Raw genomic sequence first — 115,343 nt, 5'->3', positions numbered from 1 at the left:
AGCTGATTTGGTTAATGGATTTAAATGGCTCCAAAATGACCGCTTAAATTTAGCTTTATCTTTTCAAGCTATGATTGGAAACTTTGGAGCAAGTGCGGTTTTAAGTGTGTTCATGTATTATTTACTATTCACATTGCAACTTACGCCGGAACAAAGTGGCTTTAATTATTCACTAATTGGAATAGGAGGGCTTTTAGGAAGCTTGATTGCAGTTCCTTTAGAAAAAAGATTGCAGCGCGGACTTCTAATTCCTTTACTCCTATTCGCTGGAGCAATTGGCTTAACTTTCGCGCTTTGGAGTACATATTGGCTTGCTCCCGGTATTGCTTTCGGTATTGCAATGACTTGCAATATTGCATGGAATACAATTGTAGCCACAATTCGCCAGGAAACCGTTCCATCACATATGCAAGGAAGAGTTTTAGGATTTTCGCGAGTACTTACACGATTAGCTATGCCACTCGGGGCATTAGTAGGAGGTATTATTTCAGCCTATAATCCAGTACTTGTATTTGCTTTAGCTGCTTTCACGAAGCTACTTGAAGTTGTTATTGCGTTTTATAGTCCGATAAGAAAACTATGATGAAAGGAAGTTATATGAATGTATGATTAGTTAATTGAAATCGAAGAACAAAAATATCCATTACCTCCTATAAATGAAGATTTTTATATAGAAAAGGCACCTCTTGTATCTTCAAATACTTCTCTCAGTCCAATTTGCCAACTTTTCAGTGGCATGGATGTCATACTTGAAGAGGACGTTTATACGTCCTTTCCCATTCCAAATGACGTTACTTTAAATATAGTTAAAAATGAATTACATGAAATTTTCATGATAGGTTTAAAGGAAGAATCAAAACAAACTTTAAAAGAACTTCTAACAAACGGTATATATCCTGTAGTACCTGATTTATACCGAAGCCATTCTTTTAATAGAATTGTCGGTAGAAGAACATTAAAATATTATTCTGTAGCATTTGATTGCATTGATCCGATGTTCTTAATAGAAACGCAAGAAATAGCATATTTCCTCAAACATTCATTCTTTGAAAAAGAGGATTGTATTTCTTTAGTACCAACAGGTTGGTTTTTAGAAGATTCATTAAAGGAATCCATTACACTCCGCTCATTTTGTACATTTGCAAATGAAATTGTGCTAGTAGTTGACGAATCGAATCAAGAAATAATTTCTCTTGATATTTACGGATAAGTTGATAAATGGATAGCGTCAGGAAAATGCGGATTTACAAAGATAAGGAAATTCTAGATTAAAAAGCCCAACTTCTCTACAAATCAAAATAGAGAAATTGAGCTTTTCAGTTACTTTATTTATTTATTTATTTATTGAATTCATTAACTGGAAGAAGTATTCAGGTTTATGAGTCTTATTTAGGTTATACCATGAATGTAATGTATCTGGTGTAAATACATCTATTTTTTTCAGTACCTCCATTGCAAATTCCAGAGGAGCTATTCCTGATGCAGTAACTAAATTCGCATCAGATACCGCAGATCCCAACTCATAGAACTTTTCTCCTTTATAGTTAGGACATACCATTTTAGTATATTCTAAGTTATTACTTGTATGCTTTCTAGTATCTAAGTATCCCATATTCGCGAGGCCCTCAGTTGCACCACAAATTGCAGCAACAATAGTACCAAGCTTTAAAGCTTGGCCAATTCTTTCCAAGATAGGTTGATGAATTTCTTCACTCCAAGTAGTCCCTCCTGGTAAAATTAAAAGATCTTTACTCTCAAGAGTACATTCATCAAGGGAAATATCTGGTTTTATGCTCAGTCCTCCCATAGTAGTAATCATTTCTTTATTGGCTCCTACTGTAATTACTTTTAAAGGTGCTAAACCTTTTTTGAAATATCTTCCTGAGTTTAATTCAGCAATTAAATATCCATATTCCCAGTCCGACATTGTATTAAATACATATAGAAATGCTTTTTTTGTTTGCATCCAATAACACTCCAATCACAATTTATATAGCTATTATAATATAACTTCCCTGACAGTTAACGTCAGGTAAGTTATATTACTTGATGAAATTTTATTAATTCCGAAAGAACTTCAATAAGCCTTTTCTTAAGACTTATTGGCTCAATAACTTTAATAGATTTATTGTACGGTAAAAGTAAATAAGGTACATATGTATGTAATATATCTTTTTCAAGAAGAAAAACTGCTTGATTTGAAGTCCGTTCTTGTAAATAATGTCCTAAAAACCAATGTTGGCAAATATCAGCCAATACACTTTTATCCCCATTAATAACCAAATAAATAGTCCCTTCCTTATCTTCTATAGTTGGAAGAAGACCATTTATAAAAAAGTCACGTGCTGAAAAATTTTCTGGTCGGTTAAACTTATTTTCTGTAAGCATTAGATTTTCAATTCGATCTACTCTAAAACTACGAATATCATTCCTAAGATGACAAAATCCAATCACATACCATTTATTATTCCAATAGATAATTTTGTACGGATCGACCATTCTATCATTTAATTGCTTTTCGCCACTTTTATGGTAAAGAATTTTTACTGAGTAGCCGTCAGCTACGGCCTGCTCCAACGCCTTCAAAAAAGGTTCCATAGAGAGTGAACTTAATCCACTTATTACTTCAAGACTAGCTAAATGTTGGTTTATCTTTGTTTCCTGCTCTTGATTTGAGTATTTACTTAGTTTTGAAATGGCCCTATTTAGTGCTTCACCTCCATAATATCCGGCTTCTTCTGCAAAAACAGCAGCGTGAAATAGTGCAGTTTGCTCCTCAAAATCAAAAAAAAGAGGAGCCTCAATAAAATTGTTCAATAAAGTGTATCCACCGTTATGTCCTGGTTCTGAAACGATAGGTACGCCACTTGTTGAAATTGTATCAATATAACGATAGACAGTCCTTATATTCATCTCTAACTTTTCTGAAATTTGTTTTGCAGTAATTTTTTCACCTGAACGAAGCATCCATAGAATTGCTAACATATTGTCAATTTTAGGCATATAATTCCACCTCTATATGAAATTTATTTTCTATTATATATTCCCTATTTTTAGTATAACTCATCAACTGTTCCTTTCCGATAGCTTTCTATATAATGAGACCCTAGACACATTTGTAATTTCACAAATTTGATTTACAGTCATATCTCCCTCTTTATAAAGCTTTACTGCATAATTTTTATGGTACCTTCTTTCTTAGCCAATTCAATTCCTTCACGCTGTCGCATATAGATAAGATCACGTTCTAATTGGTTTACACCCGCCATAACCGTTATATTGCACCATATTTCACCTTTAGGCTGGGAATATTAATTTGCTAGGAGAATAACATTTTAATTCGGAGAAAGTGATCTCATTAGATTCTATAAGACCACTGAAACTTTCTTAACATTGTTAAAAACGAGAGTAACGTCATGACAATAGGCTTAGCGTTGTAAACCCGCTTTTCCCTGACGGTACCCCACAAAGAAAAAAAGGCATATAATTAATGCCTTTTTTCTTTGTCATCATTTAACTGGATAACAAACTTCTGTAACCCACTTATTAGGATCCGATTCCATCGCTGGGCTCACATGATAAATATTAAACATCGGGCCTGCTAATTCGTAACCTTCTGTCTCAATCCATTTTGCTGCAGCCTCATTTACAGCTGTCATCTGTTCATAACTTCCATTAACCGTTATGGAAGCTACATTAGTGGATTCAATTTTTTTAAATGTAACGTCTTTTGTATTTTCATGCTTACCTAAAATACTTAGCTGTATTTCTACATCTACATCAATTTCTTTGTATTCATGATCATGGAAAACCGCAATACTATAACTCGGATGGGCAATACTAATATTTTTCATTTGAATTTCTTGCATTAATATACCCCATAAATCCCCTTCACAATTATATGATGGAATAATCTTTCTAACACTAGCTATATTTCTATCTGGAATCTCTTTTATTGAAACATGATAGTTCATCTCAACAACATCCTCTCTCATCATTTTCATTGAGGCTTCGAGAAGACGTAATTGTTTTTGGAGGGTATCCATATCATCCTTTATTTGAGCACTACGATTTTCAAATTGTGATTTTATTACTTCCATATTATCGCTCGCTACTATTTCTTTAATAGTAGCAATATTAAACCCCATATCTTTTAATGTTTGAATTTGATTTACTTTCTTTAATTGGGCTGCTGAATAATATCGATATCCACTTTGTTCATCAACTTTTACTGGCTGTAACAATCCCACTTTATCGTAGTGTCTCAACATACGAATACTAATGGAAGATAGTTTTGAAAAATCACCTATTTTAAACATATTTTCCTCCCATAAATTACATCTACTTCCAAGCTCAACTTTATCTTAAACAATGACATCGTGTGAGAGTCAACTGTTTATAACACTTAAATTATATATCTTTAATTATTTCCCCTTATACTCTCTTCCGTCTTAAGGCTATAAAGATTAATATTAATCCGTTCACAGCTAATAAAATTACTATAATACTAGTAAGTAAAGCTATATCTGCCGCAAATATTTTAATCGTATGCCATGGTGAGCTTGTACTATAAGTAAGAAGCGGGATGAAAATAATAGATAATAGTAGGAATAGATTCCCTATAAATAACCAAGTTAGACTTTTAACAGTTTTCTTATGTTTATATTTTTTAATTAACATAATTGATATAATGAAAAGCGCGAATATAACTATAGACATAACAATTTGTATAAATGGTATGTTTTTAGAGATATCAACCGGTTCTTCCCCATTCAAAATACTAGTAATCCCATTTTTCAATACCGATAGTGCTGGTTCTTCTAAAACATGATTTTTATTTGTTAAAATCACACCACCCCAGCCACTTTTATTTAAAATAAATATTTCTGCACGAGCATCGGGCGTTGATCCTGAATGCCAAATCATCGTTTCGCTTTCATTTATATTTGTTGTTCTTAATCCAAAACCATAACTTTTTTCTGAATTTATTTTATAAAGTGGGGAGAGATAAAGATCCATGTTTTCTTGCTTTAAAAATTGAACATCCTCTGGCCGATTCAAAAACATAATATATTGAATCATATCTTCTAAATTTGCAGTAATATAGCCATACGGTGCCCCTGCATTATCATAGGACACTACACTTTTTCTTGGTATGCCAAACCACGACTGATAACCTGTTAAATAACCTTTTTCATATGCAGTTTCTTTACTTGCTGCCGCACCATTCATATTTAACGGCTGAAAAAGATGCTTTTCCATATATGATGAATACGTTTCATTTGTGACCTCTTCAATAAGTGCACCTAAAACAATATAATTCGCATTACTATATTGATATTTTTCTCCTGGTAGGGCATTTAATTTTACATTTAAAAGTTTCTTTACATTTTCTTTTATAGCTGAAGAACTTTTGGATTGTATATCTGATAATGCCAAACCTTCGTATGTGTTTATTCCGCTTGTATGAGTTAGTAGGTGTCGGATTGTTATAGTGGAGGTTAATTGATTGTCTTTTAGTTTAAACCAAGGAAGGTGTTGTTGAACTGAATCCTCTAATTTTATTTTTTCATCTTCAATTAATTTCAATATAGCTAAAGCTGTTAAAGATTTACTTATTGAGCCGATTGCGAATGGTGTTTTATTAGTTACCCTTTTTTCAGATTCTCCAGTAATCCCCATCGTTTTTGTGAAGAATACATCTTTATTATGTACAATTGCAACAGAAGCTCCTGGAATGTTATGCTCCTTTATAAATTTTTCAATATACTTATCTAATGCAATTTTAATATTTTGCTGAGCATAAACTTTCGAATCCGTAATACATAATATTAATACATTACAAAGAATATAAAATAGAGACACTTTATAGATCGTATTCTTCATTATGCTTTAGACAGCTTTCGTTTTTTATAACTTACTAAACTAATAAATACTACTACAGAGAGCGTAAAACTAATCATTATTAATAATGAATTCCACCATTGATTTTCTGAAATACGATATAAAAGATTATACTGAAATGTATTTTTACTATTAGTTGGATTAAATGATCTAGTTAAAAATATTGTGAATGTAGTTTGCGAGATGAGGTAAGTAATAATTGCGATGAATATGCCACGTAAGATAGATGTGTTTAATTTCCCCTTTTCATTTTTAAGTTGTTTCATTTTAACTTGTAAATCAATCTCATTTATTTCTAAATAATCTTGAACAAATAATTGAGGTGTACCTAAATCATCTATACTATCTTCACCATGTTCACGACATTCTTGAATATGTTCTAATATTTGTCGCTTAATATTTTTCCTTTCTTCTAAACTAATATCGTATTGCTTTAATTCCTTAAGTACGTCTGTTAAAAATTGCTTTTCTTTACCTATCAATCTATTCCTCATTTCAGAAAGTCTCCTTTCAAACCGCTTTTTAATAATGTTTGAATATCTGATTGCAATTCTAACCACTCATTAATTTTATTCTCAAGACGTATTTTTCCATTTTCATTAATTTCATAATAAATCCTAACTTTACCACTGTCTGTTACTACTTGATAAGTATTAACCCACTCTTGATTTTTCAACTTAGTTAATATGGGGTAAATACTTCCTACTCCTTTCAATTTTAAATTGTTTACTTCAAGTTCTTTCATAATCTCATAACCATAACTTTTCTTTTTCGACAAAATAGATAATACACACATTTCTAAATGACCTTTAATTAAACTTGTTCTGTCCATAGGATAAATTTAACAGAAATATATACTTCATTCAAGTATATATTTCTGTTAAACCCAAAAAATCAGACAACAGAACGAAGATATTATAAGCAAAAGATATTACTTGCGAACTGTTTTTACCCCTAACAATCACTTTTATAATATAATAATTACATAATATATCAACTGTTTGTCCCTTTTATTTTTCTATCTCTCCTCCATCTCCATATCTTAGTTGGAAATGTAGTATACGGGACATAAAAATACTAAAAAATCCAATTCCTTAATTTTCACATTAAGAAATTGGATCTTCTTTCATTACTTTCTGCGTTATTATGAACATTATAAAGAATATACGTTTTATATTAGTTATGCTAATAACACATAAATTAATAAAACTTTACTGATTACTCTCAAGACATTCATAAACTGCCATCATATCTCGTTTATCCAATTCACGAATGCGATTAAAAATTGGTATTTGCGAAACAGCTTCTGTTAATAAACTTTCATCCACAATATCATTAACTTGTCCAGTTAACCATGTTTGTACATCCACACCCTCAACAACTTCTTTTAGTCCTTCGTCATTAATACCAGTTGCAGTACAAGTTACACATGGAATTGTTAGTTTAAACACACCATCATGAAGATTATCTTCCGTTATAACTTTCTTTCCTTTACAGAATGGACATGGGTTAGCTTTTTTTATTTTATTAATTTGGGTAACTAACTTTTTGTATCCAAACGCTTCGTATACATACGTAAGTTTTTTATATTTACCATTTGTGAAATACTTATCTATAATGTTTTCTCTCGTTTCATATACATTAGGGAAATCACAAACAGTTACTTGATTATGAACACTAATGGATTCAATATTTCCTTTTATTTCATCCCAGAATGGTAAGACATTTTGTAACACCATTTCATAGTTTGAAAAGCTTGCCTGTTCTAATTCAAATATTTTCAGTGCAACCTGTGTTTTTCTTGGCAATGACGAAACATCTTCTGTCAATTTCATATCGCCACCAACAATAGATTTCAATTTATGAAGTGCAGGTAAATCACCGACTATTTCCAACACTTCATCAACTGGTTGATTGATAATTTCACGAATATCGAAGTTAGCAAATTTAAGCGGTTTTTGATGATTTAATACCGTTCCCTCACAAATTGGACATGTCATCATTTCTTTAGAAGTCTTAATTTCCTCTTTAATAGCTGCTTTTGAAATAACAATATATCCACCAATAATTGTATTAAACCCTACCCATGTTCTGCGTGTCTTTCCTTTTTTATCATAAAATGATTTTTCAAAATATCCGTACCAAAAAGTATGCTTTTCTTCTTCTGACATATCATTATAGCTCTTTGATAAATCGTGACCAAGCTCATTTTTAATTTCTTCAAATAAAAATTCTATTTTTTCATATTGATAAAATTTTAATACTTTCATGATTTCTGGATCAAATAAACCGTCCCAAAATGGAACGTTTTTATCTTGAATTGTAATCTCTTTATCGAAAACTTCAATTTGAAGACGTCCAGAACAAGATGGACAGTGATTGTCCTGTGAATAGAAATCAAAACTTCTCGTATCTTTATTAGTTGGATGAGCAGCTACCATATGATTAATAAGTCCACCAATCTCATATAAGAAACTATATTGACTATATAAATGTCTTTCAAGATCAATAGCAACAACAGGTGCAATTGTATCCGATTCATATTCACCATAAATTAATCGCGCCATTGATGATAAACTTTTTAAAATACCACCCTTATAAATGTTTTCGGCATTTTTAAAATAGTTAATATGATTTCCTTCTAAATAGTGAACGCCTTCTTTATGCTTAAGTGCTGAAGAAATATGTATTTGCTCAGCATTATTCACACTACTTTTTTGACGATAATAATCTTCATGACTTACTACATCAAGATGATTTATAGCTTCAATCTGTCTTTTCTCGAAATCTACAATATAATCAGAGCTTTCTAACATGTAACTATTATGTTCAATCATAATGATAGAGACTGATTCATCTTGCAATATCCCTCTAACACTATCTATAAATTGATTTAAAATATTTTGTGATAAACCTTTTGAAGGCTCATCAAAAATAAATAATGTATGTGGATTTCTAGTGTTTGCAAATAACTCCGAAACTAAATGAACACATTGAAACTCACCTGTTGATAATGTTTGTGTTTTTCGTTCTAACGTTAAATAACCAAGTCCTAATTTAATTAGTAGACTCAAGCGTTTATACGCAATATCTTCATTTGGGAGTTCATCTATAATATCCTCAATCGAACGCTCAAAAATATCATCAATTTCTTCACTATACTTTGTTAGTTTCTTTTTAATATCTAGGAAAGTGGCTACAGTTGATCGACTTGTAATGGATTGATTTCGATCTTGTCCTACCATAACTAATTTATCTTTTGGATATCGTTTCATGAAATCTGCAGCTAAACATTCATTGACAAGTGTAGATTTCCCGCATCCAGATTCTCCTGTAACCGTTACAAGCCTATTTTTAGGAATTTGAAACTCCGCCATTTGGATATTACGGCAATATAACTCTTGGAATGAATAATATTCTGTTGGTATTTCTTTATTTAGATCCGACAGTATTGGTTTTGGTCTTGGTGATTCGTTCACAATTTGTCCACCATATTTTCCGCTACCAGGTCCAAAGAATAATTGCTCATCTGTTGTATTCAGTACTGTATCTGAATGATCGATGAGCCAAATTTGATTTTTACACCCTAACTGCTTAATCTCTTCTAATATTTGTAATAATGTTTCATGATCAAGCCCAACTGAAATCTCATCAATAATAATTACAGCATTTTCACTTACTGCCATGAATTCAGCCAAATAAAGTCGTGTTAACTCTCCACCTGACAACGTACCCATAATTCGATTTAATGTTAAATAACCAATGTTCATATTAATTATATTTTGCAGTATATGTTGCTTTGGTTCACTAATATTTAACTCTTCCGCTAACGAAAGAATAGACTCAACACTTAAATCATTAATATTTGAAATTGTATGTGGTTTAGCAAATAAATCTATAGTATGTTGTTCGATTTCTTCACTATAACGTTTGCCCTTACATTTTTTACACTCAACATTTTTAGTAGTACCACGGCCTTTACAACCAGTACACCAGCCTAACTGATTATTAAATGAAAAGACCTCAGGGGAAAGATGAAATACCTCGGCAAGTTTTTCGCGAACTTCAGTAAATACACCAGTATGCGTACCTATCGTTGAACGTGGGTTGGAAGAAATTGATGATTTTCCTAGAAAAAGTACTAAAGGCATATCCTCCATCTTAATAGCACTAAAATTCGTTTCCATGATATTAGGAAATAAATATTGATATTCAGCCTTTGGCAATAAAGAAACTAATCGTTTTTTTGATTCTTCGCCAATTGTTTGACAAAAAGTTGTTTTACCCGATCCTGATAAACCAGCTATTCCAAACGACTTATTAAATGGAATCACTGTATCTAATTTATTTATGTTATTAGCAATTAATTGATTTACTTTCATATTAACCTCTATTCTTATTTTTCATTAAATTCATTTTTACGGTGTAATAATTACATAATGAATATAACCTTTTATACAATTATCCTCTCACTTCAAGGATCTTAATCTTATCCTTATATGTTTCAAACCATTGTTGCCATTCACCTTTAGAAAATTCTTTTTCTTCTCCTTCTAGAACGGAAGAAAAAAGGTCTAAACAAATATGCCAACCAGCTATATCTTTCGGTGTATGATCCGTTAATTCATGAATGTACTCTTTAAGAAGGAAAAGAGCACCATTTTTTTCTTTATGTATTTCAAATCGGACACGATCTTTATCCCAGGTAAATTCAAGTACTGAGTTTACTTGGCACTCTAAAATATCAATATTTATAAATGAACCGTCCATCATGTCAAACTTGATTATTCCACCTGTTTTAAGGCTTTCAATCTGTAAATTAGACATCCATTTTTTAAGCTTACTGTTTTCCGTTAAAACAGACCATACTTCCTCTATTGTATATGGAAATTGGCGTTCAAATTTTACAATATATCCATCGGTTACTTTTTGAATTTCAGCTATCATATTGATTACCCCCTATATAGAATGTATGTTCTCACTTTATTTTACACGAATATAAATATAAAATAAATATTTATGTCACCGAAGTATTAATTTAAAATTAATGGCGCTGAAAAACTTAAATATTTTCTAAATCAAGTTATATTTTGTTAGGAATTAAATATCATGTATGTCCATTTCCTTATTAAATATAAACTTACGTACAAAAAAAGCCGCATTTGCGACTTTTGAAATGATAGAATTTACTCTTGTTTTTGTTGAATGATTTAGCGCTTAATCGCATCGACAATTAGCGATGGAAAACCAAGTTTATCGCCTTTATTTCTAGAATCATACCTTTTAGAACGGAAAATAACACCGTCGTTTGCATCCCATTTGTTGTAATAAAACTGACCATTTTCATCACAATATTCAAGTAAAACCACCTCAAATCCAGCAGTTTCAAACATTTGCGTTAATGTTTTATAATTATGAACGATTTTATGACTTGCTGCTGGATGATCTTTCGGACCTGGTCCGCCTATTTGAACTATATTTTGGTACGCTTCATCTTGGAAAAACGCATCAGGAACACCGCACCGAATGTGCCCTGCTGGCTTTAAAAATTCATAACAAATTTCTGCTGCTCTTACACCTTCTTCAAACGTAAGGTGTTCCCATACATGCTCAGCTAAAATAGCTGAAATAGAATTGTATTCAAATCTTTCTTCCCACGTAGCTTTATCTAGTAAATTAAGTTCATCTTCTTGCGTTTGAATCCAACCTGGATTATTATTAAACACTCCAGCTCCGACTACTACTTTAATGTCTTCTTGTATCATTGCCATAACTTTCACCTCGTAAACATTTTAATTATTAATATATTCTATGTTTACTATTATTCCACCTTCTACAATAAGTTAAGAATAAATAGTGATTGTTTTAACAAAAAATGAGTTCTGGACAATATCAAACTCAATCCCTAAAAATCCCCTAATGCAATAATCTAACTAACTTAATGGAATCAGTTCATGATACACAACTATTTTTGTACTCTATTCTTCAAACGAATAATCCGTATTATTTATTATTTTTGTATCTTTCTAAATTTGCGAACCAATGCGAGTACTGTACCTGCAATAACCATCCATATGCCCATTGCTGTACTGTTAGTTGTACTGGCACCTGTGTTTGGAAGTTCTTTATATGTAGATACTTTTTTATCGGAATTACTGTTGTTCGGGATATTACCGTTATTACTGTTATTAGTAAGAGCTTTAGCTTTGCTAGTGTCTTTATCCTTCACTAATACTTTTTGTACTGTATGTACCTCATTACCTACAGAATCTGTGACACTATATATTATTTCAAAAGTACCAGCTTTAGTGGTATCTCCAATACCTTCATATGTTACTTTAGAAGTAAGATTACCGTCTTCTTTATCAGTAGCTGATACTTTTGCCATTGGATTAAATTGATCTCCTTTAGTAATTGTAGTTGTAGCAGGTACTTTTAGTATTGGTAATTCATTTTTAACTTCTTCTCTAACTTTGACCGTTACAGTTTGTTCCGCAGTTACTTCATGACCTTTAGAATCTGTCACTGTGTACGTTACTACGTAAGTACCAGATTTAGAGGTATTTACTTCACTATTAACTTTTACTTTAGAAGTAAGATCGCCGTCTTCTTTATCCATAGCTACTACTTTTGCCATTGGATCGAATGAATCTCCTACATGAATTGTCGCTGCAGTAGGCACTGTTAATGTAGGGTTTAAATCTAATATTTCTCCATTTCCCTCTACAATTACCTTCTGTGTAGCCGTTGCATTCCCTCCTTGAGAATCAACGACCGAGTAGTCCACTATGTATGTACCTGGTTTAGAAGTATCTACATCGCCCTTATGTTTTACTTTATTTGTTAAATCACCATCTTCTTTATCAACAGCTTTTACATTACTCATCGGGTCAAACATATCACCAACACGCAGTGTAATTGTAAGCGGTACATTTAATTCAGGGACTTGGTTTTCTGCAGCTTTTTCGTTTTCTTTTTTCACTGTTCCTTTAATTTTTGCTGCATCAAAAGCTTTTTGGACCGCTTCAACCTCATTTGAGTTCGCTCCATATTTGTTTGTCGCAACTTTAAGACACGCTATTCTTAATTCAGAGAAATTAGAAGTCATGTTCAATTCATCTATATTTGCATAATAGAAAATATCAAACATTTTATCTTCACCAATACCATTTACAGTTACACCGTTATGTGTGCCACCTTTTGCAATTAAATACGCGACTTTATTAATAATACTTGAGTTGAAATGAACGCCCTCATTATCTTCTCCGTTTAAATCACTGTATTTGCTATAATCATCTGGATACGGTACTCCATCAAAAAATTTGATTGAAGATGGATTTTCCATATTACGGAGAACTGATCCACTTTGTTCTCCTATTGTCCAATTAAATGCCCCATTATTTATATATTTCTCAATAGCCGTTCCCATAATATCAGATAACGCCTCGTTAATTGCGCCAGATTCTCCAAAAAATTCAAGATTAGATTCACTAGATGTAACCGCATGTGTAAATTCATGACCTGCTATGTCAAACGCTCTAACCATTGGATCACCATATATAAGCATACTAACATTGTTAATATTAGCACTAAATGCATTTCCCCAATTATTAGGATCATCTGTTTCTCTAGAATCCCATGCATGTACAACTGAAACTACTTTTTTCCCCTTATTATCAAAACTATTACGCTTATATTTTTCTTTATAAAAATCATATACGTTTGTTGCTAAGAAATGAGCACTTACCGCTTTTGGATCATTAAATGTTGTTGATGTGCTAGTTGCTAATATACCAGGATAATTTTTTTCTTCAGAAATAATATCTCTATAATTTACATCGTAAGTCTCAATTCCTTGCCCCCTTGTGTAATCAGCAAGCGCATATTTCCCATTACTTTGTTCGGAAATACCGAATGTACGAGTTATACCTAAATCATCTTTTCCAGTTCCAGTTAATGATTTAAAATTGCTTTTTTTACTCTCCTGAATAGCTTCAACATGCTCTTCACTTACTTTTAAATCTGACTCTTGCACCATATTTTTCAACATATCACCATTATGAGCATTTACTAAATATGTCCCAGATACATAGTTTGGTGTTGCAGCAGCAAATGTAACTTGATATGCATTGCTAGCCTGCCCATTCTTTTCATTAACAAAAATAACTTCTTTAACTTCTGGTTCAGAAATAAATTTAATATCGTTTCCGTACTTCGTATAAATATATTGCTTCGCTTCTTCTTTTGATAAATTTTTTACATTCTTTAAACTTTCTTGAGTTAAATTTTGTGCACTTTCTCCTGAAACACTTTTAATAATACCCTTTTTATCTACATGAGCAGTCAATTGGTGTCCATATACTTCTTTTCCTTCATATATTTGTTGCATACGAACAAGTGTAGTCCCATCATAAGCCTCACGTTTTTGAAGAACCTTGTAATCTACCCCTTCGTCTCCACTAACTTGTTTTGGAGACAAAGCATGCTCCGTCTTTTCCTTAAGTGCATCTTTTACTACATTCTCAGGTGTTTTTTGTGATGGTTGTGTAAGTTCACCTGCACGGAACGAATCCTCTTGAATTTTAACTTGCATTTGACCCTTTTCCTCTGCATAACTTACTCCATACGGTATTACAGTTGTTAAGACTAATCCTGTTGTTAATACAACTATAGCTATTTCTTTTTTATTTTTCATGTTATTTTCCTCGTATAATTTCCTAAAATATGAAACTGCTTAAATGTATTCCTATTAAAAATAGAAAAATAAAAATTACAACACATTACACAAAACCATATTATAAAAAAATGACTTCTGTAGCAAACAAAAGTCATCCCTTCAATATGTAATATCCCTAATATATTTTTAATGCATAATTTTTATTTAAAAAGAAAAAAGCCATTCATTAACGAGCATTTTCCATTACTTTTATTAGGTCATTTATATTTTCAACTTTCTGCTGAAACTGATCAAATCTGCTATGTAGCAATGACGGATTTTTATTTTCAGTTGAAATAACTTTTTTTAATTCCTCTTCTACTTTATCATATGTATCAAAGAAATTATCAAATTCTACACTTACAAGTTCTTCATTTTCACGATAAAACCTTTTTGATTCTATATAAGTCATATATGATTTATTTAAAAATCCTAATGAAATTAAATATTTTGAAGTGTTTTCTTGATAAATAGCAATATCACATGCTGTTTTAATATCAGAATAAGTTTTTTGAACGAAACAATGTAATTCAAAAATCTTAAACTTTAATTCATTATTCATTTCATCCCCTCCCATCCTATCTATTTTACATAAAAATAGAATATTATACAAAGTAAAATATCAATATAGTACAAAAATAAAAAGCGTAAGAATAATTCCTTCCGCTTTTTATATCAAAACATACATTTCATATTGTGCTAAAGAATTCTTTTCAAATCCAGTTTTCTTTAAAAATCCTTCTAGTAAATTGTTGTTTGGAAACCCAATTGATAAACTTGTTACATTCAACTCATCTGTTGCTACTTGTAATAATTTTGATCCAATATTACGATTTCTATAGTCTTTGTCTATGAAAAGAAAACTGATTTTACCTTGTTCATTCATACATATTGAACCTTTTAAATCATTATCAACATATGCGCCGTAAAATGTATTATTTGTTTTTTCGATATACTCCATATCATTTTGCCAATTTATATGGAAGTGTAACCATTTCTGAATTTCAAGTTTAAAAGATGGAAAATCTAATTGTTTTACTTCAATTCCCTTACACTCTTTATTTATTATTTTAGTCATATCTTTTAAATTATAATAAGATAGGTCATACACTTTTTCATAGCCTAATTTCGTATAAAAATGAATCGCTCGGTCATTGCCCACAATGACTTCAAGAAAAAGTTGCTTACACTCATTTTGAAGCGCCTCTTCTTTATGCAGTTCAAATAACTTTTGACTCACACCAATACCGCGGTAATTAGGATGAACCGCTAATGTTCCACAGCGCATTGTTTTTATGTTTTCGTAATCCTTTATCCCGCCAAGTATTACACCAACAGATTTGTTACCGTCTACAGCAAGAAAGGAATGTTTTAGTGAATTCCCTTCAGCTCCAAAAAATCTTTTTATAAAATCTTCTTTTGAAACTTCCATTTTAATAATATAATCTGAAAAGCCATCTTTAAATGCTTCATATACTAAATCTATACTTACTTCACTGCCTCTTTTATATTGAATCATATAAAATTATCCCCCACTTACTCGCGTTAATCTTAACATTCGAATAAATAAAATGTACTAGTTCTAATCTACAAATTATTCTTTTAATTTTACCAATTAATTTGATATAAACGGGCACTTCCCTACATATCTCTCACTATTAATTTGTTTTATAACAAACGGTGCAATATCACTATTTTGAATTTTGATTCCTGGCATATCTACTAAACTCTCCTTTATATTTCCAATGCCCTTCCCTTCCATAACAAATGGTAATCTAACAATTGTCCAATCTACATCACTATCTTGAATAGTTTGCAATTCTTTATATTTATCTTGCATCATCTTTGATAAAAATACTTTAAACAAGGTGGCTCCTATTTTATTTACAATTCCCTTTTGATCTCCTGTAACATCTAAAGAACCTCCAGAAATTAGTATATATCTTTTTATTTCAAATTCTTTCATTGCTTCTAAAATATGCTTTGTTACTGTGCTAAAAATATAAGATTCATTTTTTGGTTGACCTACCGCATTAATTACAGCTCGACAACCTTTAAGTAATTCCCGTATTGAAGAAAAATCACGTGCATCTCCATTAATAATCTCTAAATTTTCATTTGTTATTTTGATATTATTAGAAGTTCTTGTTAATATTTTTACTTGATATCCCTTTTCTAACGCTTTGTTTACAAGGAATTTCCCGGCTTTTCCGTTTGCACCCAGAATAGCTATTTTATTTGTACTTTCCAATATTAACCCCTCTTACTATCTATTATTTACTACATTAATCTCATGTACACGTAAAAATGTAATTAAATGCTCGCACGCTCGTTCACACGCTAACATTTTAAAGATTTTTTGTTCCTCTTTCGTTTTATCATTCGCTTGATCTGATGCAGCTTTTAAACTGAGAAAAGGTTTGTTATTGATTTGACACACATAAGCAAAAGCTGCCACTTCTTGATCAACCGCTAATGCTCCATATACAGTATGGAGTAAATATCTCATTTCTGAACTACGGATACGTTGATCTCCAGATAAAAATGTACCATAATGAATCGGATCATAAGATCGGATCTTTTTTATTCTTCTTACAAGTGACTTTGTCGTTTCAATAGGTGCTGTCCTACCATTATATAAATTAAAAACATCTTCCCCCGAACCAGCAGCAGTAACGTCGTGTTGTATTGCATTAAGGGCTACTACAATATGTCCATTTTTCACCTTATTTGATAGACTTCCACATATTCCTGTCATAAACAACTCATCTGGCTGAAACTCACTAATTAATAATTGCACACAACTAGCACAGCTTACTTTGCCAACTCCAGTTATTACGGAGATAATCTCCAGATTATTAATATAATGAAAATGAAATTCCCAAGCTGCTCGTTTTTCAATACGTTCACTTGGATAACATTGATGCAAATACGTAAGTTCTGGTTCCCATGCGGCTACGATTGCAATACGTTTCATTACATGCTTCACTTCCCCTATTGTTATCATGTAAATAATTTATCTATACTTTCTCGTTCATAATCTGGAATCCACTCTTTATATTTCTCATATAAATTTCGTATTGTTTCTTTATTCTTCGCAATTACTTCACATCCTCTATCATCGTAAATAAACATGATAATATCTTTTGTTGCATTAATAAGAAATACATCTGGGTCAACTACCCCCACTGAAATGAATCGTTTCAGTGGGGGCTTGAGTTCGAACGCTAGGTCTTTTCGCCTATCGCTAGACAGTTTGACGCTCTAGCATTCATGCCACCTTACGGTAACACCCCAAGTATGTTTTTGGTTGGTACTGGCAACGAAAGATTGTTTTCCCACTTGCACCACCCTTTCGAAAAAGAGCAGTTCTTCCTTATGAAAGAAGCCACCACTCAGATGACTCCGGCGTGCACTACAAGCCCCGACAAGTCGAGTACACATGGATGGTTGACGCACCCACTAAGCTATGCGTGAAGCAACAGCCTTACGTTTTTGCACTTCTAATAGAATCGGCGTTTTCACTTTCAGACTTTCCTCCAATTCTACAACTTTTGATTTTTTCAAGGTATTCAGCGCACCATTAATATCAGCATGGATACATGTTCCTGCTTTACTTTGGTACAGACCACGAGTCATTCGTTTGCCACTAAAGCGATAATACGTCTTATCATCCTTCGTCCAAACTGGAACCAAATCTTTATCAAGAAAACTAGCTTTAGAGGTATAGCTTTCTTCTTGTTTCAAAAATCGGATGCCTTCTTTTTTGCATTTATTCTCAATTGCTGCAATCAGTTTATGAAATGGGATTTGAACAAATGTTTGATTATTCTTTTTTCCCATATCAGATTTTTGTTTCCAACCAGCGTTATATCCTACTACAACCGTATCTATGCCAAATGCTTTCACTTTTTTGAACACCAGACCTACCGTTTGTGAAATGTAACCATTTATTTGTCGTTCTCGGTTATGCCAAAGTGCAGCCATTCTATTCGTTACAACTCGTTTTGAAATTCCGTTTTCAATATTTTTCTGCTGGAGATTACGTATCATTTTGTTGAAGTACTGGTTAATAGATTTTAGTTTTTTTCCATCAATTAAGAAAGTATCACCTGTATTCGTTACACAACTTACTAATCTATCTACACCTAAATCGCAACTCAAAGCGTTACTCGTAGTCGTGGGTGATTTCTTCATTTGAGAAACGTGCATCTCATATGTGTAATGCACCTCAAAGAACCGACCTTTTTGCTTCGGTACAATCTCAATGTAGGAGATTTTTTTATGTCGTAAGTTTTTCGGCATACGTATTTTAATGGAACCGAATTTTTGCCTGAATGCAACACTCATCGGAATCATCCAAAATCCGTTCTCATCCACTTTTGGAACTTGATAGATTTCAATGATTCGTTTGTCAGTGGAACGAGAATAATTCGGAAACTTAGGGCGACCTGTAAACTTCTCAGGATGTTTCTTCCACTGTTCCAAGGCTTTAAAAAAGCTCTTTACTTCTGCATACAAGGCTCTACGAATGGCTTGAACAGAGTTTGATTGCATGCCCCAGTAGTTCATATCAGCTTGCATGGCAGTGTCCACTTCTTTTATAGTAGCCATCCTGTTATTATTCAGGTAACTTTGTTTCATCGTATACAATCCAACATTTCGCAACGCTTTTGAACTATGTGACATGCGCTGAAGTAAACGAAATTCTTTTGCGGTAAGACAAGCTCGTCCGATATTTTGTTTCTGCGTGAATCGTTGCATGTTTTCTCTTTTCTTTTGTTTCCGCAATACTTTCACTGCTTTCTTTTTAACCATTGTTTTCACCACCTTTCTCAGAGAGTTTATTAAAATTATTTCTTTCCTAAGATAATATTTGAAGCGAAACGGAACAAAATGTGAATATAGTCTTCATCGTAATTTCTTTTGGCTCAAGTAACCGAATGATTATGATTATCATTATTCAATTTCGTTTTCTTACGATCTATTCCCTCCTTATTTAAGGGTAGATTGTATCGTAAGACAAAAAGAAACAAAAAAGTTCAGCCTTATTAACTGACGGCAATTCATCTCCACCTGAATTGTTGGGTTTCACCCGTAACACAAATCAGATGGAGTCTTCTTGCCGAAAAGGATAAAAAATTTCTTTTATTCCGTCCAAAACGAGGATAAATGCCCGGAAAATCTTCATGATTTGCAGCTTGAATAAACTGTTTATACTTTATATCGCTAGCAAAACATTTTAACGAAAATTGATATGTACAATATAAATCAGCTTCTTCGTCTTCAAATAAAAAAGGTAATGTTTCTTGTCTTAACTTGAAATTTAAATCCCTCTTTTTAATAAAACTATTGTATACATTTATTTTCTGCGGATTTTTCACATTTTCCTTTTTAAATCGATAAACATTTGTTACTAAAAACACTCCATCTTCTTTTGAAAATATATCTTCAAATAAGTATTTATTATATGTATAAAGTTGAGTGAAGTATTCCATATTTACATCATCGGTTCTTTCGACAAATGGGTCTTTCCCTTTCCCAAAATGAAAATGCAAACGATTTTCCCACTGAAAGTATATATGTGGTACTAATGTAACCCCAGGAAATGTTTGATTCATATATTCTTTTAATTGCATTCTTATACCCTTTCTACTCTACAATTTCTTTTAACTGCCAATATGATTCTTCTAACCAAGGATGTAAAACTTTCAACTTATCTTTTCTCTCCCACAAATATGAAATATATGCAAAAGCAGCATGTTCTAAAGATTTTTCTAACCCTTTTTTTACTTCTGCTAAATGTGGTGGTGCTCCATTTTGATCCCATTCTATTTTATCAGCAACAAATAACACTAAATCCATTTTCGTTGCATGTTTACGTAGTGTAGTATGACAACAAATTGCATTTAATATTTCTTCATCGTCCACTTTAAGTATCTCTTTTGCAATTACTTTCGATAACTTTTGATGAATAATCATTGGAAATGCTCGTTCTTCTTGTAATATTTCTATTCCAAATTGCTCAGCAACTATAATCCGATCTTCATTGGGAAAGATTGCACTAATATCATGTAAATATCCTGAAATTGCTGCCTTTTCTTCATTAATATGATACATAACCGTAATTTTACGAGACTCATTTGCCACTCGAATTGAATGTTTATATGTAACTTATTTATTGTATTTTAATAGAAAAGCTTTTATATCAGTTTCAATTTTTCCAGTTGGAGTAAATGAATATATATCCTTATATAACATCGTATGTCCCCTTCTTCCTAACTTTCAATATAACGTTGTATTTAAATATCCTTTTTATTTGTATTCGTTATGAATGTTTTAATCCCTTTTTTATACGTTACATGAAATTTTATGTGGAATCATTGCTACAAAATACATAAATGTTTGATATTATAGTAATGTTAATGATTTGTAAGGAAAGGAACTACATAATGAATAAAAACATATTAATTATTGATGATGATAAAGAAATTGTTGAGTTACTTGCTGTTTATTTGCGAAATGAGGGTTATAACATTTATAAAGCATACGATGGCGATGAGGCATTACAAATGATTTCTATATATGAAGTTGACCTTATGATTTTGGATATTATGATGCCAAAACGAAATGGATTAGAAGTTTGCCAGGAAGTTCGTGAGAATAATACTGTACCTATTCTAATGCTGAGTGCAAAAGCAGAAGATATGGATAAAATATTAGGCCTTATGACAGGTGCCGATGATTATATGATTAAACCATTCAATCCATTAGAATTAGTAGCTAGAGTGAAAGCTTTGCTAAGAAGATCATCTTTCCAAAATGCTACATCTCAAAAGAATGAAGATGGTATTATACATATTCGTTCCGCTGAAATACACAAACATAACCATACAGTTAAAGTAAATGGAGAATACATTAAACTTACATCTATTGAATTTGATATTTTGTATTTACTTGCTAGTAATACTGGGAGAGTATTTAGTTCCGAAGAAATTTTTGAACGCGTTTGGAATGAAGATGGTTATGGTTCAAATAAAACTGTAATGGTCCACATTAGTAATTTACGAGATAAACTTGAAACAGGAATGAATGGAGAGAAGTTTATTCATACTGTTTGGGGAGTAGGCTATAAAATTGAGAAATGAAGCATTTGATATATTAAAAGATATCCCAAAATGGAAGTTGATTTTTTGGTTCATGTTAGCCATCACCCTTACCCCTATTACTGAATTAATTATATATCGTCTTGTTACAAGTGTAATTGAAAGTTCACTTACATTAAGTGAACTCGGCAAAGAATTCATTAGAATTTTTGGTTATGAAAAATATAAAGGAATAAAAGAATCTCTATGGATGATGATTGTATCTTATTTGTTTTTATTTACTATTTTCTCATCCTACCTATACATTTTTTATCGTCATGAAAGAAAGCTTTACTATGAAACTTGTATAAAAAAAATGATAGAAGAGATTCGTTATATTGCAAATGGTAACTTCAATCATAAAGTTTCTATCGTACATCATAATTACCTGGAAGAGTTAGCAACCGGGGTTAATCAAATCGTTGAACAATTGAAAGTCTCAATTGATGAAGAAAGACAGGCTGAACAAGCAAAAAGCGAACTTATTACAAATGTATCACATGATTTACGAACTCCTCTTACCTCTATAGTTGGATACGTGAATTTAATCCACCATGATAATTATAGAGATGAAGTGGAATTACGTTATTATATACAAGTCATTTACGATAAAGTAACCCGTCTTAATACATTAATGAATGATTTGTTTGAATATACACGTGTTCAAAATAAAGAGTTAAGTTTATATTCTGCTCCTATTGATATTGTAGAGCTACTTGGACAATTAACTGTTCAATTCCGCATACAGGTTCAAGAAGCTAATATAGAATGTCGCCCTTCTTTCCCATCTCAAAAACTAATGGTATTAGCTGATGGTGACAAATTAGTTCGCGTATTTGAAAATCTAATTATTAATGCTATCGCTTACGGTAACGATGGTGAATATATTGATATTACTGCTTATGAAAGTAATAATATGATTGCAATTGATATAACAAATTACGGCCAGCCTATTCCAAGTACCGATTTACCTCATATTTTTGAACGTTTTTATCGTGTTGAGAAATCGCGCTCTACAAACACTGGTGGCTCTGGACTCGGATTGGCAATTGCAAAAAGTATTGTCGAATTGCATAAAGGAACAATTGAAGTTTATAGTGATGACAAAAAAACAACTTTCACTGTAAAACTACTCCCGTATAAATGTTAATACTATCATTTTTTAGGTTCAATTTCTTACCATATAAGAAATTGAACCTTTTATTTTCCATCAATATCCAATATTAAATAATCCTTTATAATTCTTTAGAAATTCTTTACCTTTTCTTTCTTCCTAATTAAACATTCCTTTTTACAATACTATTATTGATGTCATAATAGGAGGATCGCTTATGCAATTCTTGAAAAAGTTCACAATTTTATTATTATCTTTTGTTATTACAGCACTTATCGTTTTATATTTTTATCTTTATGTAAATGGTCCAATTATTCAAGCTAAATCAGCTATTTTAATAGATGCTAATTCAGGTGAAGTTATTTATAAGAAAAATGAAGAAATCCCTATACAATCAGCTACTTTACCTAAATTAATGACAGAGTATATCGTACTAGAACAACTGAATGAAGGAAAAATACAGTTAGATGAATTAGTAAAAATAAGTAACGAAGTTTTCCGAACAGAAACGAGTCGTATACAAGTAACTTCGAAAGATAAAACGACGGTTCGTGATTTACTTCATGCATTGTTTTTGACAGGGAATAATCGTTCCGCACTTGCCCTTGCAGAACACATTGCTGGAAACGAAGATAACTTTACATCGTTAATGAATGAAAAAGCAAAACAACTAAAGTTATCACACCCTTCCCCTTTTCTAAATGCTACTGGAATGAATAACGATACGGATACACAGTCAACTACGACAGCGATAGACGTAGCAAAACTAGCGTCACAATTAGTAAAAGACTTTCCAGATGTATTGAATGTTACGAAACTAACCTCTTACCAATTTACCTTCAAAGATTTAAAAGTTTTCAACACAAATAAAATGATATATTCCCTTAATAAAAACATTAAACTCCAAGGTGTTGACGGCTTACAAACTAGTTTTTCACCTAATAGTAATTATAGTTTTATTAGTACAGCAAAACGAGATGATACTAGACTTATTTCAGTAATTTTAGATGCTGCTGATGAAAACAGTACTTTTATTGAAACAAAAAAATTACTACAGTACGGTTTTGATCCACCTTCTTACTCTGCACTCCAAGCTTTTAAAGATGCTGTTACATCTTGGACAGTTTTGCTTCAGTTTAAAAATTTAATCATACAAACATTATTGATTTTCTTCATTATTACAATTTTAATGTTTTTACATATACGTCAAAAAAAATCAGAGGATTTCAATTAAGAAATCTTCTGATTTATATAATGACTTGAATTTACAGTGCAAGCCATTTTTAAAATCTATAGTCCTCTTCCAATTAAATTCGCTGAAACAGGCTGAAGATTTAGCTCTCTCACCCATATAGATAGCTGACCAATATGGTAAATTTCATGCACAATTACATGCCTTAATACTTCACCATATGTATATGTTTTATCTGTCCACGAAGCTTTTAATATCTTACATTCTAGTCTAGTTGACCACAACTGCAAAAAATCATCTAATTCTCGTTTATATAAATCAGATAACGCTTTTACTTTTTGTATTGATTGATAATCTTTAAACTATGGTTCATTATCTTCTTTTCCTTGAAGTGCGCTAATCCAGCTGTATTGAACATCGTCAATATGGAATAATGTTTCTAAAATGCTTCCTGCACCACCTACACGCTTGCGGAGCAATTCTTCCTCTTAAAGTTGTTCACACCACTTAAACCAATCATCTCTTACTTGCCAATTATATTGAAATAAAGTGTACACATTTATCTCTCCACTACCCAATAATCCACTTAACCGCATCTATCACATAATATGGCTCATCTTTTTGAATATAGTGACCACTGTGTTCTGCAATTACAAATTTATTATTGCTTGATAATCGTAATAATTCTTCTTGCAATTGCAACCATTTCATTTGTGTATCTGGCGAATAAAAAGCTTTTTTACCCGCAGCTAACACGACAAGTGGAATATCATTCATTGATTTACAATGTTTATCTACTTCACTTAAACTAAATGTAAATTCTTCATAAGAACTTTCATATACAAACTGTTTATAGTAAGCTTCTTGAAATTCTGGAGACATGATTGGCAGAAAATCTTCTTTATAATTTTCCGGTGTCGAATCCACCAAAACGATTCCCAACATATCTTCGAGATAAGAAGTCGCAAATAAACGTGCATTTATACCGCCAAAAGAATGTCCTACAAAAATATAAGGTGGTTTCAATTGTAATTGCGCTAAGCAACACCTTAAATCTTTTACCATTTCAGAACTAATACGTCTCTTAGAACTCTTCCCACTTTTCCCTAAGCCCGCTCGATCATATGTAAGTACCGTCCCATATTCCGTCAACTCTTCAACAATATGATCCCATGCCTTTGAATAATCGCCATAACCTGCCTCCATTATAATAACTGGCTGCAGCTTCTTTCCTTGGAACTTTTTCGTATACATTTTAAAATCGTCAACTTGCACATATTCCTCTATACATTTAATCATTGACAATCACTTCTCTCAGGCCAAGTTCCTCTATAGCATGATTAATTATTTCACTTATAGATAAAGAGCCATCCAATACAATATCCGAATTCGGCTTAACAGTATGAATTGCCTCTATATAAGCTTTTCTCGCAAATGTCATGTAATGTTTCAAATCATTATGTATTTCATCAATTGTATCTTCTTTAAAATCTCGCAAAATTCTTCTGGCCATCGCAATATCTAAAGGTGTGTCGATAAATATTGTTACATCAATAAATTCTCGCATTTCACTATTTAAGTATGTAAAAGGATAATCTACAATAATATAATCTACATTCGCCTCTCCTATAAGATGCTGAATATCATGAATTAATGGTGTAAGCACCCATTCATCATAATTTGCTCCACCATCAATCTATTTACAAATATCACTAGGACATTTTTCAAAGTGATAGCTATCAAAATATAGTGCTTTTGAATTTGTTAGCTTTCGAGTTAATTTTTCTGTAACAGTAGTTTTACCTCCTACTGAAACAGCTGCAATTGTAATGATTTTCGTTTTATTATTCATAATTCCCCACCATACCCCATTTAATTAACATAATATAATTACAGATAACTATTATTCTTTATCGCTCCATTCATATTCTAACATACTCATTTCCCATAAATTCCAATACGTTTCTCCTACTTTTTTTGACTCTCGTAATAAACCTTCTTTTACAAATCCTATTTTTTCATAACATGCGATGGCGGACGTATTAAAATCATAAACACCAAGGGTTACTCTATGTAGTTTTAATTCTTCAAATGCAACTTGTAGTACTGCTTTCATCATATGTTTCCCTATAGAACGTCCTCTCATTTTCGTATCACCAACTAGCACTTTTCCAATCCTCGCAGAATTATTTATATTGTCAATTTGTCCAAGTGAAATATGACCAATTACTTCTTTAGTCTCTTCATCTATCACTTTGAATGCAAGTGTATTTGCACTTTCTATATATTTTTCTAATTGTTGTTCATTTAGGGGATATGCAAATGCATTTCCCGACCATTGAATTAAAAATTCTTCAGAATCAATCCAATCTATTAATTGTTTGAAATCAGACTTTTTAAAGGTTGCTAGTTTAATCAATTTTATGCTCCTTTCGTATATCATACTTTTTAACCTCAAACTTATTTCTATATAAAGAATATTTTCTCCTTTATATGGAATTAAAATAAAGCCATTCAAAAGAATGGCTTTACAAAAAGCAAAATTATTCTTTTTTACTATGTTAATAACGGTACAATCGCTTCAATTTTACAGACAGATATAATTGTAACTACTCCAGCACTATTAGTAAGCCTTACAACATCACAAGTTACTGAAGATACAGTTCCAGCATACTCATTACTTCCTGTATTAATGCGCACTGCTCTGTTTACTAACTTTTTAAGTTCATCTTTAATTCCTTGTACACAGCAACAATCGCATGCTTTATTTTGTTCTTCTTGTTCTTTTTTACATTCTTCGAAAGCATCCCAACAATCATCCTGTTTACACGTACACTTCTTTTTATAATTATTATAACGATACCCCATAATCTCACCCCCTAATCATTTCTATTAATATAGTATGTCCACTAGCTTCAATGTGTAAGAGGCAAAAACATAAAAAAGAAAAAACAAACTTTTGTACTAAATCTTTTACTTAAAAACAGATTCTTGGCCTTTTCTATCCCAAATTAAAACCCTTTAGATATATGTAATCACAATAAAGGTTTTCCTTTAATAATTATAGTCCTAGTTAAAATATTAAACTGGACTCCAATTATTAGATGCCAGTTTACACCTATAAAAATTATCATTTTAATTTTAATTTATATTTAAGTAAAATCTATCAACTTACTATTTAAATCTATTTTGCAACTCCAATATCATTAAAATAAATAGAATACTCTATCATTTTTTTTGGTTTTTCCGCATTTACCGCTTCAAAAACTGTCCCATTTACATTTACTATTATTAATAAGTAGCATAGGAGGTGTAAATAGAATGTCTTGTATTATTACTGGATTAACACAGTCACTTTGTTTAACGCTCGTTTATAATATTTCATCGGGTGTACTGATATCTTCTACTGTTGATTGCGGAGAGTGTACTTTAGAAACAGAATTCGATTATACTAGTAAAAATCTAGTTATAAGGGTGCCATTTACTGGTGAAGGTACTCTTATATTCAATGACAAATTCCAAGCAAGTTGCGTAACAACGAATTTAACACAACCTTAATCTATGTAATTTCTAAGGGGAAATAGAAGTATCACTACTATTTCCCCTCTCCCCTCCTAAATCGACAATCAAAACCTACACTGTATTTCTATTTTAAATTTACAATTCAAATCCTGTTGTACATTATTTTTTGCTTCAACACTATAATCTAATTTGTTAATCATTTCCAAAGATTGAATCCGTTACATTTCCTATGAATAGAAAGGGAGGTCAAAATACAATGCCTTGTGTATTACCAGGGTTAACTCAACCAGTCTGTTTAACCATTGTCTATAATATTATATCTGGTACACTTATATCTTCTTCAGTTAATTGCGGCGAATGCGAACAAGAAATTGGATTTGATTATGTGAGTAAAAATCTAACAATTGTAATGCCATTCACAGTTGAGGGTTCACTTACATTTAATGATAAATTTTTAGCTAGTTGCATTACAACAAACATAATGCAACCGTAATTAACGCTATAATTTTTAAGATTAACAGAGTCTAATTTCTATTTTCAAATTTAAGACATACAAAACAATTATATACTCAGAGTTTTACTTCCATATTCGATTTCGATAATTTTTTCCTTCATGTTTTCATATTCTGCAAGGTCTTTATATTACTCAATAAAAAAATGAGCTCTAATTCAATAGAGCTCATACCTACCTTTATAATTTGCTAGACTGTAATCCCTGAATAAACGGAACTACTTCAGGATTTACAAGTGATGATAAATCACCTAATTCTTTTCCTAAGTAAGCAGCTTTAATGACGCGTCGCATCACTTTAGAATTACGTGTTTTCGGTAAATCTTCTACAACGTGAATATCTTTTGGACATAATGCTTTTCCAATATGAGAGTTTACTAAACTCATTAATTCCTTCTTTAACTCTACTGTGAATGTTACATTGTCCCTTAATACTACAAAACAATGACAAACTTCACCTTTTACTTCATCAGGTACACCAATCGCGGCAGCTTCTATGACGTCAATATGCTTTACAAGAATTGATTCATATTCAGCAGGTCCAATACGTTTCCCAGCAATGTTTAACGTATCATCTGAGCGTCCTGTAATAATATACTGCTCACCATCATAAATTACCCAGTCACCATGAACCCATTTATTTTCAAAACGTGACCAATATGTGTTCACATAACGCTCATCGTCTTCCCAGAAACTTTTCGTCATACCAACCCAAGGTTTCTCTAAACATAATTCTCCAACTTCATCACGAATTGGATTACCTTGATCATCGAGCACAACCGCTGCCATTCCTGGTAAAGAAGCGTTAAAGCTTATCGGTGCAATTGGTTTAATAAGGACGTTTCCGAAAATCCCACCAGAAATTTCAGTTCCGCCTGAATAGTTACAAATCGGTACATTACTTTTTCCAACCGTTTCAAATAGCCACATCCAAGGGTCTGGATTCCAAGGTTCACCTGTTGAAGCAAATACCTCTAAACTCTTAAGCGAATGTTTATTTACATACTCATCACCTTTCGCCATTAACGCACGAATTAATGTTGGTGATATACCGAGATGTGTAATTTCATATTTATCAACTGTCTTCCATAAACGATCTGCCTCTGGGAAGTCAGGTACACCTTCGTACATAACCATCGTTGCTCCATTTATGAGAGAGCCGAATAGTAGAAATGGTCCCATCATCCATCCCATATCAGTTACCCATAATACGCGGTCACCTTGTTTTATATTCATCCCAAAACCTGCATCAAATGCAGCTTTCAAAGGGAAACCAGCATGTGTATGTACTGTTCCTTTCGGTTTCCCAGTTGTACCTGATGTATAAATGAGCATTAACGGATCATCACTATGCATTTCTTCAGCATGTACACATGGCTTTTCTTTTTCTAACGTGCTCCATGAAAAATCATAATTATGCGGTGTAAATTCGTTTCCTGCATGACGCACGATAACGACTTTTTCAACAGTTGGACAATATTCACAAGCTTTATCTACTTCATCTTTTAATGAAACAATTTTACCGCGGCGTGAAAAACCATCTGCAGTAATAATCATTTTTGACCCTGCTGCTTGCACACGTGTCATGACTGCATCAGACGCAAATCCTGAGAATATTGGTGAAATAATTGCTCCGATTTTCATTACAGCTAGCATCGCAACAACTGTTTCTGGAATCATCGGCATATAAATTGTTACACGGTCACCTTTTTCAATACCCGTATGTCTCAAACCGTTTGCAACACGACTTACCCAGCTATCAAGTTCTTCATATGTAAATGATTTTGAAGTTCCATTTTCCCCTTCATACTGAAGTGCTGGTTGTGTTCTTGTTTCATCATCTGCAAGCCAGCGTGATAAAACTGACTCTACAACGTTACATGTTCCGCCATTATACCATTGTGCAAACGGCGTACCATTTTCTAAATCTAGCACTTCTGTATAAGGTTTCATCCATTGATAGCCAACCGCTTTCTCAGCTTCTCCCCAAAACCAAGCTGTTTCTTCAATAGATTTATTATAAAACGTTTCATAATCTTCATAGCCCAATGATTTCATCCAACCATATAAACGCGTTTTTTCTTTATACTCTTCTGTTGGAAACCAAACTGCTTGTTTCAATGCTTTCCCCTCCTTGACTTTTTGAGCAAGAAAGCCCTAAATAGGGCTTTTAAACTGGATAAACAGGATGTTTACGATCCGTAAATACTTGATATTTACTCATATACATTTCGAATCGTCCTTTTAACTCTTCTCTTAAATTGTTTGGATGAACAATACCATCAATGACCATCTCTGATGCTAAATGGTAAATATCAATATCTTTCTTATACTCTTCGCGTTTTTCAGCAATGAAACTATCACGCTCTTCTTCTGGTAAAGCTGCAATCTTATTTGCATATACAGCATTGACAGCAGCTTCTGGACCCATTACCGCAATAGAAGCTGTCGGTAATGCAAGGCAGCAATCTGGTTCAAAGGCTGGGCCTGCCATTGCATATAAACCAGCACCATAAGCTTTACGAACAACGATAGAAATTTTCGGTACAGTTGCTTCACTCATTGCAGAGATCATTTTTGCACCGTGGCGAATAATACCAGCACGCTCCACTTTCGTACCAATCATAAATCCAGGTACATCTGCAAGGAATAATAATGGAATATGATATGCATCGCATAAATTAATAAACTTCGCTGCTTTATCAGCTGAATCGTGGAATAATACGCCGCCTTTCATACGCGGTTGATTTGCAATAATACCAACTGGCTTACCATCAATACGTGCTAAGCCTGTAATTAGTTCTTGAGCAAATAATTTTTTCACTTCATAGAAAGAACCTTCATCAATAATTCTATTAATGAGATCTTTCATATTGAAAGGAGCATTTTGATTTTCTGGAATGATTTGTTCTAACGTTTTTTCGAATTGTTTCGGTTCTTGAGGTGTAACCAATGGAGTCTTCTCTAAGTAGTTGTTTGGAAAATATGAAATGTATTGTCTTGCTTGTGTAATCGCATCTTCTTCTGTTTTACATAAAACATCTCCGCATCCTGATACAGAGCAATGCATACGAGCTCCGCCCATCTCTTCTAAAGTTACCTTCTCACCGATAACCATTTCAGCCATTCGAGGAGATCCTAAATACATAGATGCGTTCCCTTCTACCATCATTACAACGTCACAAAAGGCTGGAATATATGCACCACCAGCTGCAGAAGGTCCAAATAATAAGCATACTTGAGGAATTTTTCCTGATAATTTCACTTGGTTGTAGAAGATTCTTCCTGCACCGCGGCGCCCTGGGAACATTTCTACTTGATCAGTAATACGCGCTCCAGCAGAGTCAACTAAATAAAATAACGGAACACGTAATTTTTCGGCCGTTTCTTGAATACGTAAAATCTTTTCAACTGTACGTGCGCCCCATGATCCTGCTTTTACCGTTGAATCATTTGCCATCACGCATGCAGTACGCCCATGTATTTTACCCGTTGCCGTTATAACACCATCAGCAGGTAATCCTGTTTGTTCACAATTTGCAAATAATGCATCTTCTACATATTCACCATTATCAAATAAAAGAGCTAAGCGATCACGAACGAATAGTTTTCCTTTTGCTTTGTTTTGTTCATGGTATTTTGGTGCACCGCCTTGTTTAATCGTTTCAACTCGTTCTTCAAATGTATTCGATTGTTGTTTTTGGTCTAACATATTTACTCCCCCTTATACATTGGTGTGCGTTTTTCCTTGAATGCTTGTAATCCTTCTAATCTGTCTTTCGTATGGATTACACCTTCATACGCTTGTTTTTCCATTTGTAATCCGGTATGTAAATCAACTTGAATACCGTTTGAAATTGCTTCTTTTGCTAATCGAACAGCAATAGGACCATTACTAGCAATTTTCTCTGCTATTTCAATCGCTTTTTCTTCAAGTAAATGAGCTGGTACAACAAATTCTACTAGACCATATTCTTTCGCTTCTTGCGCTGAAATACGTCTGCCTGTATAAATTAATTCTTTCGCTCTACCAACACCAATTAATCTTGGCAAACGCTGCGTACCACCTGCTCCTGGAATAATTGCAAGTGTAGTTTCAGTAAGACCAAGACTTGCAGTGTCTGAAGCAATTCTAAAATCACAAGCTAAACTTAATTCCGTACCACCACCAAGTGCGATTCCATTTATAGCAGCAATTACTGGCTGCGGTAATTGTTCAACCATTTCCATAGTAGTGCGAATCATACTAACAGCATGGCGAACTTGTTCTTCATTCATGCCAGCACGTTCTTTTAAATCAGCTCCGGCACAAAATGCTTTTTCACCAGCACCCGTTAGAATAACTACACGAGTATTTGATTCTTCACTTATTTGAGTTAATATGTTTTGTAACTCTTCTAATAACGCTAAAGATAATGAGTTTGCTTGTCTTTCACGATATAATGAAATCTTTACAACGTGAGGTGTTACATAATCAACTGAAATGTTTTGTAATTGTAGCATCTTCTCACCTGCTTATCGTTTTATGTTGAAGCGCTCTATACACATGACTCGGTAATTGGATATTTAATTTACTTTGAATAAATTGACTCGCTCTCAATAACTTCTCTTCATCAATATTCGTTTGGACCCCTAACTTATGGAGCATATGAACTAAGTCATCAGTTGCAACATTACCTGATGCTCCCGGTGCATATGGACATCCACCAAGACCACCACAAGAACTATCAAATGTTGTAATACCATATTCTAATGACTTAACTACATTCGCCAGAGCCATTCCATACGTATTATGGAAGTGCATTGCAAACTGCGAAGCATCATATTTCTTTAATAAATGTTCTAAAACTTGCTCTACTTGTAACGGATTTGCTACACCAATCGTGTCACCAAGGGATACCTCATAAATGCCATATGAAAATAGTTGATTACATAATTCATCAACTGCTGCGAGACTTATATCTCCTTCATAAGGACAACCAAATACAGTAGAAACATAGCCTCTTACCTTTTTCCCTTCGAATAATGCCTGTTTTGTTATATCTTCAATGACAACTAAGGCTTCTTTAATTGATTTATTAATATTACTTTTATTATGAGATTCACTTGCTGATAAAAAAACATTCACCTCATCTACATTTTGCAAAAAAGCTCGTTCCAAACCATTTTGATTTGGAACAAGCGCTGCATAAGTAACATTTGGATCCCTTTTCAGCTCAGAAAACACATCATTTGCATCTGCTAATGCAGGAACCCATTTAGGGTGAACGAATGAGGAAACTTCAACGTACGATAATCCCGCCTCTGTAAGTAGTTGAATCCATTTTACTTTATCTTTTGTGCCAACAATCTTTTTTTCATTCTGTAAGCCATCACGTGGCCCGACTTCTTTAATGACAGCAAAATTAGGTAGTTTCAATTCGCTTCCCCCTATATCTCCCTATTCAATTTCTAGTAATACATCTCCTTCATTTACAAAATCGCCTTCTTGCACATTAATTTTCATAACTGTGCCAGCTTCTTCTGAAACGATTGGGATTTCCATTTTCATAGATTCCAAAATGACGACATCCTGCTCTTCCTCTACTGTATCTCCTACTCCTACAACAATCTTCCATACATTTCCTGCCATCGATGCATATACTTTCGTCATCATTTTTTCCCCCTTAATATTGTTAAACCTTATTTTTTAACAAGTTGTTTCGTTACAAAACCCGTTGTATAAATACCGCTTTTGAACACATCATCTTCTAAAACTTGAATTAGCATTGGCGTGTTCGTTTTAATACCTTCTACTTTTAATTCTTCTAAAGCATCATGTAATTTCGAAATTGCTTCTTCACGAGTTTCACCATGAGCAATGACTTTCGCAATCATTGGATCATAGAAAGGTGTAATTGTTACTTGATTCTCCAAAAAGTGATCAATACGTACATTTGTTGGAAGCGTTAAATCTGTAATTTTCCCAGGTGATGGGAAGAAAGTTTTCGGATCTTCTGCATAAATACGTGCCTCGATGGCATGACCACTACGTTTTACATCATCTTGTGTAAACGATAATTTCTCACCATATGCAATTAGAAGTTGTTGTTCTACAAGATCTAAACCAGTAATTTCTTCTGTAACTGGATGCTCTACTTGTAATCTCGTATTCATCTCTAAGAAATAGAAGTTTTTCTGATCATCAACTAGAAACTCAACCGTACCAGCATTTGTATACCCAAGAGCTTTTGCAGCTTGTACAGCAACTTCACCCATCGCTTTTCGTGTACCTTCATCTAAAAATGGTGAAGGTGCTTCTTCAATCACTTTCTGATTTCGGCGCTGCACTGAACATTCACGCTCCCATAAATACACTGTGTTACCATGTGTATCTGCTAAAAGTTGAATTTCAATATGATGCGCATCTGCAATATAGCGCTCTAAATACATTTCTCCGTTACCGAAGAAGTTTTGTGCTCTTGTTTTGTTACTTTCAAATGCTTTGGTGAGCGTTTGCTCAGTTTCCATCAACTGCATTCCAATGCCTCCGCCGCCTGCGGATGCCTTCAACATTAATGGATAACCAATCTGTTTAGCAATTTCAATTGCTTCTTCAGCAGTTTCAATATTTGTAGTAATACCTGGAACTACTGGAACATCTGCAGCTTGCATTGCAATACGAGATTCGATTTTACTTCCCATCTTCGTAATAATTTCTTCTGATGGACCGATAAATACAATTCCTTCTTCTCTACAGCGAACCGGAAAAGACGGATTCTCTGATAATAATCCATATCCTGGATGGATTGCTTCAGCATTTGTCTTCTTAGCTATTTCAATAATTTTTTCAAGGTTTAAATAGCTTTCTTGGACACGCGGTCCACCTACTAAGTAAGCTTCATTTGCCATTTTTACATGTAGGGCATTTTCATCAGCCTCAGAATAAATAGCAACAGTGCGAATGCCAAGCTTTTGACAAGTTTTCATAATACGAACTGCGATTTCCCCGCGATTAGCAATTAATATTTTTTGAAACATAGTGATTCCTCCCTTTTATCTACATCCTAAATGTCTAGCAATTACGAGACGTTGAATTTCAGAAGTTCCTTCACCAATTTCTAATAGTTTCGCATCACGAATATGTCGTTCCACTTCATATTCACGCATATAACCGTATCCACCGTGAATTTGTACTGCTTGATTTGCAATACGGCTTGCTGCTTCAGATGCAAATAATTTTGCCATAGCCGCTTCTTTACCGAAAGGTTTATCGTTATCTTTTAACCAAGCTGCTTTATGTACTAAATTACGCGCAAGTTCTACTTCAGTCGCCATATCAGCTAATTTAAATTGAATCGCTTGGAAATTAGAGATTGACTTTCCAAATTGTTGACGTTCTTTCGCATATTGCAGTGCACGTTCAAATGCAGATTGCGCAATACCAACAGCTAATGCTGCGATTGAAATACGTCCCCCATCAAGTGTATATAAGAATTGTTTAAATCCTTTATTTACATCACCAAGAATATTTTCTTTCGGTACACGTACACCATCAAGTACGATTTCACATGTATTAGAAGCACGAACACCCATCTTATCGTAAGGACTTGAGATTGTTAATCCTTCACTTGTAGTCGGTACGATAAATGCCGAAATGCGTTTTCTACCATTGTCTTCAACACCGTTGACAGCGGTTACAATAATTGTATTTGCATACTCCGCGTTTGTAATCCAACACTTTTCACCACTAATTACATATTCATCGCCATCTAATACAGCTTTCGTTTGTGTGCCGCCTGCATCAGATCCCGCGTTCGGCTCAGTTAATCCGAAGGCACCTAACGTTTTACCTGATGCCATTGGAACTAAATATTTCTGTTTTTGTTCTTCTGTACCGAAATAATAAATTGGAGAAGCACCTAATGAAATTGTTGCAGCGTAGCTTAATCCTGTACCACCACAAGCACGACCAATTTCTTCAACTGCTAACGCGTACGATACAGTATCGCCACCTGAACCCCCATACTCTTCAGGGAATGGGATGCCTAATAATCCTAGTTCGCCCATTTTTTGAAATGTTTCATATGGAAATTCCGCAGTTTTGTCATAATACACAGCTTTCGGTGCGATTTCCTTTTCAGCAAAGTCACGTACCATTTCTTTAATCATTTGTTTTTCGCGAGTTAGAGTAAATTCCATTCCGCTACACACCCCTTATCGAATATTGAGTTTCGACAGCGTGCGAGTTTCTACTACAAACATTACAAATTAAAAGACAAAAATATTAGTTAGATAATTGTTATAATTCTGTCATAACTTAATTTTAAAACAGATTCTGTACTAATGCACAAAAAAATTCCTACATTGTTCTACAACAACATAGGAGTTTTCTTGTCGAAATATGTATTTTATTGTTTAATAATCTCTACCTTTACCCGAATCTGAAATCTCTACTAAAGCTTCAGGGTATGGTTCGAAATATGTTTGTCGTAATAAATACTTTTCATCAAATCGAAGAGCCCATGATTTTAAAATTACAAGTATACTACTAAGCGGGCTTTTCTTTTCTTTATATTTTTGTATCAAATCTAAAAAATGATCTTTTTCTTGTTTTTTCAATTTTGTTTTAAAATATCCAAAAATATGCTCACATACATTTACATTCGATGTATAGCGGGGTGTGCGCATAAATAATTCATATAAAGTTTTCTCATAGTTTTCAAATACCACTTCAATCGTTTCATTTTTGTGATTTGCAATTATTCGTCCCAATTCCTTTTGTTTTACCTGATTATATGCCATAAATAAATATTTATTATCCGACTGAAACGATACAAGATCTTTCATATTTTTATTATGTTTGATCATTTTGTAATATGCGATTGTAAATAACCTTGTAAAGAAATGTTCTCTAATAATAAAATTCGACAATCTACCTTCTTCTTCAATTGGAAGGTGTGAAAATTTTTTTATTACTGCTCCGCCAAATAAGCCTGATCCCTTTCCTTTTGCTGGCGCTTTTTCAAAACCAGAATAAATTTTCACGTCACGAGTACCACAACTTGGCGAACGATTCTTTAAAATAAAACCATCCACATCAGGTATCGTTTGTAAAAAATCATTTGAGAATTGCTCCATTTTCCCAGTTACATCTTCCCGCGTCGACGGCTGCACAAGCTTATTCACACCATTTTCTTCTACAATTCGTATCGTTTCACGAGGAGTGCCCAATCCGATCTCGACTTCTGGACAAACAGGTATAAATGTAACAAATGGCTGCAAATTTCTTATTGTAACATCGGGAATCATCTCTCCATTATAACGACACGCATCAAATTCTAAACATTTACTTACAACAATTTTTGGTTTCGCAAATTGTCGCATTTCATTACCTCCTTTGTACTAGTCCGTACCATATAAATTGTACTAAGTTTAGTATCGTAATCAAAGTTTGTTTTATTTATATTTTAATGAACATATCCAATGACATTTTAACAGTTATTTAGCTCTACGACGTAAAGATGTTCGCTTTGTAAGTATGTTTTGATACCATCAAATGAATAATGCACAAAAGAGTTGGAGAATTTAATACTTAAGAAAGGAGGGGAAAGTTATGAAGAAAAAATTATCATCTATTTTAAGTGTTTTAGCACTATCTATTATGTTTTTAGGTACATCTGCACAAGCTGAATACGATGGAAATCATATGAATAGAGTTAATAACACTGACATTTCAACTCGAGTTAATGACAATAACTTAGACAGAGTTAATAATGATGTGAGAACTCGAAATGTAAATACGACAAATGATTTAAATGATAATCGTGATAAAAATAATAATTGGGCTTGGCTCGGTTTATTAGGACTAGCAGGATTATTAGGTCTTAGAAGAAGAGACAAAGAAACACGTTAATTTGGAACATTTTTAGTAAACAAGTACTTATTTATCAAAAATAAATAATGAATATAAATCGCCTTTTTAAAGGCGATTTATTATTTGCATAAAAGTAGTATATGTAATTCACACTTCAACATATTTTTACTTATGATTAAATTCGTGGCGTTAATCCAAACAATATAAATTGAATCGTATGTTCAATTTCCACTTCATCATCCCATTTTTCTTCAGGCAATAATAAAAATCGTGTTAAGAGTAATCCTAATACAGCTGATAAAGTAAGTCGTACCACAGAAGATGGTGGCATCTCAATAATTCCACCTTTTTCTTGAAACTTTACAATTAACTTTTTAAAATGTGAAAGTAACTCTGTTTCTACTAATTGTTGTATTTCATTTTTCAGCTCTGGCTGAAATGGCACTTCTTGAATTAATATTTTTATCATTGGAAAATGCTTTTTTGCAAATTCAAAACGATTATGAATGACAACTCTTAGAAGCCCTTCATATGATTCATACTCCGATTTAAATATTTCTTTCGCAAAGGCTTGTACGAAAAATGGTGCAGCAAACTTTGTTAATGTCGGCATGACGACTGCTAACAATAAATCTTTTTTCGTTTTATAGTAGCGGAAGATTGTTCCTTCCGCTACACCAGCCCGCTTTGCAATTTCACTTGTTGAAGTTGCAGCGTAGCCTTTTTCGCCAAACATATCAACAGCCGCTTCTAATATACGCATTTGACGTTCATTTCGTTTATCCGTATTTGTTGCAGCAATTAATTCTTCTAGCCAATCCTTCTTCATCTATAATGCCCCTTTGTATCATCATTATATTTTTCGATGTTTCTTTAATGCAAATACATTCCCTACTGCAAATAGTAGAGAAAAAAGCAGTAATACAATTAAATCTAATGCAATCTCTGTAAACCCTTGATTTCGAATCATCACTTGTCTCATTGCGTCAGCGCCATATGTGAGCGGAAATAACTTCCCTAACATTTGGAGCCACTTATTCATAGATTCAATTGGAAACAACCCAGAAAAGAAAATTTGTGGCACAATAACAAGTGGTATAAACTGGATCATTTGAAACTCATTATTTGCGTATGCCGATAAAAATGTCCCTAAAGTTAATGCAGTTAAAGAAAGCATGCATGTAATAAGTAACGTTAGCCATATGGAGCCTGCTACATATAAATCTAAAATATAAACTGAAAAACTTACGATTATAATGGATTGTATAAATGCAAAGATCCCAAAACCAATAATATACCCTACAACTATTTCCCATCTTCTTACCGGAGTCGATAATAACCTTTCTAAAGTACCACTTAAACGTTCTCTTACGAAAGACACCCCTGATAAAATGAATACAAAGAAAAAGGTAAAGAAACCGATTAATACGGGACCAAGCCCATCAAACATTGTAAAGTCTTTAGAGCCATGTAAATAATTCACTTCAGGTTTCATAATCGATACATCGTTCTTCTCTGTACTTTTTTGTAATATTTGAAGCGCAGCACGATTTTTTGACGAATCACTACCTTCTAATACAATATTCATTTTCCCATTTTCTAAACGTATTACTGCATCTACTTTTTGTTTTTCCAATTCAGACATTGCCTTTTCTTTACTATATTCATAAATTGACGCTTCCTGATTTTTCATTACTTTTACTACCTGAGCAGGCATGTCAACAACAGCAATATGTGGTACATAATCTTTTTGAGTAAACACTAGTGACAATAACCAAAGTAATAACATAGGTGCCCCAAACATCATGGCTAATGAACGCTTATCCCTGAAAAATTGGCGAATAATACGAATGATTACACCGATAACTCTCATGATAGGGCCACCTCTTCCAACAAAAAGACATCTTCAATCCTTCCTGATGATACCCGCTTTTTCAATTCTTCAGGTGTTCCAGTCGCAACTAGCTTTCCTTCTCTAATTAACCCTAGGCGTTCACAAAATTCAGCTTCGTCCATAATGTGTGTCGTTACAATTATAGTTGTGCCTTTCTTTTTCAAATCATAAAATTTTCCCCAGATTGTTTTTCTAAGAAGCGGATCTATCCCCACTGTTGGCTCATCTAAAATTAATATTTCAGGTTCATGGAGGAGTGCTATCGCTAATGATAAACGCTTCTTCATTCCACCTGAAAAATGCTGTACTTGTTTTTTCGTATGTTGTGATAATTGAACAAGGTCAAAAACCTCTTGTATTCTTTCTTTTTTATGCTTTCCCTTTAATCCATACATTGTTGCCATAAAATCTGCATTTTCATATGCTGATAGTTCTTCGTATAATGCATCAGCCTGAGCCATATAACCAATTCTTTTCATTTCATTTAAATTAGGCATGTTCGTGTTGTAAACAAACACTTCACCTTCAGTTGCCTCGTTAATACCTGCAATCATTTTGATAAGAGTCGTTTTTCCTGAACCAGAAGGCCCAACTAAACCAAATATCTCTGCTTTTTCAACTTGCAATGAAAGATTGTGTAACACTTCTTTTTTGCCAAAACTTTTTGATACAGTCCGTAAAATAATGGCAGGTTGCTGCATGTTTTCTTCCCCCTTCTTAAAAATGAGTGAGTACTCACTTTTATTTTACTCTTGCGTAATTATATGTCAAACTTCATTGATTAGTATGTATTTTCCATCAACAATATTAAACAATGAAACAGAGTCGACATTAGAATATCATTTCTTAAAGTCGACTCTGTTTCATTTAAATTATATATTTTATTTTACGTTTTTAAATTCATATATTTCCTAATTCTAGCAACATCTAAAGAATATTCGATTACTAATTGCTGTAACGGTAAAATAACTGTGTCAGGATATAAATGTGCATATTGTAATGTTTCTGCATATTTTTCTAACCTTTTTTCTAAATACTTTATAATTTGATCAGGATGACTTACTAATAAACATTTACAATAATAATGTATTTGTTCCTCAATCGCCGTATACTCTTCAATTTCATATTCTTTATGCATGTGTACACCCCTTTAAGTTTTTTTATAAATTACTTATCACAATTTTCACTCGACAAATTTTAAGTTTTTTGATTATTTACACTATAACAAACTCTTCGGGTCAAATTTTGTTACTTTATGTAACGCAGAAAATTTTTAATAAAATTGTAATGTTAACTTGTATAAAATACATGTGGCCTATTTTTTTCTGTACAAAAAAGTCGTACAGTTCAATTTAACTGTACGACTACAAGTTCTGGCCTATTTAAAATTCTTTGCTGAATGATACTATTGCCTAACCCTCTACTCACTACCATAGATGTATTTTGTTTTTCATATAATCCTGCTGTATATGTAGGTAAAATCCCTTGATTCGGAGCAACTAAACCTCCGATAAATGGCAATCTAACTTGCCCTCCATGAGCATGTCCCGATAACACTAAATCTATTTGCTCATTAGCATACTCTGTCAAAAATTCAGGCCTATGAGATAGTAATACATTGTATGTATCTGGCTTCATTTCAAATTTTGCTTTTGAAATTTCATCTTTGACAACATTTCCTTCATCACGGTTTCCAGTTACAAATTCCGGATCATCAATACCAAGCAAATTTATTTTTTGTTCCTCTTTTTGAATCGTTACATGTTCATTTCTTAAAACAGTAACATGGTGTTTCTTCAATTCCTTCTCTAAATCATTATATTTTCCTGACCATTTTTCATGGTTTCCTGTCACAAAATATATAGGATACTCCTTTACAAGTTCTCGTATTAATTCCATACTTACTTCTGCATCGTATGATTTACTGTCAATTAGATCACCTGTAAAAACAATAATATTTGGATTTTCACCTTTTACTTTTTGAATTAAAGTTTCTTGATTGTTGCCAAATTTTTTATTATGTAAATCTGAAATTTGTAGAATTTTAAAACCTTTAAAGGTAGAAGGCATTTTGCTAGATTTTATATTAACTTCAGTTATACTTATTAAATTGTTTTGTACATATAAAAAGATACTAAAGCCTACTATTATGACAATAAACAATATGATTCTATTCATATTTCTCTTCATATTCTCTCCTTTTTATTTTCATAAAACAATTATTTATGTTAACTAAACTAAATTATATTATACATTTTTGAAATTGTTTAAGTTAATAAAATGCAGTACATGAAATTTCAGATGAATTACGTAATAAAGATTTGAATTTGTTTACTTTTTTCCATTTCAAAATAAGAATACAAAAACGATTCTTTTCACACGAAAAAGAATCGTTTTCTAATTTTATTCCTTCAATAACATTATTTTTACAAATGTAAAACTCATATACTATCACCTTAAAGCATTAACTATAACTTCAGTTGCCTCTGCAATAAGTTGATTATCATAGGGAGCATCTTTCTCATCTTTACTAGATAAAATTGCGATAATAATTGGCGCTCTATCTGGTGGCCAAACGATAGCAATGTCATTTCGTGTCCCATAACTTCCAGCTCCTGATTTATCCCCCACTACCCAGTCAGTTGGTACGCCTGCACGAATAAGTTTGTCTCCTGTAGCATTCCCTTTCATCCACTCTGTAAGAATGTAACGCTTATGAACTGGAAGCGCATTTCCGACCGTAAAAGATTTAAGATTGGTAGCAATTGCTTTCGCTGTACTAGTGTCACGATTGTCTCCTGGAATAGCCTCGTTTAATTCTGTTTCAAAGCGATCAGACATAGTAACACGATCACCCATCTGTCTAAGCGCTTTTTCATATCCTTTTGGTCCGCCTATTTTGTTAAATAAAATGTTCCCTGCAGTATTATCACTGTAACGAACAGCAGCCTCAGCAATTTCTCCTAGTGTCATTCCAGTATCTACATGTTTCTCTGTAATAGGTGAATAATCTACTAAGTCTTCTTTCATAAAAGTAATAACTTCATTTAATTTCTCAGTTGAGTTTTGCTGTAGTAATACCCCTGCCGCTAACGCCTTGTAGGTCGATGCGAAGGCAAATCTTTCGTTAGGTCGATAAGAGATTGTTTCATTTGTACCAGTATCAATAGCATACACACCTAATCGAGCATCATATTTTTTCTCTAGTTGAGAGAACTCTTTGTGCGTCGCCTGATTTTTATGTTTTATTTGTCCCTTCTTTTCTTTCGCTTCAACTTGCAGTGGTCCTCCTGTAAAAGCTTCTAGGCTTGTAAGACTTAAACCTAATATACCAACACATATTCCTATTTTTAGCATCCTCTTGTTTTTCAAAATCATCATTCCTTTCAAGTTCTTATCACTTTTTTACTTACACATAATAGACAATCAGCGAAACAAGTTTGTTCCATAAACTTAAAAAACTTTATAACTAATTAACAAAATAAGAGATAGCAACAATGATCTCGGCTATCTCTTATTTCAAATCTCATTTTTACTTATAAAACTTTTATATAAACAGAATCTCTTTCCCTTAGAAAAGTGTACAAATTTTACTGATTTTGATTTGGATTATCTGTACTAGTAGCTTCACCATGTATACGCTGGTTTTTCAAATCAAAGTATACATCTAAAACTTCTTTTCCAATTATAGAATTAATTCCACTTTTATCATTATGCAGCCACGGAACTACTACTGAGAATGCTACTTCTGGATTATCATATGGAGCATATCCAACTAACGTTAAGTTGTAACATTCCATACGTTCTCCTTTCGCATTTCTACCAATCGGATCATCTCCACCATACACAGTTTGAGCTGTCCCTGTCTTCCCTGCTGGTTTATATGGAGCATTTTTGAAATACTTCACCCCAGTTCCATCACCTTCTTGGAATACCCATCTAAACCCTTCTTTTATTCGATCAATATGTTCTGTCTTCATATCAATCCGATTTAATACGACAGGCTCTATGGAACGTATAACTTTGCCAACCTCTTCTTTTATTGATTGTTCTCGTATTTCTTGTACAATTTGAGGTTGCATTCTATAACCTCCATTCGCAATCGTTGAAATATATTGCGCTAATTGCAACGGCGTATACGTATCATACTGACCGATAGAAAAATCTAGTAAAAACCCAGGTTGACTATCTACTTTTCTCGTTTGTCCAATTATTTCATTCGGTAAATCAATTCCTGTTGGCACGCCTAATCCAAATTGTTTAAAATAATAGCGCATCGTATTAAATGCTTCTTGTTTTATATCCAATGAACCATTTGGTACGTAATTAACACCCGCAATTTTTAAAGCTGTTTGAAACATGTATACATTCGAAGATACTTGTAGCGCACGTAAATCATTAATATTACCAAATCCGGATACATTCCAAGATTTCTTAGCTTGTGTACCTTTAAATTTCATCGGTGCATCATAAAATTGATCTCCTGGCTTTATTGCTCCTGTCTCGTAGCCAGTTAATAAAGTTGCACCTTTTACAGCTGACCCTAGTTCATACGAAGTTGTCATATTACCTAATGCCAAATCCTCGATTTCCATTTTTCCTTCTTTTTCTACAATTCTTTTGCCTGCCATAGATAAAATCTGTCCGTTATTCGGATTCGTCATAACAACAAAAGCTCGGTCCAGTAGTGGCTCTGAACTCTTAAATGCTCTCAAATTTTTCTCTAAACTTTCTTCCACTTTCTTTTGTAATTCCATATCGATCGTTAATGTTAAACTATTACCACTTTTTCCTTTAGAAATTATTTCTGTTTTTATAATATTTCCTGATTTATCTGTAATGTTTTTCACTTCTTCTTTTGTACCGTGTAACACATCTTCATATCGTTGTTCAATATAACTTTTCCCTACACGATCATTCCGGTTATATCCGCGTACTAAATAAGAATCTAAATTTTCTTTTGGCAGACCTTCTTCGCTACTCGTAATATTACCTAACACAGAACGAAATAAATCACCATTTACATAATTGCGCTCCCAATCAACCGTTGCATCTACCCCAGGAAACTCCGCAAGATTTTCACTGATTCGCGCATATTCTTGATCTGTTACATCTTTTTTTATAATTTGTGGTGTTAGTTGATAACCTGAACTCATTTTACTTTTAATAGCTAATACCTTTAAATCTTGTGCTGTTAATTCTGCCAATTCTACTTCTGTAACGCGACTTCGTCTTAATTCTTCTATTTTTTTATCTAACTCTTTTCCTTCTATTCCCTTTTCTTTAAACGTTTCTATATCTTTTTTCGTAATCATTGTCTCCGCACGTTTCGTATTCAACTGCATCCAAAAATCTTTTTTGTCAATATCTGTTAATTTATTTATATCTTGTTCAGGCATTTCAAGTACTTTTGCCAAGTCTTTTGCTATTTTTAAAATATCTTCACTAGTAATTCCCTTTACCCTTGTATACGTAATCGTACGAAGGGATTTATTATTAACAACTGTTTTCCCTTCTCGATCTAGTATTTGTCCACGCGGAACTGGAATACTAGTTGTTGCATTTTGACTACTTTCCACTTGATTCTTATAAGCCTCTCCCTCTACGATTTGCACTTTTCCAAGCTGAACAATAATAGCTGAGAATAGTAAAAATATGCAAAGGAACATTATATTTAATCGTATAGATATATACGTCTTGTTCTTTCCTTTTTGTTCTTTCATAAATCCTCCACTTAATTCCTTATATGTTACATACCGATGACCGGTTATAAATATCGTTGCAACTTTTTTACTAAATCCTTGTAAACATCCTATCCTTTTCGCTTCACCACGTAATTCATAACTCTCCCTTCCTGTTTTCTCTCTATTTTTTTGTCTCTCGCATTAGAAATGCTAAACTGTATAATGATTCATAATAAACTTACACATAGACTTGCTAGTAACTTTTCATACTAATTGTTCCTTTCTTCATGCTGTAATACTTAATAGACAACCTAAATAATAAAGTTGTTCCACATTTACAAAAAAAATAATTAACTATAAGATGAAATAAGCTAAAAAGGGAGGGTTTTATGTTACATATAAAAATAAAAAGATGGAGATTTATAGCGATTCTTTCTATTGTAGGTTTGATATTAATAATTTTGTTAAAAAGCCATTTCTTTTCAATTACTATCGAAACTTCTTCAGCCGAAAGAGGACAAATACTTGATCAAAATGGTGTAATACTAGCTACAAATAAGAAAGTTAAGTCTCTATATTGCACTTTTAATGATGAAAAGATATCGAAACAAGGTACAGCAAACACATTAGCTTTTTTCAATCAATTTTCAAGCGAGTTTCAACATGATATTTCCGCAAAAGACATACAATTACACTTACAACAATCTTGTAAAAAGCAAACTATGAATGATATACCGTTACACTCTGACATAAATGAGAATGAACTTACATTCGTAAATAAGAACAAACCCAATAATGTCATAATTAAAGATGAAGTGATCCGATATTATCCCAAGCATGAAGTTGGTTCACAAGTAATTGGTTATGTAGAAAATAACCTTAATTCAGAGCATATGCCTGTTGGAAAAAGCGGGATTGAGCTGCAATATGAAAATGATTTAAAAGGAAAACCGGGTAAAACTCTTATTTTTAAAATGAATAAAAAAAAGTTCTTATGGAACATTCAAAAAGTACAAAAAGGAAAAGATATCCGGCTAGCTTTAGACTCTGAGTTACAGCAAAAAACAGAGGAGGCATTAAGATCTCAAATTCAAAAAACACCCGATGCTAAAGCTGGATATGCTGTAGTGAGCGATGCAAAAACTGGCGCAATTTTAACTATGGCCAACTCGGCGGTTTTTGATCCAAATATATTAAATACACATGTATCACCTAAAATAGAAAACATAAAATCACTTTCGCAAAATAAAGCAATTCAAAAATTAAAGTATGGTGAATACTACGTAAATATGGCGTCTACTATAAAACCTCTTACTATTTTAATTGGGTTAAACGAAAAGCTTTTTCAACCTGAAGATACTTATTTAGATAAGGGTACTTTTCAGTACGATAATCAAAATAACATCACGAATGCACCTGGAACGCCAACAGGTGAAATTACACCGAGGCAGGCTATCATTAATTCATCTAACACATTTATGACAGCAAAAGTAGCTTTACCCTTATTCAACCAAAATAATGGCAATATAGAAAAAGTGGCAAATATATGGACAGATTATTTAATGCAATTCGGCCTACGTTCTAAAACTGGTATTGATTTACCCTTTGAAGAAGACGGACAATATGAATTCCATCCTTCTAATAAGTTTGAAAATGGAATCTCTGCTTTATTAAATGCCTCTTGGGGAGGAAATGAAGTGCATACTCCTCTTCAACTTGCTCAGTATGCAGCAACTTTGGCAAGTAAAGGTGATAAATATAAACCTCAAATCGTAAGTGCTATTATTAGCCAGGACGGTAAGGAAACAAAAAAGTTTAAACCAATTTTAGAAAGTTCAAATCGTTATCCGATGAACTTTTGGAATGTCGTGCAAGGTGGAATGAGTCAAAATATAGAGGAGATTAAAAAGCTGCCCTTTGACGTCGCAGGTAAAACAGGTATTACAGGTTTTCCGAATGAGCAAGAAAGAATGATCAATCATTCTCTTTTCATTGCATATGCTCCTACCAAAGATCCACAGATTGCCGTTTCTGTCGTTATTCCTGGTAGTAATTCAGAAAACAACATCGCTGCCCTTGTTACATCAGAAATTTTAGAGTACTGGAATACTCTTCAAAAAGAGTATAAAAACAAAAAGGAAGGTTCATTAAAATGAACCTTCCTTTTTTACCATATAGAATCAATATTTTTTATTTTCCATATACCTTCATTATTCTTTTCGAACATAAATGAATATTTAATATCCGTTAAAACGTACTCTTTTTGTACATATCCAGTATTACCGTTAATTGTCGATATTTTTATATATCCATCATTCTGTACTTTTTCGGGAATCCAAGCTTTTACCATTTCATTAGATACTTCATATAAAACTCGTGATTCTCGATTTGGTTCAGCTAATATTTTCGTTTTATTTCCAGTAACAGTTGCATATATAAAGTGCGCTTGCTTTGATTCGTTACTTTCTGTCAATCCACTTGGTACTTTGTATGCTTGCTTTGTATCATTTGTAAATTCTCCCCCCATTGTAAGGGCAACTTGCAACTCATGAAAAATATCTTCATCAAATTTCAATTCATCCTTCTTGTAACTCTTCCCTTTAAATAGAACTTCATCATTTAACGCTCTATACAAATCATTTTCATTTTTTGCATTTGTACTTTGATATAAATCATTCATAAATTGTTTTAATGTTGGATCTTGAGCAGACTCATCTTTTGTTTTAGGCTTAATTTGAGTGCTACTTTGTACCGGTGATTTATTATCATCTAACCAAGGTTGTTGAACGATAACAAATAACATTGTACAAACAAAAACAACTACAATAGGTAATGCTTTTTTTCGAAAAAGTCCTTTATGTTTTACAAGATCCGCTTCATTATTTTCGTATATAGACTGCTTTATTTTAAAAATAAACTCTTCTTCATCTTTACGATTCTCCATTGGGCCTTTTTTTAATTGTTTATACCAGTCAGGATTTTGTTTATTGTTCATCACTACTACCCTCCCCTATTAATTTTGAAACCTTACTTCTCGCTCGACTTAATCTAGATTTTACAGTTCCAATGGATACTCCTAGTGTTTCAGCCATTTCTTCATAAGATAATTCATATTTCGCGTCTAAAATTATTATTTCACGGTGTTTTTTAGGTAGTTTTAATACAATCTCCCACACTTCATTCATTTCCTCTTGCTTAAAAAATTCTCGTTCTGCCGATGGAGATTGTTTATCATCACTAAAAAATCCTATTAAAGATATCCTTTTAAAATAAGAGGATTTCAAATAGTTTATTGCCGTATTTCTTGTAATTTTTAATATCCACGTTTTAATAGATGACTCCTTTCGAAATGAATTCCAATTTTTAAATACCTTTATAAATACATCTTGCGTGATATCATCTGATAAGTGTGGATCTTTCGTAATAATAAATGAATAATTCCATACATCTTGCCAATAATCTTTTATAACATAGTCAAGCTCATCATGATTACATTTTTCAATAAACTTCTGCTCCATTTCCACACCTCGAACTTATTTGAATAAACATAAAACTACCCTCACTTTTAATATGGTTTCAATATATAGACATGATACAAATTTCATTTGTTCCATTGTTTATCTATTTTTGATAGAAAAATCCTCCTGAGAATGTAAAGGTGTGCAATTACTTTCATAAAATAATTACCAATACATAATCTTACATGACAGGCTCCTAAAAAGAAGTAAAGCATACAATGTTAAAAATACACTCGTAAAAATCTGATTATTATTTGTGAATTTCACACAACACTCCACTTGTATCACCTATTTTTCTTAGAGCATACTTATTTGTGTGCTCTATTTATGTTTTACTAAACAACTGTTTTTTTAGTTTAAAACTTGTCCATTTCAATTTGTTTCAATCTTTTATTTACAATCGGCAATATCACCCTTTCAAAAATGAAAATAAAGATGAGGTATCAATTTTCTCACCCACAACAAAAAAGCATTCTCGATTAAGAAGAACGCTTTTTCGAAGCTTACTTATACTTTGTTTTGTATAACTTTTAACTTTGTGCTAAGCAAACAATGAATGTAGTAAAAGATTTTACTTCATAATTAATTATCATTTTTGGAAAATATGTTTTATTTTTTCACCCGGTACATTACTCCCCCCTCTTCCTTTTACATCTTCGATCATCATAGTAACAATCATGTCTGGCTCATTTGCATCAAAAGCTGCAAACCATCCAAGCTCTTTTCCGTCTGCTTCTTTCGACTCTTTCAGTTCTGCTGTACCGGTTTTACCAGCAAGAGTTATACCATCAACCTTAGCAATTCTTCCCGCCCCATCAGGGTCATTAATGACTTTTATTAATGCACTCTTTAATATGTCTTGATTCTTTTTAGAAATCACATTTTCTTTCCAATTCCCCGTAACTTTTGCTTCTTTTAAAAGGTGGGACGACGGAATATTCCCTTCATTTATAATCGGTGCATATGTTAATGCTAAATGGAGTGGTGTCATTAATACTTGTCCTTGTCCGTATCCCGTGTCTGCTAGTTGAATATCATTTTTTATCCCATCTCTTGCAATGATTGAAATAGGAAATTGGTATTCGATTGGTAATTTTTCATGAAATCCGTATTTCTTAAATTCATTTACATACTGATCTTTCCCCATTTTCAAGGCTTGTTGAGCAAAATAAATATTATCAGAGTACTTCATTGCCTTGTCAAAATCAATTGGACTTGCATCCTTCACACGTGTTACATAATAATTTCCCCAAGAGGAATCTTTTGTCCACTTTAATCCTTGAATATTAAATTCTTCCTTAGCTTTTATTGTGTTTGTTTCCAAACCAATTGCACCTGTAATCGTTTTAAATACAGAACCTGGTACAAATGCTTTTGTGAAACGATTCATCATCGGTAGTTTCAAGTCGTTATTCCATGCTTCTCGTTGGGCCTTTGATGCTCCTCTAACTATTGTATTTGGATTATAAGCAGGGCTACTTACAAGCGCGATTGTTTCACCTGTTTTAGGATTGATCGCTGCACTAGAGCCTGCTTCATTTTTCATCTCATTATAGATTTTTTCTTGAATTGCAGCATCAATTGTTAACGTAACATTCTCCCCTGCTTTCGCTTCTTTTTTTGCTACGTTTTTAATCTCTTTCCCATTCTCATCTTCTATAAATACGCGTCCACCCTTTTCACCACGCAATGTATTCTCCAATACTTTCTCTAAACCTGTCTTACCTATTAAATCATCAGCTTGATAACCTCTTTTTTGAAGCGATTTTAACTCCTCTGCATTCACATTTCCTATATAACCAGTTAAGTGTGCCGCTGATTCTCCTAATGAATACGTACGAATATTTACTGGGCGAGATGATACTCCTTCTAATTCAATATAATCATTCTGTCTAGTTCCCTCTTTTAAAATACCAATTGGTACAAAGGAGTCCGGTTTTATCCATTTCGCTGTAAGCTTCTGATCGACTTCTTCTGTAGACATATCAAGTAATTGTGCTACTATTTCTTTTGTTTGCGCTGCCGTTTCACCTAGTTTCTCCGGAATAATTCCAACCTCAGTCGCTTTACCATTCGTTGCAAGACCTTTCCCGTTTCGATCGTATATTTCTCCTCTTTTTCCATGTTCTGTTTGCATACGTACTTTGTAATCTTTTTTCATACCTGGAAAAATGAAATCTGGTGTCCAATCTATTTTCCAAGCATCTTTATCTTTCACAAGTTTTGCTTCATGGATAAATGAAGCTATTCCTCCATCCGTATCCATCTTGACTTCAAAAAGAAAAAGTTCTTTATCTTTAGCATTCTCTCCTTTCGTTTTAACTTTTAAATTCTTAACGCCAATACCTTCATAAATTTTTTGATATTTCTCTGTGAATTCCTTTTTAGAAATCGTTTTTTGGGCATGTTCTGATAAATGATCATACATATTTGCAAATTCTCTATCATTCCATAAATTAATATATTCTTCAAATGCTTGTTTTGGCGATTCGTTTTTATTACATCCTACCAATATAACTGCAAAACAAAAGAAAAGCAGCATCCATAATTTTTTCAATTCAATCTTCTCCCTTAGTTAAAAATGTTTATTCCTTTCTTAATAAATTAAATAAAAAATGTTGTAACGCTTAATAGACAGTGTAAGTAATGAAATTGTTCCACATTTACAAAAAAATTAATTGATGATCAAGTTACATTCGAAGGAGAAGATTTTAATATTCTTACAAACAATAGAAGCGGATCTATTTAACACTATTATTTAAAATATCTTTTTGTTTAGGTTCCCTGCCCTCATCCTTTTTGTATATATTTAACACAAAAAGGACCCTTATTCTAAGGGTCCTTCAACAAAGTGTATACAATAAAAAAGAATTACTTAAAGTTTAATTTATAAACGCTGTATATCCTTCTATTTCGTATCAAAACCCCTGTGCTGTATGCACTCTAAAGCTTATTTTGAAGAGTCATGTACAGGTAAACTACTATGAATTAACTCAGCAACTTTTACATATCCTTTTGAGTTTGGATGAATTAAATCCGTAGACCAAAGTGAATTATCATTAACTAATGGATTTTTCCAAAAGTCAACATAATGAAGCTTATACTCTCTACTCAGTGAAAGTATAACTTCGTTTGCCTCTAATAATTGTTCTTTTAACATTTGTTTTTTTTCAGAAGAAAATGGAAGCCGAACTGTAAAATCTGGAAGGCTTGCTATAATAATATCAGCATCTGTTTTACTTAATGTATCTATCATAAATTCCATGTCTTTCTTATATGCTTGTTGGTTCCAACGTCCTTTTAATACATCGTTTGCACCTGCAATTATACTAACCAAATCTGGATTAAAAGTTAATGCTTTTTCCAATTGCTGCGAGCGAATTTCTTTAGTTACTAACCCACGCTTTGCAAAATTAGCATATTCTATATCATTTACACACAGTTGAACAAAATGATCTACCCAGCTTTTTAATGCTATTCCCTCAACTTCATCCCCTATGCCCTCTGTAAAACTATCACCAATCGATACAAATCGCTTCCACATATGTAGTCCCCCTTTTTGTATTCATATCTACACTATATAATAGTTTACAGCGTATATCTATTTCCATTGTGATTTAATTGAATAATGAATCTTCTTTTATCCTGTGTAACTTTATTAAACTATCCTTGCACAAGAGTGCTTTGAATCGGAAAATCAAAATAAACGCCATCCTTTTTGATTATATAGATACAAATTTATTTTAGCTTGATAGCAATACCAAAAGTTCCGACGGAAAAAATTTGAAAATTAATGCCTCTTCAATTCCAAGCTATCCACATAAAATTAGCTTTTTACTATATCAACCGCACTATCCCACATACCGCTAAAAAAAGATCCGATGTTACGAATAAAACGTGTAAACCAATTTGCTTGTTCTATATCCGATTTTGTTATAAGGTCTACTTGTAATGATTTACCTAATAAAAACCCAGGATCTGTACTATCTTTAGGCGAGATAATCATTTTACTAATTGTTACACCTTTTTTAATAGGTGCTTCTTGTTCTTCATTCAATACTTTAAATTCTTTTTTATATACGTCTTTGTTGCTCTTTGGTATTGGAAGTGAAACAGTTTGCTTCGTTTGAACAACTACATCTTTGTCTTTCGCATTTGCTACTCGCACTGTTTCATGGCCTTTTACTACTGAGTCTTTTCCATAGGCCTTCTTCATTTCGAAATTTGCAAACCCATAATCATATAATTTCTTCGTTTCATCAAAACGTGCTGCATGAGAGTTTGCTTTTATCACTACAGATATTAGACGCATACCATTTCTTTCTACTGTACCAGTAAAACAATCACCAGCTTCTGGGGTAGTTCCTGTTTTTAACCCATCTACACCTTCGTATTGCTTAATTAAACCTTTTAACATCCAGTTAAAGTTCGTCATATCAATTGGATACTTACCACCCTGTTGGAATGTTTTTTTGGGGATTTTTGCAGTATCTAATATTTTCGGAAAATCTTGAATAAGACGTTGTGCTAAAATCGCACAATCTCTTGCGGACATTTTATTTTTCTCGTCTGGAGTTGTCCCTTTTGGGTGATGTCCTTTTAAATCATAGTTTGTTAAGCCTGTAGAGTTTACAAATTTATAATTTTTCATTCCAAACTCTTTTGACTTATTGTTCATCATTTTTACGAAATTAACTTCTTTTCCAGCAATCTCTTCAGCTAAAGCAATTGTTGCACCGTTTGCAGAATAAATTACCATTGCTTCATATAGCTCTTTGACCGTATACGAGCCACCATTTTCTAACGGAACGTTTGATAATGAACGATCTTGCGAAATCTTATATGCATATTCAGAGATTTTAACTTTTTGATCCCATTTAAGTTTTCCATTCTCCACCGCTTCATGAACTAAATATTCACTCATCATTTTTGTCATACTAGCAATTGCTAATGATTCATCTGCATTTTTTTCATATAAAATTTTTCCGGAATTTACTTCTACTAAAATTGCTGATCCTGCTTCTACGTCTATAGCAGGAATTGTTTCCGCTGCTGCTCTTCCAAATGTAACGACCATGCTACAAAATAGTGTAAGCACTGTCACTATTGCAATAAATCTCTTGCAAAACATACCTTTCACTTCAGTTACCTCCAATATCTTTGTACTCAAAAAAACCGTTATTTTAACATAACCCTTCAAAAAATAGACAACGTTATCAAATTCTAGATATAAGACATTAGGACCACTTTCATATTTTTCAGGATTATACTTAATAGACAATCTAAGTAATACATTTGTTCCATATTTACAAAAAATAAAACCCGTGTGTTCTGATTAAATATCGAGGCAAACTGGCTGCTAAACATTCGTTTATTACCTATCAAGGATTTTAATTATTTAATTCAGCTATTTGCTATACTCATACCAGAGTTGAATTTCCCTTAGTCTAGACTATTAATTTTTTATAATAAAAAACTACATCCTATATAGAATGTAGTTTTGTTCACAGATTTATCTATTTTTTACTTCCTTTTTATAAAAATCATATAAGAGTTTAATAGATGAGCTAGATAATATAGGCATTGCCTTCTCAACTAATTCTCTATCCCAATCAAACCAACGCATTTCCATTAGCATATTCATTTCTGTGTCAGTGAATCGTTTCTTTATTTCCTTAGCAGGATTTCCACCAACTATTGTATACGGTAGAACATCTTTACTTACGACAGATCCTGCTGCAACGATTGCACCTTCACCGATTGTAACGCCAGGCATTATTATAGCATTCATTCCAATCCAAGCATCACTTTTAATGACTGTATCACCCTTCGGTTCATATGAATGTTCAATTTGCTCAGCGAATGGATATACTGTAATCCATTCTGAGTGATGATTATGATTACCACCCATTAAAATGACTACTCCACTGGCAATACAAACATAATTCCCAATAATGAGTTTATCAAGATGCCATCCCATCTGTTCAATTGGATTGAAAAGTGCTTGGGACTTAGCATCCCCCCACAAATACCTTACACAGCCATCTTCAAAATTTTGATGACCATAATACCCTGAATAATAGGAGTACTCTCCTACCTCAATGAGTGGATTTGTTACTATATCTTTTAAATACTTCGTTTCTGACCAATGATTATATAATGGATGCTTCATAAGTTTGTTCCTCGCTTCTAAGTTATTGTAGATCTTTGAAATTCACTTAGAAGCTTACTACGACTGCTACATTTTTTAGCTTTCTCAAACGACGAATCATTATATTCAAGCCTTTCTTTTATAATATAAAAATCATAACGTGATAAATTACATAAGTCAAATTGTAAAATTATGTACTGAAACTTAAAGTGTGAATTGAAATTTCAGCATTAAAACAATCGAGTTTTCAAATAACAAATCCCAATTACATATAATAAAGATTTCTTAGCTATACATCTAACTTCTTTCTTATATTAGCCTTAACCACCTCGATTTAGTTTTATTATTTATTAATTTGTCAGATAAATCAATAAATGTTAATATGATTATAGAAGATATTATCATCCATTAAATTTCACAGCTTATTTTTCACAAAAAAGATTTCTGAATCCTTTATTAACTAGGAGGTTTAGTAGATGAAACTTTTAAAAAAATCAACAATTATTGGTGCATTGACTGTTGGAGGAGTTTTATTATCGAATACAATTTATACAATCACACCTGTGTCTGCACAATCGCAACTTACACAAAAAGTATCACCATTTTTAGATAATTGGCAGTGGCAAAACTATTTTTTATTACATCATAATGCAGATTTTATAGAAGAGTTAGCAGTTGGTGACTTAAAACAAGGAGATACATTCGATGTTACTATATATACTGGTGGTAAAGATACTGGTATAGTAAAAATATATCAATTGAGCGGAAATGAAAATGATGAAATAAACTTGCATAGATATAAAACCATTTATGACTCAGGTTTAAAACATGATTATGGTAGATTTGTAACCCCTATTACTAAGGCTTATAATCCTGGAACATATGTAGCTGTTATGAAACTTGGAGACAATTATTATTATGGGGGCAGCTTTAAAATCTCAAAATAATAAACGTTAATTTCTAATACAACGCTATACAAAAAAGTAGCCTATAAAGTTTTATAGGCTACTTTTCATTTCATTACTATTATTTAGCTAATTCTTTCGTACCCTTCATTACATCAATGAAGAACCCCCAGTTATTCACAACAGAAGAAATACTAATATGTTCATCTGGAGTGTGAACATTGAATATATCTGGACCGAATGAAATTGCATCTAATTCAGGCATCTTTTGAACAAATGCACTACATTCAATACCTGCATGCACTGCAAAGATTTCAATCTCTTTATTGTATTTTTCTTGATGCACTTTTTCAAACAAATTACGAATTTGTGAATTCGGATTGTATGGCCATTCTGGATACTCTGACTCTATTTCAAATGTTGCACCGACTAATTCGGCAATACATTTAATTTCATCTGCAACGTGTTGTTTTAAACTGCTTACAGAACTTCTCACTTCGTTACGTAATTTAATTTCATCTTGCAACGTTTCAATAACACCTAAATTTGTTGAACTTTCTACTAGACCTTTAATATCCAAGCTCATACTTTGGATGCCGTTTGGAATTAAGAATAATGATGAAATAAGTTGCTTTTGTGTCTCTTTAGCAAATACTTTTTCTACTTTCTCATCCAATTTTGTAAGTGTAACGTGAACATCTGGATCAACAGCACGCATTTCTTCTTGTAATACTCTTGTCCAAGATACTAGTTTTTCTTCTACTTTCTCTATATCTTCTGTACGTAATACAATTGTAGCTATACTTTCACGCGGAATTGCATTTGTTTTTAACCCGCCGTGAACTTCACTTATATCAAATTGAATATTTGCTGATAAATCACGTAATACTCGTCCTAATACTTTGTTTGCATTACCACGTTGTTTATCAATTTCCATACCAGAATGTCCGCCTTTTAAACCACCAACATATAGACGGTATGCATCTGTATTCGCTGGCGCTTCATCCCAAATGACTGGGATTGTTTCAACAGCTTTCGCACCACCTGCACTACTTACAAGTAATTTATGATCTTCTTCAGAATCAATATTAATAAAAATCTTACCCTCAAAGTGATTTGCATCAACAGCGAAAGCCCCGCCCATTGTTGTTTCTTCTTCAGTAGTAATAACTACTTCAAGTGCTGGATGCGGAATGTCTTTTGAATCTAATAAAGCCATCGCATACGCCACTGCAATACCATTGTCAGCGCCTAAAGTCGTTTGATTTGCATATAACATGTCCCCAATGATGCGTAATTCAATTGGATCTTTTTCAAAATCATGTACGGTTGCTTGATTTTTTTCACATACCATATCCATATGACCTTGAATAATTATAGCTGGTACATTTTCATAACCAGTAGTTGCTTCTTTTTTAATAATGACATTTAATGCTTCATCTTGAATCACTTCTAAGTTACGCTCTTTTGCAAAGCCAACTAAATAACCACTAATTTCCTTTTCATTACCCGATCCTCTAGGAATCTTTGAAATTTCTGCAAAATGATAAAATACAGGGTGCTTTGTTAATTGTTCTAAAGTAGAATACATTTTTAAGCTCCTCTCAAAAATAAACATTAATTATTACGTTTATATTATACCATGCTCCATGGCCTATTCTTTAAAACTATAATGATAACGAAACCCCATTTACTCTATAATATTTTAATAGAATTATATCTTTAATTTCTATAACTAGTTTTTCATACAAGCATTTTACTATACTATTAATAAACTATTATTGCTACGATTATAAACTAATTATAGAAAGGAAGTTATTTATTGAGTGAACCCAATAAAGAAAATTTATCAGAAAATCACATCAACATTGAAAACGTAAAGGCTCCACCAAACAAAAAAAATTGTAAAAAAACATGTGAAAAGCAAGTCCGTGTGATAGCTTATTTTTTCCCAGGAGCTGTAAAAACTGCTGCTGACGGTTCTGATCGTTATCAATTTGATATTCAGCGTACCCAATATCTATGGGGTATCCCAGCTTTTAAATATGAGCCGATAGATCTTGATACTGATTTTGGTCTTACAAAAGATCAATTACAATGCACATTTGAACCGCCGAATAGTAATGCCGCATTTGAAGTGATGAAGTTAAGAAGAGTTCAAGACGGTATCCTCCGAAATATCCCTACAAATGTTATCACTTTATGGTATGTGCCTTTTGATATTTACCCTAATAATGATACAATTGGATGTGCATATAATGATGAAACAGTATTCATTCCTGGTCACGGCCCATCTAGTCCTATGCAACATATTATTATAACAAATGATGCTGCCTCCAGCTTAAATTTAAGCCTTGTCCCACATGAATTCGGGCATATCTTCTTCTATACCTCTCCAATTAATCCAGGTGTAGATCCTACTACAGTTCAGTTAGGTATTCAAGGAACACCACAGACTCATAGCAATGACCCCAATAATATCATGTTTCGTACACCTGACAATAATATATTATTAGAACAAGATCAGCTAGCAAAAGCCAAAACAAGTCGGATTTTATTTAAGAACGAAAAAGAAAAACCTCATAAAAAATAAAAAACAAACACCAGTTCTATTTGTATTTAAAATAATATATATGTAGGATTAATAATTAATTTGAAATATTAGTTACAATCAGAAATTTTGTTAGAAATGTAAAAATCAAACTTCATATTATTTATATAATATGAAGTTTGATTCACTAAAAATTTTGCCATTAAGATTAAAAGAAAATTAGCCCTCTTTCTTACGGCTTTCCCCTTGCATATATGGGTGTTTTTTTCTATTCATCAGTTTCTCTAAACGATTTATATTTTCCGTTAATGCACCTTTCACAAGAGAGAAATCTGTATTTGGTTCTTCTTTTTTTTCTTTAAAAAACGAAGCCTTTTGTACATTTACTTCAGCCATCTCTTCTCCCCCTTTTCAAAAAGATACAACCTTCTATTTATATTATATCGCAAATGTACGCAGCATGTACAAGTATCATTTTCTTTTTAATTCTTCTTCTAATTCTTCTACTTGCTGTAATGTATCTCCTTTTATTAACGAGAAATCTGTTGTACCTTTAACTCCTACCTGGAATTCTCTCTTTTTTATTTTTGTTAATTATCATAAAATTACCAATATTAATCTACTATTTAATAATAATATTTGATATTATAAAAAAGTAAATTTTGATTCTTTGTTATTGAATCACCAAACACCCAATGGCTATTAACTCGAAATATAATAAATAATTCCTTTGATATAACCTATTTAACCAAAAATCTTTTCGAAAATGAAATAGCAAAACTAATAAAAGATTAATCCTTTAAGACGGGAGTATATTTATATTGAATAAACAACAGCATTCTAGCAAAAAAAAGGAAGGTTTTTTCGAAAATAGGATATTACCTATTATCACTGTTCTTTCAGGTGTCATTCTACTAGTGTACAAAGGGTTAGAATTTATTTCAAAGTATGTATTAATTTTAATCTTATTCACACTAATTATTGCTTCGTTATACTTATTGTTTATGAAAGAAATAGTTGGTGCTGTTATTGGATTCCTTTTTGCGGCCCTTGGGTATTATATGTATAAAATCATTTTTAAACAAAAAAGAAATAGCAGATAAGCAAATCATAAAGAGTGTATATAAAAGAGAATGCTTTTACGCATTCTCTTTTATATACTTATATGGAATTGCCTCTACAAATTTTTCTAATCGATCTACATTTTGAGTCAATGCACCTTTCACAAGAGAGAAATCTGTATTTGGTTCTTCTTTTTTTTCTTTAAAAAATGAAGACTTTTGTACATTTACTTCAGCCATCTCTTCTCCCCCTTTTCAAAAAGATACAATCTTCTATTTATATTATATCGCAAATGTAGACAGTGTGTACACGTATCATTTTCTTTTTAATTCTTCTTCTAACTCTTCTACTTGCTGTAATGTATCTCCTTTTATTAAAGAGAAATCTGTTGTATCTTCATTATCTTCTTTAAAAAAATCATTGTCATAATCTTTTATCACTACAATCACCTCTACGTGCTAGTGTAGGAATGATTGTCCGATTTTATACAAGTTTGTCTAAATTTGCTTTCCCTTTATGTATAAGTGAAAAGGACAGAAGAAAACCCTGTCCTTATTTACTAAAATAACTATGATGTATTGTTAAATTATATACATTTTCAAAATCCCGATCTTGCAGGTTATTTTTCTTCCCATCAATAACAATGAAAACATCACTCACTATTTTTGCTGGTATAATTCCAACATTATCTACTTGCACCGCTTTCTGCTCATTCAATTGCTCAATGTGTTCAAACGGAACGATAATACTAAATTGTGAGCGGATACCGCGAAAGTTTGTATTCAATTCTTTTGCCGCTTCAAATACAACAATTTTCGCTCCAATCTTTTCCCCATATGAATCTAAAAATGCGTTTAAACTTTTTGTATAGTCTTCTTCCGTATGCCATTCCATCGTACCGAATACTGCTGGATTCACATTTTGAATAATTGTTGTGTATATTTCTCCTCTTGCTTTAGAAGCAATTAATGACCGTTTTATCGATTGAACAGTCTTGCCGATATCGCTAAATTTTGCTCCCCATATTTCTGAAATATTAGGTGTTAAAATAAATGCAATATCAACGAAAATAACCATTGCAGTGAACATTAAAAGATTTTTCCAGAGGGTTAAATCGATTCCTTTTATCATGAAATACACGGTGACTGATACTATAAACAACCCATACCAAGTCTTTCTAATTCGTTGCTTCTTCTCCTCATACAATTCTTCATTTCTCCAGTAAAAGAAAACAAGAACTAGAAAAACGATTGCTAAAATAAATAAGCCAATTCGAATGTTAGAGATCACCAATGACATCACCCTCCATTCAAAAACTACTCACGATATCATTACATGCACAAGCAGCTCTCTTTATGACAAAAGACGTGGACAAGCTTCTAAATTTAGCAATATCGCATATACATTAGAAGGTACCACGTCTTTTATCTTGAATCTACATTGTATATGTAGACAAGCATACGTTTCAAATTTTCATGTTAAAAAGAAATATGTTTCGGAATTTCCCCTTCTGGTACTTCTCCGTCCATACTTAAGTAATAATGACGAATTGGACATAAATTATCGTCTAATTCATACACGAGTGGTATACTCGTTGGAATATTTAATGAAACAACACCATCACTTGAAAGGTTATCTAAGTATTTCACTAGCGAACGTATTGTATTACCGTGCGATGAAATTATCATCTTTTCACCACTTTTTAATGACGGCGCAATTTCTGAATGCCAATATTCAAGTACTCTTTTCTCCGTATCCACTAAACATTCAGTCAATGGAAACTCACCTTTTTTAAGTGCTTTATATTTTGGTTCATTCATTTCATATCTAGGATCATCCTCAGTAAGAGCAGGTGGTCTTACATCAATACTTCTTCTCCAAATATGAACTTGCTCCTCACCATATTTTTTCGCAGTTTCATCTTTATTCAACCCTTGCAATGCACCGTAATGTCTTTCATTTAGCTTCCAACATTTATGTACTGGGACCCAAGCAAGATCCATCTCATGAAGTACAATCCATAACGTCCGTATTGCTCGTTTTAATACAGATGTATAAGCGACATCAAAAGTATATCCGTTTTTCTTTAATATTGCTCCTGCTTCTCTCGCCTCACTTAATCCATTCTCTGATAAATCTACATCTGTCCATCCTGTAAAGCGATTTTCAAGATTCCATAAACTTTGTCCGTGACGAATAAGTACAAGTTTTATCATAATAATTCCCCTCTCGGAAATGTGAATTGTATTGTTCCATTGCGTACACGTATAAAGTATCTAGTAATGTATCTTTTTATCCATTCACTCTATGACCAATCCATAGTTGCCAAATGTATGGATAAAATTTGTTCTTTTTCAAACTATAAAACAGATGTATTTCTTATCATTTTTGATCGATTATAACTTCCCGTTTCGAGATCCAAGCATCAAAACCTGATCGGCTATTTGCCATTTCATTCATAACCTGATGCCAATTTTCTTCACACGATTCACCAAATTTTGAAAAAATAGCACCCATTTGTTTTCTTTGTACATCGCTCAGTTTTTTCTCTAAATCGGCACCTTTTTCTGTTAATGATAACTGTTTCACACGACGGTCATGTGTAGCTTCATTACTCTCAATTAAATTCTTTTCCACAAGTTGTCGTAATGGTCCGTGAAGAGCCTGTTTACTAATTTCTAGCAGTGATAATAACTCATTTACGCTTATCCCTGGAAAACGTGCGATAAAAAATAAAATTCGATGATGTACTCGTTGTATGCCATACTCTTTTATAATTTCATCTGGCTTTTCAGTAAATGTTTTATATGCAAAGTAAAATAATGCTAATGCTTCGTTCATCTGTTCTTCTTTATGCTGTGTCATCTACTTTCCCCCTGTATGTAAATTATACCACAATCCAGTAATCAATATTTTAATGAACGCATTGGAACTTCTTTAGTCTATTGAAATATTCACTGCATAATTAGGAGATGATTCAATTGAAAACGCAATATACTGTAAGTACATATTTATTAGATCGATTAAGTGAATTAGGAATTGAACATATTTTTGGTGTCCCTGGTGATTATAATTTGGCTTTTTTAGATGATGTAGTCGCACATGAAAAGTTAGAGTGGATTGGCAATTGTAATGAACTAAATGCAGCATATGCTGCTGATGGATATGCTCGTATAAAAGGAATCGCCGCTCTTATTACCACTTTCGGTGTTGGAGAATTAAGCGCCATTAACGGCGTTGCTGGCTCATACGCAGAAAACGTACCTGTTATAAAAATCACGGGGACACCACCAACAACAGTAATGGAGAATGGAGCACTCGTTCATCATACGTTAGGTGATGGAAGGTTCGATCATTTTTCCAATATGTATAGAGAAATCACGGTAGCACAATCAGAATTAACACCTGAGCATGCCGCTGAAGAAATTGACCGTGTATTACGTGCATGTTGGAGTGAAAAACGCCCTGTTCATATTCAATTACCAATTGATGTGTATAATAAACCAATTAATAAACCTACGGAACCAATTTTACATAAACCAGTTGTAAGTAATAAAGATGCGCTAGATAAAATGCTTCTACATGCAACTTCAAAAATAAATAGTGCCAAAAAACCTGTTATTTTAGCCGATTTTGAAGTAGATCGATTTCATGCTAAAGAATATTTGTATCAATTCGTAGAAAAAACTGGGTTTCCTATCGCAACATTGAGTATGGGAAAAGGAATATTCCCTGAAAAACATCCTCAATTTATAGGAATTTATACTGGTGATGTTAGTCCTCCATACTTAAGAAAAAGAATTGATGAATCTGACTGTATTATTAGTATTGGCGTGAAATTAACTGATATTATTACTGGTGGCTTTACAGAAGGCTTTACGAAAGAGCAAGTAATAGAAATCCATCCCTATACTGTGAAGATTATAGATAAAAAATATGGACCTGTTGTAATGAAAGATGTTTTAGGACAATTAAGTGATTTAATCGAACATCGCAAAGAAGAAACACTTGAAATTAAGCCGTTTATTTCAGAATCACTATCTATAACAGAAGAGTTCAATCCAAAAGCACAAATGGTTACACAAAAACGGTTTTGGCAACAAATATACGATTTCTTACAAGAAAACGATGTTTTAATTGCAGAGCAAGGAACCCCTTTCTTCGGTAGTGCCACTATCCCTTTACCAAATAACACTACATATGTAACTCAACCATTATGGGGATCAATTGGTTATACATTACCTGCTCTACTCGGTACACAGCTCGCTGATTTATCGCGGCGTAACATTTTAATTATTGGTGATGGTTCTTTCCAATTAACTGTTCAAGAGTTATCGACTATACTCCGTCAAAAATTAAAACCGATTATATTTTTAATTAATAACAATGGATACACTGTTGAACGTGCAATTCACGGCCAAAACGAACCGTATAATGATATACAAATGTGGGATTACACAAAACTAGCAAGTATATTCGGATCAGAAGAAAAAAGCCTAACATTTAGAGTGGAAAATGAAACAGAGTTAGCAGAAGTCTTAACGAATATAACTTTAAATAAGAATCAACTTTTCTTTATTGAAGTTGTAATGAACCAAGGGGATCAGCCTGAATTGTTAGCTAAACTTGGGGAAAGATTTGGCAAGCAAAATTCTTAATAAGAAAAAGCGTAGCTATAAATGGGCTACGCTTTTTCTTATTAAATTTTTATTCCGCGAGCGTTAATTGCCAAGACACACCATACTTATCATTTAACCAACCAAACTTTTTGCTAAATGGATAGGAACCTAACGGCATTAGTACAGATCCATCCTGCGCTAGTTTATGAAAGACCGTTTCAATTTCTTCCTCCGTCTCACAAGTTACATAAAGAGACATAGATGGTGTAAATGTAAAAGCATGCTTTACATAACTATCAATACACATGAATTCTTGGCCATTTAACGTAAACGTTGCATGAATGACAGAACCCTCTTTACCAGGTCCATTTTCATCGTATCGAGAGATATTTACAATTTCTGATTGATCGAATAGCGACATGTAAAAATTCATCGCCTCCTCAGCATTACCTTCGAACATTAAAAACGTCGTAATTTTTTGATTTGTAGTACTCATATAGAGACAGCCCCTTGATATGTATTTATGTAAAACATACATCGGCCAACGAAACCGAACGTACATTCTTATAAGTGTATTGTCTATAAAAACGATACGTTTGTCAATTATCTACTCTCTTATTTCTTCTTAAATAATACTGTCCAAAGAAATGATTCTCCAAACATAGTATTTGGTTGGTCAATTTGCTTCATCTTTCTAATTTCGATCACTTCAAACTCGTCAAATATCGCTCTTAATTTTTCTTCTGAATATGCAAGGCCACCTTGTAGACTCCACCCTCTATATACGTCCCAATCCGTTATTTCTGATCCATTTCGCTCATCTAAATCGCCTGCTGCAAAACATGTTAAACCAAAATAACCACCCGGTTTCAATGATTTTTTAATTAAATCCACATAATGTATCCTTCTATGTGGTGGAATATGATGTAAACAGCCCGAATCGTATACAAAATCAAAATCATTTTGACACTCTAGATTAAAAATCGAATCACAAATAAAATCAATTTCTATTCCTTTTGCTAACGCTCTCACTTTCGCCCAATTAATGCCTTCTATAGATAAATCCACTGCTGTTACATCAAACCCTTCAGTCGCTAAATAAATAGCATTTCTTCCTGGACCACATCCAAGCTCCAACACTTTCCCTTTGGAGATCCATTCTTTTTGTATATAGGAAACTAGATTCTCATCTGGAACATTTTCAAAAAACGGAACATCTTTTTCTCTATTCTCATAAAATTCATTCCAAAATGGTTCTGCTGGTCTTAATAATGAATCAAGCATTTTAATAATATCTTCTTGCGTGTGCACCGTTTCATTTTTCATTTGTATCCCTCCAAGTTTTAATAGTCAGAAAATTATTATATATCTTCAAGAACTTTTAGACAAAGAAAAATACTCCTACATTTTATAGGAGTTTTCCCCTTAAAATACAAGTATAGCTAACCATTTTAACAACTTCTCTTCTCGCACTTTTAAATCATCGTTCTAAACATTGACCATACTTTCTTTAAACTCCATCCCTAACATCCCATCATCACCTTAAAGCTTTATGTTATCCTTTATTCTCCTAACCTCGCTTTCTTATAAAAGGGCATTTTGTTTGAATTCTCATAAAACACTTTTAAAATCTCTCAACATTGGAAATAGCTATATAATAAAAAAAGATTAAATATTAGGAGTGCTATAAATGTCTGAAATAATTAAACTCTGTATTGTAATAGCTGCTGCCTTATTTTTAATGTTTTCCATAATATCAGAGTTTAAAAAACTTCAAAAAGATATGTTTTGGTTCTCGATTGACGTAATGTTTCTCCTTGCAGCTTTTTTACTAATACAAGACTATATCATCAAACATATAACATCATCACCTGAATAAAACTCAATATTCCGTCAATTCTATAAATACAGTTTCTTATTCCTTTCATAAACGAGGGCTTAGCGGCTAACTATTGTTAGCTGCCTTTTATGTTTTACACGAATAAAATTCTAAATACTTTCCGATACTATAGAAGAATTTAAAAGGTAGTTTTAAATTCTTCCCACTCTTGCTCTCTTGGTCGAGAGACGAGCAGTTAGCTTTTGCTAGCTGCTCTTTTACTTTTTATCACCTATATACATGGTGATTCATACTATACATAGAAAATCAAAATCATTCTTATATTTGAGGACTATTACTTATGACTCACAGCTTGAGTATTCTACTTTTCAATTCTGTTTTAAAAAATTTTCAACATAATTCACTCCAAGAAAGAGCATTGTTCGAAGGTGCTCTTTTATTTGCGACATTTTCAAACAACATTTTATATAATTTACTCAGTCTTTTCTTATAAATTAAGCTCGTCACTCGAAGTATAAAAATGGGATTTTTGCAAATGTTTTCAGGATAGTGCATATTTTATTTCTGAAAAAGTTGCTCTGATTTATAAAAAAGTGGAATTTTTATAATCATTATTAATTAAAATTCACATATATGTTAATGAGACTGGATATTTATTAGCGAATGGAGTGGTGCCCTAATAAAGTACTCCTTTTTTCGCATGCACAAAATAGCATTTCTATTTAATCTTTCGCCATTTAAATTCATCACGAACGATGGTAAACTATTATTAATTTTTTTCGGAAGGGTGCCAAATGGAACTATATTTTTACATTATTTCAATTTTATTACCTCTACTTGCTCTAATTTATTTAGCGTTTATAGATTATCTAATATATCTTCATCTTATTATCACAATCGTTTTGGCTATAATCATTCCCAAAAACATTCGGAACTACATTTTATTTAGTATTTTTGCAATTTTAAGCAATCCTTTTGTTCTTCTAGTTATTATAGGATTCATAACAAAGCAATTAACTTGAGTACTTTAATTCAGTTATAAAAATTCGATTCTACTTTACTAATCGAGTACACTCCTTTTATGTTTAAAAATCAAATAAAAATTTTGTTTCAACAATGCACAACCTTTAAACATATACATACAATATGATGTGAACCTTTTTTACTATATAAATCTTAGTCAATGAGCGTCTATTTCCTAAGGCGCTCTTTTTATCTATTACTAAATAACTTTTATAAATTTTTTCAACTTTTAACCGGACAAGCATATATTATTGTATGGAGGAATCCACTCATAAAAATCCACCTTTCTTGTCAAAGAGCATGCTTATATGCGTGCTCTTTTTTATTATGTTTTCTTTCATTTCTAAATAACATTTTCAACTCTATTCATACTATTTTTTCAACTTTAGGTTACAAACTATTTCTGTAAGCGTAGTATTTCCTTTGTACGAGAGGCAGTTAGTTTTATCCATAACAGTACAACTCTGCACTATTCACTATAAATTTTCATATATTGTATTACGCTTGTCCAAAACGTATGGTTATTACTCACGCAATCTAAATGAAAGAAAGGAGTGAAAATATGCGTTCATCTAGTCGTAAGCTCACAAGCTTTAATTGTGGAGCACAAGCCCCTAGCACACTACCAGCTCTCGGTTTTGCTTTTAATGCTACTTCACCTCAATTCGCAACACTATTCACGCCACTACTACTACCTAGTACAGGACCAAATCCTAATATTACTGTCCCTGTAATCAATGATACAATTAGTACTGGAACTGGTATTAGAATTCAAGTAGCTGGTATTTATCAAATCAGTTATACATTAACAATCAGCCTCGATAATGTTCCATTAGCCCCAGAAGCAGCGCGCTTTTTCTTGACACTAAACTCATCAACTAACATTATTGCAGGATCTGGAACCGCAGTCCGTTCTAATATCATTGGTACTGGTGAAGTAGATGTATCCAGCGGTGTCATTCTAATAAACTTAAACCCTGGTGACTTAATTCAAATTGTACCCGTTGAAGTAATTGGTACAGTAGATATTCGTTCTGCTGCTTTAACAGTTGCACAAATTCGTTAATAAAAACAATATGCTTGGCTAATCAACATTTAATATTCCTGTTACACCCCAAAATATATGTTATAGATTTGACACACATTTATATCAAACAAGCATATTTTATTGTATGGTGACTATATAGTCATACAAATCTAAAGCGTTCATAAGAGCACACTTATATGTGTGCTTTATTTTTTTATGAAAATCAAGTTTTTAACACACACCACTCTAAAACAGCATGCATATTTCAACTTATATTTTTGGACAGAGCGCTTAAGAAAAGCGCTCTTTATATTTTAATAAAGATTTTATATAAAAAAATGCACATATACTAGAAACATACATACAATACTCATGATTATTTCAGAATTAGCCATTGAGCACCTTTTACGGTGCTCCTTATTTAGTAACAACTAAGGGTTTTGTTAAAGAACTTAATAAAATTCAATATTTTACTAATACTAATCATAATATAATCTGCTTCTAAGCCAGGTTGTATCAAATAGAGCAGTTAATGTAAATAACTGCTCTATTTTAATTTTTGTTACATAGACTTGTTATTTTCATCTATCCTATACAAAAGTCACCAAATACTTATACCGCTTAAATTCGTAAATATAATGTTCTTATAGCAGTTAGCTTTTGCTAGCTGCTCTTTTGTATTGAATTGATAATAATGTTTAGGTCTTATTTCTTTTCTACGTCATATAATTTTAACCTAAACATCCAGCTCAAAGTGTTACCTCCTATCTTAAAGAGCACTTATGCATGGTGCTCTTTTTTATTATGTTGTTTTTTATTTCTGAATAATATTTGTAACCCTGTTCATATTATTTTTGTAACTTAAAGCTACAAACTATATCTGTAGGCGCAGCGTTTCTTTTGTTTAAAATGCACATTTATTAAGAATATACATAAAATATCATGTGATATTCTTTTTCAATATTATTTTTAGTCATGGAGCGCCTTAAAAAGCGCTCTTTATATCTGTTAATAAATAACCCTTTTACTCAAACATATTCACAGTTTATATAATCTAAGCCCATATTTAACATAGACAAGACATAGCTTTTTATTATACATGCATAATTTTTGTGCATGTTTTTTCTTTAATAAAATAACTATTGTTTTAGATTTCATAAATACAAGCACTTGTCCATTTCATTTTGTTCTCCTCCCACATTTACTATTAGTAACACGAACTTTTCAGAGGTAAAAATAAAATGAATGAGTTTTTATCTTCTACTTCAATAAACTCTAATCTAGTTGGACCTACATTACCACTTATTCCACCATTCACACTGCCTACTGGACCTACTGGCGTTACCGGACCTACTGGATTACAATCTGTAGCTTACGGCACTTTTTGGCAAACGGAATTCATTACAGTCCCTTTCGGAGCTCCTTTTTCTTTTAATCAGGCTGAACCTTTGGTAGGGGGAGTTTCTCTGTTAAATCCTACCACAATTAATATCACACAACCGGGGGATTATCGTATTTCTTTTATTTCCTCAATTAATTTAACTGTCCCTCTTACATTTACATATCAAATAACATTTTTACTTATTTACAAGAGCGGATTTTATTATTATGTACAAGCACCCTTTTCTTTTTTTTATACAATATATAGATATCTCAAAGAAAGGAGAGTAACAAAAGGATGGCTGATTATTTTTATAAAGATGGTAAAAAGTATTATAAAAACCAATCGTATTTTCACCATCAAAAAGATAACTGTTTTATCAAAACTCATACAATATCTGGTTCAAATAGTGCTTTAGCTTTTAGTGTACCAGCTAACACTTCAAGAACACCTTTTGAAGATTTGACCAATAATCACAATAAAACATTACTTGATTTTCGCGTTCCTGGTGGTGTTCAACCAATTGAAGTAACCATTCGAACCAGAAGATCTGGACCAATTACCTTTACAATAACTGCAGGTGAACAAAGGATATTTCAAGTTGAAGATTTTCAAAACCTCACTCTCACAAATAATACCAATACCGGTAGCACCATTAGTATATTTATTCAAAAAACATTTTGTATCTGCTGTAATAATCAAAATGATTTTCATAAAAAGTATTATAAAGAACAATCATATTCTTATTTTCAAAAAGATAACTGTTTTATCGAAACTCATACCGTAGCTGGTTCAGATACCACTCCAACTGAAAATGTCCCTGTAACCATCATCGTACCCTCCGCCACTTCAAGAAGAGTTTTTGAAGATTTGACTAATAACCACAATAAAACATTACTTCAAATATCTGTTCCTGAAGATGTCTTCCCTATTGAAGTAACTATCCAAACAAGAAGTTCTCCCACACCAATTATCGCGACTCTTGCTACAAATGAAACAAGAGTATTTCAAGTTGAAGATTTTCAAAGTCTTACCCTCACAAATAATACCGAATTCCTTAATTTCATTGAAGTATTGATCAAAAAAACATTTTGTATCTGCTGCAATGATGAGAATGATTTGTGTGATAAATATTACCGTGATGACGAATGTGAGTGTTAGGTTGATTCTCCAAAAGAAACCTTATAAAGAAAAGTTTTTCTTTTATCCTTGTAGCATCTAATTATTCACATTTGTTCACTATTTTATCTCTTAATAAAATTCAAATTTAGTATTCATCAATCACTTCAATCTCATGTTAAATCTACGTAAAGATTATTATCATTCAACTTATCCACTCAAGAACCCTTATATAACGAATTCGCAAACAATCGATTTGCACGCAACTATCTTTCCGTACGACATAACTCTTTTCTAGGAGAAATCCTAGCTTTTTTTATTCCCCCCATATCAGTTGGTCCTTTCCAAATACCCGCTTGTTTCCATTGTTTTTTCTTTTTCCCGACATACAAGGGGCTAAGGTCATACATAATACCAGTATCTTTATCTGGTATACCTTGTATATTTAAATTCCTGAAAACCTTAGGTGTTAAACCATTCTTTTTAAGTTGTGTATCAAAATATCTACCCAATTGGCGTAATTCTTCACCAGTCGAGCATTGCTTACATTCATTGATACTGAAGTGCGATTATAATACCAACAAGCTGTTTGAACTAGCAGCTTCACTCTTCTCGTAATGGGGATGCAATTTATCACAATTAGCTAACTCATTCGACTCACTGGCAGACAACCAAAATTGTTGTCTGCTTTTTGCATGGAATTTTTCATTTTACATATACTAGTTTTGAGCCTGTTACCAATGCAAGCCATTTTGGTGTTTTGAATTCCGACTAAGCTTTTTGTTGCATAGATTATTACATCTTTGGCAACATTGATTTAAAGCGCGTTTTCTGGTTATTCGTAGTTCTAATCCAGAATAATTTTTCTCCTATTAAAGGACGGCAGCTACGACTGCTAGTCCTTTTTTCTTATACCGCATATTCCCCCTTCTGGTAGCTTCGAACCACATTGCCCTCATCATTGTAATAAGTAATTTCCCAAAAATGATGACAGTTGTGCTTTTCAATTTCTCCCTCGAACAAAACGAACAAATGAGTTTTCCAGTTCCCGGCGATCGTATTACTCGCATACCCATGTAAGCGAAATCGAGGTTACGATAATTTTGCATTTTCTTGAAAGCCTGCTCTGCACTGTACATGCGCTTGATGTCAAAAACATCTTCATTCTCGCACTTTACAAACTTCATAAATTCCGCCATCGACATTGTTATAAATTTTGTTCTGAACTGCTGCCAATACAGAAAACTTGCTTTACTTTCCGTTTCAGCAACAATAATTTTCTCGTTCGGCCAATGTTCGAAAATGGTTGTTAATTTAAATTTGTAAATAAGAAATCTCAATTTTCACACGCCCTTATTTTTTTCATCTACCAATATGAGTTAAATCATTTATAAACTTCTCTTATTCCATTTCGATAATTGCGGAATCTGTAATGAAAATACTCTCTCGCTTCAATACCTTTTCTTTCAACTAAAGTGTTCTGCCGAAATAGTAAACATAATAAGTTCCGTTCTCTTTTTGCTGCAGCATAACATTCCAGTACCGCTTGAATATGTTACGAATTTCTTTCACCAAATCTTCCAATTCTTTGTTAGTAAAAGATGGTTTCGTATTGTTATACGAATTAATTTTTCATAATCCGTATCATCATCAGGGTCGCTAGTACAAATTGCTTTCCCTCGATTTTTTTCGGTTAAATATTCTTCATACATAAGTTACACTTGTTCTTGAATTGGGACATGGTAGTAATACCCTTGCTCTACCGGTTTTGGACTATAAAATTACCTTTATAAGTTTTAAAATTTATTTTAAATACGGTGAGTGAAATTTCCGTTTTTTCTCGGCATCACCCTTGTTACATACAAGCAAAAAAAAGAGCCGCAACGATCTGCGACTCTTTTCAATAATAACTATTTAACGGCCACGTCTTTGCTGACCTTGTTTTGCACTACTTTTCTTATTACTTGGCTTATTAAATGATCGATTGTTATCATTTCTTGAACTATTTCTTGAATTGTTTCTTGGGCCACCTTTTGAACCACTTCTTGAACCTTCACGGCTATCTCTTTGACGATATTGATCTGATTTCTTTGGAGCCGGCTTTGGTACCGGTTTTCCATTTTCATCTACACGTTTTATCTTCGGTTGTTCGATTATTTCTCTTTGCAGTGGTGCACCAAGCGTTTTTTCAATTTCTTCTAAATGTTTTTCATCTTTCGCTGCAACGAATGTAATCGCAAGACCTGATCCACCTGCACGTCCTGTTCGGCCAATGCGGTGAATATAACTTTCTACATCTTCAGGGATATCAAAGTTAAATACGTGCGTTACACCATCTACATCAAGTCCACGAGCTGCTACATCCGTTGCAATTAAGTACTGAATTTTAGCTTCACGGAAACTCTTCATAACTCTTTCACGTTTCGCTTGAGGTATATCACCATGAAGTTCAGCACAATTATAACCTAGTCCTTTTAAATTATCATAAAGCTTACTCGCTCTAACCTTTGTACGACAGAAAATAACTGCTAAAAATGGCTGATCACGGTCCATAACAAAACGAAGTGCATCTGGCTTTGCACGATCTGTCGTCTCAATGACACGCTGCTCAATTGTATTTACCGTTACTTCTTCACTTTGTACTTGAACCATTTGCGGTTCATCCATATAACGCTTCGCCAATTTTTTAATATCTTTTGGCATCGTAGCTGAGAATAACATCGTTTGTTTACTACCAGGTGTCTCATCTAAAATATCTTCAATATCATATAAGAAACCGAAATAAAGCATTTGATCTGCTTCATCTAGTACAATCGTTGAAAGATTACTTAAATCAATTGTTTCACGACGTATATGATCTAATAAGCGTCCTGGTGTCGCAACAACTATATGTGTATTTCCTTTTAATTTTCTCAATTGCTGTGCTACATCTTGTCCGCCATAAATCGCTAGTACATTAATATCTTCTCTTTGAACAAGCATTTTTTTAATTTCAGTCGTAATTTGTAGTGCTAGCTCCCTTGTTGGCGCAACAATTAAAGCCTGAACATCACTACACTCAGGATCGATTTTTTCTAAAATCGGTAACACGAATGCTAACGTTTTACCCGTCCCTGTTTTCGCCTGCCCAATAATGTCTTTACCTGACATAATAACAGGAATTGCCTTCTCCTGAATCGGTGTTGCTTCTGTAATTCCATTTTCACGTAATGTATGATTAAAAGTTTCACTAATTCCTAATTCTAAAAAGTTTTTCAAATTGACCACTTCTTTTCCTTATTTTTCACATTAGCTTTCATTGTACCATTTGTTTCGCCAAATATGAAAAATAAAAAAATTCTTATCTTCTTTTTTTATATTCATCATGTACTAGTTGGACAAATTCTTTTTGTTTTTTCTCGGAATTTATTAATGCTTCCATGTTAGTCGTAGACAAAATGAACTTTTTAATTTTTCTATTACTCCAAATTAATCTTGTATACTTTTTATCTTCATGTAACTTTCGAAACCACTCGAATTCACTTAACTTTGCAATATGATGTTTTAATTTCATGTCATTTCGTGGATAAAATATAATTATATCCATTATTAGATCGAGTAATAAACTCATCTTCTTCCCTCCTATACATATATATTTCAAATTTACAGAAACATAGTTACAGGGTGATGAAATTGACAACTACATTCATAAAGATTTTTTGCGTATTTTTCTTACTATATTTTCAATCGACCTCAATTATTATGGCGAAACCTCAAGCAAATGTGATAAGTGAATTTAAACGAGCTTTACTCAAAAGTGATAAAAAGTTAATGCGGTTATATGTAACAGAAGGGGTTGAACTACAATATTAATGATTTGATTAGAATTGTGGAATCTATGAATTAAAAAACCGATCTTTTCAATATAAGAAAGATCGGTTTTTAATATTTTATAAAATGAGTTTTCCTCCATGATAGCAATAATAACTTGCTGCTTTAAGGTTTTTAATTCTTTTTAGAGATTCTTCCGCTTTTTCTAAATCTAAACAAAAACTTGGATTAGCTATTACTAATTCATGATTATCTTGAACAGCCGCATCCCCTGTAATTACACAGTTTGAATTCGGGAAATATAATGAAATATGCCCCGAAGTATGTCCTGGAGTCGCTACTATTTGACATTCATCATTCAAAATCATTTGACCATCATATACTTTTTCATCGACGGAAATATGTCTTATATTTTTTAACTGTTGTATAAACCATTCACCAAATTCTTTCTCTTCAATTGGCATACGTTCTAACATTTCTTCAGCTTGAACTAATCTCTCCGATTTTATTTCACCATTAATGTAGTGGGATTCAATTTCACTAGCAATAATATTAACGTGAGGATATTTCGCTTTGAAATCATATAAAGATCCTATATGATCGTCATCATAATGGGTAATAATTATATTTTTTAAGTTTTTTATCTCATACCCCTGTTTTAAAATTGCCTCTTCAATTAAAGGTAAAAAGTTTAAATAACCTGTATCTACTAAAGTTAATTCATTGTTTATTATAATTAAGCTAGGATAAATATATTGTTTTTCCCCATTAAACTCAAATTCAATTGGTAGTTCTATTATCTTCACTTTTCTTCCCCCATACCCTTTATTAGATGTTCGCTAATAAATAAATCATCCACATACATTTTACTGTACATACTTATGTAACGAAACACTATGAGTCGTTACATAACCAACATTCTATTATTTTGAACAGGTAATTCCCTATTTTTATGGAAATATAAAATAAGAAAAACAATAAAATTGATTATTTCCTCACTTCTTTGTCTATCCTTTTAAAAAATCTATGTTTTTGTAAAAGGAGTGTTTATATGGAGAAACAGACACTTTGGAAAAAATTCAAAAAAAGCTCAGCAAACCTCGGGAAATCAAGCGTATATGAAAGTATTATTTTATACTACACAATGAGAAAAAAAGGGTTACCTACTCAAGCGAAATTCATCATATTAGCCGCTTTATCTTATTACGTATTAACAATAGACTTCATTCCAGATATAGCTGCTATTATTGGGATTGGCTTATTAGATGATGTTTTAGCAATCGCTATAGCGCATAAATTTGTAATGCGCCATGCAGATGCTGAAATTCGAGAAAAGAGTAAAATAAAAATGGAGTCATTATTTACTTCAGCTCAGGCATAATTAAAAAGAGCTAAGATCAATCCTCTTAGCTCCTCATTCTTAACACTATTTTAAAAAATACTATTTCACTTCATTGGCTACAAAAAATTGCTCACAAACACTTGAAATGCGCTGCAAGTCTACGTTTCCACCAGATATAACCGCGACTACTTTTTTCCCTTTAATATATGGATTCACTTTCCCCGCAAGTAGAGCAGCAGTAGCTAATGCGCCAGCCCCTTCTACAACAGCTTTACCACGTTGTAATAAGTCTTTCATCGCTACTTCTAATTCACCTTCTGATACCGTTACAATATCATCTACTAATTCTTTTACTACTTCAAAAGTTAAATCGCCAGGTATTTTAACTGCGCAGCCGTCTGCTATTGTAGGTGCCTCATAATGTTCTACAATTGTACCTTTGTCATAAGATGCCTTCATCCCATGAACATTGTCTGCTTGGACACCAATTATATTAATGGATGGATTAAAAGATTTTAATGCAACAGCAATACCAGAAATAATTCCACCTCCACCAATTGGTACAATGACAGTATCAACATCCCACATATCATCAAGAATATCTAATCCTATTGTACCTTGACCAGCCATTACTTCTACATCGTCATATGGATGTAAGTATGTTTCACCTGTTTCCTTAATAATCTCCTCACATTTTGCCTTCGCATCATCAAAAGTTTCACCATATAAAATCACTTCTGATCCATATCCTCTAGTTGCTTCAACTTTCGCCTGAGGTGCAGAAATTGGCATCACAATTTTACTCTTAATACCGAGTAAATGAGCTGATAAAGCAATTCCTTGTGCATGATTACCAGCGGAACAAGCAATTACTCCTCTCTCTTTTTCCTGAACTGTTAGCTGTGACATTTTATTAAATGCACCACGGAATTTAAAAGAACCCGTTAATTGCATATTTTCTAATTTCAAGTGAATTTCTCCGCCTGTTTTACTAGTCAAATAAAATGATTTTACTAATGGTGTTTTACGAGCATTTCTGTCTATAATGGTTTGAGCTTTTTTAATATCCTCTATTTGTAACGGTAGTTTTTTAGTTATCATACTAACACCTCTTCCAATGATCTATTCCTAAGTTTTCGTATGTAGCAACTCCTTTATACGAAACCATCTATATTAAGAAAAAGTCTTTATATATGTACCTCACTCTGTAATACAAACATTTGTAAACAATTTAACATCCTCTTCATATCACGTTCTTTGTAATGATTCAGGCATGCGATTTGGATCCAGTTATTCTTTTGTAAATACGCTGATTCATAATGGACGATATATCCTTGTAACGCTAACGCATCACCTACCGATTTAGAAGAAAGATCTTTATTTAATTGAATGGTAAGTATAATTGGCGCAGCATGTTCTTTAGGTGAAACAAGTTTTAAACTCATAGTAGTAATAGCATGTTCAATATATGCATACGTCTCTTTTATTTTTTCAAATACTTCTGCATCTTCAAATCTCTTCAACGCTTCTTGCAATGCATAAATTAAATTCCATGAATGAGAATATGGAATACTTTCATTTTCTTCGTACATGCCAATGTCCATATAGGCCGGTAAAGTCTCGTTTACTTTCACATTATGACTATAAAAAACGAAAGATAAACCAGTAAACGATTTAATTGCCTTTCCACTAACACCGCTCGCAAAATATACATCCTTTAAATCTATCGGTATCGCTCCAATTGAACTAATACAATCTACACATAGTTTCACTTTATACTTTTTACATAAAACATTTAACTCGTCTAACTCATTTAACATACCAGTTGATGTTTCATGGTGAACAAACCAAAGCCATTCATAATTTCCAGTTTCCATTATTTGTTCTAATTCGGTATAAATAAATGGTTCTCCCATTTCTTTTTTATACGTATCAAAATGTAATTGCGCGCGCGCTGCTTGTCCAACTAATCTATTACCGAATTCCCCATTTGTTAATACTAGCCCTTTTCCTTTTAAAGAACGTAACTGTAAAGCAATGGCATCATTCGCTAACGTCCCTGTTCCTAACATAATTTGCACACGTTTCGCTTTTGTCATTTGCAGTAAACGTTTTTTCACATTTTCCATCGTCACTTGAAATGACTTAGAACGATGTGAAATAGGCTTAGTAGAAAATGCCTTTCGAACATTGTCTTCAATATCTACTGGACCAGGTAAAAACGTATATTCTTTCGTCATAATACCCCCAACACTCGATGCTTCAAACATAGCAGGGGTAACATACATTGGCTGGAAGGCTGCTTCTTCTGTACCAACTAACGAATGGAAAGATTTGAATCCCATTTGCTCATATAAAGGTAGTTCACGTGTTGTTGCAGAAATGAGTGCCAATTCATATCCATTTAGAAGCAAATAACGATGTAAAAAGCGAATTAAACCTAATAACGCTCTTCCATTTCGATATTCATGTTCTACTGAAAGTAAACGAATTTCATATACGTTTTCTCCATGTTCTTGCAAATAAAAATCTAAATTTGAAATTTTATTATCTAATGAGAATGGTCGTTTCCCTCGCAACGCAACCATACCTACTAACTTATCTTCATCTAAACAAACTAAATATGTATTTTCATCATGAAAACGATCTATACGAACACGCTCTTTCGTTTCTTCATGTTGCGGAATTTCTTCTACAAATGTTTTATAATTCAATTTATGTATATGTTCAAATTCCCAAGCTTGATCAGCAACTTTATAAATTAACCCCATGCTTTCTCTCCTTTATGCATTTAATAAAAATGATAAGTGGAGATTAACTCCACTTATTAAAAGTTCATTTCATTCGCGATTTACATATAAAATAAGTACAATGATAAGTGCACTTAAAATAGTCGTAACAATAGAGTAAGAATACAAAATCATGCAAACTGGTAAACAAGCGATTGTAATTAACCCTGGCTTAGTAAACCCTTTAAAGATTAAATAAAATATAACGAAAACAGCAACAAGAGTAAGCGCTATCAAATAATCAAATGCGATTAATCCTCCAATAAAAGTGGATATGCCTTTTCCGCCCTTGCCTTTAAATATAATTGGATAAATATGTCCAAGTAAAACAGCCAGTAAAGCTAACAATACAAATGTAGAATCTCCAAAAAGGTATTTTGCAATAGAAACTACGATTGCCCCTTTAATTGCATCACCTAAAAATGTAGCGATGAAATACCCTTTTCCATATACACGCCCCATATTTCTTGCGCCAGGATTACCGCTTCCTTCATCCCGAATATCAACGTTATGTCTCCATTTCGTTACTATATAAGCGGTCAATATGTTTCCAAATAAATAAGAAGCCACCAAATACAAAAACTGCATACTATTAATCATATAATCATTCACTTTCTACATGGGAATACATATACAATATTCAAGAACTATGTATATTGTACTTTTTTATCCACATCCCTTTATATATTTTAACATCATATATTTACAAATCATACAAAAATTCTCATGCAGTTATATTTTAAAATATTTATTCTTCATTAAATAATATGTTCCTTTCACTGCTGGTTCAGATTGTGATACAAATGTAACTTCTCCTATACTTTTCTCACAGCATTTCTTAAATTCAGCATATATTTCAGGAACTAAACACAATATGCTACCACTTACTGCAATTGAAGTTGATAAATCAAACTGCATTTTATTGTAAATATTCACCGTAATTCTCGTTAATTCCTTAGCCGCTTGCAGGATAATTTCTTGTGCATCATCATTCCCATTTCTCGCCTCCTCAATAATGAATGGCGCAATTGCTGCAACATTATCTTTTGGAGAACTATAAACTAGTCTTTTTATATGAGACGACGTCAAAAGTTGAAACTCATCTTGAATCCTTAAGCTTAATGGACAAAGTGCAAGTCCTTGATCAAATTGATTTGCCATTCTCTTTAAACCTTGTAATGCAATCCAATATCCACTTCCTTCATCACCTAAAATATGTCCCCATCCACCGCTATACTCGTACACTTCTCCTTTCTTTCCTAAACAAATCGCGCCTGTACCGCCAATCGTTAAAATCCCATCCTTCCCTTTTAAAACAGCTGAATGTGCAATCATTGCGTCATTAAATACTTCAATTGGTGTTCCATACTTCTTTTTTAGACGTAATGTTAATTCATTCGTATTTACTCCACTTACACCCGCTAATCCTAAACAAATACAAACGCAATGCTCATTTAATAAACCTTTCTGGCATTCATCGATAGCTTCCATAATATGCACTAGAGCTTCTTCAAAATCTATTAATATATTTCCAAAACCACTTGTAGCTCTTACAAGTTTGTTTCCGTCTTTATCAAATGCAATTGCTTCTGTCTTCGTTCCCCCGCCATCTACTCCAATCATATACTTCATATGTTCGCCTCATTTTCATCATCTTATTGGAGGGAATGTTACATTCCCTAAAACTACGGGTTGCTTTGCACCTGTTGCACTCGGCACATTACTCGGAATACGATGATGCGTTTCGTTTGCTAAAATTGCAAAAGCGATAGCTTCTTTGGCCTCTGAAGAATGGCCTATATCTTCTTGAATGAATACTGTGCACTTTTCTTCCTTCAATCCATTTCTTATCATTTCAACAAGTGTACGATTATAACTACCGCCACCGCCTAAAATCACCTCATCGATTTCATAATATGGTAGAATAAACCCCTTATAGTGATGAACAATTGAACTTGCTGTAAACATCGTGACAGTCGTCAATATATTTTCTTTACTATACTTTTCAAACCGCTTCAATAACTCACTGACAAATTCTTCTCCAAACTGTTCTCTACCAGTTGATTTCGGTGGATTCATTTTCAAAAATGGATGATTCATACAAAATGCCAAAATTTCTTCTACAACTACTCCCTGTTTTGCAATCTTACCATTTTGATCATATGGCAACTGAAATAATCTTTGACATACTTCATCAATTACCATATTCCCTGGACCTGTATCAAAAGCTATAACGCTTTTATCACTTATGTGACGTGGTACTACAGTAACATTACCGATCCCACCAATATTTTGTAGTAGTCTATTTTTAGTTGGATGACGATACAAAATAACCTCTGAATATGGCACAAGAGGTGCACCTTGTCCCCCTGCTGCCATGTCCATCGTTCGAAAATTAGAAATAACCGTCGTGTTCGTTTCATACGCTATAACTGCAGGTTCTCCAATTTGCAATGTGGAAGGAATCATATTACCATCTTGCTTTGGCTGATGATAAATCGTTTGTCCGTGAGAACCTATTAAATCTAATTTTCCCACAGAAAAATTGACCTCCTTACAAGCTTCCTTTACAGCGTTAGCGAAGCATAAACCGAGTTTGAAATTCAAACTGCATATGAGTTGGACATTTGAATTTTCTATTGATAATGCCTGTTGGATCTCATTTTTCATATCATTACAAAATGGAACTGTAGTAAAATGGATGAGTTCAACTTTAGAATCTACACCACTCCCTTCTATATGAACGAGCGCTACGTCTATTCCATCTAATGAAGTACCGGACATAATCCCTGCGATATACATAGCATGCATCACCTCCCCTTTACTAAAAAACAATCATGTAAGTTACAAACGTACAACCGATTGAAAATAATATAAATCTAAAAAACAACTGAGTTTTTGATGCAAACGATCCATCAATAAAAGAAACAACTACTGTAAGTAAAATACTTGCCGCAATGCTTGTAACAAGCCATATACTATGCATTTGTGGTAGATGTATCATTCTTAATAAAGGTACAAAAAGGAAATTTGCACATACCACTCCAAATAGTAATAAAAATACACCTTTATAACTAAATTTTATATTCATTCCATTTCACCCTCTCTGGACTTCATGTGAAAGAAGTGATAGGCAAAATACCTATCACTCATAAATACAGTATAAAACTTACGGATTAACAGATTCTCCGTCACCATTCTTTTCAATTTCAAGCATATTTTTGTCGTACATTTTAAAGAATGGTAGATAAATAAGGAATGATATTGCTATATTTATTAACACTAATACAACTGCACGCCAATCTCCTCCTGTAGCTAAATACGCACCAATTGGAGCTGGTAGTGTCCAAGGCGGCATAATATGCGTTGGCGTTACAAAACCCATTGCAGTTGCAGAATAAGCTATTGTAGCTGTTATTAGCGGTGTAATAACGAATGGAATAATTAAGATTGGATTCAGGACAATTGGTAAACCGAATATAACTGGTTCATTAATATTAAAAATGCCGGGCACTATACAAGTTCTCGATAATGCTTTCGAATATTTTGATCGCCCAAATACAATCATAGCTAACACAAGTCCTAACGTTGCTCCCGAACCACCAATCCAAATAAACCATTGATAAAACGGTTCTGGTGCAATGAATGGGAAATGACTTGCCCCACTTGCTACAGCTTCACCGTTCTTCCCTAAATACACATCCCAAAGCGGCCTTGCTACCGTACCTACAACGGATACACCATGTATCCCGAAAGACCAGAAAAATGTAATTAAAAATACAGGGATGATGACACCAAAGTAACTATCACCAGCTTTTACTAACGGTGCTGCTAATTTATCCACAACGTAATGTACATCCACTTTAAAAACGACAGTAATAAGACTCATAATAATAATAACGAAAGCCGCAGGTATAAGTGCTTCAAACGAACGCGCTACTGATGGTGGTACTTGTTCTGGCATTTTAATCGTTACATTTTTCTTCTTACAAAATCTTAAAATCTCCACTGATAAAATCGAAACAATCATCGTCACGAATAATCCATGTCCTCCGAGATTTGTCATCGGTAGCATAAACCCTTTTTTATCAATTAATTCAGGCGTTAATGTTAGTAGTAATGAACATACAGCAAGTTGTGCTCCTGATAAAGCATCTAGCTTATAACTTTTCGCCAAATTATATCCTATTCCAAATGCTATATATAAAGACATAATAAACATTGTTAAACGATATGGTATTAATATACTTGTTTGGTTTTTTAATGCCCAAACAGATATGAAACTATCTTTCGGTAATGGTGGAAATGCTACGATTAAAAAGAAACTTCCTACAATAATAAATGGTAATGCAGAAATAACTCCATCACGGATTGCTTGTAAATGCCTCTGTTCAGAAAGCCTTGCCATCGGTCCAGATAAATTTTTATCAAGAAACGTGACAAACTTATTCATAACGCTTCCCCCTAACTAATTAAATCATTTACAGTTTTTAATAAAGTTGGTCCGCCAAGCGGCGTGTATGCTTGTGGCGGTATGATACCGCACGGGATAGATTCCTCTTCTGCGAATTTTTTAACAGAGTCAAATCGATGTCTTATTTGAGGTGCAACCATTACAACATCCCAGCCATTCTTCACCTCTTCCTCTACCTCATTTGTTCCAATCGCATGCACTTCCATGTTTACACCCTTTTTCTCCGCCTCTTTTTTTAAAGCGTTTACAACAATTGCACTGGACATCCCTCCAGAACAAACGAATAAAACCTTCATTTATTAATCCTCCTATACTTATAAATTATCTCCTTCGATTGAAAGGAAGTTTCACTTTACTAACAAGCATATGAAGACGTGAAAGAATTTAGTTATACTGAAAGTAAATTTCAGTGAAAATATTTTTCCTATTAAATTAATGTTTCAATATTTATTTTCTCAATTGTAGGTACAACCTCACCTCGGATATCATATTAGTTAACCATATAATAGGGAGGCGTATAAATGATCGTTAAACGTTTATTAATGATATGTTGTATCGTCATCTTTTTTATTCCTTTCATGTCCCCTCACTCTACTTACGCTGAAGTAAGTACTACGTACAAAAAACATGAATTACGCGCTGTATGGATCGCATCTGTTCTTAATATTGATTGGCCCTCAAAAACTGGCTTACCCATCGAAAAGCAGAAACAAGAGTTTATTAGATTATTAGATGATGTAAAAAACACTGGTATGAATGCAGTTGTTGTACAAATAAAACCAACCGCTGATGCTTTTTACCCTTCCCATTACGGTCCTTGGTCTGAATACATTACAGGTACACAAGGCAAAGACCCTGGATACGACCCGCTCGCATTTATGATTGAAGAAGCTCATAAAAGAAATATAGAATTCCACGCATGGATTAATCCATACCGAATAACGATGAATCACACTGATATAAATCGATTATCAGATAATCACCCTGCAAGACAACATCCGGATTGGATTGTACCTTATGGCGGAAAATTATATTACAACCCTGGTATTCCAGAGGTGAAAAAATTTATAACAGAAGGTGCTTTAGAAATCGTACAAAATTACGATATTGATGCTTTGCATATGGATGATTATTTTTATCCATATAAAGTAGCAGGTGAACAATTCCCCGATCAAAAAACGTACGAAACATATAATAACGGTAGATTTACAAATATAGAGGATTGGCGACGTGACAATGTAAATGAACTTGTCAAAGATTTAAATACTGCTATAAAACAAGAAAAATCATACGTAAAGTTTGGCATTAGTCCATTCGGCGTATGGCGAAATATAGCCGACGATCCAACTGGCTCTAACACAACTGCAGGTCAAAGAAACTATGATGACCTTTATGCTGATACACGTGAATGGATACAAAAAGGTTATATTGATTACATTACACCGCAAGTATATTGGAATATTGGTTTCACACCAGCTGCATATGATATATTAGTAGATTGGTGGGTAAAAGAAACAACTAATAAACCAATTCACCTATACATCGGTCAGGCGGCCTATAAAATTAATAACAACTCTGTTCCTGCTTGGTCCGACCCAGAAGAATATCCAAGGCAAATTGCATTAAACCGGTTATATCCTGAAATAAAAGGTAGTATGCATTTTAGCTTAAAAGATATTAATAACAATCCACTTGGAGTTAAAGATAGACTCGCAAAAGACGTATATAAACATCCTGCACTAATTCCATCTATGCCTTGGCTTGATCATGAACCACCAAAACAACCGACTTTAAAAGGTGCGATTCCACGGGATGAAGGTATCGCTGTAGGTATCATTGATGATAGAGAGAATGACTCTGCTTATTACGCCATTTACCGTGTGAATGGAAAAAATGAAGTGGATATACAAAATCCAAAACATTTACTTACTACTGTAAGAAAAACAAAACTTGGAGAAATTTATGTAGATAAAACAGCTATTTCTGGAGAAACGTATACGTATGTAGTAACCGCGGTTGATCGATTGCATAATGAAAGTATTGCATCTAGTCATACTACCGTTAAAGCAAAATAACATCTAATAAAAAAGCGCCTTACAAGCTAAGAACTATAGCTTTAAGGCGCTTTTATTATTTATTCTTAAACTTCTCAGTCGCTGCTCTCATCTTCACATTCAAATCGTGATCAATAGAATCACGAATATCTCGCTCGACTACTTCCATTTCTTTTTGGAAATTTTGCAAGTAGATTTTTAACTCTTCTTCTTTTTCTGGTCGTTGTGAAGGTGGTAATTGTACGACTAACGATAGCATCGCAGTTAAATCTTTCATTAAGAACGTTTCAAGTTTATGTTGTTGCTCAAACATGCGTTGTTCTTGATAATACGGAAGTGCATTTAATACTGAAATTGTAATATCATCAACCGTGCGTTGTAATGAAGGATTTATTGAGCGTTTATACGCTTGAATTGTATTTAATGCATCTGGATATCGATCATAAAAATACAATTTATAAAACGATAAGTCTGTCGGTTTTACTGTTTGCTGCGTTTCTTGTCTTAAAAATTCTTTTACTTTCATCGCCGCTACATCAATATCTTCATTTGTAAGTTTTTTCGTTGTTTTTGCCATTACATGTACTTTTTTCTGTTTTTCTTTCGGTAACATTGAGAATACTTGCTCTCTCGTACGTTGACCCGATGCACAGAAAAGAGTGTTTAATGTATGTTGTTCTTTCTTCCCTTCCGTACGAATCCAGCGATAAAAGAGTGGATGTTGTGTAAATTCTTGTAGAAACGGTAATGATTTATTCGATAACTTATCTAAAGAATCGTGTGCTCTTTTATATGGCTTCGCCCATGAAAAATACAGTTTACGCCCGAAATATACAACTAAAACAACAACAGTAAATGCAATTAAAAGCAATGTACCCAATAATACTAATACGGTTTGAATGAAACTCATTTTTTCACCTCCTCTAAAAGTCTGTTATTTCCTTGGACGCTGAATAAGTTTTTGTTTCATTTCATCATTAAATGTGTCTAATTCAATTACAAACTTCTTACTTGACTCAATAATACGTTCTGATGATTTCTCAGAAGCTTCAATCGCAGCAAATACATTTTGGAATGATTCACGTAATTTATCCATGCTAATAGCAGGATTTTCAAGAAGTTTTGTTGTTTCTTCTGTATTTTGTTTTAATGCTTGTGAGTTACTTAATACCATTGATTCAATTGCTTCATTTGTCGCATTCACTGCATCAATTGTTTTACGCTGATTTGTTAACGCTAGCTGGATAGCAGCTGAAACTGTTACAACGTTTTGCGTCATCGTAATTGCATTACGAATTGCCTCTGTTAACTTTTCATTATTTTTCTTAATAATATCTACAGATGCGATAGATTGTAATAATACACTTTTCGCTTGCTGCATATTTCGCGTACGTACTAGAATTTTTTCTAATGCATCATTAATTAATGGAATATCTCTTTGACGTTCTGGATTTTGTTTCTCAGCTTCTAGCATACCAGCGAGTTTTCTTCCTAAGTATACTTGTTTATCAAGAGCATGAATTTTATCGTGCGATTGTTCTTTAAGCATTTCAAGACCAACTGTATCTTCTTGTAAGTTGTCACGACCAATTAGAAGGGATCTTATAATCTCCTCAATTTGCTTATCTATAGATTGATATTTATGCACGTATGTTTCAAGTGGATTTTTCTTGAATACTTTAAACATAATTTTCTTCATACCACTTGCTTTTAATGAATTCGGATCAAGTTCTGATACCACTTTTCGTAATTCTAACAATGTATTTGGAATTTCTTCGTTTTTTCCATTCATCATCGCTGTTACAGGACGTTTTAATGCTGACAACGTTTGTCCTGCTGCTTGTTGCTCTTTATCTCCTAAATCTCCTAGCTGAGACAATACTTTTGATAAATCTGTATTTTGCTCGCTATTTAACTTTTGTACATAAAGATCAGCTTCTTTATTCAATTCCTCTAATTCTGCATCTTTTATAACTGTATCAACCACTACTTCTACATTATTATCTTTCACAATCGATACAGGTTCTTTTTTCTCGAGTTCAGTCAACAAAATCGCTCCTTTATTTATATGTGCGAATTTATATGCACTATATATTTCATCTCATTCATCGAATTCCACTTGTTTGAAACCGATTTTTCAAGAAATACCTGCATATGCAGTCATTCCCTGTTTCTTAGTATAAGTATACCTGTTCTCAACATAATTTTCCTCAGACTTAAGACCTAGAGAACAACATGCTGAAGGCGGATTCTTCATATATTACGTATATAAATTATGGTCTTCTTATCCTACTGTACTCAATCTTTTGACATACACCCTTTTTCAATGTGATAATTAAATTGTGCTCACTCCTATTTCTTCTTGCGCGCTACGAATGCTCCATTTTGAAATGCCAATAACACCGTTTCAAACATTTCATCTTCTTCAATCATGTTTATAAACTCGGCTAACTCACTCGCATGAGATGTAGCATTATCAACAACAAGAAAACCCTTTGGCTGTAAAATGCGTTTTATATGCTCAAGCCACCACATGTATTGCGTCCGCTCTGAATCTAGGAAAATAAAATCAAATGAATAATCTAGTTGCGAATCTAAAAATGCCCCTGCTTCTTGATTATGAACATCAACCCTTTGCAAAAGGTTTGCCTTTTCAAAATTGACAAGTGCCTCTCCAACTCGTTCCGAAGAAAGCTCTACAGTTGTTACATTTCCATTTGTTTCTTCTACCGCGTTAGCTAACCACAATGTAGAATATCCATTAGAAGTTCCAATTTCTAAAATATTTTTTGCACTACATCCTTTTACTAAAATTGATAAAAATTGCCCCATTTCACGAGAAATATTCCGTAATTTTTCTTCCCGTGTTTTTTTATTTCGATCATGCTCTTCTCCATATTGTTCAAGTTGAAATAATAATGAATCTAACGTATCCATTTTTTCATCGCCTTTCCTAAGCAATATGATGAAAAAGCTCTTGCTGCCCGTCTACTTTCATTATATGCGAAACGAAAATCTTTTTCTCGTTATACGACAAAGATTTAAATTTTTTTATAGCATATTGTTTCGTTTTTTGGTAAAGTTAATTTCTACGTGCAATTATTCCATTCATACTATTTTTAATTCAATTGCAGTTGTTAAATCATATAAACCCCAATTAAATGAATCGGTATTTCAAATTCAATTAAGCGCCCTTTCCGGACGCATTTTCTTTTGTTTATATATTTCTAGAAGAAAGGATGCTTACAATGAACGTGATTAGCTTAGATGCTGCTCGAAAACGAAAACAGCATAAAAAATTAATGATTACTATACCGATTATTTCACGTATTTATGAAGAAGATGGGGAAATTAAATTTGAGGTAGCCGGCGAAAAAGATGTACCTCTTGAAATGTTAGAGAAATAAAAAAAAGACGCACTTCTAAAGAAATGCGTCTTTTTTATACTGTTACATTTAAGTGCATAAGTTTTTCAGGATTAACCATCATATAAATGTTTGAGATTTTCTCATTCTCAAATGTAAATGAAAGCACATAAGTCACTTTATTATTTACTTTAACAATAACACCTGGGGCACCATTTACCATCTTAAAATCAACAACGTACTCTACCGGGAACTTCTTCCCAATTCCAAAGAATAAACGTATAATTCTATCTGCAGAATAAATTGGATGAATTACAGTTGTAACTTTACCACCACCATCTGCTTGCAATATCGCATCTGTTTTTAATACTTCTAACATTCCTTGCGTATCCCCACACTGCAATGATGATACAAATTTCTCCACATAAGCAGCCATCTTCTTCGTACTTAATGTTGACTGCTTTGGCTTATCCAAAATACTTTTTCGTGCACGTTGAAAGATTTTTCGGCAGTTCACACTACTCTTATCAACAATTGAAGCAATTTCTTCGTAGTCATAACTGAAAACCTCTCTTAATATGAAAACAACCCTCTCTACCTCAGTCAGTTGTTGTAAAAGTAATAAATATGCCGTAGAAATTGATTCTTTCATTACAAATGACTCTGATGGATCATCAATCTCTTCCACAAATGGCTCTGGCAACCACATTCCAACATATACGTTACGTTTATGTGCTGCCGAACGTAATTTGTCAATTGAGCGATTTGTTACCATTTTACATAAATATGCTTTCATATTTTCTATAGATTGAACGTCCTCCATATTATTAAGTGATACAAATACGTCATGGACAATATCTTCAGCATCCATAACACTTCCAAGGATTCTATATGCTAACGAAAATAATAATGATTGATACGTTTCATATAATTGCTCCGTTTCCATGATGAACTGCCTCACTTTCAGATTGCTTTAATATGTGTAACGCTGCACGTTTTCCGCTTGCTATCGCAGCATCAGCTAATATTTCATCATGTCCAGCCCAATCTCCTGCAACGTAAACACCTGGCATTTCAGGTATGTTAGGGCCTGGTTTTTCAACACGGTCAATATGAGGAAAATCATGTACTACCGTAATTTTCGGTAAATATTGCTGTGCAACAACTTCTCTTCTCCAGTTCGGATGTAACAATTCCATCGTACTTTCTAACCGTTCTTTATCTTGTTGAATATGATTCAGTTCTAGCACAGGGTTATGATACTTAATTAGACTCACTGCAATCGATCCATCTTCACTTAATTTAGCTGCTCTCGATTGATTTGTGAAAAATATCGGTTGATCTAATCCCAAAGAAAAATGATGCATAGGATTCGGTAATTGTTTTAAACCAATATCTAACGCTGCCACGGTCACTTGTATAGATTGTTCACACCATTTTTGCAAACTTGTTCCCTCTGCACCTTTTATAATTTTACAAGCTTCTTTCGGCGGAGTTGTTACAATGACGGCACCTGCTTCAAATATTTGATCGTCAAAACATTGTATTCTTTGTTTCCCTTCACAATTCTCTATTTTCAACACATTCTTTTTATCTAGAAATTGCACACCACTGATACTTGCTATATCCCTTAAATTTGTTATGATTGTCTCCCAACCACCATCTACATAAAGTACTCCTTCTTTCATAGAAAGCTGTATTTGCTTTAGTACTGAAGATGCTAATTGTATTGTAGGAGCATACGTATATGTTGTTGTACGGCATAATGCATAAAATATATTTCGAACCATTGGATCTTTAATTTCCTTTTCCGCCCATGTAGATAGACTCATTTTTGAAACTTTTCCTACATCTAAATTCACTAAATGAATCATTAGACGAGAGAACTGTACTTTTGCAGACCAAGAAAGTAACGGTGTTGATAAAATAGAGCGAAAATCTGTTGGGATGGTAAAAACATCCCCTTTCCATATTCCATGTGCTTTTGTAGATGGAACTCCACCTGGTAGATTTATACCTAGCTCATTAAAAGTTTTAAACGCTTCTCCACCTCTATATACAGCATGTGCACCAAGATTCATACAAATGCCATTTTTATTTATAGTCCTCCCGCGACCACCGAAGTGACCTGACTTTTCTAATACGATAACCTTCCTTCCAGCTTTCGCTAAATATATAGATGCTGTTAATCCAGCAAGCCCACCACCAACAATTGCTACATCAAAATTTTTCATAATAAAATCCCTCCTTAATCGTTCTACAACAAGACGAACGATTAAGGAGGGATGTGACATGAAAATTAATTTTTATTAATCTACTTTACTTCATTATTTTTTTGTACTCGATCATATTGCATTCGAAATAACTCAATTGCAAATGGAATATCCTCTTCACTTTTTATATAATAACTTATCCATCCTGATTCAGGTAATACGTGATGTGCTTTTACTAACCCTTGGTTCACTAATTCATCTCGCTTTAACTTTAGAAATGGTAAATCAATTAATTTATCACCATGAAGATGGCCAAGTTCCGTCTTACCATAATTTATTTCAATACCACCAAATCGATGCGGTTTTTCAGAAACACCCGCCCAGCTGAGCACTTCATTTCTAATCATTTCACTAAATGACATGGACATTCACTCCTTATAAATGATTGATGTAATTTTAAATTAACACTTTCATTACTTTTTTCCATCAATCCAAAGTATGAACGGGAATACGAATATAGTTTAATCTTAATACCTTATTCTTTATGGAATAAGCGAATTTATTAAGCTACCTACAACTGCACAAAATAAACACTAGACACATACCCTAATTTTGTAACCTAACTTACTTATAGAAAGGCGGGTAATACAAATGACTTCTAATATCGACTACACTTCCCCCTCAATTACTTTCACTCATGATTTAAGTGAAAGTAATTTTTTTCAGAAAGATGCACAAAATTATATAAACGTACTTGGTGTGAAACAATTAAACACTATAGAAAATACTTCTTTACTAGATATCTATTTAAGTACAGGAAATGTTATAGAGCCACACATACATCAAAATGCAGCTGAACTTGTTTACTGTATTTCAGGATCTGCAGTTGTTTCTTTACTGAATCCTTTTACAAGTCAAATATTAAACTTACCGATACAACCAGGGCAAGTCGCCAACATTCCACAAGCGTGGTGGCATTATGAAGTCGCTACAGCAAATGGTACTCATTTATTAGCTATTTTCGACGCCCCAACACCAGAAGTTATTTTTGGTTCTGATATTTTAAGATTAACTCCCGCTAATATGATGGCTCATACTTACTGTCTCGATGAACAACAATGGAAACAAGCCGTATCCCCTATTCAATCCACTACAGTAATTGGTCCGTCAGCAAACTGTAATCAAAACCGCGGAATGATAAACCCACCAACTCAGCCTCCTAGTCCACAACAAGATTTATATTACCAGGATTCTTACTATTTCCCTCTTTACTGGGGATATTGATTTATATCATAAAAAGACAATTATTTATCTCCTCGGAAAATACGTAGGAGATTTTTTTATTGTATATCCTCCATTCCTATTTTTTCGTAACAATTAATAGAGTACATACATATAATATTTATATATTTAATTGGAGGTGATAGTACTATGAGTAATTATAACTACCGAAAAAACTACTCTCATAATAAAAATAGTAGTTCATCAGCATCCTCTCAGTCTTCGAATTCTCAATCTTCCAATTCCCAATCGCAAAGAGATTTAGCCAATCAAGGCTATGTAAAGAAAAAAGGATGTAACTGTAATAAAAACAAATAGTATATTTCTAATTTGAGAAATGAAATTCCACTAATCACGATAAACCATTTACTCGACTAGTATAGGTTAAAAGATGAATTCTATTTTTAATAGAATTCATCTTTTTTTGCTTATGAGGAATTTTTAACGATTTAACTTATTCCAGAAACTATAAAGTGTAAATCATAAATCATAATTTTTTCGAGTAAATTTTTAATTAATTACTTCTTCCCCAAAAAAATAAAGTCCTTCCTAATAAAATTAGGAAGGACTTTATACAAATCAATGTTTAAATTTCAACTAAATAGTGTAACGAATTAGACGATATTTAAACCTGCACTTACAAATCCAGCAACTGCAGCTATTGGACTAGCCGCTGTTAATGAAACGTATACCAGTATTTTATCCCCAGCAACTACTGGAACATTATAAGCTTGGATTCCTGTTGCTGTAGTACCAATTGCGATTGCTGGTAATGTTGGTGTTAATAATAGAGGTGGCGCTACTGGTGTAAACGTATTACTTGCAGCTGGTGCGATAAATATTTGCAACTGAATTTGAACAGGTGCTAATGGAGCTAATGCCGCTGTTGCACTAAAGAATCCTGCTAACGACGTGATAATCCCATCACGTGGTGCTACAAATGCATAATCACCTACAACACCTGGGAATATTGTAAGATCTCCTCCAATTCCTGGTGCTATGCCAGGCTGACTAAATCCAAATCCAAGAAGAGTTCCTGTATTAGCTAATGCTGCGTTAACTAACAGAGCTGGTGTTGTACCTGAAGCGAATGGAATAATAGCTCCGCCACCTGTTGCTCCTGTTGCTCCTGTTAATCCTGTCGGGCCTGTATCTCCCGTTGGACCTGTTGCTCCTGTCGGGCCTGTATCTCCCGTTGGACCTGTTGCTCCTGTCGGGCCTGTGTCTCCCGTTGGACCTGTTGGGCCTGCTGCTCCTGTATCTCCTGTTGGACCTGTTGCTCCTGTCGCTCCTGCTAGACCTGTGTCTCCCGTTGGACCTGTTGGACCTGTTGCTCCTGCCGGGCCTGTGTCTCCCGTCGGACCCGTTGGACCTGTTGCTCCGCCTCCTGGACCTGTTGGGCCTGTTGGACCTGTTGCTCCGCCTCCTGGACCTGTTGGACCTGTTGGACCTGTTGGGCCACCTCCTGGAGTAGCACCAATTAGTTGAACTAATAAGTTTAATAGAAGTTGTAAGCTTGCAGGATCAATAATTAAAGAGAAGAAGAATGGTGCAAGAGCACTGAAGAATTGTTGTAATAAAGAAAGTAATTGACCTAGGTCTGGGTTAGGAGATTGTAGTAAGTTAATAATACTTTGAATTAATTGTTTTAAGAAATTCCCTTCTGGAGAAGGTGCTAATTCATTTAGTAAATTCAATAGTTGAGTAAACAAATTGAGTAAAGCTAATCTGTTTGCATCACTTGGATTTGCAAAAAACGCTGCAATAGCCGCAATTAAAGAGTTTAGTAAAGTTATTAATCTTCCTAATTGTTCGCTAGTAATTGGAACCGTTTGTGGATTGTTACAACAATCTGGAGTGAAAACAATCGGATTATTGCAGTTGTTATGACCAAAACAATCATTATGTTTCATTTATTTCCTCCTTACCTTTCTTATATTTGAGTATTTTCCTATTATAAGAACTATAAAATTGTGCATAGATTTCATTCACTTAAAATAGGAAACATGAATGATAATTAAACTTGAAAACGTTAATTAATTATGTTCATGACTCACATATTAATTATATGTTTTTAATAATTGACTGCTTAGATTAAACACCTAAACTTAAAAGTTTATTTTATTTTTCCACGTTTATCTCTTAGGTCCAAAAGCACATTTTAATTTAAATATTAAAACTAAGTCATATAACCAACAAGTAACAACACCATCTTTTCAGATAAGTAACAATATCTTTACTAAAATTATGTTCTCTCAATAATTAAGAAGCCGTTTCTATTATAGAAAAATCTCATACAATATATCGGACAAGTTATTCTATACTTCGTTCAAAAAATAATTTAGGAGGTGAGCATTAATTGCCAATCATCCAACCATTTATGGCATCTAGAAGATTTACATCTACACTAGGAGCTGGAACAGGAACAGGTTCAGCTTTTGCGATTGCTGCAACGGCTTGTTTAAACGATGCTGGTACTACTGCAACTACTTTTCCGACTTTTACGTATTATAACTTATATGTAAACGGCATTCTTCAACCTAGTGTGAACTCCAGTGTTACTACTGGACCTACTGGTGCTATTACAATTCCTGGCGGAGATGCATTAGACGGTGGAATTCCAATTACAATCGAATTTATCGTCACTTAATTTTAACTAATTTAAAGTAGAAAAAAGACAGATTCTTTTCATTTAAGAATCTGTCTTTTTTAATTAATAGTGATAAATTGCAAAATAATTGATGAGCCTTGAGGTGGCGGTTGATCATCCAATAAAGTTAGCTGACCAGTACTAACTTGATATAATGGTTGTGGTTGAAGTATTCCATTAATAAACAAGTTAATATATGAAACCTCATTAGGAGATAATATGTGAGTTGTACCATATTGAGCTATCCCATCTGAATCTGTATATATAAGTTTCTCTCCATTTGAAAAAGTGTAAAATAATAAATTAGTTGTTGTTATGGGCCCAATAACTCCTGTTGGGCCTGGTACTCCCGTTGGACCTGGTGCTCCCGTTGGGCCTGTTGCTCCCGTTGTTCCTGGTACTCCCGTTGGACCTGATACTCCCGTTGGACCTGGTGCTCCCGTTGGGCCTGTTGCTCCCGTTGTTCCTGGTACTCCCGTTGGACCTGGTACTCCCGTTGGACCTGATACTCCCGTTGGGCCTGTTGCTCCCGTTGGACCTGGTACTCCCGTTGTTCCTGTTGGGCCTGTTGCTCCCGTTGGGCCTGTTGCTCCCGTTGTTCCTGGTACTCCCGTTGGACCTGGTACTCCCGTTGTTCCTGGTACTCCCGTTGGACCTGTTGTTCCCGTTGGACCTGGTACTCCCGTTGTTCCTGGTGCTCCCGTTGGACCTGTTGCTCCCGTTGTTCCTGGTACTCCCGTTGGACCTGGTACTCCCGTTGGACCTGGTACTCCCGTTGGAATATAAATTGGCGGAATAACCGGAAAGGTAGGTCCAATATTTTCTGGTCTTATCATACCTTTATTCAACGATAATTTGTCATTGCGGTTCAATTTAATACCTCATTCCACATTTTGTTTACTACTTAACAAAATAATACATCTATCATTTTAGAAGAATTCCATAACTACTTTTTCATTCTCAAATGATTTTTACATATAGTAAACTTTTTACCGTTGCTATAACTAGTAGTATTAATATAATAAAATCATAGTTCAATTTCAAAATACTAAATCGGTTACGTTCTAATTTAAAAATGAGGTGATTTATATTCAAGATAAAAATGAAGAAATAAAAAAAGAACTATTATCACTGGCTCTTGAAATTATTCTTCCATACAGACTTACAGGTCCTACTGGGCCCACAGGCATTACTGGACCTACAGGCATTACTGGGCCTATTATCACAACAAACTCTATGTTCGCTAATAATACGATAGGTGGTCCGATTTCAGTCATATTAGGTGGAACTAATATTCCACTTTCTAATAACCAAAGTCTCGGCAATTTTACAGTGAACGCTTCAAATGATACATTTACAGTTCCTGTTACTGGGAGATATTATTTAACCTATCAAGTTAATACGACAACTGCACTACTTGCTGGTACAAGGCTACTATTAAACGCTTCAACTCCACTTCCCGGATCTATTTTTTCACCCGCACTATCAACTTCAAATTATAATAATAATTTAATAACCAACTTTATTGCTGGTAATACAATTTCACTTCAACTATTCGGCCTATTATCCGTAGTTAATTTAGTTGGAGGTGGTTCAACTGGTGCCTCTTTAACAATTATACGAATTGATTAAAAAATGATTCGTTCTTTTTTATAATAATCATTCTTAAATGGTCAAATAGAAACGATTACGTAATTAAAGCTAAAATTCTTTCAATAACTACACGATAGTGATTAAGCAATAAAAAACATTTCTACTATATTAATAGTAGAAATTATCTATACTAAATTTTCCGTATATACATTATCAATTTACACTTCTTCCTAACAATGTTACATTGAATAAGAAGACAGTTTCTCAAATGCGAACCATCTCAATACGTTTTTGAGAATCATACTCCAATCCTATACGCGAGAGCAATACTATGTCGACACTCAAACGAGTGTCTTTTTTTATGAATAAATAAAATAAAACCATCTCTTATAGATGGTTTATCAACACATATTTCTTTATATTCTTAAAATAATTGTAAGTTTATGAAGCTGAATAATAAATGGTCATACTTAACCGCGTTAGCGTTCGTCCGGAATTATAATACGAATGCGATTTATCCGCCTTAAAGCGAATTGCATCCCCACTATTTAATTTATATTGGCAATCATTTATTTCAATTGTCAATTCCCCTTCAAACACCGTTATAAATTCTTCAGTCCCTTCTTTATGGCCTTCCGAAATTAATTTTCCTTCTGTTTCAATTTCAACCGTATAGATTTCAAAGTTCCTATCATCTTGAAAAGGAAAAGAAGGATACACTTTATATCTCCCATTGTCTTCTGATAATACTTGAACATCATTTCGTAAAACAACTTTCGTATCTGGTTGCGGATTATTGATTAGAGAAGTAAAAGACACTTTCAAACCATTAGCGATTTTCCATATCGTTGTTAATGTTGGGCTTGACTCTCCTCGTTCAATTTGTCCAATCATCGTTTTACTCACACCTGTTAATTGAGAGACCTTTTCTAAACTCATTTTTTCTTTTTCACGTATTGTTTTTAAATTTTTTGCTAAAATAAGTTGAATTTCTTCCATAAGAAACACCCCTAAACTATATACAATATAACGACCATTATGTATAATAAAAAGCACACGTTATATCGTCCTTTTCGGTCATTATAACACACACTTAATAATTAGGGGGTTTTGGAATGCCTATATTTTCTTTTTTATTATTTGTTTTTATAAGTAGCTTCACACCCGGACCTAACAATTTTTTGGCTATGACATACGCCAATCAACATGGTTTAAAAAGGAGTATGCAATTTTGCTTTGGAGTAGCTTTCGGGTTTTTCATCCTCACTTCCTTATGTAGCTTCTTTAATATTGTACTAATCAATATCCTACCCATAATCGAATTCCCTTTAAAAATTTTAGGTATAGCATACATGCTATATTTAGCTTTTAAAATACTCACTAGTAAAACTAGTACAGATCCCGATGAAAAACATAATAAAAACTTATTTACAGTGGGGATTTTTCTTCAATTTGTTAATCCTAAAGGGATACTATTCGGGCTGACTGTAGTGTCAACTTTTATTCTCCCTTACTATAATTCATATTCAAGTTTTCTACTTTTCTCATTATTTCTAGGTGTAGTCGGGTTAATGAGTACATTCAGTTGGAGCTTATTTGGTTCCATGTTCCAAAAAATTTTATTAAAACATACTAAATCATTTAACATCATTATGGCCGTTTTATTAATTTTCAGTGCTATTTCAATTGTAATTAATTAAATTCTAATTCTAATTTTTTCTTTTTAAATATACTTGAAATTTCCGATGAACCTCCGACTTACATGTATTACTTATTAAGTATTAAAACAGGAATCTTCTATATCTAATCATATTTATACGAGATAAAATAATAAAAAGAGGATTACTCAAAATAAGTAATCCTCTTTTTATTTCCTATCGTTTTTAAAATATTCTGTTCCATTAAACTAGAACCTTTACTTTACTTCATACCACCAGCCTTTACGATCAAGCCAACCTGTCATACCATTTAATTGAGTATCTGATGTTGGATCGGAAATAAAATATGTTAATCCATCAGGCTGTAAAATAAATTTAGCTGTCATTTTTACTGAATTTAAAGCTTGCATAGCTTCAGGAACTTCATACGGTGAGAAAGCGCCTGATTGTATTATATTTTGTTTAGATGGCGGAGTTGTCCCACCAGATTGCCCAGTTAAAGCATACACAATTGAATTTGCAATCTTATCCGGATTCCATTTTGCCATATCTGCTTCATTATCAATGAATCCAAGTTCGATTAAGATTGCAGGCGCTTTTGTATTCGATAATACATAAAGGTCTTTTCGTTCCTTTGCGCCACGATTTGACCAGCCAATATCTTTTGAAAGTTGCGCTGCAATTTTTGCTGATAAAGCCTGTTGGTCATAGTACAAAACTTCAACACCGTTAGCTTTCGTATCATATGAATTTAAGTGAAATGAAACTACTAAATCTACATCATGTGAGTTTGTTTTTGAAACAATATTATTTAAATTTTGAGCTTGCGTTGTCCCTACTTCATCAGTATCATCATAAACTGTATGCCCCAATGCTCTTAATTTAGCAACAACCGCATCCTTAACTTGGCGATCCATAATGTGTTCTTTCCGGTTCCCATAATTTGCACCCTGTACAATACTATTGTGCCCTGCATGTAAACTATATCTAGCCATTGTTCCACATCCCTTTTTTATTAATATATTCAAAGCTCGTCTTATTGTCCGGTCAAATATCCAGTACTTCTCAAGTAAACAAAATTTGGACACTAATCTATTTTTAAATTTTTAATGCTAGATTATCTATTTTCTAATACAAAGAATTCAAAAATAAAAACCACAACTAATATTTTTTAAGTTGCAGCATTTACGTCTTTAAACTATTTATTTTAAAATCTTTTTATTATAATACAGAAAAATACGTTATAATATAAGTTACTGTTCTTTAGGAGGGGCTTAATGGCTGATAAATATAAATTTTTGATACTCATTGTTACAGCATTTTTTTCTTTCTTTTCCTTAATAAAAGATTTCCGTAACACTTCAAATAGTTTCTTTTGGGGGAGTTTTGCAATCCTAACAAGCTTTATATTATTATTAACTCATGCTTTAGAATTAACTCCAATACTCCTCTATTCAGCACAGATGGCTCTTGAGATTATTACAATTCCACGTAAATTAATTCTTCCATCTTTCACTGAAGTTGCTAGTTTTTGCTAACAATTCATGTATCTTAAAAAATCCAACTTTATATTTCTAATTATCTTTACAAATATAAAAATGCGGTTTCTCCTTTCTCGAGAAACCGCACCATATTAAAGTTTTTATTAAATTTTAAACTGACTCGTATACAGATCAAAGTAAAACCCTCTATCTTCCATAAGAGATTCATGATTCCCTCTTTCCAAAATACTTCCATCTTTTATAACAAGGATTTGATTTGCTTTTTCAATCGTTTTCAGTCGATGAGCAATTACAAAACTTGTTCGACCTCTCATTAAATTATTTAGGCCTTCTTGAATTTGTAATTCTGTTCTCGTATCAATATTAGATGTCGCTTCATCAAGAATTAATATATCTGCATCTGCTAAAATTGCTCTTGCAATCGCAAGAAGTTGTTTTTGTCCTTGACTTAAATTCGATCCTTCTGAAGCGATTTTTGTTTCATATTGATTCGGTAAATGCTTTATAAAAGAATGTGCAGATGCTGCCTTAGCTGCATTGATTACTTCTTCATCACTAGCATCTAATCGACCATAGCGGATATTATCCATAATTGTCCCAGCAAATAAATACGTATCTTGTAAAACTACCCCTATTTTACTTCGCAACGTATTAATATCATAATCTTTTATATTTTTTCCATCGATATGAATTCTCCCTTGCTGTATATCGTAAAAGCGAGTTAGCAAATTAATGATTGTTGTTTTGCCCGATCCAGTGGGACCAACTAAAGCAATTGTCTCCCCTGGCTGCGCCTTAAGACTTACTTCTTTTAAAATCGTTTTATTTCCCTCATAACCGAATGAAACATTCTCAAGTGCAACATGCCCTTGTAAATTTTGTACAACGAACGCTTCTTTTTTATTTTGAATTTCCGGTACTTCATCCATAATTTCAAAGACACGTTCTCCACCAGCAACTGCCGCTTGAATCGTATTCATTAAAGTTGCGAATTGACTGAGCGGTCTTGAGAATTGACGAGAATAATTAATAAAAGCGGCAATGACACCAACTGTTGTCATTCCATTTAAAACCATTACTGATCCAGTCCCAATTACAAGCCCCATACCTAAGTTATTTATAAAGTTCATACTTGGAAAAATAAAAGCTGAAAAGGTATCCGCCTTCGTAGCTGAAACTCTTAATTGCTCGTTAATTTTATTGAAATTTTGTACGGTTTCTTTTTCTTTCCCGTATAACGTGGTAACATCCGCTCCTGTTATAGCTTCCTCAATAAAACCATTTAATTCTCCTAAATCTTTTTGACGCTTTGCAAAGTTTTTACCACTATAAGCAACTAGTTTTTTTGTAACGAAAAACATAAAAGGTACTGTAATTAATGTAACAATCGCTAAAATCCAATCTAATGCGAACATCGCAATTGTTACACCTATAAATGTTAATGCTGATGAAATAATTTGTACAACACTTTGCGTCAACGCTTGATTCAAATTATCTATATCATTTGTCACACGGCTCATTAAATCCCCTTGAGAACGTACATCGAAGAACCGTAAAGAAAGCGTTTGGATTTTCTCAAAAATATCTTGTCGTATTTTTTGTATTGTTTTTAATGCAACATTAATCATAACAAATGTTTGTAACCATGTTAAAAACACTGTAACACCGTAAATTGCGATAAGTAACATGCACATTCTTGCAGTTCCACTTAAATCTTTCGGTACAATATATTGATCTATAATTACTCCCATTAAATAAGGACCTAATAACCCAAGTAACGTCGTAACAAATACTAAACATATAACGAACGTAAGAGCAGCCTTTTGATACCCCATATAGTTCCATACTCGCATTACAGTTCCTTTAGTATTTCTAGCTTTACTCATTTTAGGGGCGTTACGTCCACCTTTATTAGCAAATTGCCCTTGAAAATTACGCATGTTCTTTCCCACCTTCTTTAAGTAAATTGCCACCTTGGGAAAGATAGATTTCTTGATATACCTCACATTGTTCTAACAATTCTTCATGTGTACCATCACCAACTAATTCACCATTATCTAAAACAAGAATTTTATCAGCATCTATGATTGATGAAATTTTAGAGGCAATTAATAACGTTGTTGTTCCTTCATATTCTGTTCTTAATGCCGATTGAATGTTAGATTCTGATTTCGCATCAACTGCTGATGTAGAATCATCTAATATTAGAATGGATGGCTTTCTCACAAGTGCCCTTGCAATGGATACCCTTTGCTTTTGTCCACCTGATAAATTCGTCGCACCTTGTGTTAAATGATATTGATAAGAATCTTCCAATTTGTTGATAAACTCGGTCGCACAAGCAGATGAAGCCGCTACTTCGAGTTCGTCACTTGTTGCATCTTCTTTACCATAACGTAAGTTATCTTCTATACTACCTGAAAACAACAATGCCTTTTGTGGTACAAAACCTATTGAAGCACGAAGTTTTTGTAAATCATACGCCTTAACATTTTTCCCATCAATGCATATTTCACCTTGATCAACATCGTATAAACGCGGTAACAGTTTTGCTAAAGTAGATTTACCACTCCCTGTAGAACCAATAATCCCTACTTTTTCACCTTTACATATGTTAAATGAAATATCTTTTAATACATATTCATTATTTTTCGTGTAACTATAACTAACTTTTTTAAAGTCAATGTATCCCTCGATTTGCTTAGGTACAAGCGCATTTGTTTCGCTCATAATATCAACCTCAGTATTTAAAACCTGCTGTACTCGATCTGCAGAGGGAAATGCTCGCGCAATTTGAATAAATACCATACTTATAGACATAAGCGACATTAAAATAATATTTAAATAGTTTATAAACGCTAATATAGCTCCTACTTGAAGCGTTCCATTAAATACTTTTTCTCCGCCAATCCATAATGTTGCGACAATCCCACCACTTACAACTAACATAATGATTGGCATCATTAAAGAAATAAGCTGCACCGCTCGAATATTTATCCTCGTTAAATTTGTATTAACATTTCCAAACTGATTAATTTCATATTTTTGTCTTACATACGCTTTTATAACACGTACACCAGATAAATTTTCTTGTAACTTTGTATTCACTTTATCTAATGCCTCTTGCACTTTTTTGAACGTCCCGCTTGCTTTACTTGCAATGAATATAATTGCAAGTAATAAAATTGGAACAACTACGAGCAATATAGGAAATAACTCGCGCGCTGTTACAAAAACAATTATTATACTTCCGATAAATAACAAAGGACCACGAACAAGTACACGTAGTGTCATCGTCATCGCCGATTGAATAGAAGTAATATCATTTGTCACAATCGTTAACAATTTCCCAGTTCCAAATGAATCACGATTTTCACTAGAAAATGTTTCTATTTTCGCAAATACATCTTTTCGTATGTCTGTAGCGAAATTAACAGCTGCTTTTGTAGAATACATCATACACCCAAGTCCTCCAACTAAACCGAGTGCTGCTGCTCCTATCATAAGAAGCCCCATTTTTATTACATAATTCATATCCCGATTTGCTATCCCAACATCAATAATATGTTGCATAATAGTCGGTTGAATCAAGTCCATCGCAACCTCAAGTACCATAAATAGCGGTCCAATAATAGCGAAGAACATGTATGGTTTTAAATACTGTAATAACTTGCGAAATGATTTCATACATAATCTCCTTTTTCCTATGAAATTACCACCGAATAACTCATATCCCTCCTTATTTAAGCGCTGTAGTTTGTAATTTCTTTCTTATTCCTATTATATTATGTAAATTAATATTTAACATTATTAAATGATAAGCATTAATGACTTTTCGGTCAATAAATGTGCCTTGTATTATATAAATATAAAAAACCGCATTCTTAATGAAAAGAATACGGTTTTTTATCTATATTTTTTCAGTTGTAAACTCTAAAAACTCAGTCTCAAATCCATTATTTTTAGAAGGACTACACGTGTAGAAACCTATTTTAACAGGCTCATTTCCTATATCCTCCATCAAATGAGCGATTCTTATTTGTTCCCATTGGTGGATCTTCTTCACATATATTGTATAATCACCACGTTTACGAACAATTCGAAAACGAAGTTGCTCGTTAGCTAATTCTGTTGGAAAGTCTTGTGTGGACCAATCAGAATATCCATTATTCGTTACGACAGCTCCTAAATGTGATGGACCATCTGGAATATATTCTAATGAAGTTTTCAGCCAACACTTTTCCGAAAACATAACAAAAAGACCCGCTTGATCGAATTTTGAATTTGGATTCATACGCAATTGAACTTCAGCTTGAAAATCTGTCATCATCTCAGTATAAAATACATGACCATTCATTACATCAAAACCATAATGTGTTTTACGCCAAAAATCTGTTTCGGCTTTCGAGCGGACAATCAACGCATGATTGTTATTAAGCTTATAATATTCAGGTACATTCATTATAGTAAGTTGCGCAATATGTTCTGGTATATATGATATTTTCATAGTTCCTCCATAATAAAGCATCTGTATGCACATTTAAAATTCTACTAATACTGGGAATTTATAACCTTTCAAATCCAACTCTCTACTACTTCGAACCATTAAATACTTACTAGACTGTAATTCTGTAAACTGTACATCCTCAACCCCTAATTGATCAGGAGAGAAGTAAAATTCGATTTCTGTAAATCTTTCAGCGATTTCCCCGCATATTTCATCTAAAACTGGAATTACTGATGCAAACACCCCATATAATTTCAACTTTTCATTATCTACTTCATATACAATTAGAGCATCTAGTTTCTCTGAATAATACAATTTCTTATCCCATTCCAAATTGTACATATTCAAATAAAACGAAGGATGGAAGTTTAATGTTGAAAAATTATTTGAAAGTCTTTGGCTACTATCTATAGTTTCATGTATTAATTTTCTATCCTCTTCCATATAATAATCTAGCTCTCTAAGCAAGGAATCATTATTATTCTTTTTATCATATGGAATAGTCATTAAATACTCCTGCACAACTTTAAAACCAAATGACGTATATAGTTCAGGTTTTTCCGTAAACAATAATGTACATTCACATTTCTTATCGATTTCTTCTATCATTTTACTCATTAATTTTGTCATGAGTCCTTGTCTACGAAAATTAGAGTGTGTCATTACCGATTGAATGCCCGCTGCATTTATTCTTTCACCATTTACTAGCAATGGTAGCGAAAATACCGCAACATTTGCAATCGCTTTATCTTTATATAAAAATGATAAAGCTTTGTATGTATCATCCCAATAACCTCTCTCTGAAAAATCATTCAATGTTTGAATTGTAATTCCAAACACTTCTTCAAATAAAGGAAATAACTGCTCTCTTTTCGGTTCTGCTAAAAGAAGTTTTTCAAAAATTTCAACATTCCCCATGTTGTCCCTCCATACGTTAATTCCATCAAATTAGATTTAGTTATATAACTTGCTCTTAATGTAATAGGTCTTACCAATCAATATACTATCATAAAATATAAAAAAAGAGTCTAATTAATTTTATGTTTTGACTATTCGAAAATAAGTCGAATAAAACAATATTAAGATTTTTGAATATTAATAAGTTTATTATATAAAAATAGTGCTTTCTAATTCATTTTTACTAATAGAAATGCACCTTTTATAAAAAATATTTTTTATTATTTTTTTCCTTCAATCCTCTCCTTCGTATTAATTTCTTCTCCTCTCATTCGCTTTTCAAATGTATTTCTCCAACTAGTAGAAAGTGCACGTACTTCTAAGATCATTTTTAGCCCCTCCAAATTTTGTTTTTCTTTATGCATGATACGATTAGCAAATGCTACTGTAACACCTTTCGGATCAGACTTCAGTAACTTTAACGTATCAACAGGTGATACCCATCCTTCTTTTAATACACGAAAATAAAATCCTGTATATCCTGTTTCTTGAAAATATAATGGTAACTTTGGAATATTGTATTTCTTAGCTAATTTAAAACAAGGTTGTCTTGGCTGTGTTATTTGTACAATTGCTTCTCCAATTTGAAATGTATCACCAATACAAACATCCTCTTCACACATAGCATTAATTGTTATATTTTCTCCGAATGCTCCATATACAAGAGACTGATTCAATTCTTTTTCCCAGTATCTATAATGTTCTCCGGAATACACACAAACGGCTTTATCTACTCCGCCATGATGAACTAAGTCCGCTTGTCCATCTCCATTAAATTTTACAAAGGATAAAAACACCGGTTCCTTTACTTGTTTCTTATTTATACCTGTATAAATTACCTTTCCGCCATATGTAACCTCTTTTGGTAACCCTATATTTAAAGATAATAATTGATATTCATTAGCCATTCTATTTCCTCCTTTAAAGGTGTTACATGAATTTTCTCACTCAATTTATTTTCAAAACTATCTCTGTTATATAAAGATGATTATAAAACCCGAAAATTCATTGTTCAATCCAATTATTTATATAATAATGATAGGTATAACCTATAATTAAACTTGAGGTGATTCCAATCGAATTAAGACAACTTGAATATTTTTTAGCTGTTTCAAAAGAATTGCATTTCACAAAAGCAGCTGAGAAATTAAACATTTCACAACCTTCACTAAGTCAGCAAATACGTGCATTAGAACATGAAGTAGGAATGCCGCTTTTCGATCGCATTGGTAAAAAAATATCTTTAACTGACGCAGGAAGGATTTTATTATTACATAGTAAAACCATTTTCCATGAAGTCGAACAAGCTCGTTCTGCAATTCAAGATTTAAACGGCTTACAGCAAGGTTCCTTAACAATAGGGTCTTTGTTAACCGTCGTAAATTATTTACTACCACCAGCTATTTTAAATTTTAATCATTTATATCCCAATATAGAACTTTCTATATTAGGGCTTCGTACAGGAGATATTCGCGAAAAATTATTACAAAACGAACTTGATATTGGCATTACATTTCTTCCGGTGCAAGATAAAGAGATTATTTCTACCCCTCTATACAAAAGTGAACTTACATTAGTCGTTCCAACCGGTCATCAACTAGCTGATCGTGAGCATGTATCTATTGCTGAATTACAGAACTACCCTTTAATTCTTTTACCTAAAAATTATTTTTTAACTGAATTAATTACATCTCATTGTCAAAAATTCAATTTTAAACCAAAACCAATTTTAGAAATTAGTACAATGGAATCTTTAATCCAAATGGTTTCAAAAGGAATGGGAATTACAGTGTTACCAAAACCTTATATAGACTTCTTACAAAATAAAAACATTCGAGCTATTAAAATAGAAAATCCTACTCCAACAACAGAAATTGGCCTTATTTATAGAAAAGATAAATATATGTGTGCTGCAACTCGAGAATTTATTGAGCAACTTAAAAGAACAGTACATTCTTTACAAAGCTAAACGAACAAAAGAGATTATCCTATAAAATCGCTTTACAACGAACTAGTAGAATAATCTCTTTTCAAAATAAAACATCATATTAAGATTCATATAGATTTCAATGTACCTTTTTAGATATTGGAATATATTTCGTGAAATATGCTGCAACTAGCAATAATACGATTGAAAACAACCAAGTAAACATACCGCCAAAACTAAACCAATATGCAAAGAAATTTAAAATCGCAATTGCAAAGAAACAAATTGAAGGTAACGCACTCTTCAATCCTTTTACACCTGCTTTTTTTCTTTTTTCATAAGTAATATACATTGAAACGACAACAATTAAGATAAAAACAATCGGTAACATAACTTTTAGCAATGGCAATCCCTCCAGTATATATACCTTTCTATCACCATTTTATCCCATTTAATCTTTTGAAATCAATTTATTATGCTCTTCTCTCCAAAAATCAGCATACGTTTTATTTTTAAAGTTCACATTCACCTCAGAAAACGGAAGACTTTCTCCAACTTTCAATGAGTACCAGTCGTTTAAAAGTGGAGAGCCGAAGCAAATATTCATTGTACGATTATGTAAATCAAATAAGACAGAATGCAAAGTTCCAAACCACTCTTCATAATTATGTACTGTCAGCCCAGTAGGATACTCTTTTTCTACTAATCCTTTTAAAGATTCCATACACACTTCTTCATTTCGATTTAAATGATCATACAATATGTGATATCTGTTTGTAGATTGTTCTAATCTCCTACTATTTAATTTTTGAATAGGTAAACTGATCGCATGGTTTGTTGATACGATAAAATTTTGTTTTTCCTCTTCAAGTGTGCTTATAGATTTATATCCATCAAATATTTCAATACGCGCTGCGTCTAGAGGATCCGCTACAATTAGATTAATATTACTTGCAATTGGCATTTCATCTATTAGTAATTTCGCCTCTTGCACATTTTTACATTTCTCCAATAACACTCGAATTACCGCAAAACATTGTAAACCATTTAACACTGGCTTTCGTAAGCCTTCTATATTTCCTACTGGTTGACCACATGCTGAAAATGTAACAGCTAACCCATGCTCGTTAACTCCTTCTGTTCGTCCGAAATATTGAGTAGAAAAGCCACTATGCACATATGCACCTTCAACATGTGTTGAGCAAAAACGCATATCATCTATTTCGGGCGACAAATCATAATTTCTTAAAACATATGTGTGCTTTGAATCTGTCTTTTTAGGTAATACGACACAATGACTACATCCTGCTTTTAATAATGTTTGATAATAATACATCATATGTTTAGAAGAAATTTTCAATACTTCACAAAAACCTTCAATTTCTTCATTAATTCCAGGACAATATTGATTTAATATATTTCTAGATTCTGTCCAATAGTTATCTGATACTAAATGTTCTTGTTGTATAAATTGCGGAATGAGATACGGATAATTTTTTACAAACTCTCCTTGTTGCTTTCCAATATCATAATAACTTCCTTTTAATGATGAAAAATACCCCTTTACTTCATACATCACATTTCCCCCTCACATTGAATATATCCATATCATACCAAATGAATTTTATTCATTCTTGATGTTTTTTACTGTCATTCAAATCAAATGTGGCTGGGATAAAATAAAAACTAGGAAACTGTAATCATTAACAGTTTCCTAGTTTTCTTAATACTAAATGATTCCCTCTTCCACCATCGTTTCTGCGATTTGAACCGAATTCCAAGCAGCCCCTTTTAATAAATTATCGGAAACAATCCAAAGATGGAACCCTTTTGGCGTATCAGGGTCTTTTCTAATTCTCCCGACAAATGTATCTATTTTCCCCTCTGCATATAATGGCATAGGATACAGCTGTTCACTAGGATTATCTTGCAATATAACACCTGGTGCATCCATCAATACTTCTCTTATTTCTGCAACGGTCGCTTCTTTTTCAAGTTCAATATAAACCGATTCTGAATGCCCTGAAACAACTGGAACACGCACACAAGTTGCTGCCATTTTCAAGTTTTGATCCTCCAAAATTTTCTTCGTTTCTTGAATCATTTTTACTTCTTCAAATGTAAAATCATTCTCTGTAAATAGATCTACTTGAGGCAATACATTAAATGCAATTGGATAGTGTTTTTTATCTTTTTTCGCGGGCAATATAGTACTCTCCACTTCTTCACCTGCAAGCATTGATTTAGCCTGTTCTTTTAATTCATGAATTGCATGAATTCCTGAGCCAGATACAGCTTGATATGTTGAAACGATAATTCGTTCTAAACCAAATGATTTTCGTATCGGCTGAAGAGCTGTTACCATCTGTAATGCTGAACAATTTGGAACCGCTATGATACCGTTATGCTTCTTTAAAGTGTGCGCATTTACTTCTGGAACAACGAGCGGTACATCGTGAGCCATTCGGTATTCACTCGTGTTATCAATTACGATTGTGCCACTAGAAACTGCATGATTAACAAATCGTTTTGAAACTTCTCCTCCAGCGCTAAAAAAGGCAATATCTACACCTTCAAAGCTTGTTGTTTTTGCCTCTTGTATTATTATCTCTCGTCCTTGAAACTGCACTACCTTACCAGCGGATCGTTTTGACGAAAGCAATGTAACTTCAACTATATTAAAATTAGTTTCTTTCTCTAACAGTTCAATAATTTTCTGTCCAACTGCACCTGTAGCACCAACTACAGCTACATGATAGCTCTTTTTGATCATCATTTCTCCTCCAATATAACTTAAATGAATATTTCTATAATTTCATTTTATAAAGAATTTAATCATTTGGAAAATTGAAATACGTGATATAATCATTCACAAATCATGATAATAAAAGAGGGATTGCTTATGGAAATGAGACATGTTAAAACTTTTTGTGCCATCGTTAAGTATGGTAGCTTTTCTAAAGCTGCTCATGCGTTAGGTTATGCGCAATCTACTGTAACAGCGCATATGAAAGCATTAGAAAACGATTTACACCTCCCTCTTTTTGATCGATTAGGGAAAAAAGTACTTCTTACAAAAGCAGGTCATCAATTTCATCCTTATGCCCTAGAGTTACTTGCTATTTATGAAAAAGCACAAGAAATCCCTCAAAATAGTGATAATTTAGAGGGAACATTAAGCATTACATCTAACGAATCATTAGCAGTGTACCGATTACCACAATTATTACGTACCTACAAACAGGAAAATCCGAAAGTAAATATCGTACTGGAAACAAATACAAACGAACAAGCAATGAATAAGCTACGTGAAGGAGAAACAGATGTTATTTTCATAATTGGGGAAAGTATGGAACATAATGATTTTATTACACGTACTTTTTGTAATGAATCATTTGGATGGATTTTACCTACACATTACTCAACACACTCTAATCCATTTTGTTTACTAAACGATACCCAATTTATATTTACGGAACAAAGCTGCGGCTATAGACCGATGGTAGATCGTTTTTTGCGTCAAAGCGGGAATATTCCAGCTAAAACATTTGAAACTTCCAACGTTGAAGTCATTAAACAATCTGTCATGTGCGAGTTAGGCATTTCAATTCTTCCTTACATCGTTGTACAAGAAAGTTGTGAAAAAGAGCAACTCTGTTTTCAGCCTATCGAAACGCCAGCAGTTATTCAAAGTCATGTAATCTATCATAAATCTAGATGGATTTCACCGGTTTTACAATCGTTTCTTTCCTTGCTAGAGAAAGAATAAAAGTGCACACAAAAAAAGAGTAACTGCCTAAAAAGCAATTACTCTCCTCCAATATTATCTTATTTATTAGTCTGTTCCCCACCTGCAATTAATTTACTGCCTGAATATGTACCTTTTTCCATAAACAATTGATTGATCAATTCTTTTTGTTCCGCTTCTGACAGTACTCCTTTCCCTTCACCTAAATTCCCGCTTTGTAATTTCCAAATCTTATTGTGATCCGCGTCCATCTTTTCATATTTCCCTTGTTTCCATCTCTCTAAAATGTCTGCATATGTATTTCCTTGTACTAAATCATTACTCTTTACAATATCAAGTAAACTTTCAATACGTTCTTGTGTGATAAAAATATAGCCCCACTTTTGATCAGCTTTCGTTTTTTGATGAGCCATTTCATGTAATGCTGTCTGTATGTTCTCATCTGTCCACTTGAAATTTTTATTAAAACCGCTATTCGGTAATGAATGATTGCCATTTTCTAAAAGCTTTGCATCTTCAGCTTTTACATTACTATCGGCTAGTACTTCTGCTGCTGGAGCGGCTGGAGATGCCTTTTTCGCAGCTGGTTTACTGTTATTCAAATAATACAGCATACCATATGTTACACCTACGCCGATTATCGCCATACCAGCTATAATACCTATTATTTTAAATAATGTTTTCATCTTGCTTGTTTCCTCCCACGTATCCCATTCATAATATCTATTTATCAAAAACAGATGCAGCATCTCTTTTTTCGCTGCTTACTACAATTTTTTTCATACTAGTTAACATAAACATAACTTTTACTTTCTAAAAATGTAGCAACTCCATCCTCATCGTTACTTTTAGCAATAAATTTAGCGACTGCCTTTAATTCCTCAACAGCGTTGCTCATCGCTACACCAATCCCACATTTCTCTATCATTTCCATATCATTGTAGTCATCCCCAAAGGCAATTACTTCAGATACGTCTCGATTTAAGTGCTGTAAAACATGTTGAATACTATTCCATTTTGAAACCTCTGCATGCATAATTTGACACAATGTCCCGTCATCTGTAATTACCGCCTTGCATTCACGAGGCAATTCTTTAATGAACTCCTTGTTTATTGAGCCTTTCGTACAAATAATTACTTTAGAAGCTTTTTCAAAGTCTAAATCTCTTACATCCATAATTTCACATGGTACATTACCAAAATAACCAGTAACATCAAAATTTGAATACAACTTATCACCTATTTCAAGACAAATCTCATGAAGATTATACTTTTTTGCTATTTCTATGATTTCTAAAATGTTTTTTTTAGAAATCTTCATTTCATATAAAATATCATTACCTTTAAGAACTAAAGCCCCGTTATAACAAATTATAATCTCACTCTTTAACAAGTTGGAAATATACTGTTTTATAGCTCTTGGCGGCCTTGCTGTAGCAAAAATCAATTCGTCTCCATTATTTTTACATTCCCTTAAAATATTTATAGTTTTCTCTGAAATTGTTTTATCGCTTCTTAATAAAGTCCCATCAAGATCTGAAATAATAATCTTTTTCATACTTACATTTATTCTCCTTTCACAAATAATAACTTGAACATTAATTATTTGTTGAATTAACTGAGCTTTGGCTGGTAGTTATTCTTTACCTACTTTTTTCTCAATTCCATTTCAAGTTTCATTTTCATTTATTACATAGTTTCTATTTCCTGAAACACATACATATTTCCTTATATTATATTTCTTTTCTTTATAAATTGAAAGATTATTCTGTAAAAATAATCCATCTATTTCAAATCCATCTCTAAGCATTTCGTTTTTCATTTATAAAAATATATGCTAGCCTACATATATAGGAGATGAATAAATATGAGTTTATTGTATAGCGGATTAACTTTTTTAAACTTTGACGATACGTATTTATTACAAAATAAACTTCATTCTTATTCACATGAAGATGTTGATTTTAGTCATTTAGAGCACTCAAATCTATATTGCGAGACCCCTTCTTTAATGCATATAAAAAGGGAGTTATGTCGTAGAGAGCAAAAAGGAATCACTTTTATCGGTTCTGGAAATTATCATTATGTATCTTATTTATTACTAGAAGAAATAGACAAACCTTTTACCCTTATACTATTTGATCATCATACTGATATGAACTTAAAGGAAGCAAATGAACAGACTCTTATTTCCTGCGGATCTTGGGTATCATTTTCTCTTCGAAATAATGGTAATTTAAAGAAAGTAATTATTATCGGGCCTTCTTCTCTAACAATTCATTCTAATGATTGTTCATACGTAGAAATTTTTCCGATTGATATCTCACATGAAGTATCGATACATACAATACTTTCACATATTCATACAGAAACAATATATGTAAGCATTGATAAGGATGTTTTAGATCCAAAAGTTACTATTACAAATTGGGATCAAGGGCATATGAAACTATCTATACTTTTACAATTTATTCATTGTCTTATTATGAATAAATCTATCTATGGTATTGATATTTGCGGTGAACTCCCAGTTTATCCTTCTCAACTCTTTCTAGCTAAATATAAAAATGCTATTAAAAAAAATGAAAAAGCAAACTTACAAATTTTAAATTCAATATATAATACATAAAAAAACGACGAGCGCCTTATAAGGCACTCGTCGTTTTTATGCACGTTGTTCTTTCAACCACTTCGTAATTGCATCTAACTGCGAAACATCAAAACGGCTCTTTTCACACACATTTAAACTATTCAAACTATTTACAATTTCTAATTCATTCGATTTTACACTTTTCGCGTCAATCATTTTACAGTACCCGTCTGTAACGGTATTTAAATTTTCATAATAACGTTGAAACGATTTTGATATATGTAAATGTTTTTCAAAGTTTCTTCTTCTTTTTGTCTCGTCACATTCTTTCCGTTTTCTAAGTTCTTCATCATTCGTATATAAATAAAAATATTGATCGGGAAAACCAATTTCCTTATTAATCAGCTTTTCTTTATAAAAATTTTCTATTAAAGATAACGGTTGATTAAATACTTCAAAATGGAAACACCAATTATAACTAAGTGGCTGATAAATGTCGCCATCAAGTATTACTAATTCATATTGCTTTGACTTCTGCACTGCTATTTTCCAGCGCTCTACTTGTTTTTCAAAATACCATGTTCTATGTTCGTTTTTTGGTCTTTCAAATAATAAGTTCACTTCAGGTATAATGTACGCACCATAATTTTTTTCTAACTCACGACACGTGGTGCTCTTACCAACCGCGCTCGCTCCCTCAAACGCTATAATCCCCATAATTTCTCCCACTTTCATTAATTAAATCGCTTTTCCCCCCACAACTGTCTCCATAGAACAATTGAAGCGATAGAAAGCAATATTGTCGTTATGATACTCCCCTCAATTCCGAACGAACCTCCATGAAGGAATTCCGATCCGTTTGTTACAGGTTTAAAAAGCGGTGTAGAATACATTGCCATTCCACTTACTGCAAAACCAAATACGTTATATTGCGCCCAATTCCAAATGGAATGCCATGCACATATCCCCCAAAGACAACTGTCTTTCAAAACATAAAAAGCTGCAAATACACCAACTAATATTATATTCGATATTGAAAGAATTGTAATACCTGGATTTAGTAAATGAAGAAAGCCAAATAAAAAAGAAGTAACAACAATCCCAATCCATATACGGCTTCTAACAGAAAGGACTGGAAATAACCAACCTCGAACAACGATTTCTTCTGTTGCACCTTGTATTAAAAAAGCAACTAAAGACCCCGCAATTCCAAGTATAGCGGTTGGTGTAATTTGTTGCATTTGTAATTGTACATTTCCTGTTAATAGAAGGACCAGGACTGGTATTGAAATGAAAATAAAACCTATTAATGCACCTTTCAAATATTTTCTTATCCACTGATTTCTCCAAAAACCAATGGCTGAAAATGATCTTTTCTCTACAAATCTAATCCATAAAAAAACAAAAAATATAGCTCCGCCAAACGTCAATATCATCTCAATATCACTATAAATTGCCTTCATTAAAAGTGTTTCTGCTTTCGGTAAAAACAACATAAATAACATGAACAATTCACCTAAAGTTAAAAATACAATCGCAAGTATAACAGCGAATACTGGATGAACTTTTTTTCTACCTTCTTTGGCTGCTTCAATTATTTTAAATTGAGTAAATTGCAATATTCTAGCCTCCTTAACAAATACATCAACACTATTCTTATACTATATATCGTTTTCCTAACACAAATTTCCAATAAAAATGTTCTCAGTTTAGCATAAACCCAAATTAGGAATAATATATAAATAAAAGAGATGACTTTGTGCGTTTTACTATTATCACCATGATTATTCACTGGTATTACCAGCACTTGCTATTTCCCACCATTTGTTGTAAGATAGTAATTAAGGTCAATTTAACACTATATTTTCTTTGCATATTATCAAGTATCAATCAGGAATATTTTATATGCCTTATTGGTTTTTGATAATATGTGAAATTTTATTTTTCATTCAAATAAGGCCGATCATATTGTAATCTTTTTAAATTTTAGGAGGCATTACCATGACATTAACAGGTAAAGTAAAATGGTTTAACAGCGAAAAAGGTTTCGGTTTCATCGAAGTTGCAGACGGTAACGACGTATTCGTTCACTTCTCAGCTATCACTGGCGACGGCTTCAAATCTCTTGACGAAGGTCAAGAAGTTAGCT

At 33.0% G+C, this 115,343-nt stretch carries 112 protein-coding genes and 6 pseudogenes (2 of these 118 cut by a window edge); 29 read left to right on the top strand and 89 right to left on the bottom strand.

Annotation, left to right across the window (positions count from 1 at the left end; genetic code table 11):
- Window positions 1-583 carry the 3' portion of an MFS transporter gene (locus tag FS742_RS04935; RefSeq protein ID WP_144611430.1) on the top strand. It extends 644 nt beyond the left edge of the window, so only the last 583 of its 1,227 coding nucleotides appear in the window; its start codon lies off the left edge, out of view; its stop codon occupies window positions 581-583.
- Window positions 584-736: 153 nt separating this feature from the next.
- On the top strand, window positions 737-1,210 hold the full coding sequence (locus FS742_RS04930) for a hypothetical protein (RefSeq protein ID WP_260869614.1): 474 nt from the start codon (window positions 737-739) through the stop codon (window positions 1,208-1,210).
- Between the two features lie 123 nt (window positions 1,211-1,333).
- On the opposite strand, the gene FS742_RS04925 is transcribed toward FS742_RS04930, so the two are convergent.
- The 19 genes and pseudogenes from FS742_RS04925 to yqeK all read right to left on the bottom strand — a co-directional run bounded on the left by FS742_RS04925 (window position 1,334) and on the right by yqeK (window position 20,881).
- Complete coding sequence (locus tag FS742_RS04925) at window positions 1,334-1,966, bottom strand: type 1 glutamine amidotransferase family protein (protein ID WP_144611429.1); 633 nt, start codon at window positions 1,964-1,966, stop codon at window positions 1,334-1,336.
- A 71-nt stretch (window positions 1,967-2,037) separates the two neighbouring features.
- On the bottom strand, window positions 2,038-3,003 hold the full coding sequence (locus FS742_RS04920; protein ID WP_144611428.1) for a helix-turn-helix transcriptional regulator: 966 nt from the start codon (window positions 3,001-3,003) through the stop codon (window positions 2,038-2,040).
- A gap of 63 nt (window positions 3,004-3,066) precedes the next feature.
- Window positions 3,067-3,278, bottom strand: a pseudogene (locus FS742_RS04915) (helix-turn-helix domain-containing protein); the annotation flags it as partial.
- 231 nt (window positions 3,279-3,509) lie between these two features.
- Window positions 3,510-4,319 carry a MerR family transcriptional regulator gene (locus FS742_RS04910; protein WP_144611427.1) on the bottom strand — a complete coding sequence of 270 codons (810 nt, stop codon included), beginning with the start codon at window positions 4,317-4,319 and terminating at the stop codon, window positions 3,510-3,512.
- Window positions 4,320-4,434: 115 nt separating this feature from the next.
- Window positions 4,435-5,886, bottom strand: coding sequence for a serine hydrolase domain-containing protein (locus FS742_RS04905; RefSeq protein WP_144611426.1), 1,452 nt, complete (start codon window positions 5,884-5,886; stop codon window positions 4,435-4,437).
- Window positions 5,886-6,398, bottom strand: a complete 513-nt coding sequence (locus FS742_RS04900; protein WP_144611425.1) for a DUF1700 domain-containing protein — start codon at window positions 6,396-6,398, stop codon at window positions 5,886-5,888. Before FS742_RS04900 ends, FS742_RS04905 begins: the two co-directional genes overlap by 1 nt.
- Window positions 6,395-6,736, bottom strand: a complete 342-nt coding sequence (locus FS742_RS04895; protein ID WP_144611424.1) for a PadR family transcriptional regulator — start codon at window positions 6,734-6,736, stop codon at window positions 6,395-6,397. The genes FS742_RS04900 and FS742_RS04895 overlap by 4 nt, the downstream gene beginning before the upstream one ends.
- 379 nt (window positions 6,737-7,115) lie before the next feature.
- Window positions 7,116-10,286, bottom strand: coding sequence for an ATP-binding cassette domain-containing protein (locus FS742_RS04890; RefSeq protein WP_144611423.1), 3,171 nt, complete (start codon window positions 10,284-10,286; stop codon window positions 7,116-7,118).
- Window positions 10,287-10,365: 79 nt separating this feature from the next.
- On the bottom strand, window positions 10,366-10,851 hold the full coding sequence (locus FS742_RS04885) for an SRPBCC family protein (RefSeq protein ID WP_144611422.1): 486 nt from the start codon (window positions 10,849-10,851) through the stop codon (window positions 10,366-10,368).
- Between the two features lie 263 nt (window positions 10,852-11,114).
- Entirely contained in the window at window positions 11,115-11,675 is a 561-nt protein-coding gene (locus FS742_RS04880; RefSeq protein ID WP_144611421.1) for a class I SAM-dependent methyltransferase, read from the bottom strand.
- A 239-nt stretch (window positions 11,676-11,914) separates the two neighbouring features.
- Window positions 11,915-14,599: a M4 family metallopeptidase gene (locus FS742_RS04875; RefSeq protein WP_144611420.1), complete on the bottom strand. Its 2,685-nt coding sequence runs from the start codon at window positions 14,597-14,599 to the stop codon at window positions 11,915-11,917.
- Window positions 14,600-14,807: 208 nt separating this feature from the next.
- Complete coding sequence (locus FS742_RS04870; RefSeq protein WP_144611419.1) at window positions 14,808-15,182, bottom strand: hypothetical protein; 375 nt, start codon at window positions 15,180-15,182, stop codon at window positions 14,808-14,810.
- 108 nt (window positions 15,183-15,290) lie between these two features.
- Window positions 15,291-16,139, bottom strand: a complete 849-nt coding sequence (locus tag FS742_RS04865) for a GNAT family N-acetyltransferase (protein ID WP_144611418.1) — start codon at window positions 16,137-16,139, stop codon at window positions 15,291-15,293.
- A 96-nt stretch (window positions 16,140-16,235) separates the two neighbouring features.
- Window positions 16,236-16,871 (bottom strand): SDR family oxidoreductase, encoded by a 636-nt coding sequence (locus FS742_RS04860; RefSeq protein WP_144611417.1) that lies wholly within the window; start codon window positions 16,869-16,871, stop codon window positions 16,236-16,238.
- A 15-nt stretch (window positions 16,872-16,886) separates the two neighbouring features.
- Entirely contained in the window at window positions 16,887-17,624 is a 738-nt protein-coding gene (locus FS742_RS04855) for a phosphorylase family protein (protein WP_144612064.1), read from the bottom strand.
- Window positions 17,624-17,794: pseudogene (locus FS742_RS04850) on the bottom strand (DUF3885 domain-containing protein); the annotation flags it as partial. The gene FS742_RS04855 and the pseudogene FS742_RS04850, both read right to left, overlap by 1 nt.
- 288 nt (window positions 17,795-18,082) lie before the next feature.
- Window positions 18,083-19,438, bottom strand: coding sequence for an RNA-guided endonuclease TnpB family protein (locus tag FS742_RS04840; protein ID WP_144611416.1), 1,356 nt, complete (start codon window positions 19,436-19,438; stop codon window positions 18,083-18,085).
- A 248-nt stretch (window positions 19,439-19,686) separates the two neighbouring features.
- Window positions 19,687-20,259, bottom strand: a complete 573-nt coding sequence (locus tag FS742_RS04835) for a DUF3885 domain-containing protein (protein ID WP_260869611.1) — start codon at window positions 20,257-20,259, stop codon at window positions 19,687-19,689.
- A 13-nt stretch (window positions 20,260-20,272) separates the two neighbouring features.
- Window positions 20,273-20,881, bottom strand: a pseudogene (gene yqeK, locus FS742_RS04830) (bis(5'-nucleosyl)-tetraphosphatase (symmetrical) YqeK).
- Window positions 20,882-21,072: 191 nt separating this feature from the next.
- On the opposite strand from yqeK, the gene FS742_RS04825 reads away from it, so the two are divergent.
- From FS742_RS04825 to FS742_RS04815, 3 genes are all read left to right on the top strand, one after another.
- On the top strand, window positions 21,073-21,768 hold the full coding sequence (locus FS742_RS04825; RefSeq protein ID WP_144611415.1) for a response regulator transcription factor: 696 nt from the start codon (window positions 21,073-21,075) through the stop codon (window positions 21,766-21,768).
- A complete protein-coding gene (locus FS742_RS04820; RefSeq protein WP_144611414.1) occupies window positions 21,758-22,915 on the top strand; it encodes a sensor histidine kinase in 1,158 nt (385 codons plus the stop codon). The genes FS742_RS04825 and FS742_RS04820 overlap by 11 nt, the downstream gene beginning before the upstream one ends.
- Window positions 22,916-23,096: 181 nt before the next feature.
- Window positions 23,097-24,113 (top strand): D-alanyl-D-alanine carboxypeptidase family protein, encoded by a 1,017-nt coding sequence (locus FS742_RS04815; RefSeq protein WP_144611413.1) that lies wholly within the window; start codon window positions 23,097-23,099, stop codon window positions 24,111-24,113.
- 56 nt (window positions 24,114-24,169) lie between these two features.
- Here FS742_RS04815 and FS742_RS27465 read toward each other — a convergent pair.
- The 5 genes and pseudogenes from FS742_RS27465 to exsK all read right to left on the bottom strand — a co-directional run bounded on the left by FS742_RS27465 (window position 24,170) and on the right by exsK (window position 26,939).
- Window positions 24,170-24,628: pseudogene (locus tag FS742_RS27465) on the bottom strand (DinB family protein).
- Window positions 24,629-24,641: 13 nt separating this feature from the next.
- The gene (locus FS742_RS04800; RefSeq protein ID WP_144611410.1) at window positions 24,642-25,370 is read right to left on the bottom strand and encodes an alpha/beta fold hydrolase; all 729 of its coding nucleotides are present in this window, start codon (window positions 25,368-25,370) and stop codon (window positions 24,642-24,644) included.
- Window positions 25,363-25,923 (bottom strand): annotated as a pseudogene (locus FS742_RS04795) (nucleoside/nucleotide kinase family protein). The gene FS742_RS04800 and the pseudogene FS742_RS04795 overlap by 8 nt, the downstream one beginning before the upstream one ends.
- A 51-nt stretch (window positions 25,924-25,974) precedes the next feature.
- Window positions 25,975-26,514, bottom strand: a complete 540-nt coding sequence (locus FS742_RS04790) for a GNAT family N-acetyltransferase (protein ID WP_144611409.1) — start codon at window positions 26,512-26,514, stop codon at window positions 25,975-25,977.
- Between the two features lie 113 nt (window positions 26,515-26,627).
- Window positions 26,628-26,939: an exosporium protein ExsK gene (exsK, locus tag FS742_RS04785; protein ID WP_144611408.1), complete on the bottom strand. Its 312-nt coding sequence runs from the start codon at window positions 26,937-26,939 to the stop codon at window positions 26,628-26,630.
- Window positions 26,940-27,392: 453 nt separating this feature from the next.
- On the opposite strand from exsK, the gene FS742_RS04780 reads away from it, so the two are divergent.
- Together FS742_RS04780 and FS742_RS04775 are read left to right on the top strand one after the other, a co-directional pair.
- Complete coding sequence (locus FS742_RS04780) at window positions 27,393-27,629, top strand: hypothetical protein (RefSeq protein WP_144611407.1); 237 nt, start codon at window positions 27,393-27,395, stop codon at window positions 27,627-27,629.
- 220 nt (window positions 27,630-27,849) lie between these two features.
- The gene (locus tag FS742_RS04775) at window positions 27,850-28,086 is read left to right on the top strand and encodes a hypothetical protein (protein ID WP_144611406.1); all 237 of its coding nucleotides are present in this window, start codon (window positions 27,850-27,852) and stop codon (window positions 28,084-28,086) included.
- Between the two features lie 198 nt (window positions 28,087-28,284).
- Here FS742_RS04775 and FS742_RS04770 read toward each other — a convergent pair whose 3' ends face one another.
- The 8 genes from FS742_RS04770 to FS742_RS04735 form a co-directional block, all read right to left on the bottom strand.
- The gene (locus FS742_RS04770; RefSeq protein WP_144611405.1) at window positions 28,285-30,225 is read right to left on the bottom strand and encodes an AMP-binding protein; all 1,941 of its coding nucleotides are present in this window, start codon (window positions 30,223-30,225) and stop codon (window positions 28,285-28,287) included.
- A 49-nt stretch (window positions 30,226-30,274) separates the two neighbouring features.
- Window positions 30,275-31,816, bottom strand: coding sequence for an acyl-CoA carboxylase subunit beta (locus FS742_RS04765; RefSeq protein WP_144611404.1), 1,542 nt, complete (start codon window positions 31,814-31,816; stop codon window positions 30,275-30,277).
- Window positions 31,817-31,818: 2 nt separating this feature from the next.
- Entirely contained in the window at window positions 31,819-32,607 is a 789-nt protein-coding gene (locus FS742_RS04760; RefSeq protein WP_144611403.1) for an enoyl-CoA hydratase, read from the bottom strand.
- A gap of 4 nt (window positions 32,608-32,611) precedes the next feature.
- The gene (gene mvaB / locus FS742_RS04755) at window positions 32,612-33,523 is read right to left on the bottom strand and encodes a hydroxymethylglutaryl-CoA lyase (RefSeq protein ID WP_000775429.1); all 912 of its coding nucleotides are present in this window, start codon (window positions 33,521-33,523) and stop codon (window positions 32,612-32,614) included.
- A 21-nt stretch (window positions 33,524-33,544) separates the two neighbouring features.
- Window positions 33,545-33,760, bottom strand: a complete 216-nt coding sequence (locus FS742_RS04750; protein ID WP_001985297.1) for an acetyl-CoA carboxylase biotin carboxyl carrier protein subunit — start codon at window positions 33,758-33,760, stop codon at window positions 33,545-33,547.
- Between the two features lie 26 nt (window positions 33,761-33,786).
- Window positions 33,787-35,124 carry an acetyl-CoA carboxylase biotin carboxylase subunit gene (locus tag FS742_RS04745; RefSeq protein WP_144611402.1) on the bottom strand — a complete coding sequence of 446 codons (1,338 nt, stop codon included), beginning with the start codon at window positions 35,122-35,124 and terminating at the stop codon, window positions 33,787-33,789.
- Window positions 35,125-35,139: 15 nt separating this feature from the next.
- Window positions 35,140-36,285 carry an acyl-CoA dehydrogenase gene (locus FS742_RS04740; protein ID WP_000397281.1) on the bottom strand — a complete coding sequence of 382 codons (1,146 nt, stop codon included), beginning with the start codon at window positions 36,283-36,285 and terminating at the stop codon, window positions 35,140-35,142.
- 216 nt (window positions 36,286-36,501) lie between these two features.
- On the bottom strand, window positions 36,502-37,470 hold the full coding sequence (locus FS742_RS04735) for a YbgA family protein (protein WP_144611401.1): 969 nt from the start codon (window positions 37,468-37,470) through the stop codon (window positions 36,502-36,504).
- A 229-nt stretch (window positions 37,471-37,699) separates the two neighbouring features.
- Here FS742_RS04735 and FS742_RS04730 point away from each other — a divergent pair, with 229 nt between their 5' ends.
- Window positions 37,700-37,999 carry a WGxxGxxG family protein gene (locus FS742_RS04730; RefSeq protein WP_144611400.1) on the top strand — a complete coding sequence of 100 codons (300 nt, stop codon included), beginning with the start codon at window positions 37,700-37,702 and terminating at the stop codon, window positions 37,997-37,999.
- A 136-nt stretch (window positions 38,000-38,135) separates the two neighbouring features.
- Here the strand turns inward: FS742_RS04730 and FS742_RS04725 are convergent, their stop codons facing one another.
- The 7 genes from FS742_RS04725 to FS742_RS04690 form a co-directional block, all read right to left on the bottom strand.
- Window positions 38,136-38,789: a TetR/AcrR family transcriptional regulator gene (locus FS742_RS04725; protein WP_144611399.1), complete on the bottom strand. Its 654-nt coding sequence runs from the start codon at window positions 38,787-38,789 to the stop codon at window positions 38,136-38,138.
- A 24-nt stretch (window positions 38,790-38,813) separates the two neighbouring features.
- Window positions 38,814-39,833, bottom strand: a complete 1,020-nt coding sequence (locus FS742_RS04720) for an ABC transporter permease (protein WP_144611398.1) — start codon at window positions 39,831-39,833, stop codon at window positions 38,814-38,816.
- On the bottom strand, window positions 39,830-40,555 hold the full coding sequence (locus FS742_RS04715) for an ABC transporter ATP-binding protein (protein WP_144611397.1): 726 nt from the start codon (window positions 40,553-40,555) through the stop codon (window positions 39,830-39,832). The genes FS742_RS04720 and FS742_RS04715 overlap by 4 nt, the downstream gene beginning before the upstream one ends.
- 185 nt (window positions 40,556-40,740) lie before the next feature.
- Window positions 40,741-40,992 (bottom strand): hypothetical protein, encoded by a 252-nt coding sequence (locus FS742_RS04710; protein ID WP_000548621.1) that lies wholly within the window; start codon window positions 40,990-40,992, stop codon window positions 40,741-40,743.
- 209 nt (window positions 40,993-41,201) lie between these two features.
- Complete coding sequence (locus tag FS742_RS04705) at window positions 41,202-42,044, bottom strand: metallophosphoesterase (RefSeq protein ID WP_144611396.1); 843 nt, start codon at window positions 42,042-42,044, stop codon at window positions 41,202-41,204.
- Between the two features lie 261 nt (window positions 42,045-42,305).
- Window positions 42,306-43,232, bottom strand: a complete 927-nt coding sequence (gene bla / locus FS742_RS04700; RefSeq protein ID WP_395940392.1) for a class A beta-lactamase Bla1 — start codon at window positions 43,230-43,232, stop codon at window positions 42,306-42,308.
- A 212-nt stretch (window positions 43,233-43,444) separates the two neighbouring features.
- The gene (locus FS742_RS04690; RefSeq protein ID WP_144611394.1) at window positions 43,445-45,577 is read right to left on the bottom strand and encodes a peptidoglycan D,D-transpeptidase FtsI family protein; all 2,133 of its coding nucleotides are present in this window, start codon (window positions 45,575-45,577) and stop codon (window positions 43,445-43,447) included.
- Window positions 45,578-45,927: 350 nt separating this feature from the next.
- Between FS742_RS04690 and FS742_RS04685 the strand changes: the two genes are divergently transcribed.
- Window positions 45,928-47,694, top strand: a complete 1,767-nt coding sequence (locus FS742_RS04685; RefSeq protein WP_144611393.1) for a peptidoglycan D,D-transpeptidase FtsI family protein — start codon at window positions 45,928-45,930, stop codon at window positions 47,692-47,694.
- Between the two features lie 11 nt (window positions 47,695-47,705).
- Here FS742_RS04685 and FS742_RS04680 read toward each other — a convergent pair whose 3' ends face one another.
- From FS742_RS04680 to FS742_RS04655, 6 genes are all read right to left on the bottom strand, one after another.
- A complete protein-coding gene (locus FS742_RS04680) occupies window positions 47,706-48,533 on the bottom strand; it encodes an SH3 domain-containing protein (protein ID WP_144611392.1) in 828 nt (275 codons plus the stop codon).
- A complete protein-coding gene (locus FS742_RS04675) occupies window positions 48,523-49,056 on the bottom strand; it encodes an RNA polymerase sigma factor (protein WP_142286500.1) in 534 nt (177 codons plus the stop codon). The genes FS742_RS04680 and FS742_RS04675 overlap by 11 nt, the downstream gene beginning before the upstream one ends.
- A 589-nt stretch (window positions 49,057-49,645) precedes the next feature.
- Window positions 49,646-51,613 carry a penicillin-binding transpeptidase domain-containing protein gene (locus tag FS742_RS04670; RefSeq protein ID WP_144611391.1) on the bottom strand — a complete coding sequence of 656 codons (1,968 nt, stop codon included), beginning with the start codon at window positions 51,611-51,613 and terminating at the stop codon, window positions 49,646-49,648.
- A 393-nt stretch (window positions 51,614-52,006) separates the two neighbouring features.
- The gene (locus FS742_RS04665; RefSeq protein ID WP_144611390.1) at window positions 52,007-52,600 is read right to left on the bottom strand and encodes an SGNH/GDSL hydrolase family protein; all 594 of its coding nucleotides are present in this window, start codon (window positions 52,598-52,600) and stop codon (window positions 52,007-52,009) included.
- A gap of 282 nt (window positions 52,601-52,882) precedes the next feature.
- Window positions 52,883-54,196: a D-alanyl-D-alanine carboxypeptidase family protein gene (locus FS742_RS04660; protein ID WP_313956659.1), complete on the bottom strand. Its 1,314-nt coding sequence runs from the start codon at window positions 54,194-54,196 to the stop codon at window positions 52,883-52,885.
- A 372-nt stretch (window positions 54,197-54,568) separates the two neighbouring features.
- Window positions 54,569-55,228, bottom strand: a complete 660-nt coding sequence (locus FS742_RS04655; protein ID WP_144611389.1) for a CatB-related O-acetyltransferase — start codon at window positions 55,226-55,228, stop codon at window positions 54,569-54,571.
- 455 nt (window positions 55,229-55,683) lie between these two features.
- Here FS742_RS04655 and FS742_RS04650 point away from each other — a divergent pair, with 455 nt between their 5' ends.
- Window positions 55,684-56,154 carry a DUF5065 family protein gene (locus FS742_RS04650; protein ID WP_144611388.1) on the top strand — a complete coding sequence of 157 codons (471 nt, stop codon included), beginning with the start codon at window positions 55,684-55,686 and terminating at the stop codon, window positions 56,152-56,154.
- Window positions 56,155-56,233: 79 nt separating this feature from the next.
- Here FS742_RS04650 and pepD read toward each other — a convergent pair whose 3' ends face one another.
- Window positions 56,234-57,703, bottom strand: coding sequence for a beta-Ala-His dipeptidase (gene pepD, locus FS742_RS04645; protein WP_144611387.1), 1,470 nt, complete (start codon window positions 57,701-57,703; stop codon window positions 56,234-56,236).
- Between the two features lie 231 nt (window positions 57,704-57,934).
- Between pepD and FS742_RS04640 the strand changes: the two genes are divergently transcribed.
- Window positions 57,935-58,705 carry a hypothetical protein gene (locus FS742_RS04640; protein ID WP_144611386.1) on the top strand — a complete coding sequence of 257 codons (771 nt, stop codon included), beginning with the start codon at window positions 57,935-57,937 and terminating at the stop codon, window positions 58,703-58,705.
- A 177-nt stretch (window positions 58,706-58,882) separates the two neighbouring features.
- On the opposite strand, the gene FS742_RS27460 is transcribed toward FS742_RS04640, so the two are convergent.
- Window positions 58,883-59,059, bottom strand: coding sequence for a hypothetical protein (locus FS742_RS27460; protein ID WP_186327143.1), 177 nt, complete (start codon window positions 59,057-59,059; stop codon window positions 58,883-58,885).
- Window positions 59,060-59,484: 425 nt separating this feature from the next.
- On the opposite strand from FS742_RS27460, the gene FS742_RS04635 reads away from it, so the two are divergent.
- The gene (locus tag FS742_RS04635) at window positions 59,485-59,766 is read left to right on the top strand and encodes a hypothetical protein (RefSeq protein WP_070806031.1); all 282 of its coding nucleotides are present in this window, start codon (window positions 59,485-59,487) and stop codon (window positions 59,764-59,766) included.
- A 36-nt stretch (window positions 59,767-59,802) separates the two neighbouring features.
- Here FS742_RS04635 and FS742_RS27455 read toward each other — a convergent pair whose 3' ends face one another.
- The 5 genes from FS742_RS27455 to FS742_RS04615 all read right to left on the bottom strand — a co-directional run bounded on the left by FS742_RS27455 (window position 59,803) and on the right by FS742_RS04615 (window position 62,590).
- A complete protein-coding gene (locus FS742_RS27455) occupies window positions 59,803-59,964 on the bottom strand; it encodes a hypothetical protein (protein ID WP_000852626.1) in 162 nt (53 codons plus the stop codon).
- A 75-nt stretch (window positions 59,965-60,039) separates the two neighbouring features.
- Entirely contained in the window at window positions 60,040-60,165 is a 126-nt protein-coding gene (locus FS742_RS04630; RefSeq protein ID WP_000588712.1) for a hypothetical protein, read from the bottom strand.
- Between the two features lie 112 nt (window positions 60,166-60,277).
- Window positions 60,278-61,015, bottom strand: a complete 738-nt coding sequence (locus FS742_RS04625; RefSeq protein WP_144612061.1) for a type II toxin-antitoxin system SpoIISA family toxin — start codon at window positions 61,013-61,015, stop codon at window positions 60,278-60,280.
- Window positions 61,016-61,203: 188 nt separating this feature from the next.
- Window positions 61,204-61,941 carry a 2,3-diphosphoglycerate-dependent phosphoglycerate mutase gene (gene gpmA / locus FS742_RS04620; protein ID WP_144611385.1) on the bottom strand — a complete coding sequence of 246 codons (738 nt, stop codon included), beginning with the start codon at window positions 61,939-61,941 and terminating at the stop codon, window positions 61,204-61,206.
- A 166-nt stretch (window positions 61,942-62,107) separates the two neighbouring features.
- On the bottom strand, window positions 62,108-62,590 hold the full coding sequence (locus tag FS742_RS04615; RefSeq protein ID WP_144611384.1) for a MarR family winged helix-turn-helix transcriptional regulator: 483 nt from the start codon (window positions 62,588-62,590) through the stop codon (window positions 62,108-62,110).
- Between the two features lie 107 nt (window positions 62,591-62,697).
- Here FS742_RS04615 and FS742_RS04610 point away from each other — a divergent pair, with 107 nt between their 5' ends.
- Window positions 62,698-64,383 (top strand): alpha-keto acid decarboxylase family protein, encoded by a 1,686-nt coding sequence (locus FS742_RS04610; RefSeq protein ID WP_144611383.1) that lies wholly within the window; start codon window positions 62,698-62,700, stop codon window positions 64,381-64,383.
- 49 nt (window positions 64,384-64,432) lie between these two features.
- On the opposite strand, the gene FS742_RS04605 is transcribed toward FS742_RS04610, so the two are convergent.
- Both FS742_RS04605 and FS742_RS04600 read right to left on the bottom strand, forming a co-directional pair.
- Window positions 64,433-64,840 carry a VOC family protein gene (locus tag FS742_RS04605; RefSeq protein WP_144611382.1) on the bottom strand — a complete coding sequence of 136 codons (408 nt, stop codon included), beginning with the start codon at window positions 64,838-64,840 and terminating at the stop codon, window positions 64,433-64,435.
- A gap of 119 nt (window positions 64,841-64,959) precedes the next feature.
- Window positions 64,960-65,670, bottom strand: a complete 711-nt coding sequence (locus FS742_RS04600) for a class I SAM-dependent methyltransferase (RefSeq protein ID WP_144611381.1) — start codon at window positions 65,668-65,670, stop codon at window positions 64,960-64,962.
- A gap of 364 nt (window positions 65,671-66,034) precedes the next feature.
- Here FS742_RS04600 and FS742_RS04595 point away from each other — a divergent pair, with 364 nt between their 5' ends.
- The 4 genes and pseudogenes from FS742_RS04595 to FS742_RS04580 all read left to right on the top strand — a co-directional run bounded on the left by FS742_RS04595 (window position 66,035) and on the right by FS742_RS04580 (window position 70,776).
- On the top strand, window positions 66,035-66,223 hold the full coding sequence (locus tag FS742_RS04595; protein WP_144611380.1) for a hypothetical protein: 189 nt from the start codon (window positions 66,035-66,037) through the stop codon (window positions 66,221-66,223).
- Window positions 66,224-67,769: 1,546 nt separating this feature from the next.
- Entirely contained in the window at window positions 67,770-68,273 is a 504-nt protein-coding gene (exsF, locus tag FS742_RS04590; protein ID WP_144611379.1) for an exosporium protein ExsF, read from the top strand.
- Window positions 68,274-69,475: 1,202 nt separating this feature from the next.
- Window positions 69,476-69,859: pseudogene (locus FS742_RS28180) on the top strand (exosporium leader peptide-containing protein); the annotation flags it as partial.
- A 53-nt stretch (window positions 69,860-69,912) separates the two neighbouring features.
- Complete coding sequence (locus FS742_RS04580) at window positions 69,913-70,776, top strand: exosporium protein D (RefSeq protein ID WP_144611378.1); 864 nt, start codon at window positions 69,913-69,915, stop codon at window positions 70,774-70,776.
- A 224-nt stretch (window positions 70,777-71,000) separates the two neighbouring features.
- Here the strand turns inward: FS742_RS04580 and FS742_RS04575 are convergent, their stop codons facing one another.
- The 5 genes from FS742_RS04575 to FS742_RS04545 form a co-directional block, all read right to left on the bottom strand.
- On the bottom strand, window positions 71,001-71,246 hold the full coding sequence (locus FS742_RS04575; RefSeq protein WP_186327142.1) for a hypothetical protein: 246 nt from the start codon (window positions 71,244-71,246) through the stop codon (window positions 71,001-71,003).
- Window positions 71,247-71,606: 360 nt separating this feature from the next.
- On the bottom strand, window positions 71,607-72,074 hold the full coding sequence (locus FS742_RS04570) for a hypothetical protein (RefSeq protein WP_144611377.1): 468 nt from the start codon (window positions 72,072-72,074) through the stop codon (window positions 71,607-71,609).
- Between the two features lie 574 nt (window positions 72,075-72,648).
- Entirely contained in the window at window positions 72,649-74,001 is a 1,353-nt protein-coding gene (locus tag FS742_RS04560; protein WP_144611376.1) for a DEAD/DEAH box helicase, read from the bottom strand.
- A gap of 73 nt (window positions 74,002-74,074) precedes the next feature.
- On the bottom strand, window positions 74,075-74,344 hold the full coding sequence (locus FS742_RS04555; RefSeq protein WP_144611375.1) for a hypothetical protein: 270 nt from the start codon (window positions 74,342-74,344) through the stop codon (window positions 74,075-74,077).
- Window positions 74,345-74,663: 319 nt separating this feature from the next.
- On the bottom strand, window positions 74,664-75,350 hold the full coding sequence (locus FS742_RS04545; protein WP_144611373.1) for an MBL fold metallo-hydrolase: 687 nt from the start codon (window positions 75,348-75,350) through the stop codon (window positions 74,664-74,666).
- Between the two features lie 245 nt (window positions 75,351-75,595).
- Between FS742_RS04545 and FS742_RS04540 the strand changes: the two genes are divergently transcribed.
- Window positions 75,596-75,925, top strand: a complete 330-nt coding sequence (locus tag FS742_RS04540; protein ID WP_144611372.1) for a YkvA family protein — start codon at window positions 75,596-75,598, stop codon at window positions 75,923-75,925.
- A 60-nt stretch (window positions 75,926-75,985) separates the two neighbouring features.
- Here FS742_RS04540 and tdcB read toward each other — a convergent pair whose 3' ends face one another.
- The 8 genes from tdcB to FS742_RS04500 all read right to left on the bottom strand — a co-directional run bounded on the left by tdcB (window position 75,986) and on the right by FS742_RS04500 (window position 83,445).
- Window positions 75,986-76,987 carry a bifunctional threonine ammonia-lyase/L-serine ammonia-lyase TdcB gene (tdcB, locus tag FS742_RS04535; RefSeq protein ID WP_144611371.1) on the bottom strand — a complete coding sequence of 334 codons (1,002 nt, stop codon included), beginning with the start codon at window positions 76,985-76,987 and terminating at the stop codon, window positions 75,986-75,988.
- A gap of 86 nt (window positions 76,988-77,073) precedes the next feature.
- On the bottom strand, window positions 77,074-78,657 hold the full coding sequence (locus tag FS742_RS04530) for an aminotransferase class V-fold PLP-dependent enzyme (protein WP_144611370.1): 1,584 nt from the start codon (window positions 78,655-78,657) through the stop codon (window positions 77,074-77,076).
- Window positions 78,658-78,726: 69 nt separating this feature from the next.
- Window positions 78,727-79,275, bottom strand: coding sequence for a glycerol-3-phosphate 1-O-acyltransferase PlsY (gene plsY, locus FS742_RS04525; RefSeq protein WP_144611369.1), 549 nt, complete (start codon window positions 79,273-79,275; stop codon window positions 78,727-78,729).
- A 132-nt stretch (window positions 79,276-79,407) separates the two neighbouring features.
- Entirely contained in the window at window positions 79,408-80,307 is a 900-nt protein-coding gene (locus FS742_RS04520; protein WP_144611368.1) for a BadF/BadG/BcrA/BcrD ATPase family protein, read from the bottom strand.
- 18 nt (window positions 80,308-80,325) lie between these two features.
- Complete coding sequence (gene anmK, locus FS742_RS04515) at window positions 80,326-81,477, bottom strand: anhydro-N-acetylmuramic acid kinase AnmK (RefSeq protein ID WP_144612060.1); 1,152 nt, start codon at window positions 81,475-81,477, stop codon at window positions 80,326-80,328.
- A gap of 22 nt (window positions 81,478-81,499) precedes the next feature.
- Entirely contained in the window at window positions 81,500-81,766 is a 267-nt protein-coding gene (locus FS742_RS04510; RefSeq protein WP_144611367.1) for a hypothetical protein, read from the bottom strand.
- Between the two features lie 78 nt (window positions 81,767-81,844).
- Entirely contained in the window at window positions 81,845-83,128 is a 1,284-nt protein-coding gene (locus FS742_RS04505; protein WP_144611366.1) for a PTS sugar transporter subunit IIC, read from the bottom strand.
- An 11-nt stretch (window positions 83,129-83,139) separates the two neighbouring features.
- A complete protein-coding gene (locus tag FS742_RS04500; RefSeq protein WP_144611365.1) occupies window positions 83,140-83,445 on the bottom strand; it encodes a PTS sugar transporter subunit IIB in 306 nt (101 codons plus the stop codon).
- A gap of 225 nt (window positions 83,446-83,670) precedes the next feature.
- On the opposite strand from FS742_RS04500, the gene FS742_RS04495 reads away from it, so the two are divergent.
- Window positions 83,671-85,224, top strand: coding sequence for a glycoside hydrolase family 10-like protein (locus FS742_RS04495; RefSeq protein ID WP_144611364.1), 1,554 nt, complete (start codon window positions 83,671-83,673; stop codon window positions 85,222-85,224).
- A gap of 55 nt (window positions 85,225-85,279) precedes the next feature.
- Here FS742_RS04495 and FS742_RS04490 read toward each other — a convergent pair whose 3' ends face one another.
- The 3 genes from FS742_RS04490 to FS742_RS04480 all read right to left on the bottom strand — a co-directional run bounded on the left by FS742_RS04490 (window position 85,280) and on the right by FS742_RS04480 (window position 88,140).
- Entirely contained in the window at window positions 85,280-86,113 is an 834-nt protein-coding gene (locus FS742_RS04490; protein ID WP_144611363.1) for a DUF3974 domain-containing protein, read from the bottom strand.
- 24 nt (window positions 86,114-86,137) lie between these two features.
- Entirely contained in the window at window positions 86,138-87,250 is a 1,113-nt protein-coding gene (locus tag FS742_RS04485) for a toxic anion resistance protein (protein WP_000137398.1), read from the bottom strand.
- 305 nt (window positions 87,251-87,555) lie between these two features.
- Window positions 87,556-88,140 (bottom strand): O-methyltransferase, encoded by a 585-nt coding sequence (locus FS742_RS04480; protein WP_144611362.1) that lies wholly within the window; start codon window positions 88,138-88,140, stop codon window positions 87,556-87,558.
- Window positions 88,141-88,451: 311 nt separating this feature from the next.
- Between FS742_RS04480 and FS742_RS27450 the strand changes: the two genes are divergently transcribed.
- A complete protein-coding gene (locus tag FS742_RS27450) occupies window positions 88,452-88,610 on the top strand; it encodes a hypothetical protein (RefSeq protein WP_001100983.1) in 159 nt (52 codons plus the stop codon).
- A gap of 34 nt (window positions 88,611-88,644) precedes the next feature.
- On the opposite strand, the gene FS742_RS04475 is transcribed toward FS742_RS27450, so the two are convergent.
- From FS742_RS04475 to FS742_RS04465, 3 genes are all read right to left on the bottom strand, one after another.
- The gene (locus FS742_RS04475; protein WP_144611361.1) at window positions 88,645-89,514 is read right to left on the bottom strand and encodes a sigma-70 family RNA polymerase sigma factor; all 870 of its coding nucleotides are present in this window, start codon (window positions 89,512-89,514) and stop codon (window positions 88,645-88,647) included.
- Window positions 89,492-90,802, bottom strand: a complete 1,311-nt coding sequence (locus FS742_RS04470; RefSeq protein WP_144611360.1) for a phytoene desaturase family protein — start codon at window positions 90,800-90,802, stop codon at window positions 89,492-89,494. Before FS742_RS04470 ends, FS742_RS04475 begins: the two co-directional genes overlap by 23 nt.
- Before the next feature lie 80 nt (window positions 90,803-90,882).
- Window positions 90,883-91,203: a luciferase domain-containing protein gene (locus tag FS742_RS04465; RefSeq protein WP_144611359.1), complete on the bottom strand. Its 321-nt coding sequence runs from the start codon at window positions 91,201-91,203 to the stop codon at window positions 90,883-90,885.
- Window positions 91,204-91,432: 229 nt separating this feature from the next.
- Between FS742_RS04465 and FS742_RS04460 the strand changes: the two genes are divergently transcribed.
- Window positions 91,433-92,065, top strand: a complete 633-nt coding sequence (locus tag FS742_RS04460; protein WP_144611358.1) for a cupin domain-containing protein — start codon at window positions 91,433-91,435, stop codon at window positions 92,063-92,065.
- A gap of 611 nt (window positions 92,066-92,676) precedes the next feature.
- Here FS742_RS04460 and FS742_RS04455 read toward each other — a convergent pair.
- Entirely contained in the window at window positions 92,677-93,975 is a 1,299-nt protein-coding gene (locus FS742_RS04455; RefSeq protein ID WP_144611357.1) for an exosporium glycoprotein BclB-related protein, read from the bottom strand.
- Window positions 93,976-94,421: 446 nt separating this feature from the next.
- On the opposite strand from FS742_RS04455, the gene FS742_RS04450 reads away from it, so the two are divergent.
- Complete coding sequence (locus tag FS742_RS04450) at window positions 94,422-94,712, top strand: DUF4183 domain-containing protein (RefSeq protein WP_144611356.1); 291 nt, start codon at window positions 94,422-94,424, stop codon at window positions 94,710-94,712.
- 59 nt (window positions 94,713-94,771) lie between these two features.
- Here FS742_RS04450 and FS742_RS04445 read toward each other — a convergent pair whose 3' ends face one another.
- Entirely contained in the window at window positions 94,772-95,584 is an 813-nt protein-coding gene (locus tag FS742_RS04445; RefSeq protein WP_186327141.1) for a DUF4183 domain-containing protein, read from the bottom strand.
- Between the two features lie 208 nt (window positions 95,585-95,792).
- Between FS742_RS04445 and FS742_RS04440 the strand changes: the two genes are divergently transcribed.
- Window positions 95,793-96,344: a BclA C-terminal domain-containing protein gene (locus FS742_RS04440; protein WP_144611355.1), complete on the top strand. Its 552-nt coding sequence runs from the start codon at window positions 95,793-95,795 to the stop codon at window positions 96,342-96,344.
- Between the two features lie 402 nt (window positions 96,345-96,746).
- Here the strand turns inward: FS742_RS04440 and FS742_RS04435 are convergent, their stop codons facing one another.
- Complete coding sequence (locus FS742_RS04435) at window positions 96,747-97,361, bottom strand: helix-turn-helix domain-containing protein (protein ID WP_144611354.1); 615 nt, start codon at window positions 97,359-97,361, stop codon at window positions 96,747-96,749.
- A gap of 59 nt (window positions 97,362-97,420) precedes the next feature.
- Here FS742_RS04435 and FS742_RS04430 point away from each other — a divergent pair, with 59 nt between their 5' ends.
- The gene (locus FS742_RS04430; RefSeq protein WP_144611353.1) at window positions 97,421-98,005 is read left to right on the top strand and encodes a LysE family transporter; all 585 of its coding nucleotides are present in this window, start codon (window positions 97,421-97,423) and stop codon (window positions 98,003-98,005) included.
- Between the two features lie 215 nt (window positions 98,006-98,220).
- Here FS742_RS04430 and FS742_RS04425 read toward each other — a convergent pair whose 3' ends face one another.
- Window positions 98,221-98,958 (bottom strand): N-acetylmuramoyl-L-alanine amidase, encoded by a 738-nt coding sequence (locus FS742_RS04425; protein WP_144611352.1) that lies wholly within the window; start codon window positions 98,956-98,958, stop codon window positions 98,221-98,223.
- A gap of 282 nt (window positions 98,959-99,240) precedes the next feature.
- On the opposite strand from FS742_RS04425, the gene FS742_RS04420 reads away from it, so the two are divergent.
- Window positions 99,241-99,501 carry a hypothetical protein gene (locus FS742_RS04420; protein ID WP_144611351.1) on the top strand — a complete coding sequence of 87 codons (261 nt, stop codon included), beginning with the start codon at window positions 99,241-99,243 and terminating at the stop codon, window positions 99,499-99,501.
- Between the two features lie 107 nt (window positions 99,502-99,608).
- On the opposite strand, the gene FS742_RS04415 is transcribed toward FS742_RS04420, so the two are convergent.
- From FS742_RS04415 to FS742_RS04395, 5 genes are all read right to left on the bottom strand, one after another.
- Window positions 99,609-101,405, bottom strand: a complete 1,797-nt coding sequence (locus tag FS742_RS04415; RefSeq protein WP_144611350.1) for an ABC transporter ATP-binding protein — start codon at window positions 101,403-101,405, stop codon at window positions 99,609-99,611.
- On the bottom strand, window positions 101,398-103,152 hold the full coding sequence (locus tag FS742_RS04410; RefSeq protein WP_144611349.1) for an ABC transporter ATP-binding protein: 1,755 nt from the start codon (window positions 103,150-103,152) through the stop codon (window positions 101,398-101,400). The genes FS742_RS04415 and FS742_RS04410 overlap by 8 nt, the downstream gene beginning before the upstream one ends.
- Before the next feature lie 223 nt (window positions 103,153-103,375).
- Window positions 103,376-103,972 (bottom strand): DUF1349 domain-containing protein, encoded by a 597-nt coding sequence (locus FS742_RS04405; RefSeq protein ID WP_144611348.1) that lies wholly within the window; start codon window positions 103,970-103,972, stop codon window positions 103,376-103,378.
- Window positions 103,973-104,005: 33 nt separating this feature from the next.
- Window positions 104,006-104,890, bottom strand: coding sequence for a GNAT family N-acetyltransferase (locus FS742_RS04400; RefSeq protein ID WP_144611347.1), 885 nt, complete (start codon window positions 104,888-104,890; stop codon window positions 104,006-104,008).
- 260 nt (window positions 104,891-105,150) lie between these two features.
- Window positions 105,151-105,837, bottom strand: a complete 687-nt coding sequence (locus FS742_RS04395; protein ID WP_144611346.1) for an MOSC domain-containing protein — start codon at window positions 105,835-105,837, stop codon at window positions 105,151-105,153.
- Between the two features lie 158 nt (window positions 105,838-105,995).
- On the opposite strand from FS742_RS04395, the gene FS742_RS04390 reads away from it, so the two are divergent.
- Window positions 105,996-106,898, top strand: a complete 903-nt coding sequence (locus tag FS742_RS04390; protein WP_097840981.1) for a LysR family transcriptional regulator — start codon at window positions 105,996-105,998, stop codon at window positions 106,896-106,898.
- A gap of 97 nt (window positions 106,899-106,995) precedes the next feature.
- Here the strand turns inward: FS742_RS04390 and FS742_RS04385 are convergent, their stop codons facing one another.
- From FS742_RS04385 to FS742_RS04375, 3 genes are all read right to left on the bottom strand, one after another.
- Entirely contained in the window at window positions 106,996-107,259 is a 264-nt protein-coding gene (locus FS742_RS04385; protein WP_142305840.1) for a hypothetical protein, read from the bottom strand.
- A gap of 48 nt (window positions 107,260-107,307) precedes the next feature.
- A complete protein-coding gene (locus FS742_RS04380; protein ID WP_144611345.1) occupies window positions 107,308-108,432 on the bottom strand; it encodes a C45 family autoproteolytic acyltransferase/hydrolase in 1,125 nt (374 codons plus the stop codon).
- Window positions 108,433-108,585: 153 nt separating this feature from the next.
- The gene (locus FS742_RS04375) at window positions 108,586-109,629 is read right to left on the bottom strand and encodes an aspartate-semialdehyde dehydrogenase (protein ID WP_144612058.1); all 1,044 of its coding nucleotides are present in this window, start codon (window positions 109,627-109,629) and stop codon (window positions 108,586-108,588) included.
- Between the two features lie 105 nt (window positions 109,630-109,734).
- Here FS742_RS04375 and FS742_RS04370 point away from each other — a divergent pair, with 105 nt between their 5' ends.
- Window positions 109,735-110,625, top strand: a complete 891-nt coding sequence (locus tag FS742_RS04370) for a LysR family transcriptional regulator (RefSeq protein ID WP_144611344.1) — start codon at window positions 109,735-109,737, stop codon at window positions 110,623-110,625.
- A gap of 59 nt (window positions 110,626-110,684) precedes the next feature.
- On the opposite strand, the gene FS742_RS04365 is transcribed toward FS742_RS04370, so the two are convergent.
- Window positions 110,685-111,290, bottom strand: a complete 606-nt coding sequence (locus FS742_RS04365) for a PRK06770 family protein (RefSeq protein ID WP_144611343.1) — start codon at window positions 111,288-111,290, stop codon at window positions 110,685-110,687.
- A gap of 98 nt (window positions 111,291-111,388) precedes the next feature.
- The gene (locus tag FS742_RS04360; RefSeq protein WP_144611342.1) at window positions 111,389-112,162 is read right to left on the bottom strand and encodes an HAD family hydrolase; all 774 of its coding nucleotides are present in this window, start codon (window positions 112,160-112,162) and stop codon (window positions 111,389-111,391) included.
- Between the two features lie 309 nt (window positions 112,163-112,471).
- On the opposite strand from FS742_RS04360, the gene FS742_RS04355 reads away from it, so the two are divergent.
- Window positions 112,472-113,233: an arginase family protein gene (locus FS742_RS04355; protein ID WP_144611341.1), complete on the top strand. Its 762-nt coding sequence runs from the start codon at window positions 112,472-112,474 to the stop codon at window positions 113,231-113,233.
- Between the two features lie 36 nt (window positions 113,234-113,269).
- Here the strand turns inward: FS742_RS04355 and FS742_RS04350 are convergent, their stop codons facing one another.
- On the bottom strand, window positions 113,270-113,929 hold the full coding sequence (locus FS742_RS04350; RefSeq protein WP_144611340.1) for a nucleoside/nucleotide kinase family protein: 660 nt from the start codon (window positions 113,927-113,929) through the stop codon (window positions 113,270-113,272).
- Window positions 113,929-114,813, bottom strand: coding sequence for a CPBP family intramembrane glutamic endopeptidase (locus FS742_RS04345; RefSeq protein ID WP_144611339.1), 885 nt, complete (start codon window positions 114,811-114,813; stop codon window positions 113,929-113,931). The genes FS742_RS04350 and FS742_RS04345 overlap by 1 nt, the downstream gene beginning before the upstream one ends.
- 382 nt (window positions 114,814-115,195) lie before the next feature.
- Here FS742_RS04345 and cspD point away from each other — a divergent pair, with 382 nt between their 5' ends.
- Window positions 115,196-115,343 carry the 5' portion of a cold-shock protein CspD gene (cspD, locus tag FS742_RS04340; protein ID WP_000176365.1) on the top strand. The gene runs 56 nt beyond the window's last position, so the window shows 148 of its 204 coding nt (coding positions 1-148); its start codon is at window positions 115,196-115,198; the stop codon falls past the right edge of the window.

This window comes from Bacillus cereus (genome assembly GCF_007678085.1).
Taxonomy (GTDB): domain Bacteria; phylum Bacillota; class Bacilli; order Bacillales; family Bacillaceae_G; genus Bacillus_A; species Bacillus_A cereus_BE.
This window is presented reverse-complemented; position numbering and strand designations above follow the sequence as displayed.

What these genes read in the sequence shown, in the direction of transcription:
- FS742_RS04355 (WP_144611341.1), top strand. Translation starts at nt 112,472, where the DNA reads ATGAGTTTATTGTATAGCGGATTAACTTTTTTAAACTTTGACGATACG.
- FS742_RS04880 (WP_144611421.1), bottom strand. Translation starts at nt 11,675, where the DNA reads ATGGCAATGATACAAGAAGACATTAAAGTAGTAGTCGGAGCTGGAGTG.
- FS742_RS04750 (WP_001985297.1), bottom strand. Translation starts at nt 33,760, where the DNA reads ATGATGACGAAAGTATATGCATCGATGGCAGGAAATGTATGGAAGATT.
- FS742_RS04900 (WP_144611425.1), bottom strand. Translation starts at nt 6,398, where the DNA reads ATGAGGAATAGATTGATAGGTAAAGAAAAGCAATTTTTAACAGACGTA.
- FS742_RS04490 (WP_144611363.1), bottom strand. Translation starts at nt 86,113, where the DNA reads ATGAGTTTCATTCAAACCGTATTAGTATTATTGGGTACATTGCTTTTA.
- FS742_RS04925 (WP_144611429.1), bottom strand. Translation starts at nt 1,966, where the DNA reads ATGCAAACAAAAAAAGCATTTCTATATGTATTTAATACAATGTCGGAC.
- FS742_RS27450 (WP_001100983.1), top strand. Translation starts at nt 88,452, where the DNA reads ATGAACGTGATTAGCTTAGATGCTGCTCGAAAACGAAAACAGCATAAA.
- FS742_RS27460 (WP_186327143.1), bottom strand. Translation starts at nt 59,059, where the DNA reads ATGGCTGAAGTAAATGTACAAAAGGCTTCGTTTTTTAAAGAAAAAAAA.
- FS742_RS04505 (WP_144611366.1), bottom strand. Translation starts at nt 83,128, where the DNA reads ATGAATAAGTTTGTCACGTTTCTTGATAAAAATTTATCTGGACCGATG.
- FS742_RS04410 (WP_144611349.1), bottom strand. Translation starts at nt 103,152, where the DNA reads ATGAAATCATTTCGCAAGTTATTACAGTATTTAAAACCATACATGTTC.
- FS742_RS04705 (WP_144611396.1), bottom strand. Translation starts at nt 42,044, where the DNA reads ATGAAGAGAAATATGAATAGAATCATATTGTTTATTGTCATAATAGTA.
- FS742_RS04710 (WP_000548621.1), bottom strand. Translation starts at nt 40,992, where the DNA reads ATGCATAAAGAATATGAAATTGAAGAGTATACGGCGATTGAGGAACAA.
- FS742_RS04480 (WP_144611362.1), bottom strand. Translation starts at nt 88,140, where the DNA reads ATGGATACGTTAGATTCATTATTATTTCAACTTGAACAATATGGAGAA.
- FS742_RS04580 (WP_144611378.1), top strand. Translation starts at nt 69,913, where the DNA reads ATGGCTGATTATTTTTATAAAGATGGTAAAAAGTATTATAAAAACCAA.
- FS742_RS04680 (WP_144611392.1), bottom strand. Translation starts at nt 48,533, where the DNA reads ATGAACAATAAACAAAATCCTGACTGGTATAAACAATTAAAAAAAGGC.
- FS742_RS04430 (WP_144611353.1), top strand. Translation starts at nt 97,421, where the DNA reads ATGCCTATATTTTCTTTTTTATTATTTGTTTTTATAAGTAGCTTCACA.
- FS742_RS04415 (WP_144611350.1), bottom strand. Translation starts at nt 101,405, where the DNA reads ATGCGTAATTTTCAAGGGCAATTTGCTAATAAAGGTGGACGTAACGCC.
- FS742_RS04735 (WP_144611401.1), bottom strand. Translation starts at nt 37,470, where the DNA reads ATGCGACAATTTGCGAAACCAAAAATTGTTGTAAGTAAATGTTTAGAA.
- bla (WP_395940392.1), bottom strand. Translation starts at nt 43,232, where the DNA reads ATGATTTTGAAAAACAAGAGGATGCTAAAAATAGGAATATGTGTTGGT.
- FS742_RS04780 (WP_144611407.1), top strand. Translation starts at nt 27,393, where the DNA reads ATGTCTTGTATTATTACTGGATTAACACAGTCACTTTGTTTAACGCTC.
- FS742_RS04540 (WP_144611372.1), top strand. Translation starts at nt 75,596, where the DNA reads ATGGAGAAACAGACACTTTGGAAAAAATTCAAAAAAAGCTCAGCAAAC.
- FS742_RS04360 (WP_144611342.1), bottom strand. Translation starts at nt 112,162, where the DNA reads ATGAAAAAGATTATTATTTCAGATCTTGATGGGACTTTATTAAGAAGC.
- FS742_RS04400 (WP_144611347.1), bottom strand. Translation starts at nt 104,890, where the DNA reads ATGGGGAATGTTGAAATTTTTGAAAAACTTCTTTTAGCAGAACCGAAA.
- FS742_RS04350 (WP_144611340.1), bottom strand. Translation starts at nt 113,929, where the DNA reads ATGAAAGTGGGAGAAATTATGGGGATTATAGCGTTTGAGGGAGCGAGC.
- FS742_RS04495 (WP_144611364.1), top strand. Translation starts at nt 83,671, where the DNA reads ATGATCGTTAAACGTTTATTAATGATATGTTGTATCGTCATCTTTTTT.
- FS742_RS04500 (WP_144611365.1), bottom strand. Translation starts at nt 83,445, where the DNA reads ATGAAGGTTTTATTCGTTTGTTCTGGAGGGATGTCCAGTGCAATTGTT.
- FS742_RS04675 (WP_142286500.1), bottom strand. Translation starts at nt 49,056, where the DNA reads ATGGAGCAGAAGTTTATTGAAAAATGTAATCATGATGAGCTTGACTAT.
- FS742_RS04455 (WP_144611357.1), bottom strand. Translation starts at nt 93,975, where the DNA reads ATGAAACATAATGATTGTTTTGGTCATAACAACTGCAATAATCCGATT.
- FS742_RS04890 (WP_144611423.1), bottom strand. Translation starts at nt 10,286, where the DNA reads ATGAAAGTAAATCAATTAATTGCTAATAACATAAATAAATTAGATACA.
- exsF (WP_144611379.1), top strand. Translation starts at nt 67,770, where the DNA reads ATGCGTTCATCTAGTCGTAAGCTCACAAGCTTTAATTGTGGAGCACAA.
- FS742_RS04395 (WP_144611346.1), bottom strand. Translation starts at nt 105,837, where the DNA reads ATGGCTAATGAATATCAATTATTATCTTTAAATATAGGGTTACCAAAA.
- FS742_RS04610 (WP_144611383.1), top strand. Translation starts at nt 62,698, where the DNA reads ATGATTCAATTGAAAACGCAATATACTGTAAGTACATATTTATTAGAT.
- FS742_RS04760 (WP_144611403.1), bottom strand. Translation starts at nt 32,607, where the DNA reads ATGCTACAATTACAAAACATTTCAGTTGATTATGTAACACCTCACGTT.
- FS742_RS04895 (WP_144611424.1), bottom strand. Translation starts at nt 6,736, where the DNA reads ATGGACAGAACAAGTTTAATTAAAGGTCATTTAGAAATGTGTGTATTA.
- exsK (WP_144611408.1), bottom strand. Translation starts at nt 26,939, where the DNA reads ATGGGGTATCGTTATAATAATTATAAAAAGAAGTGTACGTGTAAACAG.
- anmK (WP_144612060.1), bottom strand. Translation starts at nt 81,477, where the DNA reads ATGTATATCGCAGGGATTATGTCCGGTACTTCATTAGATGGAATAGAC.
- FS742_RS04600 (WP_144611381.1), bottom strand. Translation starts at nt 65,670, where the DNA reads ATGAAAAATGAAACGGTGCACACGCAAGAAGATATTATTAAAATGCTT.
- FS742_RS04530 (WP_144611370.1), bottom strand. Translation starts at nt 78,657, where the DNA reads ATGGGGTTAATTTATAAAGTTGCTGATCAAGCTTGGGAATTTGAACAT.
- FS742_RS04420 (WP_144611351.1), top strand. Translation starts at nt 99,241, where the DNA reads ATGGCTGATAAATATAAATTTTTGATACTCATTGTTACAGCATTTTTT.
- FS742_RS04920 (WP_144611428.1), bottom strand. Translation starts at nt 3,003, where the DNA reads ATGCCTAAAATTGACAATATGTTAGCAATTCTATGGATGCTTCGTTCA.
- FS742_RS04425 (WP_144611352.1), bottom strand. Translation starts at nt 98,958, where the DNA reads ATGGCTAGATATAGTTTACATGCAGGGCACAATAGTATTGTACAGGGT.
- FS742_RS04595 (WP_144611380.1), top strand. Translation starts at nt 66,035, where the DNA reads ATGTCTGAAATAATTAAACTCTGTATTGTAATAGCTGCTGCCTTATTT.
- FS742_RS04465 (WP_144611359.1), bottom strand. Translation starts at nt 91,203, where the DNA reads ATGTCATTTAGTGAAATGATTAGAAATGAAGTGCTCAGCTGGGCGGGT.
- FS742_RS04790 (WP_144611409.1), bottom strand. Translation starts at nt 26,514, where the DNA reads ATGATATACGAAAGGAGCATAAAATTGATTAAACTAGCAACCTTTAAA.
- FS742_RS04460 (WP_144611358.1), top strand. Translation starts at nt 91,433, where the DNA reads ATGACTTCTAATATCGACTACACTTCCCCCTCAATTACTTTCACTCAT.
- FS742_RS04910 (WP_144611427.1), bottom strand. Translation starts at nt 4,319, where the DNA reads ATGTTTAAAATAGGTGATTTTTCAAAACTATCTTCCATTAGTATTCGT.
- FS742_RS04840 (WP_144611416.1), bottom strand. Translation starts at nt 19,438, where the DNA reads ATGGTTAAAAAGAAAGCAGTGAAAGTATTGCGGAAACAAAAGAAAAGA.
- FS742_RS04740 (WP_000397281.1), bottom strand. Translation starts at nt 36,285, where the DNA reads ATGGAATTTACTCTAACTCGCGAAAAACAAATGATTAAAGAAATGGTA.
- FS742_RS04655 (WP_144611389.1), bottom strand. Translation starts at nt 55,228, where the DNA reads ATGAAGCATCCATTATATAATCATTGGTCAGAAACGAAGTATTTAAAA.
- FS742_RS04685 (WP_144611393.1), top strand. Translation starts at nt 45,928, where the DNA reads ATGTTACATATAAAAATAAAAAGATGGAGATTTATAGCGATTCTTTCT.
- FS742_RS04765 (WP_144611404.1), bottom strand. Translation starts at nt 31,816, where the DNA reads ATGTTAGACCAAAAACAACAATCGAATACATTTGAAGAACGAGTTGAA.
- FS742_RS27455 (WP_000852626.1), bottom strand. Translation starts at nt 59,964, where the DNA reads ATGGCTGAAGTAAATGTACAAAAGTCTTCATTTTTTAAAGAAAAAAAA.
- FS742_RS04730 (WP_144611400.1), top strand. Translation starts at nt 37,700, where the DNA reads ATGAAGAAAAAATTATCATCTATTTTAAGTGTTTTAGCACTATCTATT.
- FS742_RS04375 (WP_144612058.1), bottom strand. Translation starts at nt 109,629, where the DNA reads ATGATCAAAAAGAGCTATCATGTAGCTGTAGTTGGTGCTACAGGTGCA.
- FS742_RS04665 (WP_144611390.1), bottom strand. Translation starts at nt 52,600, where the DNA reads ATGTGGAAGCGATTTGTATCGATTGGTGATAGTTTTACAGAGGGCATA.
- FS742_RS04725 (WP_144611399.1), bottom strand. Translation starts at nt 38,789, where the DNA reads ATGAAGAAGGATTGGCTAGAAGAATTAATTGCTGCAACAAATACGGAT.
- tdcB (WP_144611371.1), bottom strand. Translation starts at nt 76,987, where the DNA reads ATGATAACTAAAAAACTACCGTTACAAATAGAGGATATTAAAAAAGCT.
- FS742_RS04775 (WP_144611406.1), top strand. Translation starts at nt 27,850, where the DNA reads ATGCCTTGTGTATTACCAGGGTTAACTCAACCAGTCTGTTTAACCATT.
- pepD (WP_144611387.1), bottom strand. Translation starts at nt 57,703, where the DNA reads ATGTATTCTACTTTAGAACAATTAACAAAGCACCCTGTATTTTATCAT.
- FS742_RS04870 (WP_144611419.1), bottom strand. Translation starts at nt 15,182, where the DNA reads ATGAATAATGAATTAAAGTTTAAGATTTTTGAATTACATTGTTTCGTT.
- FS742_RS04405 (WP_144611348.1), bottom strand. Translation starts at nt 103,972, where the DNA reads ATGAAAATATCATATATACCAGAACATATTGCGCAACTTACTATAATG.
- FS742_RS04475 (WP_144611361.1), bottom strand. Translation starts at nt 89,514, where the DNA reads ATGGAAACGGAGCAATTATATGAAACGTATCAATCATTATTATTTTCG.
- FS742_RS04720 (WP_144611398.1), bottom strand. Translation starts at nt 39,833, where the DNA reads ATGAGAGTTATCGGTGTAATCATTCGTATTATTCGCCAATTTTTCAGG.
- FS742_RS04905 (WP_144611426.1), bottom strand. Translation starts at nt 5,886, where the DNA reads ATGAAGAATACGATCTATAAAGTGTCTCTATTTTATATTCTTTGTAAT.
- FS742_RS04605 (WP_144611382.1), bottom strand. Translation starts at nt 64,840, where the DNA reads ATGAGTACTACAAATCAAAAAATTACGACGTTTTTAATGTTCGAAGGT.
- FS742_RS04615 (WP_144611384.1), bottom strand. Translation starts at nt 62,590, where the DNA reads ATGACACAGCATAAAGAAGAACAGATGAACGAAGCATTAGCATTATTT.
- FS742_RS04715 (WP_144611397.1), bottom strand. Translation starts at nt 40,555, where the DNA reads ATGCAGCAACCTGCCATTATTTTACGGACTGTATCAAAAAGTTTTGGC.
- FS742_RS04865 (WP_144611418.1), bottom strand. Translation starts at nt 16,139, where the DNA reads ATGATTCAATATAAAAGAGGCAGTGAAGTAAGTATAGATTTAGTATAT.
- FS742_RS04650 (WP_144611388.1), top strand. Translation starts at nt 55,684, where the DNA reads ATGAAACTTTTAAAAAAATCAACAATTATTGGTGCATTGACTGTTGGA.
- FS742_RS04835 (WP_260869611.1), bottom strand. Translation starts at nt 20,259, where the DNA reads ATGCAATTAAAAGAATATATGAATCAAACATTTCCTGGGGTTACATTA.
- FS742_RS04745 (WP_144611402.1), bottom strand. Translation starts at nt 35,124, where the DNA reads ATGTTTCAAAAAATATTAATTGCTAATCGCGGGGAAATCGCAGTTCGT.
- FS742_RS04885 (WP_144611422.1), bottom strand. Translation starts at nt 10,851, where the DNA reads ATGATAGCTGAAATTCAAAAAGTAACCGATGGATATATTGTAAAATTT.
- FS742_RS04800 (WP_144611410.1), bottom strand. Translation starts at nt 25,370, where the DNA reads ATGATTAAATGTATAGAGGAATATGTGCAAGTTGACGATTTTAAAATG.
- FS742_RS04365 (WP_144611343.1), bottom strand. Translation starts at nt 111,290, where the DNA reads ATGAAAACATTATTTAAAATAATAGGTATTATAGCTGGTATGGCGATA.
- plsY (WP_144611369.1), bottom strand. Translation starts at nt 79,275, where the DNA reads ATGATTAATAGTATGCAGTTTTTGTATTTGGTGGCTTCTTATTTATTT.
- FS742_RS04370 (WP_144611344.1), top strand. Translation starts at nt 109,735, where the DNA reads ATGATAATAAAAGAGGGATTGCTTATGGAAATGAGACATGTTAAAACT.
- FS742_RS04875 (WP_144611420.1), bottom strand. Translation starts at nt 14,599, where the DNA reads ATGAAAAATAAAAAAGAAATAGCTATAGTTGTATTAACAACAGGATTA.
- FS742_RS04690 (WP_144611394.1), bottom strand. Translation starts at nt 45,577, where the DNA reads ATGAAAGAACAAAAAGGAAAGAACAAGACGTATATATCTATACGATTA.
- FS742_RS04470 (WP_144611360.1), bottom strand. Translation starts at nt 90,802, where the DNA reads ATGAAAAATTTTGATGTAGCAATTGTTGGTGGTGGGCTTGCTGGATTA.
- gpmA (WP_144611385.1), bottom strand. Translation starts at nt 61,941, where the DNA reads ATGATAAAACTTGTACTTATTCGTCACGGACAAAGTTTATGGAATCTT.
- FS742_RS04815 (WP_144611413.1), top strand. Translation starts at nt 23,097, where the DNA reads ATGCAATTCTTGAAAAAGTTCACAATTTTATTATTATCTTTTGTTATT.
- FS742_RS04510 (WP_144611367.1), bottom strand. Translation starts at nt 81,766, where the DNA reads ATGAATATAAAATTTAGTTATAAAGGTGTATTTTTATTACTATTTGGA.
- FS742_RS04380 (WP_144611345.1), bottom strand. Translation starts at nt 108,432, where the DNA reads ATGTATGAAGTAAAGGGGTATTTTTCATCATTAAAAGGAAGTTATTAT.
- FS742_RS04555 (WP_144611375.1), bottom strand. Translation starts at nt 74,344, where the DNA reads ATGAGTTTATTACTCGATCTAATAATGGATATAATTATATTTTATCCA.
- FS742_RS04825 (WP_144611415.1), top strand. Translation starts at nt 21,073, where the DNA reads ATGAATAAAAACATATTAATTATTGATGATGATAAAGAAATTGTTGAG.
- FS742_RS04520 (WP_144611368.1), bottom strand. Translation starts at nt 80,307, where the DNA reads ATGAAGTATATGATTGGAGTAGATGGCGGGGGAACGAAGACAGAAGCA.
- FS742_RS04930 (WP_260869614.1), top strand. Translation starts at nt 737, where the DNA reads ATGGATGTCATACTTGAAGAGGACGTTTATACGTCCTTTCCCATTCCA.